Below are 106028 nucleotides of genomic sequence, written 5' to 3'. Positions count from 1 at the left end.
GTGATGCCATCGCTGCTCGGGCACGCTTCGATGCGCTGGCGGCGGGTGAGGGCGGTACTGCGAACGGTCGACAGCATCGCATGCAGCTGCATGCGCAGACTGTCTGCGCGTACCCGCGCCAGGGTCCGTTGGAAGGAGGGCAGGGCGGTGGCTGCCAGGGTGGCGGCCAGCGCCAGCGCCATGCACAGTTCAGCCAGGCCGTAGCCGCGGGAACAAGGTGCAGGCAGGGTTGGATGTGGCATGCAGAGGTCCTCCGTGCCTGCATGGTCCGCCTTGTCCCGGCACCGGTCCGTCGCCAGAGCCGTCAACCGCAGGTAGCCGATTCCCTCAACCTGCCGTCACCGGCCTGCCCGCTATAATTGTTCCCCCCGGGACCTGGCAGCACCATGAGCGACCGTTTCCAACTCGTATCGCCGTATTCGCCCGCAGGCGACCAGCCCAACGCGATCGAGAAGCTGAGCAGCAATTTCGAAGCCGGTGTGGCCAAGCAGACCCTGCTCGGCGTGACCGGCTCGGGCAAGACCTACACCATCGCCAACGTCATCGACCGCATCCAGAAACCGACGCTGATCATGGCGCCGAACAAGACGCTGGCCGCGCAGTTGTACGGTGAGTTCAAGGCATTCTTCCCGCACAATGCGGTCGAGTATTTCGTCAGCTACTACGATTACTACCAGCCCGAAGCCTATGTGCCGTCCTCGGACACCTTCATCGAGAAGGACAGTTCGATCAACGAACACATCGAGCAGATGCGCCTGGCCGCCACCAAGACCCTGCTGTCGCGACCGGATGCGCTGGTGGTGGCCACCGTATCGGCGATCTATGGCCTCGGCGCGCCGGAAGACTACCTGTCGCTGCGGCTGATCCTGTCCAAGGGCGAGCGCATCGACCAGCGCGACCTGATCAACCACCTGACCCAGCTGCAGTACACCCGCAACGAGTATGAACTGCATCGCGGCACGTTCCGCGTGCGTGGCGAAGTGATCGACGTGTTCCCCGCTGAATCGGACAGCGAAGCGCTGCGCATCGAACTGTTCGACGGTGAAGTGGAGAAGATCACCCTGTTCGATCCGCTCACCGGCGAAACGCTGCGCAACATGATGCGCTTCACTGTCTACCCGAAAACCCACTACGCCACCACCCGCGAGCGCGTGCTGGCGGCGGTGGAAACCATCAAGGTGGAGCTGAAGGAGCGGCTCGAGCAGCTGTATGCGGAAAACAAGCTGGTGGAGGCGCAGCGCCTGGCCCAGCGCACCCAGTTCGACATCGAGATGATGGCCGAGGTGGGCTTCTGCAACGGCATCGAAAACTACTCGCGCCACCTGACCGGCAAGCCGGCCGGTTCGCCGCCGCCGACCCTGTTCGACTACCTGCCGCCGGATGCGCTGCTGGTGATCGATGAATCGCACGTCACCATTCCGCAGATCGGCGCGATGTACAAGGGCGACCGTTCGCGCAAGGAAACACTGGTGGAGTTCGGCTTCCGGCTGCCGTCGGCGCTGGACAACCGGCCGCTGCGTTTCGAGGAATGGGAACAGCGATGCCCGCGCGCCATCTACGTGTCGGCGACGCCGGGTCCGTATGAGTACCGCGAAGCCGGCGAAGACATGGCCGAGCTGGTGGTGCGCCCCACCGGGCTGATCGATCCGGTGGTGGAGATCCGCCCGGTCGGCACCCAGGTCGACGACCTGATGAGCGAGGCCAACGAACGCATCAAGATGGGCGACCGCGTGCTGGTCACCACCTTGACCAAGCGCATGGCCGAGAACCTCACCGAGTACCTGAGCGAGCACGGCATCCGCGTGCGCTACCTGCACTCGGACATCGACACGGTGGAGCGCGTGGAGATCATCCGCGACCTTCGCCTGGGCAAGTTCGACGTGCTGGTGGGCATCAACCTGCTGCGCGAAGGCCTGGACATGCCCGAGGTCTCGCTGGTGGCGATCCTGGACGCGGACAAGGAAGGTTTCCTGCGCTCCACCGGCTCACTGATCCAGACCATCGGCCGTGCGGCGCGCAACGTGCGCGGCAAGGCGATTCTGTATGCCGACCGGATGACGAAGTCGATGCAGGCGGCCATCGATGAGACCGACCGCCGCCGCGCCAAGCAGGTGGAATACAACGAAGAGCACGGCATTGTGCCCAAGTCGGTCGCCCGCCCGATCGTCGATGTGCTGGAAGGCGCACGTTCGGAGGCGTATGACCGGGCCTCGCGCAAGGGCAAGGGCAAAGGGAAGATCGGCGCGGTCGAGATCGCCGAGGAGGGCGCCGATTACGCGACGCTGTCGCCGTCCCAGGTCGCCACCCGGCTCAAGTCGCTGGAACAGCGGATGTACCAGCACGCCAAGGACCTGGAGTTCGAAGAGGCCGGGCGCGTGCGCGACCTGATCAAGCGCTTGAAAGAGGCCAGCCTGGGCTGATCGGGGCATCGGCAGCGCCGCGCCATGCTCGGCGAAAATCCCCGAAACCACGCGCCGCCCTCGCTTTCGAAGATTTCTTCACAAAAGTGTTGCACAACCCCGGTTTCCTCCGTAATATACGCGGCCTGCCCCGACGCAATCGCAACGCGGCAGGAAACAAAAACGGGCGGTTAGCTCAGCGGTAGAGCACTACCTTGACATGGTAGGGGTCACAGGTTCGAACCCTGTACCGCCCACCACTTCCAACGAAGTGGGAACGAAAAAAGCCAGCCATCGCGCTGGTTTTTTTGTGCCTGTAATCCGGGATTCATGCTCTGCAGCGTGGTCCTGATCCGCACAGGCAGAGTCGATGAATACCGGGCCGAAGTGTCTGTCCGCGGCACGGCCGACCAGATAGCGTGTTCGTCTTTGCGCGAAAACTTCCGCTGTACTGAGATCAGGCAGCCGGAACCGCCGGCGATGCGGAGCCTCCCGATGACCACCCACGGCAGGAACACGATTGCCACCTTGCTGATCGGCGCGCTGTTGGTTGCGGCCCAGAACGAATCCGCAAACGGCGCGCCAAGAGCGCCCGGTCAGTACGAGCCGCACCGCAGGCTGGGAGACAATCCGCCCATCACGCTTCCGGCCAGCGGACTACCGGGCGAGGAGATCAGATTCAACCGCCAGCGTAGCGACGGCTCGGAATCCTGGGCGTACCGATGGCAGGTTGGCGAAGAGGGCGGCGGCAGCTGGATCCTGGTCGCCTACACCTTCAACCATTTAAACGAGCAGGAGCGCTGACGGCAGCGCTTCGCGCGCTACGCCTGCCTCAGCCTGCGGTGAACACCTGCCGTAGGCTGCGCAATGAATCCTTGCGGCAGCGGGTCGCACAGTCTTCGCCCATCTTGAATTCCTGCAGGCGCAGGCCGACCAGCGTCAGCGACAACGCGTAGCCGCTGCCGGAACCGAGGCGCGCATGGCTGATCGCATGGCGTGCCAGGGCGTCTACATGATCACGGTCAGGCAGCAGGCCGAGGAACGCACGTTCGGCGCTGTCCAGGTCCGGCGCGGTCAGCACGATGCGCGGGTCATTGGCGCAGTTGAGCAGGGCGGGCGCGGGGCTGGCCGGGGGGAGGAAAGCGTCCATGGCGTCGTTCGGCTCGATACAGAAGCGGTACGTGCACGATGCGTCATCAACATTGTCAGAACATTGCGCGCCCCCTGCGCGGCTTATCATCAGTGCTGGTTTCTGCTGCCCACCGGTTTCCCATGCGCATCCTGCTGGTCGAAGACGATCCTGACCTGTCCCGCGCCCTGCAGTCCGGGCTGGAACGCCAGGGCGTGGTCGCCGACGTGGTGGACACGCTGGCCGCGGCCGCCGCCGCGCTGCGTGACCCGGTGCACCAGTTGTTGCTGCTGGACCGCCAGCTGCCCGACGGCGATGGGCTGGCCTTCGTAGCCATCGCCCGTGCGCTGCGGCCCAATCTGCCGGTCATCATGCTCACCGCCAAGGGCAGCCTGGGCGACAAAGTGGAAGGACTGGATGTCGGCGCGGACGATTACCTGGTCAAGCCGGTGGCCATCGAGGAGTTGATGGCGCGCATCCGCGCGGTAGCGCGCCGCCCGACCGAAATGGTCACCCCGGTGCTGCAGTTGGGGCGGCTGCGTTTCGATTTCGAATCGCTGCAGGCGCAGGTGGACGGCCATGCGCTACCGCTGCCACGCCGCCAGTTGCTGGTGCTGCAGGCGCTGGCATTGCGCCAGGGACGCACGGTCACCCGCAGTGGATTGGAAGAAGCGGTGTACGGCTTCGACGACGACATCCAGTCCAATGCACTGGATGCGCATATTTCCAAGCTGCGCAAAGCGCTGCAGCAGGCCGGTGCGGGCGTGGAGATCCACGTCATCCGCGGGGTCGGTTATCTGTTGGCCGAGGCGTGAAAATGAACACCGATATCCGATCCATTTCACTCGGCCTGGCCTGGCGCGTCTGCCTGGCCCAGGTGTTCACCGTGCTGATCGCGGTGATGGCGCTGATCCTGACCTGGGGTGACCAGGAATCGGTGCACATGGACATGTTCACTGCCGATGACGTGGTGGCCGCGCTGCACGGCGACGGCACGGCCATCCGGCTGGATCGCAAGCGCTGGGATGCCCTCAATGCGGAGGCCGGCGGCAACCTGTGGTTCGTCGCCGTGGATGAACGTGGCAATACCTTGTCCGAGGGAGCCGTGCCGGATGTCCATCGCGAACTGCTGTCACGGCTGGAGCGCGTCGGCTACAGCGAACTGGGATCACTGACCCCGCCCTACCTGGATGCGGCGCGCATCGTGATCAGCAACCAGGATGGCAGGCGCGTGACCGCGATGGTCGGCGGCCAGCCGAAGCACGGGCTGTGGGAAGGTGCGCTGATGGTGCTGCGGCTGATCGGCCCGTGGTTCTTCCTGCCGCTGATCGTGGTGACCCTGCTGGTCATGCCGCTGGTGATCCACCGTGCGATGCGCGGGGTGCGGCAGCTGGCGCGCGAGGCGCGGCTGCTGGACATCGGCAAGGCCGGCGCGCGGCTGGATACGCAGCTGGTCAGCAGCGAGATCGCCCCGCTGGTGAGTGCCTTCAACGATGCCATCGGCAAGGTGCAGCAAGGCTACGCTGCGCGCGACAAATTCCTGGCCGACGCCGCGCACGAGCTGCGCGTGCCGATCGCGGTGGTACAGGCGCGCCTGTCGCAACTGCCGCAGGGCGCCTTGAAGGCGCAGCTGTTGAACGACATCGCGCGGCTGGGCAACGTCGCCGAACACCTGCTGGACCTGCAGCGCCTGGACCGCAGCGTGGAGAAGCTGCAGCCGCTGGACCTGGCCGCATTGGCGCGCACGGCGGCGGCGGAACTGGCACCGCTGGTGATCGGCGCCGGCTACACCTTCGAGGTGGATGCGCCGGACGAACCGGTGTGGATAGTCGGCGATGGCATCGCCCTGGGTCGCGTCATGGCCAACCTGGTGCACAACGCGATCGTGCATGGCGGCGGCCGCGGCACCATCAGCGTACGGCTGGAAGCCAACGCCACGCTGGAGGTCGCCGACCAGGGCGCCGGTGTCCCGGAAAACGACCGCGAGGCGATTTTTGAGCCGTTCCACCGCCTGCGTGCGGCCGGCAGCGGCAGCGGGCTGGGCCTGCACCTGGTGAAGGAGATCATCCAGCACCACGAAGGCGCGGTGAGCGTAGGCGAGGCACCGGGTGGCGGCGCCAGTTTCCGCATCGCATTCAACCGTTCGGTCCGCCGCCCCGGCTGAAACCCGAGCCTGCACTGTGCGGAAAGCTGATGGCAGCCGCTGCGCCAGCAGGGCACGCTGCAGGGCATGGGGGGACAGGCCTGCGATCATCTCGTCGTGTCGCCGGGCCTGTGGGGCAAGGCCAGTGCCGCCGCGCTGGTGGCCGGTGCCACGGCATGCTGTCAAATGCCTGCACTGCCGCCGGCCGTGGTGGCCTGGCCGGCACTGCTGCTGGGCATAGCCCTGTGGCTGGTCCACTGGCGCGGGCGCTGGCTGGGCATGCTGCTGGTGGGCTTCAGCTGGGCGGGGCTGCACGGGCTTTGGGCGTTGCAGGCGCAGCTTCCGCCGCAGCAGCCACCGGTCGACCAGGTGCTGCGCGGCAGGGTGATCGATCTGCCCGAGCATCGCCCGTCCTACAGTCGTTTCCTGCTGCGTGTCGATGACGACCCGGCACTGCCGGAGTATCTCCGCGGCCGGCGCGTGCAGGTCTACTGGAGCGCGCCCTTCGCACGTGGCGGGTCCGGCAGCGCAGTGCCCGGATCAGGCCTTGGTGGTGTGCGGCACACCGTTGCCGCCGGATCACGCTGGCAACTTCAGCTGCGACTGCGCGCGCCACGCAGCCGGATCAATCCGGGGGGATTCGATGGCGAACGCCACGCGCTGATGCTCGGTATCACCGCCAGCGGGCAGGTCCGCGCAGGCTCGGTCCCGCACCAGCTGGAAGGCCCTGCCGGGCTGGCGGCCTGGCGCGAACGCATGTCGCAGCGGATCCGGCAGGCGCTGCCCAGCGAAACGTCGCGGTTCATACGCGCCCTGGCGCTGGGCGACACGCGCGAGCTCAGCGATGCGGATTGGGAACAGCTGCGCGCACTGGGCCTGACCCACCTCATCGCGATCTCCGGGTTCCATGTCGGCTTGGTCGCCGGCGGCCTTGCGCTGCTGGTCGGCCTGCTGTGGCGCTGTATCGCGATGCTGCCCCGGCACGTGCCACGGCCCACCGCGGCCGCGCTGGCGGCGGCTGCGGGCGCGGTGGCCTACGCGCTGGTGGCCGGGCTGGCACTGCCGACCGTGCGCACCGCATTGATGATCGCGGTGGTGGCGCTGGCGCGCGCCGGCCGCCGGCGCATGCCATGGGCCCAGTCGCTGGCGTTGGCGGCCTTCGCGACCCTGCTGGTCGCCCCGCTGTCGGTGCTGGCTGCGGGGTTCTGGCTCAGCTTTGGCGGTGTGCTGTGGCTGATGTGGTGCCTGCCCGGTGGGCAGCGTGCCGAGCCCGGGCTGGCCGGCCTGCTCAAGCCGTTCCTGGCCGCGCAGGGGATTGCCAGCCTGGCCCTGTTGCCGCTCGGCATCAGCCTGTTCGGCCAGGCCTCGCGCATTGGTCCGCTGGTGAACCTGCTGGCGGTGCCGTGGTGGAGCCTGGTGGTGGTGCCGCTGGCGCTGCTGGGCACGGCGCTGGAGGCGCTGCATGCCGGGCTGGGGGCCTGGTGCTGGCGACTTGGCGACGCCGCCTTTGCCGTAAGTTGGACCTGGCTGCAGCCGCTGGCCGCGTGGAGCGGGGCGGTGTGGTGGTTGCCGGAGGCGCCGCGCTGGACGCTGCCGTTGGCCCTGCTGGGGGTGTTCTGGTGGTTGCTGCCGCGTGGCCGTGGCGGCCTGCTCGCGGCACCGCTGTTATGCCTGCCGCTGCTCTGGCCGGATCGGCAACTGCCGGCGCCGGGGGCGGTGGAGGTGCTGGTGCTGGACGTGGGGCAGGGCACTGCGGTGGTGGTGCGGACCGCGTCGCGGCTGCTGCTGTACGACCTCGGGCCCCCGGGCGTCGGCACCGATTCCGGCGAGCGCGTCGTGCTGCCCGCGCTCCGCGCACTGGGTGCCGGCGTGCCTGACCGGGTGCTGCTCAGCCATGCCGACGCCGACCATGCCGGTGGCCTGCCCGGGATCCGCCGTGCGTTTCCGCAGGTGCCGGTGTGGGCGCCGGCAGGGTCCGGAGTCGGCGGCGCATCGCCCTGCCATCGCGGCCAGCAGTGGCGATGGGACGGGGTGGATTTCGAAATCCTGCATCCGGTGCAGGGGCACCGGGAGCGCGGCAATGCGTCCAGCTGTGTGCTGCGCATCGCCACCGCGCGCGGGGTGATCCTGCTCACCGGTGACATCGGCTTCGCCGAAGAAGCCCAGCTGCTGCAGTCCAACCGCAACGCGCTGAAGGCGGACGCGGCGCTGGTGGCCCACCATGGCAGCGCCGGCTCGTCCAGCGCACCGTGGGTGGACGCGGTGGGGGCGCGGCTGGCACTGGTGTCGGCCGGGCACCGCAGCCGCTTCGGCCATCCGCGCGCCGAGGTGGTGCAGCGCTGGGCAGCGTCCGGTGCCGAAGTGCTGGGCACCGCGTCCTCCGGCGCACTGCACGTGTGGCTGGGCGCGCAGGGGCTGCAGGTCCGCGAACAACGGGTGCATGCGGGTCGCTGGTGGAATGCTGCGGGCCGGGAGCGGGCGGCTGCTATCCTATCGGTGGACAAACAGGCGGCCGCTGGGCCGGAGGGTTGGAAACGTGTGGGAACTGGTCAAGGCCGGCGGTTGGCCGATGGTGCCGCTGCTGCTGCTGGGTGTACTGGCTTTGGCGATCGTCCTGGAGCGTTTCTGGTCCCTGCGCCGCAACGAGGTGCTGCCACCGGGCCTGGGCCAGGATGTGCGCAACTGGGCGGCACGCGGCAAGCTGGATCCGGCCCACCTGGCGACCCTGCGGGCCAATTCGCCGCTGGGCGCGCTGCTGGCGGCGGCGCTGGACGCACGCAATCGTCCGCGCGACCAGATCCGTGAGCGCATCGAAGACACCGGGCGCTTCATCGTCCATCGCATGGAACGCTTCCTCAATGCGCTGGGCACCATCGCTTCGGCCGGTCCACTGCTGGGCCTGCTGGGCACGGTGGTCGGCATGATCCAGATGTTCCTGGGCATCCTGGACCACGGCGTGGGCGATGTGAACCAGCTGGCCGGTGGTATCGGCAAGGCACTGGTATGCACGGCCACCGGCATGATCGTGGCGATCCCCGCGCTGATGTTCCATCGCTACTTCAAGGGCCGCATCAACGGCTACGTGATCGAGATGGAACAGGAGGCCAGCGCGCTGCTGGATGCGCTGGATGGCCGTCCGGGCGTGATGGCCACGCCGCCGCGTGCTGCTGCCCCGGCTGCCGCCAACCCCGGCAGCGCCGCCCCGGCCAAGGCCTGACGGATGCGCATCCGCAACGACCGCGCCGGCGATGAGCCGCATATCGACCTGGTGCCGCTGATCGACGTCATCCTGGTGCTGATCATCTTCTTCGTGGTCACCACCACCTTCGATGCGCGTTCCACCCTGCAGGTGCAGCTGCCGCATGCCAGCCAGCAGGCCAACAGTGAACCGCCGCGCGCGCTGAGCATCCTGGTCAACGCCGATGGCCGCTACTTCGTCAACGACCAGGAAGTGCTGCGCACCGACGTGGAGTCGGTCAAGCAGACCATTGCTGCGGTTGCCGGCGAAGACCGCACCCAGTCCGTGCTGCTGCGCGCCGACGCGCGCACCCCCTACCAGGCCGTGGTCACCGCACAGGATGCCCTCGGCCAGCTCGGCTTCCGCCGGATTTCCATCGCAACCGCTCCCGAGGTGCGTCAATGAGTTCCAAACACGCGCCCGTCTGGCCGATCTACAAGCGCCTGCTCGGCTACACCCGCGCCTACTGGGTATTCATGGTGGCCGCCGTGGTGGCGATGGCCATCGAAGCGCTGGCCGGCTACTCCTTCACCCGCTTGATGGAACCGCTGGTCAACCGTGGGTTCGTCAACCCCGAGCCGCGCATGGCGGTGATCCTGCCGCTGACCATCCTGGGCCTGTTCCTGATGCGCAGCCTGGCCACGCTGGTCAGTGACTACACCCTGGCCCGCACCGGCCGCAGCGTGGTGCGCGACCTGCGCGAACAGGTGCTGGAAAAGTACCTGCACCTGCCGTCGTCGCACTTCGATACCGAAGCCACCCCGGTGATGGTCAGCCGGCTGAACTTCGATACCGAACAGGTCACCCAGGCCAGCGCCGATGCCTTGAAGACGCTGGTGGCCGACACCCTGACCATCATCGCGATGCTGGTGGTGATGCTGCAGATGAGCGTCAAGGTCACCATGGCGATGCTGGTGGTGGTGCCGATGATCGGCTTGATCGTGTCCTACGTGGGCAAGCGCTACCGGCGCATCAGCCGCGGCATCCAGGACGGCATGGGCACCATGGCCGCCACGGCGGAGCAGTCGTTGTCCGCCCAGCAGGAAGTCAAGGTGCACGGCACCCAGCGGCATGAGATCGACCGTTACTCGCGGCTGGCCAACCGCATGCTGGGCCTGAACATGAAGGTCGAGACCACGCGCGCCTTCGCCTCCAGCACGGTGCAGTTCCTGGCCGCGCTGGCGCTGGCGGTGATCGTCTGGGTAGCCACCCGCGAAGCGCTGGTCGGCAAGCTCAACGCCGGCCAGTTCATGGGCCTGATGACCTCGATGATGGCGATCATTCCGTCGCTGCGCCGGCTGACCAGCGTGCAGACCTCGATCTCGCGCGGTGTGGCCGCCGCCGAGCGGCTGTTCTCCATCCTGGACATGCCGGTGGAGCGTGACCGGGGCAGCAAGCGCATCGAACGGGCACGCGGTGAACTGGCTTTCGAACACGTGATGCTGCGTTACCGCGAAGACGCCGGCATCGCGCTGGACGACATCAGCTTCGTTGCACGCCCCGGCACCGTCACCGCCGTGGTGGGACGCTCGGGCAGTGGCAAGACCAGTCTGATCCGGCTGGTGCCGCGCTTCTACGAGCCCAGTGGCGGCCGCATCACGCTGGATGGCGTGCCACTGGACGATTACCCGCTGGCCGACCTGCGTCGGCAGGTGGCGATGGTGGGACAGAAGGTGATGCTGTTCGACGACACCATCGGTTCGAACATCGCCTACGGCATGGATGCCAGCCAGGAGCAGATCCGCGCGGCGGCCGAGGCGGCCAACGCCTGGGAGTTCATCGCGCGCCTGCCGCAGCAGCTGGACACCCCGGTCGGCGAGAACGGGGCGCTGTTGTCCGGTGGCCAGCGCCAGCGCCTGGCGATCGCCCGCGCGATCCTGCGTGATGCGCCGATCCTGATCCTGGACGAGGCGACCGCCGCGCTGGACAACGAATCCGAACGGCTGGTGCAGGACGCGCTGCAGCGGCTGATGCCCGAGCGCACCACGCTGGTCATCGCGCACCGGCTGTCCACCATCGAACACGCCGACCAGGTGCTGGTGATGGACCAGGGCCGCATTGTCGAGCGCGGCACGCACGATGAACTGCTGGCCATGGGTGGCCTGTACGAGCACCTGTACAACATGCAGTTCCGCGAAAGGCAGGCCTGATGTCCGGCAAGGGTACCCAGACACCGGCCTACTGGTATGACGGCTCCACGGTGCCGCTCGGGATGCGCCTGCTCAGCCCGCTGTATGCGGCCGTGTCCGGCCTGCGGCGACGCCTGTACCGGCGCGGCTGGCTGAAGCGGCACGCGTTGCCGGTGCCGGTGATCGTGGTCGGCAACATCACCGCCGGTGGCACCGGCAAGACCCCGCTGACCATCGCGCTGGTGCAGCAGTTGCGCGCAGCGGGCTGGAAACCCGGCGTTGCCAGCCGTGGCTATGGCCGCGAGCAGGCTGAAACCGGGCGCTGGGTGGACGCCGATACGCCGACCGCGCTGGGCGGCGACGAACCGGTGCTGATTGCCTGGAAAACCGGTGCGCCGGTGCGGGTGGATGCCGACCGGGTAGCCGCCGGCAAGGCGCTGGTCGAGGCAGGTTGCGATGTGATCGTCTGCGATGACGGCCTGCAGCACTACCGCCTGGCGCGCGATATCGAGATTGAAGTCATTGACGCGCAGCGTCGTTACGGCAACGGCCGGCTGCTGCCTGCCGGCCCGCTGCGCGAGCCGGTGGCCCGCGCCGGCGAATGCGATTTCCGCGTGGTCAACCAGGGCGCGGCCAGCGCGGAAAACGCGGCGGTGGCGTGCGGGTTCGGGCAATGGCCGATGCGCCTGCGCATCGACAGTGCGCAGCCGCTGGTGGGCGGACGCCTGCGCGCGCTTTCGCACTTTGCCGGGCAGCGCGTGCACGCCGTGGCCGGCATCGCGCACCCGCAGCGATTCTTCGACATGCTGCGTGCCGAACGCATCGGCGTGGTCCCGCATGCCTTCGCCGACCACCACGCCTACCAGCCGCAGGACCTGCGCTTTGGCAGCGAGCTGCCGATCCTGATGACCGAAAAGGACGCGGTGAAGTGCCGTGCCTTCGCCAACGACTGGCACTTCGCCATTCCCCTGCAGGCCGATCTGCCCGCCGCGTTCTGGGTGGCATTGACCGACCGCCTTGAGAAGCTGCGCGCGCGCTGAACCGCCCGCGCGCGTGGCCTGTAACCGGAGAACCCCATGACCGAGTTCGTCGTCGCCATTCCTGCCCGCTATGCCGCTTCGCGCCTGCCCGGCAAGCCGTTGCGCCTGCTCGGCGGGGAACCGCTGGTGCTGCACGTGGCGCGGCGCGCGCTGCAGGCCGGCGCGCGCGAAGTGTGGGTGGCCACCGACGATGCGCGCATCGCCGAGGCGCTGGCGGGGTTGCAGGACGTGCAGGTGGCCATGACCGATCCGTCCCATCCCTCCGGCACCGACCGGCTGGCCGAATGTGCACGCCATGCCGGTTGGGCCGATGACACCGTGGTGGTCAACCTGCAGGGTGACGAACCGTTTGCACCGGCCGCCGGCATCCGTGCGGTGGCCGACGCGCTGGCCAGCGGCCGCGCCCCGATGTCCACGCTGTGTACACCGGTCGAAGATGCGGCCACGCTGTTCGATCCCAACGTGGTCAAGCTGGTGCGCAACGCGCGCGGTGAGGCCATGTATTTCAGCCGGGCGCCGATCGCCTGGCACCGCGATGGTTTCGCGCGCAGCCGCGAGGTATTGCCGGACGGGGTCCAGTGGCTGCGCCACATCGGCATCTACGGCTACCGCGCCGGCTTCCTGCAGCAGTTCGCCGCAATGCCGCCCGGCAGCCTGGAACAGGTGGAAAACCTGGAACAGCTGCGGGTGCTGGAGGCCGGCTACCCGATCAGCGCGGCGCTGTCGCCGGCGCCGTTCCCGGCCGGCATCGACACCCCGGAAGACCTGGAGCGGGCCGAACAGTTGCTGGCCAGCGGCCAAGCCTGAGCGGGCCAGGAAAAAATCCGCGTGGCACAACGATTGCATGACGCGCGGTCCGGCATAATCAGGGTATGAACGCCCAACCCGTCCAGGACCTCCCCGAGTTCGCCACGTGGCTGAACGCCGCGCCCGCCACCTTGAGCGAGCTGCGCGGGCAACCGCTGGCCCTGCTGTTCGTCAATGCGGCGTCGGCATGGTGCGCGCAACGCCTGGCCGAAGTGGCGAACTGGCAGTCGCGCCATCCCGGTCGGCTGCAGGTGCTGGTGCTGCAGGTGCCGCGTTTCGATTTCGAACGCGACGAAACGGCCAGCCTGAAGCTGCTGCGCCGCCAGGGCCTGCACTCGGTCGCGCTGCTGGACAGCGACTGGGACGGCTGGCGGCGCTTCGGGGTGACGGCCTGGCCGACGATGGTGCTGATGGATGTCTACGGCCGCGAAAGCAGCCGCCTTGTCGGCCTCGGCCAGCCGGGCGAGCTGGACCGCGCGCTCAACGAACTGTGCGGCAACCTGCAGCCGACACCGTTCGAAGCACTGCGCGAGCTGCGCCCGGAGCCGCGCCTGCCGCTGTGTTTCCCCACCGGGCTGGCGGTCACCACCGAGCGGCTGTACATCGCCGACAGCGGCCACCACCGCGTGCTGGAATGCACCCATGGCGGGCGCGTGCTGCGCCAGTTCGGGCAGGGCACGCCGGACTTCATGGATGGCGGGGCGCAGGACGCGGCCTTCAACCGGCCGCAGGCGCTGGTGGTGGAACGCGAGTCGCTGTACGTGGCCGACACCGGCAACCATGCCCTGCGTCGCATCAACATCATCACCGGCCAAGTGGACACGCTGTGTGGCAATGGCCGGCCGGGCGAACCGCGCGACGGGCAGGTTGACGACCCGCGCAGCGTGGCGCTGAACCACCCAGCAGGTCTGGCCCTGGCCGACAATGAACTGCACATGGCGATGGCCGGTGACAACCGTATCTGGAGCTATCACCTGGGCCAGCGACGACTTACCCGGCGCGCCGGCAGCGGCGCCATCGACCAGCGCGACGGCAGTGGCAACGTGGCGGCCTTCGCCCAGCCGACCGGACTGGCCGTGGTGCAGCAGGCGCTGTACGTGGCCGATGCGCTGGCCTCTTCGATCCGCTGCGTGCAGCTGCGCGGCGACCTGGTGCAGACGCTGATCGGGCAGGGCGTGTGGAACCACGGCAGCGAAGACGGTCCGCGTGACCGGGCCAGCCTGCAGTTCCCGCAGGCCATCGCGCTCAGCCCGGATGCACCGCTGCTGTGGATTGCCGATGCCGGCAACGGTCGCCTGCGCACCCTGCGACTGGGCGGCGGCGAACTGGTCACCCAGGCCTTGCCCCGCCGGCTGCACGGGCCGGCCGGCCTGGCGGTCGGATCCGGTGCGGTCTGGATCGCCGAAACCGATGCCCACGCCGTGCTGCGCTTCGACCCCGCCAGTGGCGTGCTGAGCGACGTGCCGATCACCGAATGAACGCTGTACCCGCTTTCGATGGCAAGGCCTTCGCGGCCGCGCTGAGCACCGCGCCCGGTGTCTACCGCATGTACGCCGCCGACGATGTGCTGTTGTATGTCGGCAAGGCGCGCGCCCTGCGCAACCGTGTCGGCAGCTATTTCAACGGCAGCCCGAAGAACGCGCGGATCATGTCCATGCTGTCGCAAATCGTGCGCATGGACGTCACCGTGACGCGCTCGGAAAGCGAAGCGCTGCTGCTGGAAAACCAGCTGATCAAATCGCTGTCGCCGCGGTACAACGTGTCCCTGCGCGACGACAAGACCTATCCGCACGTCCTGCTGACCCGCGAGGCGTGGCCGCGCATCGCGCTGCACCGCGGCCCGCGCGCCGTACCGGGCCGCTACTTCGGGCCCTATCCGGGGGTCACTGCGGTGCGCGAAACGCTGAACCTGATGCACAAGCTGTTCAAGCTGCGCAGCTGCGAGGACAGCGTGTTCAAGAACCGCTCGCGGCCGTGCCTGCAGTACCAGATCGGCCGGTGCAGCGCGCCCTGCGTGGATCTGGTGGCAGCCGAGGATTACGCCGAAGCAGTGCGCCGCGCCTCGATGTTCCTGGAAGGCAAGAGCGATGAGCTGACCCGTGAGCTGGGCGAGCAGATGCAGGCGGCCAGCGAGTCGCTGGAATTCGAGCAGGCCGCACGGCTGCGCGACCTGGTCAAATCGCTGCGCAGCATGCAGACCCGCCAGTACGTGGACGGCCGCGCCGCCGACCTGGACGTGCTGGCGGTGGCCACCCGTGGCGCGCAGGCCTGCGTGATGCTGCTGGCCTTCCGTGACGGCCGCAACATGGGTACGCGCCCTTTCTTCCCGCGCACCAATGGCGAAGACAGCCCGGAAGAAGTGCTGGGCGCGTTCGTGTCGCAGTACTACGTGGAATTCGAGCCCCCGCGCGAGATCCTGCTGGATCGCGAAATCCCGGATGCAACCCTGCTGGAAGCCGCGTTTTCCGCGTCCTCCGAACGCCGCGTGCAATTGAAGTGGAACGTGCGCGGCGAACGCGCGGGTTACCTGGAACTGGCCAGCCGCAACGCGCAGCTGACTCTGGCCACCGAACTCAACAGCCGCGACTCGCAGCATGCACGCAGCGAGGCGGTGCGCGAGATGCTGGGCCTGGCCGAGCCGGTCAAGCGGGTGGAGTGCTTCGACATCAGCCACACCATGGGCGAGGCCACGGTGGCCTCGTGCGTGGTGTTTGATGCGGCCGGGCCGGTGAAGGCGCAGTATCGCCGCTTCAACATCAGCGGCATCGAACCCGGCGATGACTACGCCGCCATGCGCCAGGCGATCGACCGCCGTTTCCGCCGGGCGGTGGAAGAGCAGGGCGTGCTGCCGGATGTGCTGCTGATCGATGGTGGCGCCGGGCAGCTGGCGCAGGCCCAGGCCGCACTGGCCGATCTGGGCGTGGAAGGCGTGCTGCTGGTCGGCGTGGCCAAGGGCGCCGAACGCCGCGCCGGGCACGAAGCGCTGGTGCTGCCGGACGGACGCGAGCTGCGCCCCGGCGCGGCCTCGCCGGCGCTGCAGTTCATCCAGCAGGTGCGCGACGAGGCGCATCGGTTTGCCATCACCGGGCATCGTGGCCGCCGCCAGAAGGCCCGCATGACCAGCAAGCTGGAAGATATCGCCGGTATCGGGCCGCGCCGCCGCGCCAGCCTGCTCAAGCATTTCGGCGGACTGGTCGGCCTGAAGGCGGCCGGCGAGGCGGAAATCGCCAAAGTGGAAGGCATCAATGCTGCCCTCGCTGCGCGTATCTACGCTAACCTTCATGGACTGCCCGAGCCGAATGCGGCGGGCGAGTAGAGATTACCGATGACGTTGACCCTCCCCACCTGGCTGACCCTGCTGCGGATCCTGATGATCCCGGTGCTGGTGCTGGTGTTCTATCTTCCCTACACGTGGACCAACTTCGCCTCGGCGGCGCTGTTCGGCCTGGCGGCGATCACCGACTGGCTGGATGGCTGGATCGCGCGGCGCTACCAGCTGGAATCGGCGTTCGGTGCGTTCCTGGATCCGGTGGCCGACAAACTGATGGTCGCCGTGGCGCTGTTCCTGATCGTGCAGGGCCATCCCACGCCGTGGATGGCGTTCTGGGCGGCGGTGATCGTGGGCCGCGAAATCGCTGTTTCGGCACTGCGCGAATGGATGGCCGAACTGGGCCAGCGGGCGAAAGTGCGCGTGGCGGTGATCGGCAAGGTGAAGACCACCGCGCAGATGGTCGCGCTGCTGTGCCTGCTGTATTCAGTGGCGCCGAACACCCCGGTGGAGGACATCTGGATGGGCCCGCCGGTGTTCCACATGGGCGACTGGACGCTGGCGATCGCTGCGGTGCTGACCCTGTGGTCGGGCCTGCAGTACCTGCACGCGGCGTGGCCGAGCCTGCGCGCCGATGAGCGTGCGGCACGCGAACGCGCGCGCCTGAAGAAGGGCGGCTGAAAGCGGTTGACACCGATGTGAAGACAGGTAAAATGCGGCCTCCCAAGCGGGAATAGCTCAGTTGGTAGAGCGCAACCTTGCCAAGGTTGAGGTCGCGAGTTCGAGTCTCGTTTCCCGCTCCAGAATCTGAAAAGAGGCCGAAAGGCCTCTTTTTTTGTGCCGGCGGAAGCGGCTGGCGTCCCTGCCGTCCTTGACACCGGCGACAGGCCGTGTAGAATGCCGCCTCCCAAGCGGGAATAGCTCAGTTGGTAGAGCGCAACCTTGCCAAGGTTGAGGTCGCGAGTTCGAGTCTCGTTTCCCGCTCCAGGTTTTGAAGAAGAGGCCCACGCGGTCTCTTTTTTTTGCCTGTATTCGAAGGTGCGCTGCGTGCGTGATTGCTGCGATCGGAGAGCTGAACAGGCTTGACGAGATGAAGGAATTTCGACACAATATCGCTTCTCCGGCGCAGGTCGAAGAGATTGCGGGAATAGCTCAGTTGGTAGAGCGCAACCTTGCCAAGGTTGAGGTCGCGAGTTCGAGTCTCGTTTCCCGCTCCAGTTTTACCGGGCCCCGGAAGGGGCTTTGTTTTTCTCCCGCACCGGCCGTGCGGGGCGATGCTTCCGGAAGGGAGTGGCGCAGCGGAAAAGCAGCGTTTTGAAGCGTGAAAACGCTGGTGTGGTCCCGGGTCTTCCGGTAGCATGTCGGCCTCACGCGGGAATAGCTCAGTTGGTAGAGCGCAACCTTGCCAAGGTTGAGGTCGCGAGTTCGAGTCTCGTTTCCCGCTCCAAATCCCGACAGGCCCCGACAGGGGTTTCGTCTTACCAGGATCGCATTCCTGGTAGCTGTACACCGGCCTGGTGGCAGAGTGGTTATGCAGCGGCCTGCAAAGCCGCGTACGCCGGTTCAATTCCGACCCAGGCCTCCAGTTGAAAAGCCCTGATCGCATCAGGGCTTTTTTATGCCTGGCGTTTGGTGAGGCGGGTCTGCAACCCCCGCATTTGGGGTCGAGTCGACGCGCAGGCACGTCGGTACGCGTTCGCGCGCGCTATTCGGCCAGTCCTTGGCTCTGGACGGAGGCCGCCCAGGACTACGTGGTGACCGAGAGCGTGCAGATGCGCAGCGCGCCGCTGTATGACGCGGTGGTGGTCACTGGCGAGCTCGCCGGGAAGGGCGTGACGGCCAAGGTCCGGAAGGGAGGCGAGGCCGGCCAGTTGTTCGCGCCGCAGGCCAGCAGTCCGCTCATCAACACGGCGGCGGCAGCGTCCGAGCGTGGGCGCAACATCCTGTCAGACCGCGGCGAACAGGCGCTCATCGAACTGTCGCTGCCGCTGTTCCCACTACCGTTGCGCTCCGGCGAGGTGGGGCGGATCTTGCCGCTGGACCTCGTCCAGGTGCTGGCGGCGGAGGGCACTTGGCACGGTCTCTGCACCGCCTCGCGCATTGAGGTGCGCGCCGAGGATGCAGCGCTGGTTGTGGAGCAGATCATCACCCTGGAGAGGCACTACACCGATGCGGACTGATATGTGGGGGCAGTTCGATGAACTGGTCAGCAGCAGCCCCCGGCTGATCGCTACCGTCACCGCGCACAACGATGATGGCACCAGCAGTTTGACGACATACGACGGCGTGCAGATGCGTGCTTTCGGGCAGCTGGACTCGCCGATTCCTTACAATGTGTGGGTGCGAAATGGGCGAGTGCTGGAGGCGGCACCGAATCTGCCGCTAGTGGAAACCACCGTTTAAGAAGTCTGGCGTAACACAGATCAACTCAAGGGGGCGTAGTGAGTATTTGGAAAAAGGATTCTTACATTGTTGCCGCTGCGCCTGCTTTTGTTTTTCTTAGTGTCTATTTTTACGAGTGGGGGAGATACAACTTCTACAAGGTTCCTTCGATATTTATCAGTCTACCGACGACTAGAGTATTAATGGCCGGGATGGCGATAGCGTTCTTTTTCGCAATGCTATTTGGTTTCGTGCGAGGGATATTGCGTCGGATGCGTAGCGCCGGGGTGGTTCTCTCGATTTTCTCTTCGTTTCTGGTTTCCTATCTCCTGTTTGGCCTCCCTTTTGCGCTGATATCGGTCTCCAAGCACGCTCTTCTGTCAACGTTTATATTTCCGATTGGTTTTATGGGGCTGATGGCTCTCGATACATTAGCTACTCGGCTGGATAAAAAGGACGGGGGTCAAAGTCAGGCGGGGGAGTTGAAATCGCCAGGTGATAAGGTCGGGGATCCCCCTTTGGGATTGGGTGGCATTGCTTTTATATTTGTATATGGATTATTTTTGATTTCCTGCTTTGGGAATGGCCAAGAGCGAATGCTTCGCGGCAATGTTTGCTACGGTGATAAAATAGTGGTTGCGACGTACGGGGATCAAATGATCTTAAAGGTCGCCGATAAGCAGACGGGGGTGCTTAGCGACTCCGTCTATTTTCATCCCTTAGAAGGGGCTGAGCTTGCTAGCTGTAATCCCTCGATTGAGGGTGGAGGCGGCTTTCACGGTTGGCCTTTCAATAAAGCCTTTGATGAAGACCGGGGTAATTCCAAGGTCACTAAGAGCCACTGATCAGTCAGCGACTTCGATGCTGGCTAGCAAGTCCAAGCTATTGTTCTTGGGCGAGTTCACCGCCCGGCTGACGCGGTATGTCCCCATGGAAGGCAGTTCGCTGGCGAGCAGCATCGCCATGGCATCCTCGGGCTCGGCGGCCATCCATTCGTCGACCTGCCCGGGCTGCAACCACACCGGCATGCGGTCGTGGATATCGGCCGACACGCCGCTGCTGTCGCCAGTGATGATGGTGAAGGTGCCGAGGTTACCCTCGGCCAGCAGTGGGCTGGTGTCTTCCCACAGGCCGGCCGCCAGCATCGGGCCGGACGCGTGAATGAACCACGGATCCTTCTTCCCGTCCTCGGGGCTGACGGACCATTCGTAGTAGCCGGCCATCGGGACCACGCAGCGGCGCTTCTTGAAGGCCGCTCGGAACGCCGGCTTCGTGGCTACCGTTTCGATCCTGGCATTGATGGTCGAGCCCTGCAGGCTCTTGGCCCTCGCCCAGAAGGGCAGCAGACCCCACGCCAGGCGTGTCACCTGCCGGCCCATGCCGCGATCGAGGATGACCGATGCGCGCTGGGTCGGTGCCAGGTTGTAGCTGGGCGGCAGCTCGAGGAAGCCCTGCGCCAGGTCGGGCAGGCCGAGCTGGTCAGGCTTGAAGATGGGGGTCTGGACGAATCGGCCACACATGGGCTGACCATAGGCGGGGCAGGGTGGGGCCGGGGTGAACCCTTCACCCATGTATCGGGTTGTGAGACTGCGCCGCCCTATGCTCCCGCCCCATGGACGCCGACACCCAGACCCTGACCGCCATGCCCGATGGCTTCTGCTGGAAGCCGCGCTGCCACTTGGACACGTTTCCAACAGGGCTGTTTCTTTACGGTGAGATCGTTTCGGGTATGCACCAGCGCGTGGATGGTTCTTGGTTTGCCAGACTCCACCTTGAGGATGGAGTGGCTGCTCCGCTAGTGACTAGGTCGTGTACCTCGTTTGAAGATGGCCGCCGTGGCTGCGAGATTTGGGCGTTGCGTCATGAGATTTCATTGCGGCGAAAAGTAGCAGCGAAGATGCAGTGGATTCAAGATAATGTAGTTTTAAGAGGGCGGGGGGGGGGGGTTACTCGAACTCACTGCCTCGCTGGCCCCTAACGGCGAATGAGCATTTGCTTAAGAAAGGACGATAAACTCAAAGGTTATGGTCGATCTGCAATGCCCTAAAACCGCTAGGGAAGCGGGCCGTCTCCACCGATATGAGGCCTGGCACCAAAGTAGTTCCGTCTGGGAAAATGGTCGTTGGCTTGCCCCAGTAGAGCGACAGAAGCTTATGGGGAGTCTCAGGCAAGGGGTTCTGCTGAGCCGAGCCGGGCCCGGTGTAGACGAAGATCCAGTCGCCTTGTTGGAGTTTACTGTTTCCCAACCATAGGAAGTGGTCATTCATAGGGATATGCCCACCGCCTATGTCAGCTTTCACTGCGGTAATAATGCAGTAAGAGCTCAGGGCTACATCCCTCTGCACGCGCAGTACAACTCGCTCAAGATTGGGGACGCCTGGGTCGTAGACGCCCAGCATTTTGATCTCGTCAGTCTCGAAGTTCATTTTCTCACCCGCACGATGCGTGGTATTACCCATCCACCGCCTACCAGAATTACGGTCAGTAAAGTAAGGATTAAGCCAGTTCGATCAGATCCCGACTTGTAATTGTCCACAGCTAGCCCTGCTAGGAGCGTGGCCGCTGTCATGCAAAGCTTCGAGTAAGTCTGGGATTCTCTGGAGCTTGTGGCGCCCGTTTCAAGCTTCGCGTTAACGACGCGTAGTTGTGCGAGCTCTTCGGTGATATCCGTGTTTCTCTTCTGGCAACGTTCAAGAGATTTTCTCGTCCATTGCAAGTCAGCTTGCAGTGAATTCACCGTGCCGACTACCAGTAAAGCGGCGGTCTCGCTGCCTAAGCTGCGCGGCCGATTTTCTACGATTCCTTCTATCGCGTTTACTACTCCGGCCATCGGAAGGTTCGGTAACAATTCGCCGAGGTCCTGAGGGCCCGCAATTTGCTTGCCAGTACTGCCTGGGTTCTCAGGCTCTGGTACTGCTTCATCGTTAATTGCCACCGTCCCGCTCCCGAGGTGTCCCTACGCCGTGATGGAATCCTATGCTAGTGGCGGATATCAAACAACACCGCCGGGAGAGAGCAAAGTTCGCCGCCCCGACTGGAGGACTTAGCTCATCTATTGCGGGTAAGGGGTGTTGACCACGGTGGGGGCTATTTGCGCGGACCGGTGCGCGCTACACTCCCGACATCTTTCGTGGTCGTCGAGGGCAACATGCCTACTGTCCTAGAGCAATACCGTGTTGCCGATTTTCTTGAGTGGCAGCAACAGAATCGACTTGAATTAAATCCGAACTTCCAGCGCGGATCGGTTTGGCTGCCGCAGGCGAAGTCATTCTTGATTGACACTATTCTGCGCGAGTTGCCTATACCGAAAATCTACCTTCGGACTCGCATCGATGTCAGGTCCCGGCAGACGGTTCGTGAGGTCGTAGACGGCCAGCAGCGCCTAAGATCAATTATCGATTTTTCAAATGACAAGTTTCCTCTGATGAAGAGGGCGGGTGAGTTTGCTGGGAAGCGCTACTCTGACTTGGCGGAGGACGAAAAGGAGCGTTTCCTCGGATACTCTATCGCAGTTGATCAGTTGGTTAATGCGTCCGATGAAAATGTCTTGGAAGTATTCGCAAGGTTGAACTCTTACAGTGTGGCGTTGAATGCCCCTGAAAAGCGTCATGCTCAATATCAAGGCGAGTTCAAATGGGCGGTGCGCGAGGCGTCTCAAAGATGGGCTGTGCTCTGGGAGCGGTATAACATTTTGTCAGTCCGCGAGCGCTTGCGTATGCAGGACGATTCACTGATGGCGGAGATGCTGGGGGTCCTCTTGCAAGGCGTCGGCGACGGTGGGCAGCCAAAAATTGATGCGCTGTACAGAAAATATGATGGCGCAAAAGACTTGCCGCCCGATTTGGTGCAGAAGCTTGATCGCGTGCTTGATTATTTTGTGCAGAATCTTGCTGAGTATTTGCTGGACAGTCCGGTGCTGCGTTCCCCCCATTTCCTGATGCTATTCGCCGCGCTCGCGCATCGGATAGTTGGTGTGCCTCCGGGCGAGATCAATCCGATGCCGGATTTGGCGGAAGACTCGTTGAAGGACTTAGATGTTGTTAGGGGAAATTTGCTGACACTTGGAGCATATATTCAAGGAGAGGGGGTGGTTGGGCGGTATGAAGACTTCTATCTGAGTTCCACCAGTACAACGCACAGAATTTCTTCAAGGAAGGTTCGTTTTCCTGTGTTCGTGCGTGCCCTCTCCTCTACTCCAATTTAATTATGTTTGTGCCTGCGCTCCGGTCATTTGACCGGGAAGTCACTTGGATAGCGGCTGAGTTTGAAAGAGCCGCCCCCTTCCTTTTGGACGAAGAGTCGAACCTTCGACAGTTTGCAGTTCGTCAGCATCAGCTCGTTTGCGAAATGGCTGTTCTGAGATTGCACGATGCTTGGTCCCGCTATTGCCGTGAACTAGTGCTACTTTCCGCGTGCGGTGGCACTACGTTGAGTGGGAGGGTGATTGCTCCGGTGGTGGGCGTTGGCTGTCGCCAGCTGGCGTTGGACAAATACTTTGCTAGCTTCAAGAAGCCGAAGGCGATGGAACCTAACTGGTATTCTGCCAAGGAGGCTTCCGATGCAGCGCAGCGCATCGGCACGCTAAATAAAGGTGATCTGGCCGCTGCTTTAGGGGCTGCGGGGTCGCCTGCTGACGATCTGCGAAGGGTCCGTAACTTCTACGCGCACAGAGGTCAGAACACCGCAATTCGGGCTCTGGGCACAAGTGCAATGGTTGGCAAGGTGGCGCCTTTCGTGCATGAGCTGAATGGGTTCGGGCCAGGCGGCGAAAAGATCTTCAGTGGCTGGATAAGGGGTCTAAGGGAGATCTGGGTGGCAGCTGCGATGTGACGCAAGGGGAATAAATAGCCACCGAACTGTGGCAGGGGCAGCGTCTGGATATCTTAAGTAGTTGAAAGCATGTGATTTGTTGCGGCCTGTAAAGCTGTTGAGTGTACTGGCGAATATGGATGCGGCCACGTCCCGCAATCTGGTCCCGCCCTTAATGCCTTCGAAGTCGCAAAATCGTTTGGTTGAAGCGATGGGTCTGCGGCATGCAGACTAAACTTGATCGGTTGAATGGGGGAGAGAATGTCGTCTAGGTCGATTCCGAGTGAGCGAGAAGTTCTGCGTTGCATTTATGACCATTATGAGCCTAGATTTCCAATAGGAGGTGATGCGGCGAGCGGTACCATGGTCGCGATCGACATTGAATTGATCGCGAAGAAGCTTCGCTGTGAGAAGAATATTTTATTCGGATATCTTTATTATCACTTGGATAGGAAGTACGGATACAAAACCGGTGAGAACTCGTCCGTGCATTTATTTGCTCCAAGGGCTGGGGAGCTCAGGCATGCAATAAATCTTCCATACCTTACGGCGATTCTGGCAGTCCAAGAGCAGGAGTACACCAAGTTTTCGTGGTCATTGGGTGTCGCTATTGTCGCGTTGGTTGTTTCAGTCTTGGCCGTACTTCTGCCGCTAGTTCTAAAAGTTTGAATGACTTTCGGGTTTGAAGGTTAGGCCTCTGGAGCAGAGTCCTAGATGCATCGGCGTCCAGTGGTTGGCGGCTCTAGGCGTTGTGCTATGTCTTGATATAAGCGCCAGGCGGCGCTGGGTTGCTGAAAATCTTCTTGTTTTCGAGCTGAGTGGAGGGGCGGCTATGGGCAGCACCAAGTCCGAGATTGAATCTCTAGAAGAAGAGCTGTGGAAGCTGGATGAGAACAAGACGTTCCCCAACAAGGCACCGCTTCTTGCGCACTACACTTCGCTTGCTACTTTGGAGCAGATAGCTGGGGCAAAAGAGCTTTGGCTTTCGCATCCGTACTTGATGAATGATCACCAAGAACTTGCGTGGGCACTGGAGGAAGGAGTCCGCCGAGCGCTAGGGGATGCGCAGCTCACAGCGGCTTTGGGCGTATCCGCGGGGGAGTTTGGTGAGATTTTGTCGAATCTTAGTGGCGCCGACATCAATAGCTACAACCTGGATATATATCTCGCTTGCTTCAGTGAGCATGTATTGGACCGTGATGGAGACGGGGTTCTTTCGATGTGGAGAGCCTATGGCGGCGGCGGGAGCGGCGCTGCTCTCATTTTTGACTCATCTAAGCTTATCGCTGACGAAGCGTCGCCATTTATTCTTGCACCAGTCGCTTATTATTCCACGGAAGAGAGGCTCGCTTTTATTGACTGGGCAGTATTTATGATGTCTGTGACGGTTAAAAATATAGCGCCACTCGACCGGCACACCCTGCAGGAACTCGCTTGGATCTATTATCATCGTCTTCGGGTATTCGCCCTGTTCACCAAGCACGTTGGGTTTGCCGAAGAAAACGAATGGCGATTGGTTTATGATCCTAAACGCGATGATTGGGACGAGTACGTCGATTGCCGTAGTTACGTGATAACCAGTCGCGGCATTGAGCCGAAGCTCAAGCTGCCTTTAAATTCTGATAGATCAAGTAGCAAGGTGAAGTTCGACGAGATTCTCTCTGCTGTACTTTTGGGGCCAGCCGCAAGCTCCGCTCTCTCGCTCCATGCGACACGTCGAATGTTGAAGGAGCTGGGCTGTGCTGTTCTGAGTGAGAGCGTGTCGGCATCTGGGACTCCTCTGCGGCTGGGTTGATACCGAGGGTGGCTCTGGCGATTAAGGAAGAGATGTAACTCGATGAAGAGTGTCAATAGCGGTGGATGGTCTATCTAACTTATTGATTTAAATAGCGTTGGTGCGGCCTGCAAAGCCGCGTACGCCGGTTCAATTCCGACCCAGGCCTCCAACGCTTCATGCAGAAAGCCCGCCAATGGCGGGCTTTCTGCTATCTGCTCAGCCGGTAACTGCAGCGCGCCGCATATCACCCCACGCCCATCGCCAGCAGCGCCCGGCTGGTCCGCATCGTGCGGTCGGCCATGCCCTCCGGCGTGGCCTTGCTGGTGCTCGATCCCAGGTTGATCCGTCGGCTTACACCCAGCAGGTCATCGCGGTCGGCCAGTGCATTGAGGCCGGCGTCCTGCCACCACGCCGCAGCAGCCAACGCACCCACTTCTGGCGATTCCAGCAGCTCGGGCTGTTCCTCCAGCGGCAGGCCGAGCAGTTCGCCGATGCGGCGATAGTTGTCGCGGCCGGTCAATGCGATCGGTCCGCGGCCGCGGTAGCGATACCCATCGCCACTGGCCTCGTCGCGGTTGCCATTGCGGTTGGCGTACACGCGGTTGGCCAGCCGCTCCGGCTTGCGTACATACTGCGGCTGCTCGGCCTCGGACAGGCGCCGGCCGAATACTTCACCGATGCGTTTGCGGCTGTACGAAAGGTTTTCCTGCAGGTGCTGCAGGCTCAGGCTTTCATGGCCGGTCTGTGCCAGGAAATGCGCGATCCGCCGCGGGGTGGTGATGTCGAAACGTTGCATCGCCTCGTTCAGCGGCGCGGTCCAGCGCTGGGCCAGTGCCAGGGGGCACATCAGGATCTGCGAGAGCAGGGCGGCGTTGATCATCAGTCACTCCACGGGCTGGCGTTGGAAGGTGTGCACCAGATGAGCGCACCATCGCCCTGCAGTGGCCTGCAATCCAGTAGGGGCCGGCCGCGCGCTGCGCCGCAGGGGGCAGCCAATGCGCGGTCCGCAAACGGCCACGCGCATTACGGCATCCCGCGCAGCCCCTTATGCGGCTGCTGTCGTCACAACTGCGACGAATCCACGTAGTGGCGGCCTTGCTGGGTCAGGTCGATGTCGCCGTCTTCGCCCTGTGCGGCAAGTCCCGCTTCAACCGCCCAGTTGGCGTCTTCCTGCGCAACCGGGCGGGTGGCCTGTATGTCTTCCAGAATGCGTTGCTGCTGCGCGGTCAACTGCATGCGCGTTTTCTCCGTCTGGCGATTGAAGGTTTCAGCCTACGCAAGCGCGGTGAGGAGCGCGTCGGGACACGTCGCAGGACGCCACACGGACCGGGCGATCGAGGTGAATGATTCAGTGAGGTTCGCGGAATGTGTCTGCTGTGTCATTGACGCGTAGATAAAAGCATGTCTAATTCATAGGCATCGTGTTGCCTCGCTGGATGCCCCCGCATCCCCGCTGCCACCGATTTCGTGGAGGTCGTACATGGATTACGGCAGACAGGACCTGGCCGACCAGGTTCGCGACGAGCTGCAGGACAGCTATCAGCGGCATGGATGCGGCCCGGAGTTCTGGAATACCTACCAGCAGGTGCTGGCGCGGCTGGTACCGGAGGGGCGTGAGCGCACCCAGGTGACCAACGACATGGCGTTGCTGATCGAACAGCTTGGCATCGTCCGGCGCGCCCAGCTGGTGCCGCCGGCGGAACCGCCATCGCGTTGATTCACCCTGCCAGCGCGGCACCCAGCACGACCAGTCCCAGCAGCAGGCTCAGCAGTCCCAGCAACGCAAGCGTCCGCTGCCGTATCCACTGCGGCCGATGTCCGGCCAGTCGCTGCGGGCTGATGTGCTGGATGAGCCCGGGGCCCAGCCCTGCCGCCCGTTGCGATTGCTCACAGGCCACCGCGCAGGCACCGCAGTCCAGGCAATCGGCCTGCGGGCCATCGCGCACGTCCAGCGCCATCGGGCAGGCCTGCACGCAGCGTCGGCAGTCGGTGCAGTCGCCCAGCCGATCATCGGCGAAACGAGGCATCGGTCCGGCCAGTTGTGGATGGGCCCAGCGGAATACGTAATCCTGTGCGGTGCCGGGATCGAGCAGGCCGCGTCCGCGCTGGGCAATGCTGCCACCTCCCGGCCGCCTTGGTCCGCGCGGCTCGCCACGAGGCGCCAGGTACAGCATGCGCGGGGTGTGCCCATCGCGCAGCAGCGGCTGCAGACGCGCGAAGGGACACAGCAGGCGGCAGACATGCCGGCGCAGGAAACCGGCGTTTCCCCATGTAGCCACGGTGTAGAAGACGATCCAGAACGATTCGAAGCCATCCAGCCGCAGGGCGACGGCGCGGGCCAGCAGCGACTGGATGGGAGTGAACAGGCCGACGAAGCTCAACGCAGTCCACAGCGCGATGCCGATCCAAAGCGCATGGCGCGCGATCGGCTCCGCAGGGGACTTGCCAAGCAGGCGCCGCGTGCCGCGTTCCACCCAGGCGTACAGCGTGCTCCACACGGTCTGCGGACAGGCATGCCCACACCACAGGCGGCCGGCCAGGTGGGTGCACAAGGCCAGCGTCACCGCCAGCACCGCCAGCGCCCCCAGCAACAGGCCGGCCTGGCTGGGCCACAGGGTGAGACCGAACACATCGAAGCGGCGCTCCACCACGTCCAGCAGCACCGCCTGGCGGCCGTCCCAACGCAGCCACGGAAGGGCGTGGAAGCCGATCAGCAGCATGACCGGCAGGGCCGTTCGGGTCCACGACGGCAGCGTGGGCGGATTCATCCCAGCGGCACCTCGTCGTCGTCTCCACCGTGCGCCGATGCCGGCCGCAGCAGGTAGCAGGTTGTGGCGCTGGACAGGCTGGTGATCCCCCAGAACATGAAGAACCCAAGCGTGTAGCCCAGCCCGCGGCTGAGGCCGTGGCCGGGGAAGCTGATATCGCGCAGGCGCAGCGGATCGACGAAGGCGAAGAACACCACGCATGCCAAGGCCGCGGTGATGAAGCCTGGCCAGAGGATCGCGCCCAGCGCGGGCAAGCGTCGCCCTGGGGGCCAACGGACGTGTATGGGGCACTGTCGGGGCATGGGTCACATTCCGGCAGGAGGGCGGTGGGGGCCGACAGGAGCAGGGAGCGTCCCACCGGCAGCGGCCACTGTAGAAACCGCCCACGCCGGCGTCCTTGATCCTGATCAAGCGGGCGTTGTGGAGCCCGGTGCGATCATGGGCCATCAGACCCGCACGCATTCCATGGACACCCTGCCACTCCCGCTTCCCGTAGCCTCCCCCGACCTGTGCACCGAAGCGGAAGTGACCCGTCTTGTGCACGACTTCTATGCGCGCGTACGCGACGAACCCCGGCTGGGTCCGGTGTTCACCGCGCACGTGCAGGACTGGCCGACCCACTTGGCGCAGCTGGTCGATTTCTGGTCGGCCCTGCTGCGCGGCACCCGGCGCTTCCAGGGCTCGCCGATGTCCAAGCACATGGCCATCGATGACATGGACCGCGATCTGTTCGACCGCTGGCTGGTGTTGTTCCGGATGACCTCGGCGGAAAGTGGCAACCCGCAGATGCAGCGGCTGGCCGATGACATTGCCGCGCGCATCGCCGATACGTTCTGGAAGCGCTACCGGATGCTGCGCCTGCCATCGATCGGCCTGCCGATCCTCGGCTGATCGGCCTGGATTGATCTGGGTCAAGGCGTCTGCGCGCGGGCGCAGGCACGCTGCAGGCATGGACACGTACTCACCTGTTGAAGGCGGCCTGGCCTGGTGTTTCGACGCAGCGACCCTGCGCCGGCATGACAAACCGGGTCCGCGCTACACCTCCTACCCGACCGCGCCGCATTTCCATGAGGCATTCGGTGAGACCGACTTCACCGCCGCCTTGGCACGCAGCAACGGGCAGGCACGCGCGTTGTCGTTGTACGTGCATGTCCCGTTCTGCAGCAGCCCGTGCTTCTATTGTGGCTGCAACCGGATCATCAGCCGCGACCGCAGCCGTGGCCACGCTTACGTAGCACGGGTGCTGGCCGAGGCGGACCTGGTGGCTTCGCACATCGACCCGTCCCGCGAGGTGATCCAGCTGCACCTGGGCGGCGGGACGCCCAATTTCCTCGCCCGCGAGGCGATGACCGAACTGCTGCAGGGCCTGCGCAGGCGCTTCCGATTCAGTACCTCCGCGGCGCGCGATTTCTCCATCGAACTCGATCCGCGCTTCATCGACCGCGACGACGTGGCCCTGCTGGCCGAACTGGGATTCAACCGGGCCAGCCTGGGGGTGCAGGATTTCGATCCGGCGGTACAGGCATCGATCAACCGCCTGCAGGGCGTGGAGCAGACGCTGGATATCCTGCAGGCCTGTCGCGACCACGGCATGCGCTCGGTCAACGTGGACCTGATCTACGGCCTGCCCGGACAGAACGAACACGGCTTCGGGCGCACGCTTGAGCAGGTGCTGGCACTGCGCCCGGATCGGCTGGCGGTCTACGGCTATGCGCACCTGCCGCAGCTGTTCCGCGCGCAGCGGCAGATCGACGAATCCCGCTTGCCGGCGCCGGAGCAGAAGCTGGCGCTGCTGGGGCTGGCGGTGGAGCGGCTGCTGCAGGCCGGCTACCAGTACATCGGCATGGACCATTTCGCGCTGCCGGAAGAAGACCTGTCGCGTGCCCAGCGCGCCGGCCAGCTGCACCGCAACTTCATGGGGTACACCACCCATGCCGATACCGATCTGCTGGGCCTGGGGGTCAGCGCCATCAGCACGGTGGCCAGCAGCTACAGCCAGAACCCGCGAGACCTGCCGGCGTGGGAGGCGGCGGTCGATGCCGGGCATCTGCCGGTGTGGCGCGGCGTACAGCTCGACCAGGACGACCTGCTGCGCGCGGAGATCATCCAGCAGCTGATGTGCCACGGCCGCGTCGATGCGGCGGCCGTGTGTGCCGCGCGCGGTATCGTCTTCGAAGCGTACTTCGCCGATGCGCTGGTGCAGCTGCAGGCGCTGCAGGCCGACGGGCTGGCCGAGCTGGACGAGGGAATGGTGCGTGCCACTGAAGCGGGGCGCCCGCTGCTTCGACTGCTGGCGATGTGCTTTGACCGCTACCTGTCGCGGCCGGGACAGCCGGCGCGTTACTCGCGTGCCCTGTGAGGCATCGGGGGGTGCTGGCAAGCGGATCTGGTGCCCGGAGCCGGGATCGAACCGGCAAGACCTTGCGGTCGGCGGATTTTAAGTCCGAACTAGAATCGTTGCGGCACAAGGGTTTCAGCCTGATTTCCACTCCGCAATCGGTCAATTCCTGGCACCTTGTAACCGTTGCGGCACAAGGCTTCAAAATCCGTTGCGGAGCGATTTTCTACCGGGTCGGCGTGGTCTTCTGTCCGCGCCGTTGCCGCGTGTAGTGCTCAGTCATCGCCACTGTCGTGTGGCCCAGCTGCCGCTGCGCCTCGCGGATATCGCCAGCAGCATCGGCCTTGTCCGTGGCAGCCTTCGCGCGCAGGTCGCGGAACTGCAGGCCCTCGATGCCGGCCGCCGCGCACGCCTTGGCCCAGCGCCTGGACATGGCAGTGACGCTGACGGGTTCACCCCGTTCACTGACGATCAGGAAGGTGCTACGTACGCTTTGGCCCGCCTTACGCCCGCGCAGGCGCTCCAGCAGGACGGCCAGCTCACCCTCGACCGCGATGCGCAGCTTGGCCTTCGTCTTCCCCTGCTTGATGTTGACCACGCCGTCGCGCACGTCCATCTCGGTCAGGCTGAGCACGTCCGCCGGCCGCTGGCCGATCAGGTACGCCAGGTCCATGGCGTCCTGCACCACCGTGTCGGCCGCAGCGCGGATGGCCTGATACTGGTCGTCCTCGATGTAGGCGTCCCGGCCAGTCTCCTTGAACCCCTTGATGCCGGCGCAGGGGTTCGACAGCGTCGTGTAGCCCTTGTCGCGCGCGAAGTTCCAGATGTGCGACAGCAGGGCTTTTTCCCGGTTGGCTCGCACCATGCCAGTGCCGCCCCGCGTCCGCCACGTCAGGTACTGCCGCACCCGCAGTGGTGTGATCGCCTCCAGCGGGCAGGGCGGGTCATCGAAGAACCCATACAGCTTGTCCAGCTCACGCCGGTTGTCCTCCTGGGTGCGCGCGGCTTTGGTGATCATCACCTCGCGCCGGTACGAGTCGCTCACCATCCGGAAGGTCAGCACGGCTACGGCCTTCGCCTTGCGGCCGCCCTCGAGTACAGCCCACTTCTTGATCGCCAGCGCATAATCGCTGCCCAGCGGGGTCTCGACGCGGGGCTTGCCGCCATTGTCGTAGTAATAGAACACCACGCCGGACTTCTGCTTGCGCTGGCGAAGCCGGGGGATCGCCCCAGCGTTCTTCGGTTTCCTGCCCATCGTCATGCCACCTTGTTCGGCTTCCATTCTGCGACAGCGGTGGCCACTGCCACCGTGCTATCCGGCGCACCTTCCAGCGTCGCCCACAACACGCGCGGCCGGCCGTCCAGGCCCTTGTAGTGCGCGATCCCGTTGAGGATCAGGAACTCCATCTGCTTGGTCGCATAGGGCGTGCCGCACAGGTCGCGCATCTCCTCGCGGGACAGGCACACGGCTCCGGCGGGGTTGATGGCCTGCTTATTCTGTCTGGCCATGTTGATTTTCTCCGGTCAGTTCGTAGGGTCCGGCACTGCCGAGCCAAGCTCGGCGCATGCCCGATCGATGGTGTCGCGCAGCGCCAGGTTCTCCCTGGCCAGCTGCTCGATGCGCTGGGCGGCGATCACCAGCTGCTCGCGCAGGGCGTCCTTGCGCGGCTGCTTCATGCGGCGCGGCTCGCGGAGGAAGAGTTGGGGCGTCATCCCGCCTTCTCTTCCATGAGAGGGCCCCACGCGGCCAGCAGATCGGCCTGAGCAGTCGAAGGCGGCATCGCTGGTTTCATCAGGCGCTGGTGCAGCATGGAATGGAACTCCGTGGCGCCGACGCGCACCTTGATCCGCTGCATGGCGGAAAGCAGCATCTGCGTCTCTCCGTCGTGGAACCGCTCCTTGAATGCCCACGGATCCTCGCCGGGATACCAGCGTTTCGGCTCATGCCCGGACGCCAGAAAGACCCGCCTGCCGGATACTTCCAAAAGCCCCCACTGAGGCGGCATCTCCTCAGCGCGCAACAGGCCGCGCGGCGCCATGAAGTAACGGTAAATGCCCAGCCCGCGTGCCGGCTCGGCGCGGAATGGCTTCTTCCGGTCGGCCAGGAAGTCAGAGCGGCTGACCTTGCACTCGACCAGCAGCGTCTGCCCGCAGTACCAGCCGATGGCGTCGGGATTCTCGCCGTTGCCGGTGGCCGCGCACAGCTCTTCCAGCACCACCGAGCAGCCTGCCGTGTTGCGCAGCCAGCGCCCTGCGATCAGCACCAACTCGGCATGCGTGAGCCCGCTCACAGCGCCCACCACTTCGTCCGCCCGCACCGGCACCGCATGTCGCCGGACCGGCAGGGGATCGTGTAGCGGTGGATCCGGAGCAGGCAGAGTAGGCGGCGGATCATGCCGGCACCCTCCCTACAGCCCGCCAACCCCACCGCAGCGCGGCCTTAGCCACCCGGAGCGCGTACACGATCAGGGCGAAGGCCCCGAAGCCGACGAAGAGCAGCACCGCGGCGATGAGCAGGCGGCTCATTTCGGTGAGGAAGAGGTGGACGATCACGACTGCACCGCCTTGTTTCCGTCGATCAGGGCCAGCAGGCGACTCGCTTGCGAATACACCACTCGGGAATGCGGCTGCTTTTCGGCACTGAATGCGAATTCTTCGCCAAACTTTGCTAGCGCGATGAACTGCTCTAGGTCCACGGCCTGCGCGGGCGACAAGCCGTTCTTCTGGCAGAACTCGGCGACACGCTCGGATAGGCGGCGTTTCGCGTATTCGTCGCCTGGATGGCGAGCAAGGTAATCAGCGGCATCGCCGATCCCCTGCAGGCCGGTGATCCGCTGGTACGGTTGATCGGACTGCGCGGGCGGGCAGGCAGCGGCCATGGCCCGGTAGCAGGCAGCGTTCGTGTGGTCATCTCCTAGATTGCCGCTGCGGTATTCCTCGCTGTCGTGATACGCATCGGCGGCAGCGAGCATTTCAGCCGTGACCACTGGCTCCTGCCCCACCGGCTGGCGGGCGGCGAGGGCATCGAGCAAGCCCATGATCTGGCGGCAGTCGCGCGCCGCTTCTGCCAAGTAACGCCCGAAGTTCTCGCCCGAATAGGCATGCGGCCCTCTCTGGTGCCCCAGCGCAACCGTGCGGTGGACGCTGGAAACGAGGCTCTTCAGCTGCTCGACGTCCAGCCCAGCCCCCTGCACCTCGCCAACCTGCTGCTTGCCAGTTGCGGCGAGGGCGGCCTGCCATCCGAGTTTCGCGTGGTTGAGCCCGCTATCGACGTAGTTGCCATGCTCGTCGTCATCGACAGCCGCACCGATGCTCTGCGCCCACGCCTCAAACTCCGCCCGCTCCCGCAGCTCATCCCGCAGCCGCACGGCCTCGGGCTTGTCCTGCATGCGCTCGGTGTTCTGTCCGGCGCGGAAGCTGGCAGCCATCTTCGACGGCGTGTAGCTGGGCAGATGGTCGGCCACCAGAAGCCCGCTACCGGCCTTCGCGGCCATCCTGTTGCAGCGGTTCGCGATCTCGATCAGGTCCAGGCCGGGCTCTTTAAACAGCGCCTCGCCCAGCTGCGCGGTCAGCCGCTCCACAGCGGCGGTGGTCAGTTCGGTGTTCATGCGCCGTCCTCCTCGGTGCCTGCGCCGTGCTGCAGCGCCTTGGCCACCACTTCTTCGCCTGCAACGGTCAGCTGGAACTCGTCGTTGTCGTCGCCCTCGACAACCCAGCCCCGCGCCTGCAGGTCGAGCATCTGCGACAGCGTGAGGTTAGTGACCCCGGCCCAAGAGAACTGCGTGTCGCAAACGATCAGGTGGCGAACGGCGTCGATGGTGCTGATGGGCTTCTCAGTGTTCATGACTTGCTCCTCTGTGCCGCGAGCCGTTCCAGGCGCTCGGCTTCCTTGGTGTGGTGGTCGGCCCGCTCGCGGGCGGTGAAGTAGCCCGTGTCTCCCATATCCAGCGCGTGCTGGGCTGCTTGGCGATAGGCTGCTGCGAGGCGGGCCGGGTCGTGGTCGAAAATGTCGAGCTGGCTGGTCACTTGCGCGCCCCCTTCTTCCGACCCTCGATCCGGGATTCCTGCACCTGCCGACGGGTCACGTCCGGCCGCAGGGCGCTGTTGCCGAGGACCTCGATCTGCCCGCCCTTGCGCTGGAAGGTGGCGATGTGGGCTGCGATGGTCGCGCTCTCGCAGGCCTTCTGCCGGTCCGTCTCGCCGCTGAAAACCGGCTCCACGTGGATGCTGGTCATGCGGCCTCCCACTCGGCGCGGTACTTGTTAATGGCCGCGTTTGCTTCATCCACGCTGATCTCGCCCACAGCCCGCCATACAGCATTGGCGAACGCCTCGGGATCGCCATGGGCGGCTTTCAGGCGGCGCTGCCCTGCCGTCAAACCGTCAGCGCCCTTGCGCTTCGGAGACAGCCAGTTGTTCCAGGCGCCACGCGCCCATGCCACGGTGTAGAAGCAGCACAGCACGACAATTCCCCACTGCTCGGCCGATATCGCCGATGCGAACCAGAATGGCTGCCCCGCCAGCCCGAACAGGCATGCGAAGCGACGTACACCCTCATGCTTGGACTGCGTCAGCCAGATGGCCGTGACGCCGGTTGCTGCGATTGCGATTTGCTCGATCATGCAATGCTCCTCATCGGCTCGCGGCTGACAGGCCCGAACCACAGGTTGTTGGCGTTGAGAATCTTGATTTCGTCTGGGTCACGCTTCACGGCAGGCAGCGGATCGCGCAGGCGGCGGTCGGAGTTCGCGCACGGGCTGCAGCGGGCCTGCGGCTTGCCATTCACCAGCGGGAACTTGCGCAGCGGCAGGACTGCGGCGCATCTGGTGCAGGAGCGGGTCATTGCGAAATTCTCCGTGCTGATTCAAGGGAAGCCCAGGTGAGGGGGAAGGGGCCGCGCTTGATGCGCCGCGATGCGCTCTTAAGTGAAACTCCCAGCCTTTTTGCGACCTGCGCGGTGGTGTAGCTCTTGCCCTCGACCACGCTGGCGAACTGCTGGGCACGGATGAGGCCGGCGCGGCGGTAGCTGGCGGCAAGGCCGGGATATGCGCTCACGTCCATCAGGCGGCCTCCTGCTCGGGCTGGCGCAGTGCCGCCTCGTAGCTGTCCACGACCGCGCGGAACCGTTCAAGGTCGGCCTGCATGCTGGCGATGAACGCCTCGTCGCGTTCGAACCGGCGCCACCACAGCTGCTTACCGACGGACTCCAGCGCCGGGCAGAACATGCCGATGTGCCACCACTGCCGGCCGGTGATCCACATGCAGCCCTGCGCCTGTTCGAACACGTCGCTCGCGTCGTTATCGACGTGGAACGCGCGCAGCTTCTCCGGGTTGATGAAGCACTTGTATTCCGAGCCGCCGTCGGCGTTGATCAGCCCGTCGGCCGAGCAGCCGTAGTTACCGCAGTCGCTCAGGACAAAGCCGGCGCGCTGCACGATCAGGCCCGACTGGATCTCATGCTCGGCGCGGGCAGCGGGCTCCAGGTCCTTGCCGCGACGCATGGCGAAGGTCTCGAAACCCTCGTCCAGCGGCTCGCCGCTGATGCGCTCGATGGCCAGGCGGAAGGCGTAGTTCTTCGCCTCCTCGCTGTAGTCGCCAACCGGCTCGCCGGCCAGCGCTCTCTCAATGATCGCGGACTTCGGCAGCGCCTTGTAACCTGCCGCCAACGCGGCATCCTTCGGGGCAGAGCCGGCCAGCACCGCGTCCACGTACTGCTGCTGGCGCTCGTCCAGCTCTCCGACGCGCTTACGGGCCACGCCGAACATGCTGGCGGTGATGATGCCGGCGCGGGCGTTGTGCCATGCAACGCTGCCCTGCTCGCAGGGTATGAGCATCATTCGACCACCTCCGCAGTGGCCTTCTCGGCGTCAGCCTTCAACGCGTCCAGCCCCGAGCCGCCGATCAGCTTGCGCTGCTGCGGCGTGAGCTTCGACCACGCTTCGCCCAGCGCTTCCAGGCCGGCCGTGGCGATGTCCTGCAGGCTGGCATACAGCGCGGTGCGCTCAGCCTCCTGCTCAGCCGTCATTTCGGGCGGCGGCAATGCGGCCTGCTGGGTCACAGATTGCCCGCTCAGCACGGCCAGGCCTTCCCCGCCGTCGGTGTTCAGGTGATGGATCGCAGTGTCCAGCCGCTCGGTCTTCGGCCAGTACTTGTAGGCGCGCTTCACGACGGTCTTTTTCGCCATCTCGCCCCAGTCGGTTTTCCACGGAGACGACTTGCCGGCCTTTACCGACTGCGACCGGTTCATTATCCCGTCGATCTCTTCGCGGCTCATGGTGTCCGTCAGGTAGTCGCCGTCGACGGTCTTGACCACCACATAGGCGCCGATCACCGCGCCGCGATCCGTAGCGAACGGGTTGCGCAAGTGGGTGGGCTGCTGGTCCACGCCGTTCAGACCGAAGGTGTCCGCCTCATACACCAGCTCTGCCTGACCCCAGCGAATCGACCCGGAGTCGATTGCCAGATCCATCAGGCCCATGTAGCTGATGTCCAGGCATATCTTGCCGTCGCGCGGCACCAGGTACGCCTGTTTCTTGGCCGGGTTGAGGCTGATGCCGATGGCCGCGATGTTCACCACCGCGTTGATCACCGACTGGCGATTGCTCATCGCGATCTTCATCGCGTAGTCGTTGCCGTACAGCGCCTGCAGGGCGAACTCGGCCTCGCGGTCGAAGTTGATGGAGCGATCGGTCAGCACCGAGACGAACGAATCCCGTGTGTCGTAGATGGACTGATCGATGGTGACGATCTGGTTCATGGCTTCTCTGCTGAAAGGTGGAATAGGTGCCCGGCTTCGTGGACCGCCGCCGGGCTGGCGGACCCTGCGCTACAAGGGGAGTGAGCGCAGGGCAGGGGGATTCAGTTCGGCCAGCACATCGCGGCAAACGGCCCGAAGACCATCGCGTAGCAGGCAACGCACGCCGCGAAGTCAGACCAGCTGCGGCAGCCGGTGGCGGTCAGGAGGCGCATCAGGCGACCTCCATACACTCGCCGTTGCACTCGTTTTCCCTGCACTCAGGACACGGCGCCGGAGGATTCAGTTCGGCGCGCCGGGCATCTGCCATGCGCTTCGCTTCGTCCATGCTGCTGGCTATGAAGACCGGATACTCAGCCGTAGGCTGCCTGGAGATGGAAGCCAACCGGATCCGCTCGGGGACCGACAAGCTTTTGTCGATGAAGCGAACGGTGGTCTGCTTCCCTTCCGGGTAGTGCAAAGTCCACATGGACGGGAAAACCTCGCCATCAGCGTGGCTGTCGGTGAGCAGACGCTTCACGGCGTCGAGATGCTGGGCTTGCAGGGCGGCAAGCTTGCGCATCACCTTCTCGGTGACCAGCACGCCGCAATAAACGCCAGCCGTGTAGTCATAGAGGGTGCCGGGGTGCATCTCGTAGCCAGCGTCAGCGCTCATCGCAATCTCCTTCAACGCAGATGCCGTGCTCGGCCTCGTGCTGGTTCATGGGGTCGTACGGCAGGACGCCGACGGCGTGCGGGTTGTTGATCTCGAAGTCGCTGTTGCCGAGCAACAGGCCGTCCATGAACAGCTCCGTGACCTCGTAGTCAGGGCGGACAGGCGGCGCGATATCCGGCAGGCCGCCGAACTGGCGGGCGAACTGGTCGTCCAGGTGGGCGCGGATGGTCATGGACGGCGCTCCAAGGTGTCAGTCCAATAATGGTTGTCATCGGGAACCCTCGCCTTCTCACATCGGCCAGCAACGTGCCAGCTCAATCCAATAGGGCTCGGCTCTCCTTCGTAGAACCACCACTCGCAGTTGAAGTCCTGTGCCAAGTACGCAGCCCACTCCGGGGCATCCTTCCAATCCGGCTTCATACGATTGCTCCAACGATCAGTGCGAAGAGGGCGCCGATGCAGAAGGCCATGCCGCCGATCACTGCCATGGTCGTGATGGCGTACCGGTGCGCTGCGCGGTCAGTGGCGGTCATGCGGCACCTTCCTGAGCCTGCGCGGCCTCTTCGTTACGCTGCTGCAACACGTCAACCGAGAAGGCGGCGAACTCGCCGTCGAACTCGTGGCCGAACCATTCGCAGAAGTTGCCGATCCCGTGCTCGCGGATTGCGTTGTCCATCCGGTCACCGCCAGTCCTCTCTGGAACTGCCGGCAGGGCCCCAGGCTGCAGCAGCGACTTATCCAGTACGGCGGTCATGCGGCACCCCGGACGCGGGCGAGGGCGGCGACCAGCCGTGGAATCTCCATGCCGAGGATGAAGGCGTCGGCCTGCGTCTCCTCCGCCGCCTCGATCAGCTCGGCGAATGCGGCACACGCCTCTGCCAGCTCGGTCGCCGCCTTGTTGGTCACGCGGAACGCGCCCGTGTCCTGCGCGTAGCTCGCCAGCACATCGACAGGGGCGCTCATGCGTAGCTCCTCAGCAGCGACACGGCCGTCTCGTACTCGGAGTCGAGGATGTTCGAGCCAGCAACCATTTCGCGGGCGTGGCGCAGCGAGGCTTCGCGGAACAGGCGGCCGATCTCGCGGTCATTGCCGACCACCATGGCGCGGCTCATCTCAGCCGCCTCATCGGCGGTCAGGCTGACTTCGCCCAGCGAGGTCTTGGTGCGCGCCAGCAGCTCAATGGCGTCGGTCGTGCGGTCGAGGATCGTGGAATGGGTCAGCGGCATTCCTGCGCCGTCGTAGTCGATCCATGCGGCGTTGTGGAGGGCCATGGCTCAGGCCTCCGTGCCGTCGGAGTTGATGGCGACCATCTCGCCATCGACTTCCGCGAAGCAGGGGCCAGACACAGCCTCGACGGCAGCGCGAAGATCAGCGCCAGCGTAGAAGTCATGTTCCTGGACGCGGCTGCGGCAGAACTGGATCAGGACTGCGAGCTGCTCCGGGGTTGCGTTGAACTGCTGGGCTGCCATTTCGATTCCCGTCTGGATGGCCTTGCTGGCCGACGGGTTAATTAAACATCACGTGTAACTCGGAGTCAACACCATGTTTAAACTCGAAGCGTAAAAAATCCTGAACGGCTTCGATTCCGTTCAGGATCTGGTTTAGTTCGGGCGGATGGCCTTGACTACCCTGTTCCCGCTCCTCAGCAGGGTGAAGCTCAGGGGTTCCCTGCTTAAAGCTGCCCGATCAGCAGCGGCCCTGTACTCATCAGCAGTGAAGACTGGCTTGCCATCGATCTCGATGATGGTGTCACCGACAAGGATGTCTGCTCTATAAGCAGGCAAGCCTTCCACAAGGCCGATCACCTTGACGCCCTGGTTGGTTCCATTTGAAGCCCTATCTTCGGAGCTGAGCGGAGCCACCAGCATGCCGAAAGTCTGCTTGGGCTTCACGAAAAATAGAGCGCCATAGTCATATCGGTCGGTAGACACGGGGATGTAGTTGGTCTGGCTTCCATACGTTGTGGTGGTCGCCTGTCCGTAAGCGTTCACAACTCCACCCGACCCATAGGCCGTTGCGCTGGAGTTCGTATAGGACGTGCTGCTAGTAGGCGTGGTGATAGGGATAACTGAATTGTTCGTCCCTGTATAAGCCGGGTTGGTCACCACCACCAGGTCAGCGCCTACCTCGACTGCCTGCTTGATGGCTTTGGCTTCTGAAACTCCAGCAGCCCCGTTAAACGATGCATAACCAATGGGTGCGTAGCCACCCTTTGCGTAATAGCTCATGGCAATGCTCATCGCATCAAGCTCTGACGTCCGCTCAACGATCGGTCGCTCCGGCGCCACCTGGGCTCGTCTGGCGACCACCTCACTGGCGTCTGGCAGTTCCTTGTAGAACTGTGAGTAGCCGCTCGCACAGCCCGTCAAGCTGGCCGCGATAGCTGCGGCTATGAGTAACCCCTTCATCCTTGCCCCCTAGTAGTTTTCAGTAGTCCACCATTGCCGACCTGACTAGGCCGGGCACTTCATCAAAACCAACCCCCTCCTCACGGCAGTCCTTCGCGCGCTGCATCTTCACCAGCAGGGCGATCAGTTCCTCATCTCCAAGGCATTCCATGATCCCGTCGCATTGCATGGTTTCCTGGCGGATGAGCCAGTTCAGCCAATACATGTTGCCCAGGTCACGGATGCGCGAGTAGTGGACGTCGCGCTGAAGGGCTGTCAGGCCATTCGATGCTTCGTCCTCAACTACGGTTAGATGGGAGGGAGGGCGCTTCAACCCGACCCCCATGGATGCCGCAATCTTGCGAGCGGCCTTCTGCATTTCCCTGCTGCTGACTGACATTTACCTGCCTCCTGTTCGCAACTTGCCTATCACTCGCTTGCCGGCGTCCGTGAGATCTGTCGTAGCAATGCCCTGCGTCCAGCGCTCGATGATCTCGTCTGTCACTAGATCAAGTAGCTCCGACCGTCGTTCGTCCGGAATTGGCTCTAAAACGTTCTCCTCGATGTGCCGGAGGAGGGTGACCGTTGCGGCCATCATCTGGCGTTGCTGTGCCACAGAGTGAGACAGGTTATCCACAGGGGGCGCTTGGGCAACGAACATCGGGCTGATGCCTTCACGGGTCCAGGTTGAGCTGATGCCAAGCATCTGTTGGACCTTTGTGGCTCCAGCGGCCGAGATGCCTCGGGATTCCCAGTTGTTAACGGTTTGCGGAGACTGGCCCACGCGCCGGGCGAGCTCAGATTGCCCGCTGATCGGCGGCGAGAGGGCGGCGGCGGCCTGGTAGAGGCGGCGCATAGATTCGTGCATTTCGGCCATTCGGCATTGTCCGGCAGCTACACGCGGCGTTGTTACACGTGGTGTTGACAATGCATTAAACATGGCGTGTAATGTCTCCATGAGCGCGAATCCCACACTCGAACTGCACCCCGATGCCGAGCTGATTGATTCGCTCGGTGGTCCGGCCTCTGTCGCCCGAAAGCTGGGTTTCGTCATGCCCGGCGGGACGCAACGCGTCCACAACTGGAAGTACCGCGGCATTCCTCCCTACACCCGTCTTGTCAGGTCCGACGTTTTCGGCCCGTTGCGGTCTGTGAAGCGCAAGCGCGCCTGACATGCCCACCTCACCGGCCCCGAGCAGGGAAGGGCACCACGGTGCCGGTTCCGTAGACCGGGCCAGGACGGCGGGTTTCCACCTTGTCCACTCGCACCTTGTCACCGACGTGCCGCAGCACGAACAGACGGCCCGCGACTCGCACGATTTCAACGACGTTCTGATTCCGCATCACCACTGACTTCACTTGGCTCAATCCGCTTCGGGTTGGGCCTTTATTCCGCCAAAACAGCTTTGGAAACGATAGGAAACGCATGGAAACGCTTGGCAACCAAAAAGAGCTGAGGCTGGCATTCGGCGTACATCACGCCCCGAAGGACGCTTCCCCGCAGATCGTTCGACAGATCGAAACGGCCGCTCAGGCCTTGGCCGTGATGATCCGCGCCGGCCACCACAAGCTGGACTACGTCGCTGCCTGCATCGGCAAGACCAAGTCCTATGTATCCCGGATGCAGAACGGCGTCCGCCCGATTCCCGAGAAGCTGATCGGCCCCCTGTGCGCCGCCACCGGCTCCAACCTCCTGCGCCAGTTCCTCAACCTCCAGGCCGCCCTTGAAGGCATCTGCGAAGTAGAGCGTCTGGCCGACCTGATGAGGTCCACCCATGAACCGAAGCCAGTACCTGCAGCGGCTGAGCGAGTGCGTCGAGCTGGCGCAATCCAGTTCACCGCTGACTCCCGAGGAAGCCAGTACGCACCTGTCCCGATGCGCGGACGAGCAGGCCAGGGCGGAAGCCCGTCGGTCGGCTACGCCGCAGCCTGACCTGTTGGGAGCCATGTAATGCGCGACTACGGAAAGATCCATACCGGCTTCTGGGCGAGCGAGACGATTCTCGGGCTCGACTCTGACTCCCGGCTGCTGGCGATCTACCTGATGACCAGCCAGCACACCACCATGCTGGGCGCATTCCGCCTGCCTGATGCCTACGCTTGCGAGGATTTGGGGTGGGTTCCGGAACGGTTCCAGAACGGTTTGAAAACCCTTGTCGATGCTGGGTTCGTGAAGTACGACCCGACGACAAAGGTCGTGTGGATCATCAAGTTCACCAAGTGGAACAAGCCGGACAACCCGAACCAGCAGAAGTCCATCGCCAAGCTTGCTCAGGCTCTTCCTGATGGCGTGTTGTTCAAGAGTGAAGTTCTCGCCTCGGCTGGAGTTTTCGAAACGGTTCCCGAACCGTTAGGAAACTCTCCTGTTCCTGCTCCTGTTTCTGTTCCTAATCCTGAGGGGCCGAAATCCGAAGTTTTGACCCTGCCGCTGAGCGACGGGTCGGAGTACGCCGTGACGGATGCCGAGCTGGCCGAGCTGCGGGCGGCCTATCCCCGAGTGGACGTGGTCGGCGAGATCCGCAAGGCCAGGGCGTGGGCGGTGGCCAACCCTGCGAACCGGAAGACCCGGCGTGGGACGCCGAAGTTCCTCAACGGCTGGATCGGCCGCGCCAACGAGAACGCTCCGGCGCAGGTTCTCCAGCTGGTGGCGAGTCAGCCGGGCGGCGGGAGGAGGGCGCTGTGAACGGGCAGAACCCCGCATTTGCCGAAGAGGCTGTGATCGGCGGCCTGCTGCTGCAGAACCTGCGCTTCCACGACGTCGCGCCGCTGATCAGCGCGGACCAGTTCACCTCGCCGCAGCGGTCCCGTGTATTCGGCCTGATCCGTGACCGGGTGCTGGCTGGTGAGGACGCCGACGCGGTGACCATCGGCGAGGCGTCTCCGGATGACTTCGACTACGCCCTGCACCTCGCCAGCACCGTCCCCAGCGCCGCGTCGGTCGTTGGCTATGCCGAGATCGTCCGGGACAACTGGCGGCGCCGTGAGGCCGTGAACGTGGGCCTGCAGCTGGTGGCCGCTGCCCGAGCCGGTGAGGACGATGCCGTGGACATTGCCGCTGGCCGTCTCCTGGCGCTCAACGCCGCCGTGACCGAGTGCGAGTTCACCGGCAAGCAGGCGATGCAAAGGGCGTGGGATGAGACGTCGCGCGCTCACGCCAACGGCGGAAAGCTTCCGGGCATTACGACTGGCCTGAAAGAGCTGGACGAGATCCTCGGCGGGTTCCACGACAGCGACCTGACCATCATCGGCGGCCGTCCGGCCATGGGGAAGACTGCGTTTCTCGGAGGCCTGGTGGAGGCATCTGCTGAGGCGGGGAAACGCCCCGGTGTCATCAGTGCGGAGCAGCCTGCGGTACAGATGGCGCTGCGCCGCCTGTCGTTGGTCTCCTCGGTGCCCGCCTCGGTGCTTCGTTCGGGGCAGATCGATGAAGAGCAGTGGGACAAGCTGAAGTACGGAATGGCCGATGCCATCCCCCGCGAAATGTGGATCTACGACCGGTCAGCGGTGACGTTGGACGAGCTGATCGGAATCGCCCGCAAGTGGAAGCACGCCCACAACATCGGCGTCCTGTACATCGACTACGCCCAGCGCATCCGCGTGCCGCGAGCCGACCGGATCACCGAAGTGTCGCTGGTTGCTCAGGGCATGAAGGATCTCGCCCGCTCGCTGAACATCCCTGTCGTCGCACTGGCCCAGGTCGTGAAGGGCGTCGAGACGCGGGTGGACAAGCGCCCCAACGCTGGCGACCTCGCCAACAGCGACGAGCTGACGCGAGAGGCCGATCAGATCCTGATGCTCTACCGCGACGAGGTCTACAACCGCGATTCGGCGGACAAGGGGATCGCCGAGATACTGATCGAGAAGAACCGCCACGGGCCGACCGGCTTCAAGAGGGTCCGGTTCATGGGCGAAACGATGCGGTTCGCTGACTTCGGGGGTGACGCGTGGTGACCACCCAACAACTCGCCGCAGCCCAAGAGGCAGGCCGGCACATGCGAGACGCCCACAAGGACCGGGCGGACTGCCCGAAGTACGCGATGGGCGAGGACGGCCAGCGCTGGCGCCAGAACTGGCTGGCGGGCTGGGACCAGCGGGATGACGAGATCAGGAGGAAGGGATGAGCAGCACCAAACTGATCGTCAACAGCGACCACGCCCTGCAGGAGGCCATCGGGCAGCTGCGCGAGAGCTATCAAGCTCGCCGCTACGTGACGGTCACCATCAACGACGGCAAGCCGCGCAGCCTGGACCAGAACGCCATAAGCCACGCGTGGTACGAGCAGGTTGCCCGCGAGCTGCGCGAGGACACGGTGCTCGGCGTGAAGTCCTTCTGCAAGTTGCACTTCGGCGTGCCGATCCTGCGCGTCGAGGAAGAGGACTACCGGGCCACGTACGACCGCATCGTCAAGCCGATGGCCTACGAGGACAAGCTCGCGCTGATGAGCTTCTACCCGGTCACGTCGTTGATGAAGACCCCGCAGCTTTCGCAGTACCTGGAGGCCGTACAGGCCCATTACCACCGACATGGCGTGTGGCTGCAGTTCCCGGAGCAGGCGCCGACCACCAAACAGCAGAGGGCAGCGTGATGAGCGTCGATTACTGGTACCCCGATGCAGGTAGGGGGAGTTCGCATCCAGAAAAACTAGCTCGGCTGAAACATGAGGCAGAGCTAGCGAAGGCACTCGCGCAGGTCCGGCGCACCGAGAGCCGTCGGCAGCATGCTAGTGAAAAAACCAAATGCTCCGGCTGTGGCTCACACGCATTCGTGAAAGCACATGGCGGAAGAATCTGCAGTTACTGCAGGGCGCCTAATGGAGAAGCCGCATGAACCTCGAACCGATCGACACCAGCACTACGGAGTTGCTTCCTTGCCCGTTCTGCGGAGGTAGCGCCGAGTTCGTGCCCTACAAGAGCGATGGGCTCACGCTGAAGTGCACAGCTCTGGGCTGCGTCCAGAGGAACCAGCGCACTCTCCGCTATGGCATCGATTCTCTGCGCGCCTCAATGACAAAGCACTGGAACACCCGCGCCCCGCAGTGGCAGCCCATCGAGTCGGCGCCGAAGGATGGGACGGAGTTCCAAGCGTTCAAGCAAGGGATCGGGCAGTTCACAGCCTTGATCCTCACGAGCGAGCACATGGACTGCCAGTACGAAGGCGGGGTCCATTGCGCATGGGATCACGAGTACGTTGAGGACGTTTCTCACTGGCAGCCGCTGCCGGCGCCGCCGGAGGTGACGCCATGAGCGCGATTGAGCAGAGGGCGTCCATCCAGCAGTTCGGCGTGATGAACCCCAACCCATTCGCTATGTGCCAGAGATCCGAATGGAGGTGGCTCATCTCAAGCCAAGATGCATTGAACTCCATGAATCCGATAGACGACCCGTGGAACTTCGACTCTTCCACCGTGGCGAAGCGCCGTTTGCGGGATGTCGTCCGTGCGGATCGCTCACAGTGCGGCGACGGCAAGTGGATTTTGGCTGATGCTCCATGGGATCGCTTGTGTCGGCTGGGCCTTATTCTGGCAGGGCTCAGTTTTGCTCGGCAGAACTGCGCTGAAATAGCGGAGGCCTATTGCCGCGCGGCGAAGACCCGATATCGCTGGGAGGTACGCCGATGAAGCGCGGCCTCTCAACCACCACCCCGACCGCAGCCGAGGCAGCTCGCATCGTGGCCTGCAAGGAAGGCCTGTGCGTGGCCTGCGTCATCTGGGGCGAGATGCCCGGCGCGCCGTGGAACTTCATGGTGCATCCAGGCTGCGACTACCACCACCTGCTGAGCGGCGGGCGCCGGCGCGGACACATGTTCGGGATCGGCCTTTGCCCTTGGCACCATAGAGGTCTAGTCGGCTTCGGCTGCACCCACGAAGAGATGCGCGCCCACTACGGCCCCAGCCTCGCCGAGGGCAGCAAGCCGTTCCACGCCACGTTCGGCAGCGACAACGAGCTGATCGCGCGGCAGGACCAGATGCTTGGGCTGGGGGTGGCGGCATGAAGGAGCTGATCCTGCCGTGGCCGCACAAGGACCTGTCGCCCAATGCCCGAGTTCATTGGCGACAGAAGGCGCAGACCACCAAGAACGTCCGTAGGTCAGCGATGGTCATGGCGGTGCTGGCGGACTGGAATGGGGCCGACCTTCCGGATGGTCGGCTGCACCTGCACGTCACCTTCCACCCGCCGACCAAGCGCCTGCCCGACGACGACAACATGCTGGCCCGATTCAAGCCCTACAGGGACGGGATCGCCGACGCCCTCGGCATAGACGACAAGCGGTTCATCAGCCACCCACTGGTCAGCGAAGAGGTCCGCAAGGGCGGCCAGGTCGTCGTCCGGATCAGCGAGGAGGGGGTATGAGCGGCGACGTATCAGGATCAAAGCTCATGGCATTCAGGATCGCAGCGGCTTACCCCGTCCGTATCCCCCGGACCATCGATCTAGTCCGGGAGTTCGGACTGACCAAGTGCCGCGCGCACTCCTTCGTGGTCGCAATGCGGAAGGCACGGGCCAAGCCGGTCATGCCTTCCACCCCCATTTTCGGCATCACCCCTTTCACTCAGGAGAACACCAATGGCTGATGTCCGGGAACTACTGGCGCGCCTCTACCCCCAGTCGATCAAGATCAACAGCGGTCGGGGCGGAATCCCTGAGCTGACCAACCAGGACATCGCCGCGGCGCTGGCCTTCGTGCCGGCCGGGCTGGGGCGTGACCTTCTGGAGTACGGCGCATGGCCAGACGGCGCAGCCCTGCGCGCGTCCAAGATCAGCGCAACCATCCACCGGCTGGTCATGGACGAGTGGAGCGCCAGGGAGCAGGCCTACATTGAGGCCAAGGTGGAGCGCGGACTGGTCGTATCCCTGTCCCGCTATCACCGGGCGGCGCTGGACTTCAAGACACGGTCGTCGCTGGACGCAGCAGTTGACGAGGCCCGGGCCCATCGCTGGCCGGAGAAGCTGGAGGATCGGCTGGAAGACGTGGTCCGCATCGCGGTGCTGGACCTGTTCGGCGCTGAGGGCACATCCAACCGCGACCGGGCCAAGGCCATGGGGCTGAGCGAGTCGGGATACCGGGAAGTGTGGGCCGGCGTCGTGACCTGGCTCTACTGCGCCATGCGCGATGCCGAGGCCGAGGCAGGCCGCCATCTGTGGGCAGCCCTACAGGGAGAAGACGCCGCGTAGCTGCGCGGTTGTAGCCCGCGCACTTTGGGGTGCATTCTTCCACTATCGCACGCGACCCAGCCCCGGACCTCCGGGGCTTTTTCTTTGCCCGCTTCCCCGTCCAGATCAACCCTTGCGCCTAGCTGGCAGCGGGGCGGGCGCCCTATTGGAGACTTCATGGTGAGCACCGAGACAGTCGCGGCTGCCATGGGAGCTGGGATATATGCCCAGCCACTGGAAGCCGCCTGCATCAATTACGGCATCACCTCTCCGTTGGAGAAGGCTCACTTCCTGGCTCAGGTGGCGCACGAGTCTGATGGGTTCAAGACCGCCGAGGAATACGCCTCTGGCCGGGCCTATGAGGGGCGCAAGGATCTCGGGAACGTGCAGCCGGGCGACGGCGTGCGGTTTAAGGGCCGCGGCCTGATCCAGCTGACCGGACGCGCCAACTACGCCGACTACAGCCGGTGGAAGTACGGTGATGACCGGGCGGTCAAGACCCCCGGCTTGGTGGCTCAGCTTCCGGACGCGGTCGATGCAGCCGTGTGGTATTGGACCGTCCGCCGTCCGCGGCTGAAGGTCATGGCGCTGGCCGACGACGTGGTTGGTGTCACCAAGGCTATCAATGGTGGGGCGAATGGCCTCGCCGACCGCACAAAGAAGCTTCGGCAGGCCAAATCTCTGTTTGGTATTGCCTGATGCCTGCGCCTAAGCAAAAACCGGTGCTTTCGCCGATCAGCCAGCTGCAGGGCGTCCTGTTGGTTCTGGACAACCGTAGCGGCCGGCCGACAGCGGAGATGCTGGGGTCCATCCGGGAGATGGTGAGCGATGCGCTGCTGGTGCTGCAGGAGCCGGACCCGGTGAAACAGCGGATCGCCTTCGTCCTCCTGGCGATCCAGCAGTCCACGTCGCTTGAGAAGCGGACTATTCGGGGCAAGCCGCACACGCGGGTCGTGGTGATCGAGCAGGCGCTCTACAACTGGGCGTTTGAGGAAATCCATTCCATGGTGGGTGCAGCATGATCTTGCGGAAGCTGATACGCGCCGCAGGGCTTGAGCCTGTCGCCGACCTGCACAACTGGCACAAGTGGTGGTCAGCCAAGCTGGACGCCGCTGCTCTCATGGTGGGTTCGGTAGCCGTGGCGTACAGCCAGCTTCCCGATGACTGGCGTTCGGCCATGCCGGGTTGGTCACTCACCGCACTGGCCGTCACCGGCCTTCTCATCAAGTCCGCATCCCTGATCCTTCGTGGCGCCAAGCAGCCTGAACTCACAAAGGACTCTCCGTGATCACCACCCGCATCCTGCTGATAGCGCTGCCTGTTGGCATGGCGCTGGGCTTTGCTGCGGGCTGGGCATGGCGTGGTGATCGCGCTGAGGGTGCAGAGGCCCGGCAGGAGGTCGCAGTCGTCAAGCAGGACTTGACCACTGAGCAGGCCGCCCGCGCCACCGAACACAAGCAGGCCGACACCCTGGCCGCCATCGGAGCAAAGCATGAAGAAGACCGCGCAGCCGCCCCGGCCGTCGCTGATGCTGTTGTGGCTGGCCTGCGCGATGGCACTCTCCGCCTGCGCAACGACCTCGCCGCGTGCCACACCGACCTCCTGTCCCAAACCGCAGCCGGCACCCTCGAACGTGATGCGGCCACCCAGCGCCGAGAAGAGTTTGCGGGCCGAGTTGTTCGAATCGGCCGAGACGCCGACGACCAGCTCCGCGCCTGTCAGGCCGTGGTGAGGGCTGATCGTGCCGGGGTGGCGCAGTGAACGTTGTCGCTCAGAGGTCCTATCAGGCCATCCGGCGCGCCGCAGTTCCGTGCGAGTGCTGGGTGCGTGATGAGGCGGGCCCTGTTGATCTGTCAGGCGAGACCATCGAAGTGCAGGTGGTCGCCTATGGCGGCAGGCACGTCCGGGCCACATGGACAGCGGCTGGGCATTCGGATGGGCGCCTGGAGTTCACTGTCCCCGGCGATCACGTGCTGAATGAAGGCCTGCATCAGCTCCGCGCGCGCGTCCAGCCGGCAGGCGAGCTACTCGCCCTTGGCCTGTTGGAGATTGTGTGATGACCGGCCGACCGACCGACTACCGCGAAGAACTGGCGGAGTTGATCTGTGACCGCATTGCTGATGGGGAGAGCTTGAAGGCGATCTGTGCGGATGAGGGCATGCCGCATCGCGCCACAGTGTTTCGCTGGCTGGCTGTCTTCGAGACCTTCCGCGACATGTACGCGCACGCGAGGGAGGAGCAGGCCGAGACCCTGGCTGACGAGATCGTGGGCATTTCCGATGAGGAGTGCACGACGGTTCGCGCCATCAAACACGGGTCCAGCGATGATGACGGCGAGGGCAACACTGAGGTCGTATTCGACTCCACGGCCGTTGCCCGGAACCGCCTGCGGGTGGACGCGCGGAAGTGGGTGGCCGCAAAGCTCAAGCCCCGTAAGTACGGAGACAAGATCCAGCAGGAGTTGAGCGGCCCCGGTGGCGGCCCTGTCGGGGTGATGGTCAGCGTCACCGTGAACGGCGTGGAGCCGGGCAAGGCATGAGCAACCTGCAGCTTGACGTCCCGGCGGCCATGTTGCCGTTCTGGACGGACAGGCGTCGCCACAAGATTGCCAGGGGCGGGCGCGGCTCGGCCAAGTCATGGTCGATCGCTCGGATGCTGGCCACGCGCGGGATCATCCAGCCTACCCGGTGGCTTTGCTGCCGCGAGACACAGAAGTCGATCAAGGAGTCATCGTTGCGGCTGCTGGCCGACCAGATTCAGTCGCTGAACCTCGGCTACTACTACGACGTGCAGCAGCAGGCCATCAAGGGCCAGCCTGGAACGTCGGCATCAGAGAGTGAGTTTGCGTTTGCCGGCCTGAAGGAGCATACGGCCGACTCGATCAAGTCCTACGAGGGGTTTGACGGTGCGTGGATCGAGGAGGCCCACTCGGTCAGCGAGCGGTCTGCCACGGTGCTGATCCCCACGATCCGCAAGCCTGGGTCAGAGCTCTGGTGGAGTTACAACCCCGAGCAGGAAGAGGACTACGTCCACCAGCTGGCCGCGATGGATGACCCGGACACGCTGGTCATCACCATCAACTGGCGTGACAACCCGTGGTTCCCCGAGGAGCTGGAGAAGGAGCGTCAGAAGCTGCAGCGGGTGAATCAGGACCTGTATTCCCACGTGTGGGAAGGTCAGTGCCGGAGCGCCGCGGGCTTGATGTTCAAGCGCGATTGGTTCGAGTTCTACGACGTTCTGCCGAGCCGGCTCAACCTGTACATAGCCAGCGACTATGCAGTGACGCCGGATGGCGGGGATTTCACCGAACACGGCGTGTGGGGCCTGGCATCGACCGGTGACCTGTACGCCGTGGACTGGTGGTATGGGCAGACTGACCCGGCCGAATGGATTGACGCCTGGATTGGCCTCATCGCCCAGCATCGCCCGCTGGCGGCCTTTGAGGAAAAGGGCGTGATCCTGCGGGCGGTCGAGTCCTCGATCACCAAGAGGATGCGCGAGACGCAGACGTTCGCTCACCGGATCGCGCTGGCATCTGCCGGCAGCAAGGCCGAGCGCGCATTGGGCTTCGCGGCCCGCGCCTCAGCCGGCACCGTTCACCTCCCGCGGCTGCCGTGGGCGGTTCGACTACTCAACCAGCTGTGCGCCTTCAACGGCGAGGACGGACGCCAGGACGATGGTGTTGACGTGTGCAGCCTGATCGGCCGAGGGCTGGACAGCATGGCGAACGCTTCGCCGGCAGAGAGTGACCATCGCAAACGCCGGTCGCGCGACTACGAGATCAACTCCGATGATGACTCCGACAGCTGGAAAACCGTATGACCGACAGTGACAACCAAATCGGCCATGCCGAGCTGCTGCAGCAGTTCCGGGAGTCGGAAGATACCTGCCGCCCGGCGCGCGAGCTGTCCGAGCGGGACCGCGACTATTACGACGGGAAGCAGCTGTCTGGTGATGAGCTGGAGACGCTGCGCAAGCGCAAGCAGCCCGCCGTCATCAGCAACCGTATCGCGCCCAAGATCGACGCGCTGATCGGGCATGAGAAGCGCATCCGGACCGACCCGCGCGCCTACCCGCGCACGCCCAAGCATGAGGCTGAATCCGAGTCTGCCACGGACGCTATCCGCTTCGTCTGCGACAACAACCGCTTCTCCCAGGTTCGCTCCGGCACGGCCGAAAGCCTTTTCATTGAGGGCGCGGGCGCTGCGGTGGTGGCTGTTGAGCGCAATGACGACAAGTTCGAGGTCAAAATCAATCCCGTTCCTTGGGACCGGTTCTACTGGGACCCGCACAGCCGCAAGCGCGACTTCTCAGATGCCAATTTCAAGGGCGTCGTCCTTTGGATGGACGAGCAGGACGCCATTGCCTTGGCTGGCCCGGATGCCGACAAGGCGGCGGTAGACCTGATCATCCAAGGCTGCTACAGCAGCACCGCATCCAGCGGGGACACCTATGACGACCGCCCCCAGTTCACATGGGGCGACCTGAAGCGCCGCCGCGTCCGGGTTCTGCAGCATCGATTCAAACGCAAGGGTGCGTGGTGGACCGCGATCATCTGCGGCGGCGGCTTCCTGCGCGACCCCCAGGTCTCGCCGTATCTGGATGAGCATGGCATTCCGCAGTGCGATCTGGTCGGGACTTCGGCGTACATCGACCGCGAGAACAACCGCTATGGCGTGGTCCGGCGGATGGTTTCGCCACAGGACGAGATCAACAAGCGTCGGTCCAAGGCGCTGCATCTGCTGAACAGCCGGCAGGTCATCGCCGAAAAGGGGGCGGTCGATAACCGTGAGCAGGCGCGGCGTGAAATGGCGCGGCCGGACGGGTACGTCGAGGTCAACGGCGGCATGCGGTTTGAAGTGGCTGATGGCATCGCCCTGGCGCAGGGGCAGTTCAACCTGCTGCAGGAGGCCAAGGCCGAGATCGACGCCAGCGGTGTGAACCCCGCAATCGAGGGGGATGCCAGCGCGCCCAGCGGCCGGGCCCAGGAGATGATGATGGCCTCCGGCCTGTCCGAGATGGCCGGCGTGTTCGAGGCGCTGCGGGACTGGAGTTGGGAGGTTTACCGGCAGGTCTGGTATCGAATCAGGCAGTACTGGGACGACGAGCGCTGGATCCGCGTCACCGACGATGAGCGGAACATGCGTTGGGTGGCGATCAATAAGCCCGTCACTCAGGCCGACGTGATGATCGAGCAGGCCGAGCAGGCTGGACAGCCTCTGGCGCCTGAGCAGATCGCCCAGCTGCGCGCTGACCCGACGCTGCAACAGGTCGTGGGCATCCAGAACCCGCTGGCCGAGCTGGACGTTGATCTGATCCTCGAAGATGGGCCCGACTCGGTAAATCTGCAGAGCGAGCAGTACCAGTCCCTCATCGAGCTGAAGAAGGCAGATCCAGCTTCGATCCCGACCAAGCTGATCATCGAGGCCTCCAGCCTCCGCAACAAGGATCAGATCCTCGAACACCTTGAGGCCGGCGGCATCCCGCCCGAGGTGCAGCAGCAGATGCAGCAGATGCAGGAGGCGCTCCAGCAGGCGCAGCAGGCCGTCCAAGAAGCTGAGCAGAAGGCACAGGACAGCCAGGCCGACGCGGCGATCAAGAGCGCTGAGCTGCAGTTGAAGCAGCAGGAGCTGGTCATCCGACAGGAGGAGCTTGGCATCGAGCGATTCCGGGCGGAAACCGAACGAATCACGGCGATGAAGCCGGAACCCCAACAGACCCCGCCAGCGAGCGGGGTTTTTGTTGGGTGAGTTTCGCCCCTCGGGGCAGCGGACGCGCACGCCATGGCGCGAATCGTGACGACGGCGGACGGTCGATAGGAGCAAGAAATGAGCAACGAGAACCGCGATTTCCTTGACGAGCATTTTGCTGCGGCGCAGCCCGAAGCGGTGGTCGAGCCGGTCCAGGCCGTCGAAACCCCGCCCGAGCCCGTGCATCAGCAGGAAACGGTCGAAGAAGTGCAGACGCCTCCCGAACAGGCGCCCGAGGTGACGACGACCCCGGAAATCAAGGAGAGCGGCACGGTTCCGTATGCCGCCATGAAGGCAGAGCGGGAAAAGCGGCAGAAGCTGGAGAAGGAACTGGACGATCTGCGCAAGCAGGCGCCGCAGGAGCCGGTCCCCTCGTACTACGAGGACCCGGAGGGTTACCTGCAGCGGATCCAGAACGAGACCAACCAGCGCCTGTATGCGGCATTGGAGGCAAGTGCGCGGGAGCAGTACCCCGATTACGACGACGCGTTTGCGGTTGTCATGCGGCATGCCGCATCCAACCCGGCCGTCGCCAGCGAGGTCATGACCGCGGCGAATCCTGCAGTGGCCGCCTACAAGATGGGCAAGAGGCTGGCCGAGTTCGAGCAGATGCAGGACCCGGAAGCCTACCGCGCCAAGATCGAGGCTGATCTGCGCGCTAAGTGGGATGCCGAGCAGGCTGCAAAGGCCGCCCAGCGTCAGAAGACTGCCGCCGAAATCCCGCCTGACCTCTCCCAGGCACGCAACACCCGCGGTGAGTACGCCGCAAACCCAACCGTCTTCCAGTCACTTTTCGAGAGGTAACCCGCCGTGACCAACACCACCATCAGCACCGCCGTCCGCGCCAAGCAGTGGGACGACGACTTCTTCATGGAGTACGTCCGTGCCAACCGCTTCAAGCGGTACATGGGCACCAGCGAGAACAGCATCATCCAGGTCAAGAACAACCTGACCAAGAAGAAGGGTGACGCGATCACCATCAACCTCGTCGGCGCGCTGGATGCTGACGCCGGCCCGAACACCGGTACCACCACCCTCGTCGGCAACGAAAAGGCTCTGCCGAACGATGGCCACAAGGTCACCATCGGCGTCGTGCGCGATGCGACTGTGGTCAACGTCGAGGAAGAGCAGGCCTCTGCCTTCGACGTGCGCGATGCAGCGCGCCAGGCGCTGAAGGACCTGTCCATGCGCTATCTGCGCAACGACATCATCCGGGCGCTGGGCTCCGTGCAGGGCATCCCTTACGCAACGGCCAACGCCACGCAGAAGAACGCATGGACCGTGGCCAACGCGGACCGTGTGCTGTTCGGTGACGCGGTGGGCAACTACAGCGCCACGCATGCGACCGCGCTCAACAACGTCACCGCGACCATGCGGCTGGACCGCCAGACCGTGTCGCTGATGCGGCAGATTGCCCAGGAGGCCGAGACCGTCAACGGCGACGGCATCCGTCCGTTCACCTACGGCGAGGATGAAGAGACCTACGTCATGTTCGTCAATTCGCGGGGCTTCCGCGACTTGAAGACCGACCTGGAAACCGTCCACAAGGACGCCCGCGAGCGTGCCCTGACCAACCCGCTGTTCACCGGCACCACCTCGCTGTACTGGGATGGTGTCGTGGTTCGCGAGATCCCGGAAATCGGCAACTTCAACAACACCGCAACCACGCCGATCCCCGTGTCGCCGATCTACCTGTGCGGCGCCCAGGCGTTGGCCGTGGCGTGGGCCATGACCACGAAGACCACCACCCGCAAGGAAGACGACTACGGCTTCCAGCACGGCGTGGGCTTCATGGAGCTGCGCGGCGTCGAGAAGGTGCTGTGGGGCCAGGGCACCACGGGTGCCAAGGACTGGAGCGTGGTCACCGGCTACGTGTCGGCCCCGGCCGCAGCGTAACTGTTTCGGGTGGTTCAAGGGGCGGCGTCTTGCCGCCCCTTTCTTTTTCTAGGGAGCCAGCATGGCCACGTACGACCGCAAAGAACTGGTGCGCGAGGTACTTCTGCACCTCGGCGCGTTGGATGCGGACGAATCGCCCGAGGCGACCCCGGCTGCTGATGTTGATCGCACTGCCCAGTCGGTGCTGGAAGAGCTGTATCAGGACGGGAAGTTGCCGTTCGACATTGAGGGTGATGTGCCTGCGCGGTACTTCACCCATCTCAGCTACATGATCGCTGAGCCGCTGGTGGCGAGCTTCGGCGCATTCGCGCGAGAAGAGACCATCGCACGCAAGGCTGCGGCCGGCCTCCGGGCCATCAACCGCATGAATGCCACTATCTACCAAGGCGCTGTGGTGCCTTCGGATTACTTCTGATGCGCGCCTCCCCCGTTGACCTGATCGGCGGCTACTACAAGAGCGACAGCCTGCCGTGGGCGTGCCAGGACACGGTGAACTGGCTGCCGGTGATGGCGGAGGTTGAGGGCACGCGTTCGTTGAAGATGCTGGAGACGCCGCCGGGGTTGAAGCCCTATCAGCAGATCGGCACTGGCCCGATTCGCGGCATGCACGACTGCGAGGGCCTGCGCCTGATCGTGTCGGGCCGCTACCTGTACCGGATCACCAATGCCGGCGTCGGGGTGCCGATTGGGGTGATTCCCGGCGTCGGCCGTGTGTCGATGACGCACAACCAGTTCGAGACTGGGTACCAGGTGCTGGTGGAGAACGGCCAGCCAGGTGGCGGGTACGTGTACAGCACGGTGGATCAGACCTTCGTGCGGATCACGGACGAGGGCTATCCGGGGTCGATTTCGTCGGACTACCTCGATTCCTACACGCTCGGTGTCGAGCCGTTCGGCCGATTTTGGTTTCACTCCGATCTGGCCAACTCTACGAGCTACAACGCCATCGATCGCGCCGAGGCAGAATCTTCGCCCGACAAGATTGTTGGGTTGAAGGTGATCGGCGACGAAGTGGCTGTGTTCGGCCAGCGGACCACGGACTTCTTCTACAACACGGGGGCGGCCACTGGAACCTTCCAGAACCGCCGTCAGAGCCTGCAGCGGGGCTGCGCGTCCCGCGACACCATCGCCCGGATGGACAACAGCCTGCTGTGGCTGGGCGACGACGGGATCGTTTATCGCCTCGGCAATGGCTACACGGCCCAGCCGGTGTCCACGCGTTCGCTTGAGCAGCAGATCGCCAAGTACAACCTCGCGCAGGCCTTCGCCTTCGTGTGGGAGGACCGTGGCCACAAGGTCTACTACCTGACCTTCCCGGATGGCCAGACCTTCGGCTACGACGTCGTGACGGGCCTCTGGCACCGCCGCGAGTCTTTCGGGCTGGACCGCTGGCGTCTGACGCACGTGGTCGAGTGGAGCGGCAAGAAGTACGGCGGCGACTTCCAGACCGGCCGCGTCTGGCTGATCGACTGGGAGTACCACCTTGAGGGCAGTCAGCCGATCATCAGCGAGCGCGTCTCGCCGGTATTGAGCGACAACCAGAGCAGGCTGGGCATCCCCAGTGCAGAGCTGGTGTTCGACACTGGGCAGGGGCCAGGCACTGTTGCCATCCCGTTCCCGGCGCAGCCTTCATCCCCTGTCCTCAACGGCGACGCGCCAGATAGCCTGCGGAATATCGCCTATCCAGCATTCTCCTATACGGTTACGGGGGGCGAAGCTCCATTCTCAATCTCGGTCGTTGAGGGGGTTCTGCCGGCAGGTCTCTCGCTCACTTCGTCTGGTGCTATCAGCGGGGTTGCCACCACCCTTGGCGCCTCTTCATTCACGCTGAGGGTGACCGATAAGAAGGGCTTGTGGACCGAGAGGGTGGATTCGATTGGAATCTCAACGCAAGTCCTTGCGCTGGGGGCGTCGTCTGGCACTCGCATGGTGGACCGGCGGCTTATGAGTGGGACGTGGGCAAACGTCAACACTGGCCCTGCCGCCACTTCAACCAACCTCGCCGGATTGGCCGGCGGGCGGTTTATCGCGTGGGTTGCGGGCGCTGCTTACTACAGTGATGACGACGGTTCCAGCTGGACGAAATCATCCTCGGTCATTGACTCATCTGGCGGCATTCGAAGTGGAGATTCCCTTGGAAGCCTGGTTGTTTTAGGGGGGGGTTCTGGCGCTTTCTACGTCAGCGCCAACGGCGGAACCACCTATTTGACCAAGGCCGCGCCTACCACGTTTTTAGGTAGTCCGCTTTTGGTTAAATCTGGGCCCTTTACTGGCCGCATATTGCTGGTAACGGCATTCCCCGCAACATCAAGTTCATACACCGATGACCAAGGCGCAACGTTCAGTGCTGCACCGGCACATGGCGTCACGCGCTCATCTGGGGGTGCGGCACATTCTCGCGCTGACATGCAGTACATCGGTGGCAACGTTGCAGCAGGTGGGAAGCCGCGCCTTGCCGTAATTAAAGACGGCTCGACGCTGGTTCGCAACCTGACCCTCACGGGAGCCGCTAACGGGTTCATCAGCGCGATTCTCGCCTATCCACTCGGAGATACTGTGCGCCTGCTGATGGGCACATCAACGGGCGAGCTATGGGCGTCCGACGACAATGGTGTGACTGCGAGCAAGGTCAATTTGCTGGCGACCGGCCAGATAAATGGCTTGGTGTTCGACGGCGTCAGAGTATTAGTTGGAGTGCTTTCTACTTCATCAATGATTCAATCAAGCAGTAACGACGGCGCTACCTGGGCGACGGAACCCAATCCGTCCCTGAGCGGGATCACTGCCATGTCCGGAGCAATGTAATGGCTGACACCGACCACAAGGTGCTGATCTGCTACAGCAAGGACGGCGGCCGGACGTGGAGCAACTGGAAGGAGCGCGACTTGGGCGCTGTGGGCCAGTACCGCAAGCGCATCCGAATCCAGCGGCTGGGCTTGGCGCGCGACTGGGTGTTCAAGGTCCGCGTGTCCTCGGCCCGGAAGCACGACCTGCTGACCGCAGTCCTGTCGCCTGAGCAGACGGACGGCTGATGCGAGTCGCCACCGCCCCCGATCTTCTGGAGGCGGTCGCAAATCACCCGAGAGTCTATCCGTCCGTGTCCTGCAAGGGATGTGGGGCGATCAGCTTTGGCCCGTCGTGGATGGACTGCATCGGGCTGGAGTTCGGCGAGGCGGGCGGGTTCGTCTTCCATCGGCGTGCGCCGGACGCTTACGAGGTCCACACGCTGTTCTTGCCGAAGACGCGCGGAGTGGATGCCTTCGCCCAGCAGGCGCTGGACTACATGTTCGACGTGGCCGGGGCCGAGATCGTCCTGACCCAAGTGGCCTGCGACCTGCCGCACGTGCGCCGGTTCGCCGAGCGCCAGGGATTCAAGCATTTCCAGACGGTGACCGATGGCTGGGTTCGCGAGAGCGGTCCGGTTGACGTGGACCTGTTCGAACTGACCAAACAGATGCATCACGGAGAAGAATAATGCCAGTCGCCGCTATCGGAGCCGTCGCAGGGGTAGGCAGCGCCCTCCTGCAGAATCGTGCCGCAGGGAAGGCCGCCAGTGCCGCCAACCGGGCCAGTGAGCAGGCCAATGCGCTGCAGCAGCAGCAGTATGGGCAGGCCCGTTCGGACCTGAGCCCCTACCTGCAAGAGGGCCAGAACGCGCTGGCCGGTATCAGCCGCCTGAACGCTGGCGATTACTCGGGCTTCCAGAACAGCCCCGACTACCTGTTCGCGCTGCAGCAGGGCCAGCAGGGCGTTGAACGCTCCGCTGCGGCCCGCGGCGGCCTGTACTCCGGAGGCAACCTCGCTGACCTCACCAACTATTCGCAGGGCATGGCGAGCCAGCAGCTCGCCCAGTACCGGAACAGCCTGATGAGCCTCGCCAACATGGGTGCCAGCTCCGGATCGGCGCTCGCTGGTGTCGGCCAGAACTACGCGGGCGCGGTGGGCAACAACCTGGCCAACGGAGCGAACGCAACGGGTTCGGCAGCGCTGACGCAGGGCAACAACCTGTCCCAGCTCACGGCCGGCCTCGGCGGACTCGCCAGCAATTACCTGCAGCAGCGGCAGTCCTCGTTCAATCCAGGCGCGACGGGTCAGTTCGGCAACAACCTCGCCAACTTCAAGGGGTGGGTGTAATGGCTCAGGCCTACAATCAGTTCAGCCCGCTCAATGCGCTGGCCTACGTGCAGGAACAAGGCGAGATGGGCCGGGCGCGCGGGCAGCAGAACCAGCTCGCGCAGCTGGCCTCTCAGTCCTACGGAGCCAACACGCCGGAACAGCGCCAGCAGCTACTGACCAGCATGGCTGTCGTCAACCCGGCGGCAGCCCAGTCCCAACAGCAGCAGTTCCAAGGCAACGAGGACCGGCAGCGCAAGTTGGCCTACGGCGCGGCAACCTACCTCAAAGGCGCGCTCGACACGAAGAACCCCGCCGCGATCGCTGGTGCCTGGCGCTCGGTCCGGCCCGGCCTCATCAATGCCGGTATCGGCACAGAAGCCGACTACGCGCAGGACTGGCAGCCGGAATACGAGCAGGTGTTGCATCAGATTCTGGCGTCTGGATCGGGCGGCAGCAATGGCGCCGCTGGCGTCCAGTCCACCTACGTTGATGATCAGGGCCAGCGCGTGGCCATCATGCGCGACGGCAGCACGCAGATCCTCGGCGGCAACGATGCCGGCGCAAACCAACAGTCGCTGAGCATCGACATCAACGGCACGCCGACTCAGGTCACCTTTGACCGCCGCACGGGACGGTACAGCAACGCGTCGCTCGGTGCGCCGGCCGCCGCTGCACCGGCAGCGCCGCAAGGCGGATATCAGAACCTCGGCGGTCAGGCCACCTACATCGATCCGTCACTGCCTGCGGAAGTGCAGGCGCAGATCCGGCAGAGCCTGTCGGCGGGGCAGGAAGTCCCATCGCAGATGGTTCTGGCTGGAAGCGGCGGCGGCGTCCCGCTGACTGGCCGCCGTGCAGAAGATCAGGCGGCAGCGACCGAAGCGGCCCGACTCGGCGTCCAGCAGGCCTACCTGCCGCAGGAACTGTCCATGCGCACCGACGCCGCCATCCAGCAGGCGGGCGGCACCGCGCAGGCGAAGGGTGAGGCTGAGGCGCGTCTTGACGCTGTCCAGAACCTGCCGCGCGTGATGCAGGAGTCCACCAACGCGGTCAATCTGATCGACCAAGCCCTGAGCCACCCCGGCCTTGCAACGTCAGTCGGCGCATCCGGCCGTGCAGACCCGCGCAACTACCTGCCGGGCACCGACGCGACCGACTTCCGCGTCCTGCTCGACCAGATCAAGGGCGGCACGTTCCTGCAGGCCTTCCAGAGCTTGAAGGGCGGCGGCGCAATCACCGAGGTGGAGGGCACGAAGGCCGAGCAGGCCATCGCTCGCCTCAACCGTGACCAGAGCGAGCAGGCATTCCGGCAGTCGCTGCAGGATCTCCGCGAGGTGGCCAACGCGGCGATGGTCCGGGCTCAGGCCAAGGCGCAGGCTGCGGGGGCTCAGGGCGGGCAGGGTGGCAGCGCTCCGGCGCGCATCCAGTCCGCTGCCGACTACAACGCACTGCCGAGCGGAGCGCTGTTCATTGCGCCGGACGGTAGCCAGCGGAGGAAGCGCTGATGGCCAATCCTTGGGACAACGACCCCATTGTCTCGGCGCCTGCGCCACAGGCCGCCGCGGCGATGCCGTGGGATGCGGACCCCATCGTGTCGGATGGACCGCCGGTCACCGACCTTCCGGCAGTCCAGGCGCAGCGCCCGGACTTCTCTGGCGTCAGCTCCTCGGTCGATTCGACCGCAAGCGGCCGGCAGGCAGATGGCTGGATGCCGGGAGTGGGCCGCGACTTGGCGTTCAGCGCACGATCCACGCTGCAGGGTGCGGCTGGCCTGCTCGGCGCGGTCGGCGGCGATGCCTTCAACAACTACATCGTGAACCCGGTTGCCCGCGCGGTGGGCGCTCAGGAGGTGCGGCCTTACCGTGAGGAGGCCGTGGCACTGGCTGACCGCATCGGACTGCCTAAGGCGCAGACCAGCAGCGATCGCGTGCTTGGCGACGTTGGCGAGGCGCTGACGGGCACGGGCCTCACGCTCGGCATCGGCGGCGGTATCAATGCGCTGGCGAGTCTTGGGCGCGGCGCAGCTCCGGTGGCCACGAACCAGCTCGCCAACCTTCTGACGGCCCAGCCGGGGCTGCAGGCCGTGTCCACTGCGGCCGGTACTGGCGCCTCGTCGTCGGTGCGCGAGAGCGGCGGATCGCAGGGGCAGCAGCTGGCGGCCGGCCTGATCGGCGGCTTGGCTCCAGGTGCGGCGCGAGCTGGCGTTGGCTCTGCCGCTCGCGGTGTCGTACGCGGTACGTCGGGCGAGCAGATGCGCAACCGGCTTGCCGACTTCGAAGCCCTTGGTGCTACGCCTTCGGTTGGACAGGCATCGGGCAACCGGATGATTCAGGGCGCAGAGAACCTGCTTGCAGGCGGCCCGACCAGTGCCGGCGTGATGAACCGCTTCGCCGAGCGGCAGGCGGACGATATCGGCACCGGCCTGCGCCAGATGGCTGACAACTTCACCCCGAACGCCAGCGCCGAGCGTGCCGGCCGAGCGGTGGAGCGCGGCGTGGAGCAGTTCGGCCGCAATGTCGGCGCACAGAAGCGGGCGCTGTACTGGCAGGCGGACCGGTACATTCCGGAAACCACGCCGGTCGCCCTCAACAACACGATGCAGGCCGTCGGCCGGCTGACCACGCCCATGCAGGGCGCGTCGGCGACCACGGGCGCGCTGGTCAATCCGAGGCTGGCCGCGCTACGCCAGACCTTGACCGACGACTTGGCCGCCGGCAACGGCCAGATTCCATACGCAGCGTTGAAGCGCATCCGGACCAACATCGGCGAGCAGATCAGCGACTACTCGCTTTCCCCGGACACGCCCACGCGCGAGCTGAAGCAGCTGTACGCAGGCCTGTCGCGCGACATGGAAGCAGCGGCGCAGGCTCAGGGCCCGGACGCGGTACGCGCAGCCCGCCGAGCCAACAACTACACCCGTGTGGCAGCTGACCGACTGGAACAGGTCCAGCGGGTCGTGGACAAGAACGGCGGGCCTGAGCGCATCTACACGGCTGCCATGTCCGGCACCCGCGATGGCGGCACGACCCTGCGCGCGGTGATGCAGTCGCTGCCGAAGGAAGGGCAGGAGGCCGTAACGGGTGCAGTCATCAAGCGCATGGGCATGGCGAATCCTGGTGCTCAGGACGCTTCCGGCGAGGCATTCAGCGCGGCTACCTTCCTGACCAACTGGAACAAGGTGAGCCCAGAGGCCAAGCGCGCGCTGTTCGACCGCCACGGTCCCGCTTTCAGCAAGGACATGGACCGCATTGCTCAGGTGGCCGAGAACATCAAGAGTGGCTCGCAGGTGTTCGCCAACCCGTCCGGCACGGCAAACCGGGCCGCTGCGATGACTTACGGCGCATCACTGGTGGGTAGCTTGTTCACTGGAGGAACCGGGATTCTTGCAGGCACCGGCGTGGGTGCAAACGTGCTGGCGCGGCTGATGACAAACCCCACCATCGTCAAGAAGCTGGCCCATGCCACAACGATGCCGGTTGGGGGTGTCCTGGCTACGGCGCGGAATCTGCAGGAGATTGCCCAGCGAGAGGACGATCCAGATATTGCAGCTCTCGCTCAGGCTCTATCGCAGCAGCCAGATCAGCAGGCGCCCCAGCCCGTACAGGGATATTAAGCCGCACACCATGACCAAGCCTATCTGAGCCCACAGCTTGAAACCGAGGCCGGGCTCAAGGCGTTTTTCATGTTCGCGCTGCGCCCAGTCCTTCGGCTGACCGCCGACGTTGGATAGATCGAACTTCTCTTTGCTCATTGCCAGGGCCCGCAGGTAGGTCCGGCGAATCGTACCACCACAATCCAGCCCCCGCCCTGAGCGGGGGTTTCTCGTTGGGAGAGCCCATGTCTTACCGATTTTTCAACCCGGCCCCGGTTTTCATGGACCTGCTTGGCCTGCAGCCGCTGGCTGGCGGGCAGCTCGCCTTCTACGAAATTGGCACCACAACGCCGAAAGGAACGTGGTCTGATCCTGATCTGGCGATCCCGAATACCAACCCCGTGCAGCTGGATAGCTCGGGCCGTGCGAACGTCAATATCTGGCTCGACGGCGGCTACTCGGTGCGGCTGCTGGACTCGTTGGGCGCGACGGTATGGACGCGTGACCTCAATGGCGGCGACGGGTCCGGAGCGGCCATCCCGGCGCTAGTGAGTGGCGCTGTGCTGACGAATGACGGCTCCAATCTGATTTGGGGTGATTTCCGCCAGGTTCCGGACCCTACCGGCTCCAACGGCAAGACCCTTGGCACCGATGGCACCAGCCTCATCTGGCAGGCCCCGGCCACGCCGCCGACCGTGCCCACTAGCGGCGACTCCTTCAACAAGATCGGCACCAACCTAGAGCAGTGGGGCGTTGCCACGATGCCGGCGAACAACCTGCAGTCGAACGTGATGTCGTTTAATTTCCCGACGGCCTATGCCGAAGTGCCGCGCATCTTCGTGAACATCCAGAAGGCCGGTCCCATCGTCACGGCTGGGTTCACTGGTGTGCTCAAAGCATCCCCGTCGGTGAGCGGCGCCACGGTTGAATGGAACACGGGTGTCGAGACGCTGGCCGCCGCCAACAGGCTGACCTCGCCGTTCGAGTTCTCGTGGTTCGCGGTGGGCAAGGTCGCGCCCTGATGTCCAATCCCGCGCTGCAGCCTCGGCACGCTGAGCCTGTCGTTGATCCCCGGTCGGGCATCGTCACGAAGGCGTGGGCGGACTACTTCCTGCGCCTGTCCACGCAGCAAAGCAGCGACGACCTGGCGCAGCTGTACCAGCAGCTGGCTGAGCGGGTTTCCGAGCTGGAGGAGGACGGGGCACTCGGCTTCCAGATTTTCGGGCAGGACTCGATCATCTTTGAAGGGTCGACCCAGCCCGGATCCGTACTGGTCATCACGCTGCAGGGCGATCAGGAGTCCCCGGCCGACACCAGCTACTACGGCACTGGCCCGGATGGCGTCAAAGGCTGGCATCCGGTTTCCGGAACGATCCAGGTTGTGGCCGGGGAGCTGACCAAGGCCGTCGATGCCGATGGCGTGACCGCGCTCGGGCTGGCTGACGTGGCCGACGCCGGCACCGGGGCGCTGCAAAAGACCCAGTTCGACGGGAAGGGCAGGAAGACCGGCACTGCCGCGGCAACGACCACTGACCTCCCCGAGGGCACGAATCTCTACTACACCGATGGCCGGGTGGACGCTCGGATCAACCTGCAGAAGGGCCAGCCGAACGGGCTGACGCCGCTGGGGTCGGATTCGAAGATCCCGAGCCAATACCTTCCCGCGCTGGCGATCACCTCGACCTTCGTGGTGGGCAGTCAGGCCGCGCAGCTGGCGCTGGACGCTCAGGAAGGCGACGTAGCGGTCCGGACTGACCTCAACAAGAACTACATCAAGAACGCCGGCACGACCGGCACCATGGCGGACTGGACCGAGCTGCTGACGCCGGCCGCGCCCGTGCAGTCGGTGAATGGCCAGACGGGAAACGTGGTCCTGACTGCGGCGGACGTTGGCGCTGCGCCGGCGAGTGCGGCGTTCCCCGAGGCTCCGAACGACGGCAACGACTACGCGCGCGGCTCGCTGGCGTGGCACCCGCTGACTGGCCCGCTGAGTAAGTACGTGATGCTGGAGCTGTCGCCGGTGACGGACCAGCTCGGTAATCCGCTCACCGACCAGCAGGGCAGGCCGCTGTACTTCAACACGCCACAGATCCCGCTGGCGTGGATCCCCGGCGTCCAGGCTGCGGTGAAGACGGTCTATCCGCTGAGCGCGCTGCCTCCTGTCACACCCTTCCCACGCGAGATCTACGTCTCCGGCACCAGCGGCGTGCCCGGCATCATCCCGGCGTACAGCAACGGGGTGAACTGGCTGCGCTTCTCCGACAACACACCGGTGAACTGATGGACCTCTCTTTCATCACGCAGATCCGCGATATCCCGCTGGTGGCTGGGCCGGATGGCCTGACGGTAGTTGCTGGGCCGGGGCTGGCCTACCTGCCGGATGGGACGCGCATGCGCTCTGCCGGTGCCTCGGCGGTCTTCCCGTCGCCTCCTGCCAATGGCTGGTGGTACGCCTACGGCTATCCGGCCGATGGCGGCGTGATGGGGCTGGAGCTGAGCCAGACGCCGCCCGATGCGCCATATCTCGCCAACGGCACGGCGCGGTGCAAGCAGGGCGATCCCACTCGCCGCTACCTGTCGCAGGGCTTGGTCGTGAACAACAAGCTCCGGCCGGCGATCCATCTGCAGGCCGCGTCCAAGGGCAACCTGGTGCTGTTCGACCAGTCGGCCGAGACGTTCACCGTTCCGGCCTCGCTGCTCACGATCAGCGCCAACGTGGCCACGCCGGTCGTCACCTCGCTCGCAGGGGTCGTGCCGGCCAACGCCACCGCCGTCCGCCTGCAGATCAACAATCTGACCAACGGGACGCTGTACCTGCAACGCGGATCGCTGGCCGGCGCTGGCACCCCCGTCTCCGCGACCAACCGCCAGATCGGCGTGCAGGCCAACAATTCCCTCGTCTGCGATCTTCGCCTCGACGCGAACCTCAACATCGCCACGGTCGTGTCCGCGACCAACCTCCTGAGCCAGCTGCTCGTCCTGATCCTTTCCGGTGGCTACTCCATCGAGGTCGGCGGCTACTTTTTCGATAGGTGACCCATGCCCAAGTACGCAGACCCCGCCGTATACCCCGTCACCGCTCCGGCAGCGGACGACACCGCCATGGCGCGCACCAACGCAGGCGGTGACCGCAACTTCCTCCTCGGCAACCTCGCAGGCCTCGCGCCGCTGGTCATGGCCGCAGACCAATCCGTCTATTCGACTGGACCGGGCCTGTGGGCGGCCTACAGTCTCACCACGGCAGGCCGCGCGCTCACTGCAGTCGCAGGCACCGCCGACACGTTCCCGTACTTCTCGGCATCGAATGTGGCGGCACTGGCCACCGTTACGGCGCAGGCACGAACCTTCCTTGCTGCTCCGACTCTAACGGACCAGAGATCGGTAATCGCAGCTGTGGGGCTTGCCGGTGCTGAGACCATCACCGGTGCGAAGACATTCTCTGCGCTGATCACGTTCACCGACTCGTTTGTGGTAAATCGCAGCACTGGCACCATCAACATGGGAGCAATTAGCGGCCTATATCCCGGGATGATCAATACCTACATCACAGGCACGGATAGCTACAGGTCTGAGTTCCGGGGCAATGCTGGATACGCTCAAATCGGCTGCAATAGCGTGTCTGGCGGCGGCACCCCTGGGCGCTTTCTTGAAGTCAGCCTTGATTACGTCCGGCCATCAGCAAACAACGTCATGTCTTGCGGGCAAGCGGCTCGCGCATGGACCCAGCTTTTTGCGCAGAATACGACTGTCAGCACCTCCGACGCCCGCCTCAAAACTGAGCCGCGCCAGCTCCGCGATGCCGAGTTCAAGGCGGCGTCGGCCATCGCTCGGCTGCCTGCGGTTTGGCGCTGGATCCACCGGGTAGAGGGCGACGAAACCTGCGAGCCGGAAGGTAAGGAGGCCCGCAAGCACTTCGGCCCGACTGTGCAGGCGGCCATCGCGGTGATGGAGGCCCATGGGCTGGACCCGTTCGCCTACTCCTTCATCTGCTACGACGAGTGGGAGGCGGAGCCGGAGCAGTGGCACGAATGGCCGGATGAACTGGACGATGACGGCAACGTCATTCGTGAGGCAGGCCGCGAGCTGGTGCAGGCTGCGCGCCAGGCCGGCGACCGCTACAGCTTCCGCAAGGAGGAGCTGCTGTGCTTCCTCGTGGCGGCCATGGCGCGGCAGCATGACGAGCTGGAGGCCCGGGTGGCAGCGCTGGAAGCCAAACTCACCGCCTGAGACTGGACGGGGCTATGCTCGCCGCATGCCCCAGCAGCTTCCGCCCGGATTCGAGATCAGGCCCTTCCTCGACGGGCCCGCGCTGTACCTGGACGGGCGGATGATTGGGGTGGCCAGCCCGACCAGCTCCGGCAAGACCCGGCTGGACCTGTGCGTCGGCACGCTGAAGTCGCACAGCAACTTCATTGCCAGCATCGGCAGGGCAGAGGACTACCTGCGCGGGTGGGCTGTGAAGTGGGAGGGGCGGATCAGGGAGCTGTACGGTTGATCCGGATCAATGATCCGACCATCCAGATGGCGCCACCATGAGGCAATTGCGGAGCGGAGCCAGATATTGCGGAGCGCGGGAGGCCATCCCAAACCCGCTGAAACCCTTGGTGCCCGGAGCCGGGATCGAACCGGCAAGACCTCGCGGTCGGCGGATTTTAAGTCCGCTGCGTCTACCAGTTTCGCCATCCGGGCCGCGCGGCATAGGGTGCACCACGGGGCGCGAATTTGGAATGGCGGCACGCGTGCGTGGAACCGTGACCAGATGCGCGGTATGGGCCGCTCAGCTGTCAACAATTCGTTGTTCATGCCATATTCGGCTTTGTAAGGGGCCAGGGAGTGACCATGTCGTTGCACGCGATTGCCTACGTCAGCCAGGCCCGTCCGGAGCTGGCACCGCAGGAGCTGGATGCGTTGCTGGCCGATGCGACGGCGTTCAACCGGATGGCCGGTGTCACCGGCGTGCTGATGTTCGATGGCGAACGCTTCCTGCAATACCTGGAAGGCCCCCGTGATGGCCTGGATTCCGTCTACGGCAGGGTCCTCAACGCCAGTCGCCACCATGGCGTACGGCAACTGGCCGCGGCAGTGGTGGGCACGCGCCGGTTCCCCCACTGGACCATGGCAAACCGGCGGATCGATCCGCTGACGATGAGCCACATCATCGACGCACCCTGGACGGGCATCAGCGCCGACCGGCCCACGGCCGAGCAGGGGCTGGCGCTGCTGCTGCGCAGCTGGACCGGCGGCGATGGCGAGCTGGAGCCTGCGGCGGTCAGCCTGGGCTCCTGATCACGGGCGTGGTCAGCGCCGGGCATGGCGGTTACCCTTGTGCCTCTTTGAGTTGGAGGCGGGTGCGCAATGGAACGATCGAGCCGCATCGCGCAGCAGGAAGGCTTCGCATGAGCGTCCCGGTTTCGGCCGCTGCGTCGCCGCGTCCTGCGATCATCGGCCTGGGATATGTCGGCCTGCCCCTGGCGGTCGCCTTCGGGCGGTTGTTCCCCACCCTGGGCTTCGATATCGATGCCGCACGTGTTGCCGAACTGCAGCAGGGCCACGACCATACCCTGGAACTGGAGGACGGCGAGCTGGCGGGCGCACCGCTGCTGCGCTGTAGCGCCGATGCGGCCGAACTGGCGGCCTGCAACGTCTACATCATCACCGTGCCCACGCCGATAGACGCGCATGAGCAGCCCGACCTGGGCCCGCTGCGCTCGGCCAGCGAACGCGTGGCCAGCGTGCTGAAGGCCGGCGACCTGGTGGTGTATGAGTCCACCGTGTACCCCGGCACCACCGAAGAAGTCTGCATTCCCCTGCTGGAAGCGGGTTCGGGATTGCGCTTCAACCAGGACTTCTACTGCGGCTACAGCCCCGAACGGGTCAGTCCGGGCGACCGCACGCGCCGGCTGGCCGACATCCGCAAGATCACCTCCGGTTCCACCCCGGAGGTCGCCGCGATCGTGGACGCGCTGTACCGCCGGATCATCACCGCCGGCACGTTCCCCGCACCGTCGATGCGCGTGGCCGAGGCCGCCAAGGTCGTGGAAAACATCCAGCGCGACGTCAACATCGCGCTGGTCAACGAGCTGGCGCTGATCTTCGACAAGCTCGGCATCGATACCCAGGACGTGCTCGACGCAGCCGGCAGCAAGTGGAATTTCCTGCCGTTCCGGCCCGGCCTGGTCGGCGGGCATTGCATCGGCGTGGATCCGTATTACCTGCTGCACAAATCCGAGAGCGTGGGCTACCACCCTGATCTCATCCATACCGCGCGCCAGGTCAACAACCGGGTCGGCGCGCACGTGGCCGAGCGGGTGCTGTCGCTGCTGGCCGAACGCGGCCGCTCCCCGGCCCAGGCCCGCATCCTGGTGCTCGGCGTGACGTTCAAGGAAGACTGCCCGGACCTGCGCAACAGCCGTGCGCTGGAACTGGCCGAACAGCTCCAGACCAGTGGTGCGCGGGTGGATGTGCACGATCCATGGGTGGGGCCGGCGGTATTGGCGGACACCGCGGTGCACTGGGTCGCCCGTCCAGAACCCGGTGCCTACGATGCGGTGGTGCTGGCGGTGGCGCACGCCGCTTTCCTGGACATGGATGCGGCACGGATCGCGGCCCTGCAGGCACCGGGCGGCATCGTCTACGACGTCAAGTCGGCGTGGCCCCGTGCTTCGGTGGACGGCCGCCTGTAAGCGGCTGGCGCGGCGTCGACGCCGTCGCGGGTAGACTGGTTGCAGCCATCCTGAAAGGAACGCCATGCACCGCTACCTGGCCTACGCGCTCGCCATCATCCTGTTCCCGGTCTGCCTGTGGCTGGCCACGTACTGGGTCGCCTGGTACTGGGGGGTAGGGCTGACGGCCGCACTGGTGGTGCTGGGCACCTGGGACCTGCTGCAGTCGCGCAGCACGTTGCGCCGCAACTATCCGGTGCTCGCGCACTTCCGTTACGGGCTGGAATCGATTGGCCCGGAGATCCGCCAGTACTTCGTGCAGAGCGACCTGGAAGACGTGCCGTTCTCGCGCCAGCAGCGCGCGCTGATCTACCAGCGCGCCAAGAACGAGATGGACGTGGTGCCGTTCGGCACGCTGCGCAGTACCTACGCGGTGGATTACGAGTGGATCAACCACTCGCTGGCGCCCACCAGCATCGGTCACAGTGATTTCCGCGTGCTGATCGGACCCAACTGCGCCAAGCCCTATTCGGCCAGCGTGTTCAACATTTCCGCCATGAGCTTCGGCTCGCTGTCGGCCAATGCGATCCGCGCGCTCAACGAAGGCGCGCGGCGCGGCGGCTTCCACCACGACACCGGCGAAGGCTCGATATCGTCCTACCACCGCGAGAAGGGCGGCGACCTGGTGTGGGAAATCGGCTCGGGCTACTTCGGCTGCCGCCATGACGATGGCAGCTTCAGCGAAGAGCGCTTCGTCGCCAATGCGACCACCGATCAGGTCAAGATGATCGAGATCAAGCTTTCCCAGGGCGCCAAGCCGGGCCACGGGGGGGTGTTGCCGGCGGCCAAGGTGAGCGCGGAGATCTCCGAGACCCGCGGCGTGCCGATGGGCGTGGACTGCGTGTCGCCCTCGCGGCACTCCGCGTTCTCCACGCCGATCGAACTGCTGCAGTTCGTCGCCCGCCTGCGCGAGCTGTCCGGCGGCAAGCCGGTCGGCTTCAAGCTGGCGATCGGCCATCCGTGGGAGTGGTTCGGCATCGCCAAGGCGATGAGCGAGACCGGTCTGCTGCCGGACTTCATCGTCGTCGATGGCGCCGAGGGCGGTACCGGCGCGGCCCCCGCCGAGTTCGTCGACCATGTCGGCGTGCCGATGCACGAAGCGCTGCTGCTGGTACACAACACGCTGGTCGGCCTGGACCTGCGCGATCGCATCCGCCTGGGCGCGGCGGGCAAGATCACCAGCGCCTTCGACGTCGCGCGCATCATCGCGCTGGGTGCGGACTGGTGTAATGCCGGGCGTGGTTTCATGTTCGCGCTGGGCTGCATCCAGTCGCTCAGCTGCCACAGCGACAAGTGTCCTACCGGTATCGCCACCCAGGATCCATCGCGCTGGCGCAGCCTGGACCCGACCGACAAGGCCGAACGCGTGCACAACTACCATCGGCATACCCTGCATGCGTTGAAGGAGCTGCTGTGCGCGGCCGGACTGAATGATCCGGCCGAGCTGGGGCCGGAACACATCCTGCGCCGGGTATCGCCGGTTGAGATCCGCTCGCTGGCCTCGTTGTACCGCTACCTGGCCCCGGGCGAGCTGCTGCGCCAGGTCCCGGACCATGCGGTATTCCACGATTACTGGGCCGATGCGCGCAGTGATTCGTTCCAGCCACCGGCACGGATCCAGGCGCTGCGCGCGAGCAAATCGCGGTGAGCGTGGAAGCGCTGCCGCGCTTCCGTGGCGGTCGCGGCGACGATGCGCCGGCGCTGTGGGCACTGCGCACGCGTTGCGTGCGCGAACTGTGCCGCAGCCACTATCCACCGGACGTGATCGCGCGCTGGTCGGCTTCACCGCCGCCACCGCGTTATGCGGGGCTGATCGCCGAAGCAGGCTGCGTGGTGGCCGACGACGCGCAGGGACAGTTGCTCGGCTACGGGATCCTGGTGCTGCAGGACAACGAAGTCGATGCGCTGTTCGTCGCCCCGGAGCAGGCCGGGAAGGGGCTGGGCCAGGCCGTGCTGCAACAGCTGCTGACCCTGGCTGATCCGCAGCGCGACGTGCTGCTGTCGGCCTCGCTCAACGCGGTCGCGTTCTACCAGCGTGCCGGCTTCCTGGATGAAGGGGAACAGGCATACCCGCACCCCAGTGGCATCACGCTCGCAGCCAGGCGCATGCGCCGACCGGCGATGTCAGCGCGTCGCTAGCCAGTGCATCACGCCGTCGGCCGCCCGTTTGGCGCTGGCATAGCAGGCGGTCAGCAGGTAGCCCCCGGTGGGGGCTTCCCAGTCCAGCATCTCGCCTGCGCAGAACACGCCCGGCACTGCCTTAAGCATCAGCCCGGCATCCAGCGACGGCAGGGTCACCCCGCCGGCGGTGCTGATCGCCTCGGCCATCGGCCGCGGGCGCTGCAGCTGGATGGGCAGGCGCTTGAGGGTGGCGGCAACCACGGCGATGTCCTGCCCGGCGTCCTTGCCCAGCACCTCGAACAGCAGCGATGCCTTCACCGCATCGACGCCGGTCTGCCGGCGCAGGTGCTCGCCGAAGCTGCGACCCTTGCGCGGGCGCGCCAGGTCGGCCGCCAGGCGGTCCTGCTCGCGTCCCGGCACCAGGTCCAGCCACAGGGTTGCGCTGCCATCACGATTGATCGTCTCGCGCAGGTCGGCCGACAGCGCGTAGACCAGGCTGCCTTCGATGCCGTACTCGCTCACCACGCATTCGCCTTGATGATGCCGCGGCGCGCCGTGCAGGTCGGTCCAATGGGCCACCACGGACTTCAGCGGCGTGCCGGCATGGCGCTGTACGAACCACGGGGTCCATGGCACATCGAAGCCACAATTGGCCGGTTGCAGCGGCGCAATCGCCGCACCGCGGGCCTGCAGCAGGGGAACCCACGCACCGTCCGATCCCAGCTGCGGCCAGCTGCCACCGCCGAGCGCGAGCAGCGTGGCATCGGCGTGCACCCGCTGCTCGCCGTTTTCGATGGTGAAGCGCAGCGCGCCGTCGGCGTCCCAGCCGTGCCAGCGATGGTGCACGTGGAATCGGACGCCTTGTTCCTTCAGCCGGCGTACCCAGCCGCGCAGCAACGGGGCCGCCTTGCGGTCCACCGGGAATACCCGCCCGGAACTGCCGACATAGGTCTCTACACCAAGGCCGGCGGCCCAACGTCGCAGCGCGTCGGCATCGAACGCGTCCAGCCATCCGGCGACCGCCGCGGTCTGTTCGCGGTAGCGGCTGTCGAACAGCGGACGGGGGTCGGAATGGGTCAGGTTCAAGCCGCCCTTGCCGGCGATCAGGAACTTCCGCCCGGGCGAGCCCGTGGCTTCGTACAGATCCACCGACAATCCTGCCGCGCACAACTGTTCGGCGGCGAACAGGCCTGCCGGGCCGCCGCCTACCACCGCCACGCGCGCGGGCGGGCCGGATTCAGCGGGGCTGGACATCAAGCAGCTCGACATCGAACACCAGCGACGACCCGGCCGGAATCGGCCCTACGCTGCGCTGTCCGTAGCCCATGTCCGGGGTGATCATCAGGGTGCGCTTGCCGCCTACCTTCATGCCGGCCACGCCTTCATCCCAACCCCGGATGACCTGGCCACCGCCGAGATCGAACGAGAACGGCTCGCCACGGGTCACCGAGCTGTCGAAGGTCTTGCCATGCTTGTCTGCTGCGCGCTCGTCGTAGATCCAGCCGGTGTAGTGCACGGTGACCTTGCTGCCCGGCGTGGCGACAGCGCCGGTACCGGGCTGGGTATCGATGGTTTCAAAGGCGGCGATGGTGCCACCCGGCGGCGGGCCGGAAGGCGCGCACGCGGCAAGGGCCAGGGACAGCAGCAGGGGAGCGAGCAGGCGGCGCATGGGCGGCATCCAAATCGAAGGGATGCAAGGGTAGCGCATCGCGCTGGAAACGGAGGCCGCGCCCCGCCGTCCCTACCGTGCGCCGAGGCCGCCCGGCGCGCCCCCGCGCTGCCCTGGAACCACGACATGGCCCAGGGTGACCAGATGAAAACGCTCAAAACGTGGCACAACCGCATTGACCAGCGTAATGCCGTTGTCGAAGGTGTGGATCACGTTGTAGCCGGCAACCAGCCCGTCTGCTTCCAGGGCCTGCGCGAGCTGCTGGACCTGTGCCTCCACCGGCCCTGCCGGCCGCTCTTCCAACGGGACGGTGATGATCGGCTGGCTCGCCAGGCGGTCTTCGATATCCATGCGGGCGCTGGGCTGCAGCCGCGGCCATTGCTGCAGCAACTGCACCGGATGGACGGACGCCGCCCGGCCAGCGCGTGCCGGGGTGGCGTTGCTGGCAAGCGCCAGATGCGACTGCAGCAGCTCGTGCAGGGCCCTGCGTGCGGCGTGGGCGGGATTGAGTGAAGCGCCAGCGCCATACGGGCGTGCGTGGTCATGGCAGAGGTGCGCGACGGCCAAGCAGCTGGTGATGCCTGGCGTGCTGGAAATGTCGAGCAGGCAGATATCGGCATCCACGCACTGTCTGACCTGGCGATACAGATCAGCGACATCAGCGGGCAGGCCCGCAGGACCGACCACGCGCAGTGCTTCGTCGGCGGCGTGGAAGAAGTGGGTGAGCAGGAACATCGAGATCGCATCGCGCTCGGCGCATTCGTTCAGTGCGTGCAGCAGCGCTTCGTCCAGACTGCCGCCGATCGCCGTGCCGCTGTTGCTGGCATAGCGGCGCAGGGGAGCGTAGTCAAACGTGTCCGCGGCCAATGGTGCATCGGCATAGGTGGGTGCGGAGAGCGCAACCGGATAGTGGAAGTCCGTCGCGCCGACCAGGCCGGTGTAGCAGCGCGTGGCGATCGTTTCCTCGATCTGGTCGAACAGCAGCGCGCCGGGCAGGTAGCCGGTGAGATCAGGACCGAGCAGCGCGATCAGGTCCTCCACCGGGCGCACCTCAGCCCCGTGCGCGGCATGGCGATCCATCAACAGGTGCTCCATGGCCTCATACAGCGAGCCGACCGCTGCCGCCTCACGCGCGCCTTTCCCCCATCCGCCGGTCAACAGCACCCCATCGGCGTCGTGAAGTTCGGTCAACGCAGCGCACGGCGACTGCCCGGTAAAGCTGGTGACGGGCCGTATATCGAGACTGTCGAACGCTGCCTGGATGCGCTGGGCAGCATCGGACAGGCTGAAATGTCGTTCCTCGGGAATGCTTGTGTTCATTGTCTGCACGCGTCCGCAGGAGGGGGCTTGTGGCGATACCGCTTGCGAACCGGCACCGCGCCTGCGGTCCAGTCCGGTGTCGAAGTGACTGCGGGTGCGAAGGCTGCAGCCCGAAAGCGGGAGGGCTGCAGCGCTTTCACTCAGCCCGGGGTCAACCCAGCAGCGCGATTTCCTGCGCATTGAGCTGCAGGTCGGCGACCTGGATGGCGCCGGTGATCAGGAACGGAATATTGAAGATGCCCATGGTGTTTCCTTTGAAAGGATCGCCGCCGTTTGCGGCAAGGCAAGGGTCTCAACCCGGCAGCTGCACAGGCATCATCCGCTGCAGCGCAACGGCGTAGGAGTAGTCCGTGGCCTTATGATGGGCACCATGTCGAAACTCCTGCTCAACCTGCGCCACGTCGGCGATGACGAGTACCACGATGTGTGCACGCTGCTGGACCAGCACCGCATCGCGTGGTATCGCACCGAACCCAGCCCTTGGGGCATCTCCAACGGCGGCCTGTGGATCGGCGATGACGAAGACCATCCACGCGCCCGCGAGCTGATCGGCGCCTACCAGGCGCAGCGCAGCGTGCGCATGCGCGCCGAGCGCGAACAGGCCCTGCAGGACGGCAGTGCGGAGACCTTTGGCAGCCTGCTGCGGCGTCGGCCCGGGTTTGTCGTACTGGTGCTGCTGGGCATGGGGGTGGCGGCCGCGCTGGTGCTGCTTCCGTTCATGCTGCTGCGCGGCTGAGCTGGCGCGCAGCGGGTAAAATGGGCGGATGATCGCCAATACCGCTGCCTACCACTTCGTCACCGTTGAAAACCCCCAGCAACTGGCCGACCAGCTGCTGGCGCGGGCCGAGGCCGCTGGGCTGCGGGGCAGCATCCTGGTGGCGGGCGAGGGGCTGAACCTGTTCCTGGCCGGGGCGCCGGCTGGAATCGACGGCTTCTATTCAGCCCTGCAGGCTGACGACCGTTTCGCCGGGATGCGGGTCAAGACCAGCTTCAGCGAACACCAGCCCTTCGCCCGGCTGAAGATGAAGGTGAAGGACGAAATCATCAGTTTCCGCCGCGATGACGGCCAGCCGCTGGCGTATCCACGCGCCCCGGCGATCGACCCGGCCACCGTGCAGCGGTGGCTGCGCCAGGGCCACGACGATGCCGGAAAACCGGTGGTGATGCTCGACACGCGCAACCTGCAGGAAGTCGAATTCGGCACGTTCCAGGATGCGCTGGTGCTGCCGATCGAGAAGTTCACCGACCTTCCGGCAGCGCTGGCACCGCACCGCGACGCGCTGAAGGACAGCACCGTGGTCAGCTTCTGCACCGGCGGCATCCGCTGCGAAAAGGCCGCGCTGTGGATGCGCAACGACGGCATGGAGAACGTGCTGCAGCTGGAAGGCGGCATCCTGGGCTACTTCGAGGAAGTGGGCGGGGAAGGCTACGACGGTCGCTGCTTCGTGTTCGACGAGCGGGTGGCGTTGGATGCACAACTGCAGCCCTTGGTGGACCAGCCGCTGCCGGAGCCCAAGCCCAGCGCGTTCTGACTCTGCGCGGTAGCTCCGAGCCATGCTCGGCGGCTAGCGATGGGGCAACGTGGGATCCGAAGCAGGGGCCGCCGAGCATGGCCCGGCGCTACCGGGGGTTCACGGCATTGAGGGCCACGGGAATCAGCGTCCCGCCATCGGCACTGGCAAGCGTGTCCGGCCATCCCCATACCGTGGGCATCTCCTCATGGAATGCCTGCCTGATGATTCCCTTGTCGATCCTCGACCTGGCCCCGGTCTGCGAGGGCAGTGACACCACCGCCGCCTTCGCCAACATGCTCGAACTGGCCCAACAGGCCGATGCGCTGGGCTACCGCCGCTTCTGGCTGGCCGAGCACCACAACATGCCGGGCATCGCCAGCGCCGCTACCGCGGTGCTGATCGGCCATGTCGCCGGTGGCACCCAGCGCATCCGGGTCGGGGCTGGCGGCATCATGCTGCCCAACCACGCCCCGCTGCAGGCCGCCGAACAGTTCGGCACGCTGGCCTCGTTGTATCCGGATCGCATCGACCTGGGGCTGGGCCGCGCGCCCGGTACCGACCAGCCCACCGCCCGCGCGCTGCGGCGCTACTTCGACAGCGCCGACCAGTTCCCGCAGGATGTCCGCGAGCTGCTGCATTACTTCGAACCGGCACAGCCCGGGCAGGCCGTGCAGGCAGTGCCGGGGGCTGGCCTGCGGGTGCCGGTATGGATACTGGGCTCCAGCCTGTTCGGCGCGCGCCTGGCCGCCTCGCTGGGCCTGCCGTACGCCTTCGCTTCCCACTTCGCCCCCGATTCGATGGACGAGGCGCTGGCGGTCTACCGCCGTGATTTCCGTGAATCGGCCACGCTCAAGCGGCCGCATGCGATGTTGGCCCTGAACGTGGTGGCCAGCGAAAGCGAAGCCGAATCGCGGCGGCTGTTCACCAGCCAGCAGCAGAGCTTCGTCAACCTGCGACGCGGCAATCCCGGCCGGATCCCGCCGCCGGTGGACGACATCGATACGTTCTGGCAGCCGCATGAAAAGGTAGGCGTGGAGCGTGCGCTGGCCTGCACCGTGCTGGGCGACGCGCAGCAGGTGGGCGAGGGCATCGCCGCCTTCGTCGATCGCCACCAGCCTGACGAACTGCTGTTGACCGCGAACATCTACGACCATCGCGCGCGCCTGCGTTCGTTCGAACTGGCCATGCAGGCCTGGCACGCGCGCCACGCTGCCTGAATGGCGCGCGTACGCCACCACGCGCGCTGAACATCCACCTCACGCGGCGTTGCACGGCGCTCGCGTGAGATGGAGCTCTACCAAGGAGCAACTCATGAACGCAGATCGCCAGCAGCACATCACCCAGCTCGCCGCCCTGATCAAGGATGTCGAGGTGGCGATGTTCACCACCACCGGCGTCGATGGCCGCCTGTACAGCCGCCCGCTGGGCACCCAGGAAGTGGAATTCGACGGCGACCTGTGGTTCGCCACCTCGGCCGACAGCCCGAAGGTGGCCGAGATCGCACTCAATCCGCGGGTCAACGTGGCCTATGCGTCGCCTTCGAAGAACAGCTACGTGTCCGTCGCGGGCACCGCGCGGATCGTCGACGACCGGGCGAAGATCGAGGCGTTGTGGTCACCGGCGATGAAGCTGTTCTTCCCGGAGGGCAAGGATGATCCGAACCTGCGGCTGATCCACGTCCAGGCCGAATCGGCCGAATACTGGGATGGGCCGGGTACCCTGCTGGGCAAGGCGCTGAGCTTCGTGCTGTCGGCGGTGCAGGATGAGCCGAGCCGGCTGGGCGACAACGGGTTCGTAGACCTTCGTTGATCCCCGGTCTGCTGTGTCGAGCAAGCTCGACACTACGGTCTGGTCGGCAGTCGGTCTGCAGTGTCGAGCTTGCTCGACACTGCGGTCGGTCAGAACCAGCGCTGCAACAGTTCCGCTACGTACTCGACCAACTGCCCGGAACTGAAACCGAAGAACACCACCGCGACCACTGCGGCTATCCAGTTCACCAGCATCAGCACCCCATCGCGTTCCAGCAGCGCCAGCGAAAACAGCAGCAGCTGGAAGCCGAACAGATAATTGGTGAAGGGGATCGGCAGGGACAGCAGCACCCCCAGCAACACCAGCAGCAGGCCGCTGAAGGCATGCGCGGCAACCGGCTGCAGGAGCTGCGGCAGCCGCGGCTTCAGCAGGCGGTCGAGCCGGCGCAGCGCGCCATCGATACGGTCCAGGAACCTGTGCATCGTGCCGCGTCTGGGTCCACGGCGGGCGATGAAACCCGGCACCCACGGCTTGCGCAGCCCGCACATCATCTGCGCGCCGATCAGGATGACCAGCGGACCGCTGAGGGCCCCGCCCACGCCGGGAATCGGGATGAACGAGGGCAGGATGGCGATGAACAGGAACACGCCGAACGCACTCTGCTGCAGGTTCTGCAGGATCTGCCCCAGCTTCATGTGCTGGGCCGGGTCGCCGAACTCGAACATCGCCAACAGCGTGCGGATGCCTTCGTTGCGGTAGTTCGACCCGCTGTCTGAGGGGCACGCGTCGTCCGGCGGCAGGCCGGGATCAGGCGGTGAGTTCATCGGCCTGCTCGTCGGAAAGCGTGCGCAGCAGCAGTTTGTCCACGCGCGCACCGTCCAGGTCGATCACCTCGATGCGCCAACCGGCCCAGTCGAAGTACTCCCCCACGTGCGGGATGCGGCCGAAGAAGTGGATGCACATGCCGGCCAGCGTGTAGTAATCGCCGTCCTCGGCATCGGGCAGGTCATTGGTGCCCAGCAGCTCGCGCAGGTCTTCGATCGGCAGCGAGCCGTCCACCAGCAGCGAGCCGTCTTCGCGGGTCACCACCAGCGCATCTTCGTCCGCGTTTTCGGTGGCCTGCAGACGGCCGACCACCGCGCCCATCAGGTCGCTGATGGTGACCAGGCCCTGGATTTCGCCGTACTCGTCCACCACCAGTGCGACCGACTGCTGTTCCTCGCGGAAGATCTCCAGCAGCTTCATCGCATGGGTGCTTTCAGAGACGTACAGCACCTCGCGCAGGTTCTGGAACAAGGCGTGGTCACCGCGCGCCATGCGCGTGGCCAGGCTCTTCATTTCAAGGATGCCGACCACGTCCGAGTCATTGTCCCGGTACACCGGATACCGCGAGAACTCGTTCTCGCTCATGATCTCCAGGTTCTTCTCCAGCGCGCCCTGGGTATCCAGCCATGCAATGCGGTTGCGCGGGGTCATCAGGCTGTCGGCGGTGCGGTCGCCCAGCCGCATCACGCGGTTCATCATGTCGCGCTCGTGTGCGTCGATCACGCCGGCCTCGTGGCTTTCGGCCACCAGCATGCGGATCTCTTCTTCGGTGACGCTGGCCGCTTCATCCTTGCCCAGCCCGATCACCCTCAGCACCAGGCGGGTGCTGTGGGACAGCAGCCAGACGGCCGGGAAGGCGATCCGCGAAAGCCAGCCCATCGGCCAGGCAACCAGGCCGGCGATATCTTCCGAGCGGGTGATGGCAAGACGCTTGGGCACCAGCTCCCCGAAAATCAGCGTCAGGAAGGTGATCAAGGCCACCGCCAGTGCCTTGCCGACCTGGTTGGCGTAGGCGAAGCCGGGGAACAGGTCGTGCAGCCAGGCGGCGATGGCCAGGCCGATCGCCTCGCCACCGAACACACCGGTCAGGATGCCGATCAGGGTGATGCCGATCTGCACCGTGGACAGGAAGCTTTCCGGCTTTTCGGACAGTTCCAGTGCGCGTTCGGCGCGCTTGCTGGTGGCGGCCATCTGCTTGAGCCGGCTCTTGCGCGAGGTCATGACCGACATCTCGGACATGGCGAAGAAGCCGTTGAGCAGGATCAGGGCCAGGACAATAATCAGTTCAAACACGGGCATCGTCCCCGGTTGGTGGCAGGGAAGAAGGGTGTCTGCGATGGCGGCAGGCGCTGGGGACCGGGGTCGGGCGCGGCGGCGGGGGGTAAGGGTCGTCGTCCATAGGTGTGCGCCCGTAGGCGCGCTGGCATCTTAGCAAACAGAGGGTGGCGAGCGGCAACTGCCCGTTCAGGTTGGGGGGCGGATTCCGTCAGAAATGTCCGGGAGTACCCGCAACGGTCATCTAGCCGTCATAATTCCACCTGGTGCCGTCCTTCCCGTGACGGCGAACAGGTTTCTCAATGTTCTCTCTGCAGACCATTTTCGGCTCCGGCAAACAGTTCTACACCCTGCTTGATGAGGCCGCCGTCGCGGCCAGCGACAGCGCACGCGCCCTGCACGCGATGATGCGCGAGTCCGACCGCCAGCCTGCGCTGGATGCCTTCAAGCTTGCCCGTCTGCGTGAACGCGCCGCGTCGGACAAGATCAGCCAGGCGCTGGTGGACAGTTTCATGACCCCGATCGAGCGCGAGGACATCGAAGCGCTCGGCTCGGCGCTGTACAAGATTCCCAAGCAGGTCGAAAAGTTCGCTGACCGCTATTCGCTGGCCGTGGCCCACCTGGAGCACATCGACTTCGCCCCGCGCGCGGCGATGCTGGAACAGGCCGCCGCCGTGGTGGTGGAAATGGTGGCGGACCTGCGCCACATGAACCTGGACCGGATGACCGCGCTCAACGAAAAGCTGCGCGCGCTGGAAAACGAGGCCGACCGGCTGATGCTGGAGCTGTACCGCGACATCTATTCCGGTCGCCTGGACCACCTGCAGATGTTCCTGCTGAAGGAATTCTTCGAGATCCTGGAAAAGGCCATCGACCGCTGCCGCGAGGCGGGCGTTGTGGCGTACCAGATCGTCTTGAAGAACAGCTGACGGGCCGCACGGATGCTGACCCTTGTCCTGGTGGTGATTTTCGCCGCGCTCGTCTTCGAGTTCATCAACGGCTTCCACGATACCGCCAACTCCATCGCCACCGTGGTCGCCACCAAGGTGCTGTCGCCGGGTTGGGCGGTCATGCTGGCGGCCTTCATGAACCTCATCGGCGCACTGACCGGCACCGCCGTTGCGCTGACCATCGCCTCCGGCCTGCTCAACACCAACGTGGTCGACGTGACCCCGCAGGTGATCCTGTGCGCACTGCTGGGCGGCATCATCTGGAACCTGATCACCTGGTGGAAGGGGCTGCCGTCCTCTTCCTCCCACGCGTTGATCGGTGGCCTGTGCGGCGCCGGCCTGGCCGCTGCCCACAACAACTGGGATGCTTTGATCTGGTCCGAGCGGCTGGGCAGCTGGGCGCAGAACAAAGGCCTGCTGTGGAAGGTGTTCGTGCCGATGATCACCTCGCCGGTGGCCGGCTTCCTGCTCGGCATCGTGGTGATGCTGCTGCTGTGGGCGATGATCGCCGGCCTGGCCAAGGTGGGCGGGGCGATCGGTCGCCTGGCACGCCCGCGCTTCGTCAACATGTTCTTCGGCAAGGCGCAGATCGTCTCGGCGGCCTACATGGGCTTCGCGCACGGGCACAACGATGCGCAGAAGACGATGGGCATCATCGCCATGACGCTGATCGGCGCCGAGGCCACCGGTGCACTGGACAATCTGCCTTCGTTCCTGGCCTTCATGCATCCCGACGCGAGTGCGGGTGACGGCATCGCGATGTGGATCGTGCTGACCTGCGCGGTGGTGATGGCGGCCGGTACGGCTTCAGGTGGCTGGAAGATCATCAAGACGCTCGGCCACAAGATGGTCAAGCTGCACCCGATCCATGGCTTCGCTGCGGAAACCAGCTCGGCCACGGTGCTGACCGTGGCGGCGCACTTCGGCATGCCGGTGTCGACCACGCACAGCATCTCCACGGCGATCATGGGCGTTGGCTTTGCCAAGAACCCGCGTTCGCTGCGGTTGGGCGTGATCGAGCGCATCGTATGGGCCTGGATCCTGACCATCCCGGCGGCCGGTGGCTGTGCCTACCTGATCCTCAAGCTGTTCGAGATGGTGGGCTGGGCCTGATCGCCCGACGCCGCGCATCGGCACAAAAAAACGCCGGCCCTCAAGGCCGGCGTTTTTTGTTGGTCAGGCTTCAAGCGAGGCCAGGTCGCCCTTGGTCTCCAACCATCCCTTCCGATCCGATGCACGCTTCTTCGCCAGCAGCATGTCCATCAGCGAATGGGTCTGCTCGCCATCATCGATGGTCAGCTGCACCAGACGTCGCGTATCGGGATGGATGGTCGATTCACGCAGCTGCGGCGGGTTCATCTCGCCCAGGCCCTTGAAGCGGGTCACGCTGATCGCACCCTTGATCTTCTCGCGCTCGATCTTGTCCAGCATGGTGCGCTTCTCTTCTTCATCCAGCGCGTAGAACACCTGCTTGCCCACGTCGATGCGGAACAGCGGCGGCATCGCCACGAACACGTGGCCAGCATCGACCAGCGCCGGGAAATGCTTCAGGAACAGCGCGGTGAGCAGGGTGGCGATGTGCAGGCCGTCGGAGTCGGCGTCGGCCAGGATGACGACCTTGCCGTAGCGCAGGCCACTGATGTCTTCCTTGCCCGGATCGCAACCGATGGCGATGGCCAGGTTGTGCACTTCCTCGGAGGCCAGCACGCTGTTGGAGGAGACTTCCCAGGTGTTCAGGATCTTGCCACGCAGCGGCATGATGGCCTGGAAATCCTTGTCGCGGGCCTGCTTGGCGCTGCCGCCGGCCGAGTCACCTTCCACCAGGAACAGCTCGGTGCGGGACAGGTCCTGGCTGATGCAGTCGGCCAGCTTGCCGGGCAGGGCCGGGCCCTGGGTGACCTTCTTGCGCACCACCAGCTTTTCGGTCTTCAGGCGTGCGCTGGCGCGCTCGATGGCCAGCTGCGCGATGCGCTCGCCGATCTCCACGTTCTGGTTCAGCAGCAGGCTGAAGGCATCATGGGCGGCGCCTTCGACGAAGCCGGCGGCCTGCCGCGAGGACAGGCGTTCCTTGGTCTGGCCGCTGAACTGCGGGTCGGTCATCTTGATCGACAGCACGAAGGCGACCCGGTCCCACACATCTTCCGGCGCCAGCTTGACGCCGCGCGGCAGCAGGTTGCGGAAGTCGCAGAACTCGCGCAACGCCTCGGTCAGGCCGGTACGCAGGCCGTTGACGTGGGTACCGTGCTGGGCGGTGGGGATCAGGTTGACGTAGCTTTCCTGCACCAGCTCGCCTTCGGGCATCCACGCCACGGCCCAGTCGGCGATCTCGTTTTCCTTCTTGACGTGGCCCACGAACAGGTTGCCCGGCAGCATCTCGCGCTCGCCGAGTTCCAACTTCAGGTAGTCGCGCAGGCCGTCTTCGTAATGCCAGGTGTCCACTTCGCCGGTGGCTTCGTCGGTCAGCTTGACCGTCAGCCCGGGGCACAGCACGGCCTTGGCGCGCAGCAGGTGCTTGAGCGCGCGCACCGCGAATTTGGGCGTATCGAAGTACTTCGGATCCGGCCAGAAGCGCAGGCGGGTGCCGGTGTTCTTCTTGCCCACGCTGCCGACCACTTCCAGCGGCGAGGCGAGGTCGCCATTGCGGAAGGTGATGCGGTGCTCGGCGCCTTCGCGCTTGATGTGCAGTTCCACCAGGGTGGACAGCGCGTTGACCACGCTCACGCCCACGCCATGCAGGCCGCCGGAGAAGGTGTAGTTGTTGTTGTTGAACTTGCCGCCCGCGTGCAGGCGGGTCAGGATCAGTTCCACGCCGGGGATCTTCTCTTCCGGGTGGATGTCCACCGGCATGCCGCGGCCGTCATCGCTGACTTCCACGCTGCCGTCCTTGTACAGCGTGATCTCGATGGAGCGCGCGTGGCCGGCCAGCGCTTCGTCCACCGAGTTGTCGATCACTTCCTGCGCCAGGTGGTTCGGGCGGGTGGTGTCGGTATACATGCCGGGGCGGCGCTTGACCGGGTCAAGGCCGGACAGGACTTCGATATCGGCGGCGTTATAGCGGGTGTTCATCTATGTTTCAAAGCGTTGGAGCGACGCGCAAGTGTGCGGTCTGGGCAGGGATTTTGCACGCCTGCGGTTCATCTGCCGGGCCAGCGGGGGCGCTAAAATGGCCATAGCTGGGAAACCGACCCCAGCGGCCCCATGTTCAGGGTCGTTACCGCGAGGAGGACTCCATGAAGAAGCTGCTCACTATCGCCATCGTTGCCGCTGCCATGGTCGCCGTGCCGCTGGCGCTGGCCCAGAATGCCGGCCAGCCGGCGCCGCAGCAGGGCGACCAGGCCAATCCGGCGCAGGCCGAAGCCGATGCCAAGGCCAAGCGCCGCGCGCAGGCCAACGCCGAGCTGAAGGCCAACGGCCAGCAGGCGCCGCAGAGCGAGGAAGAAGAGGAAGAAGCCCGCAAGAAGCGCTGATCTGCCGCGCTTGCGTGCCCGGGCCCCGGTTCTGCCGGGGCCTTCTTTTTGCCCGGTTGCCGGCTGCCCCTTGGGGTTGAGGCCTTCAATCTGTAAACTATCGCTTTCCGGGAGTAGTGCGTGTCCACCATCAGCGATTGGACTGGCAAGGCCATGCGTGGCAGCCAGCAAGGCTGGGCGCAGGTGACGGTCTCCACGACCGGCACGGCCAAGCTGACCTCGCTCGCTGGCCACCCCCTTACCTCCCTGCTCGCCGCCGCGGCGAGTCGCCAATCCCCCTTTCTGCCTACCCCCCGCCCGTTGGGCCGGAGGGGCGTGGCCGTTCCTCAATTCAATACAGGATGCTTGCAGCCATGACTCCCTTGATTTTCGTAACCGGCGGCGTGGTGTCCTCGCTCGGCAAAGGCATTGCCGCCGCGTCACTGGCCGCAATCCTCGAAGCCCGTGGCCTGAAGGTCACGATGATGAAGCTCGACCCGTACATCAACGTCGACCCGGGCACCATGAGCCCGTTCCAGCACGGCGAGGTGTACGTCACCGATGACGGCGCCGAGACCGACCTGGACCTGGGCCACTACGAGCGTTTCGTGCGCACCCGCTTGAGCCGCAAGAACTCGGTCACCACCGGGCGCATCTACGAGAACGTGATCCGCAAGGAGCGTCGCGGCGACTACCTCGGCGCCACCGTGCAGGTGATTCCGCACATCACCGATGAGATCCGCCGCTGCATCGACGAAGCCACCGAGGGCTTCGACGTGGCGCTGGTGGAAATCGGCGGCACTGTCGGCGACATTGAGTCGCTGCCGTTCCTGGAGGCTATCCGCCAGGTGCGTACCGAGCGCGGCCCGGAGAAGGCGTTGTTCATGCATCTCACCCTGGTGCCGTACATCAGTGCGGCCGGCGAGCTGAAGACCAAGCCGACCCAGCATTCGGTCAAGGAGCTGCGATCGATCGGCATCCAGCCGGACGTGCTGCTGTGCCGTTCCGAACAGGCAGTGCCGGACTCGGAGCGTCGCAAGATCGCCCAGTTCACCAACGTCTCCGAGCGCGCGGTGATCAGCGTGCCGGACGTGGACGTGCTGTACAGCATCCCGATGGGGCTGCACGCACAGGGCCTGGATGACATCGTGGTGAACCAGTTCAAGCTGGCCGACAAGGCCGGTCCGGTCGACCTGTCGATGTGGGAAGACGCGGTGGACGCCACCCTCAACCCGCTCGATGCGGTGACCATCGCGGTGGTGGGCAAGTACGTGGACCACCAGGATGCGTACAAGTCGGTTGGCGAGGCGCTCAAGCATGGCGGCCTGCGCCAGCGCACCAAGGTCACCCTGAAGTGGCTGGAAGCGCAGGAGCTGGAAGGCAGCGACATGTCCGCCCTGGCCGATGTCGATGGCATCCTGGTGCCCGGTGGCTTCGGTGACCGCGGCTTCGAAGGCAAGGTGCTGACCTCGCAGTACGCCCGCGAGCACAAGGTGCCGTACTTCGGCATCTGCTACGGCATGCAGGCTGCGGTGGTGGATTACGCCCGCCACGTGGCCGGCCTGGAAGGCGCCAACAGCACCGAGAACGACCGCCAGTCGCCGGATCCGGTGATCGGCCTGATCACCGAATGGCGCACCGCCACCGGCGACGTGGAGAAGCGTGACGACAAGAGTGACCTCGGCGGCACCATGCGCCTGGGCCTGCAGGAGCAGCGCCTGAAGCCGGGCACGCTGGCCCGTGAGCTGTACGGCAAGGACGTGGTGGAAGAGCGCCACCGCCATCGTTACGAGTTCAACAACCGCTACCGCACCCAGCTGGAAGATGCCGGCCTGGTGATCGCGGGCAAGTCGATGGACGATACCCTGGTGGAAGTGATCGAACTGCCGCGCAGTGCGCATCCGTGGTTCCTGGCCTGCCAGGCGCATCCGGAGTTCCTGTCCACCCCGCGTGCCGGCCACCCGTTGTTCATCGGCTTCATCCGTGCCGCGCGCGAGCGCAAGGCGGCGGGCCAGCCGCTGGCCGACGCCGTTGCCTGACTTGCAGTGGGGGCGTGCAGCCCCCATGTTCCGCGCTTGAACCCCTGATGCCTGCCGGCCCGTGCCGGCGCCGCGCCACAACAAGGAAACGCCATGAAACTGTGTGGATTCGAGGTCGGGCTGGACCAGCCCCTGTTCCTGATCGCCGGCCCCTGCGTGATCGAGTCGATGCAGCTGCAGCTCGACGTCGCTGGCCGCCTGAAGGAAATCACCGGCCGGCTCGGGGTGAATTTCATCTTCAAGTCCAGCTTCGACAAGGCCAACCGCACCTCCGGTACCGCCTTCCGTGGCCCGGGCATGGAAGAAGGCCTGAAGGTACTGGCCGAAGTGAAGAAGCAGATCGGCGTGCCGGTGCTGACCGACGTGCATGAGTACACCCCGATGGACGAAGTGGCCTCGGTGGTCGATGTGCTGCAGACGCCTGCGTTCCTGGTCCGGCAGACCGATTTCATCACCAAGGTCTGTGCCGCCGGCAAGCCGGTGAACATCAAGAAGGGCCAGTTCCTGTCCCCATGGGACATGAAGCCGGTGGTGGAGAAGGCCAAGGCGACCGGCAACGAGCAGATCATGGTCTGCGAGCGCGGTGCCAGCTTCGGCTACAACAACCTGGTCAGCGACATGCGCTCGCTCTCGGTGATGCGCGATACCGGCTGCCCGGTGGTGTTCGATGCCACCCATTCGGTGCAGCTGCCGGGCGGGCAGGGCACCAGCTCCGGTGGCCAGCGCGAATTCGTGCCGGTGCTGTCGCGTGCTGCGGTCGCGGTCGGTGTGTCCGGCCTGTTTGCCGAAACCCATCCCGACCCGTCCAAGGCGCTGTCCGATGGCCCCAATGCCTGGCCGCTGGATCGGATGGAAGAACTGCTGGAGACCCTGATGGAGCTCGATGCGGTGACCAAGAAGCACGGTTTCTCGCGCTTCGCATGAGTCTTGATCCGTGGGCGGCGCTCGCTGCGCGCCGCCAGCGGCGGCAGTGGCGCCACTGGCCATGGGGCTGGACGGCCCTTGGCCTGTCTCTGGCGGCTTGGGCCAGCGTGTTCATGCTGGCCTTCCTGGTGCTCGCCAGTGTCGGCATGCCCGGCGATGGCGACCATGCCCTGCGGGCGACCCGCATTCCCCTGCTGATCACACTTTGCATCGGCGTGCTGGTGACGCTCGGCTGCCTGGTGGCCAGTGTGCTGTCGCTGCGCCTGCCGCAACGGCCGGCCGCAGGCATCGCAGCGCTCGCGCTGCTGGCCCTGCTGGTGGCCTGCCTGCTGTTGCCGCGCCTGTTCTAGGTAGCCGCGCTGCAGGCGTGTCGGTACGGGATTCAGTCGCCGATTTGGCAATGGGCGGCCGTGCGGGGATAATCACGCGGCATTCGTTTTTGTCGCCTTCCTCTACAGACAGGTAACCGGCCAGCCCATGAGTACGATCCGCAGCATCCACGCCCGTGAAATCCTCGACAGCCGTGGCAACCCCACGCTGGAAGCCGACGTCATCCTGGAGGACGGTTCGTTCGGTCGCGCCGCAGTCCCCTCCGGCGCCTCGACCGGCACCAAGGAAGCGGTGGAACTGCGTGACGGTGACAAGACCCGTTACCTCGGCAAAGGCGTGCGCAAGGCCGTGGAGAACATCAACGGCGCCATTGCCGGCGCACTGACCGGCTTCGATGCCGCCGACCAGGAAGGCCTTGACCGCCGCCTGATCGACCTCGATGGCACCGAGAACAAGGGCCGCCTGGGCGCCAACGCGCTGCTCGGTGTTTCGATGGCCGCCGCGCATGCCGCCGCCGCATCGAACAAGCAGGCGCTGTGGCAGTACCTGGCTGGCAAGACCGGTGTTTCACCGTCGCTGCCGGTGCCGATGATGAACATCATCAACGGTGGTGCGCACGCGGACAACAACGTGGACTTCCAGGAGTTCATGGTGCTGCCGGTGGGCTTCAGCTCGTTCTCCGAAAGCCTGCGCGCCGGTACCGAGATCTTCCATTCGCTGAAGTCGGTGCTGAAGGGCCATGGCCTGAGCACCGCCGTGGGCGACGAAGGCGGCTTCGCGCCGGACTTCCGCAGCAACGTCGAAGCGCTCGACACCATCCTGGAAGCGATCGGCAAGGCCGGTTACACCGCCGGTGACGACGTGCTGCTGGGCCTGGACGTGGCCTCCAGCGAGTTCTACGAAAACGGCAAGTACAACCTGGTCGGCGAGAACAAGCGCCTGACCTCCGAGCAGTTCGTCGACTTCCTCGCTGACTGGTCGAACCAGTACCCGATCATCACCATCGAAGACGGCCTGGCCGAGAACGACTGGGCCGGCTGGAAGCTGCTGACCGACCGCATCGGCAAGAAGGTGCAGCTGGTCGGCGACGATCTGTTCGTCACCAACCCGAAGATCTTCAAGGAAGGCATCGATTCGGGCACCGCCAACGCGATCCTGATCAAGGTCAACCAGATCGGCACCCTGAGCGAAACGCTGGAAGCGATCGCCATGGCCGACCGCGCCGGTTACGCGGCCATCGTGTCGCACCGTTCGGGCGAGACCGAAGACACCACCATCGCCGACATCGCCGTTGCTACCACGGCAACCCAGATCAAGACCGGTTCGCTGTGCCGCAGTGATCGCGTGGCCAAGTACAACCAGCTGCTGCGCATCGAAGAAGCGCTGGGTGCCGGCGCGCGTTACGCCGGTCGTGATGCCTTCGTTTCGTTGAAGCGCTGATCCCATGCGCAACTGGCGGTGGGCGCTGTTGGCCTTGGCCCTGCTGCTGGCATGGTTGCAGTACCGTTTCTGGTTCGGCCCGGGCAATTCAGGCGAAGTGATGACCCTGGAAGCCCAGGTCGAGCACCAGAACCGTGACAACGATGGCCTGCAGCAGCGCAATGATGCGCTGGCTGCCGAAGTCCAGGATCTGAAGGAAGGGCAGGCGGCCATCGAAGAGCGCGCGCGCAGCGAGCTGGGCATGATCAAGCCCGGCGAGAAGTTCTACCGCGTGGTCGAAGATGCGCCGGTGGCCCCGGTGCGTGCCCCTGTGGCCGCGCCGACGCCAGCCGATCACCCGGCCGACGTGCCATGAGCGCGGCGATCTGGGTGATCGTGCCCGCTGCCGGTCGTGGCAGTCGTTTCGGCGCTCCGGTGCCCAAGCAGTACCTGCAGGCAGGCGGCCGGACCCTGCTGGCCCACACCCTGGATGCCCTGCTGGTGCACCCTGCGGTGGCCGGTGCGATGGTGGTGATCAGTGCCGACGATGCGGATTGGCCGGGCTGGACCGAATGGTCCGGCAAGCCCGTCCTGACCTGCCACGGCGGCGAGACGCGGGCGGCGTCGGTGCTGGCCGGGCTGCTCGCCTTGCCCGACAGCGTGCGCGCCGATGAGTTCGTGCTGGTGCATGACGCGGCGCGGCCCAACCTGGCGCTGGCCGATCTCAGCCGGCTGCTGGAAGTGGGGCGCGCTGATCCGGTGGGTGCGATCCTGGCCGCCCCGGTGCGCGACACGTTGAAACGCGCCGGCGACGATGGCGGCATCGACGGCACCGAGCCGCGCGCGCGGCTGTGGCGGGCACTGACCCCGCAGCTGTTCCGTCGCCACCAGTTGGCGCGGGCACTGACCGAGGCGGCTGCCGCTGGCATCGAGGTTACCGACGATGCCATGGCCATGGAATGCCAGGGCCAGCGTCCGGTGCTTGTGGAAGGCAGCGAGGACAACTTCAAGGTCACCACGCCCGCGGACCTGGATCGCTTCGAATTCGTACTTTCCCGTCGCGCCGAATGACCGGCGCGCGCGCTGCATAGCAAAGGCTGTTCCGATGACCACGCTTCCTTTCCCGCCTGTCCGCATTGGCCAGGGTTACGACGTCCATGCCTTCGGCCCGGGCGACCACATCATGTTGGGGGGAGTGCGCGTTGCGCATACCGCCGGCGTGCTGGCGCACAGCGACGGCGATGTGATCCTGCACGCGCTGTGCGATGCGATGCTCGGTGCGCTGGCGCTGGGCGATATCGGCCAGCATTTCCCGCCCAGCGATGACCGCTGGAAGGATGCCGACAGCAGCGATTTCCTTCTGCACTGCGACGTGTTGCTGCGCTCGCGTGGCTGGCAGGTCGGCAACACCGACATCACCGTGATCTGCGAACGTCCCAAGGTCGGGCCGCATGCCGCGGCCATGCGCGAGCGCATCGCCGAGCTGCTGCAGCTGCCGGTCGATGCGGTCAGCATCAAGGCGACCACGTCGGAGAAGCTGGGCTTCACCGGTCGCGAGGAAGGCATTGCAGCGCAGGCCATCGTGCTGCTGGTGGCGGCATGATGCCGTTGCCGCTGGCCTTTGGTGAGCCACTGTTCGCACGTGCACTTGTCCGCAGCACGCCCGATGATTTCCAGGTCGATGAACTGCCGTCCTTCGAACCCACCGGCGAAGGCGAACACCTGCTGCTGGAGATCCGCAAGCGCGGCGCCAATACGGTGCACGTGGCCAAGCTGCTGGCGCAGTGGGCCGGCCTGCCGGAGATGGCGGTGAGCTTTGCCGGGATGAAGGATCGGCACGCGGTCACCACCCAGCGCTTCAGCGTGCACCTGCCCAAGCGCGTGGCGCCGGACCTGGGCCTGCTGGCCAGCGACGAAGTGGAGGTGGTGTCCTCGACCTGGCACAACCGCAAGCTGCAGCGCGGGGCGCTGGCCGGCAACCGCTTCAAGCTGGTGTTGCGCGAAGTGGACGGTGATGCCGCAGCGATCGACGCACGCCTGCAGCAGATCGCCGAACGCGGCATTCCCAACTGGTTCGGTGAGCAGCGCTTCGGCCGCGACGGTGGCAACGTGCCCGCCGCGCTGGCGATGTTCGGCGGCCGCCGCATGCGCAAGGACCAGCGTTCGCTGCTGCTGTCGGCCGCCCGTTCGGCCCTGTTCAACCGCGTGCTCGCCGCGCGCGTGGAGCAGGGCAGCTGGGACCAGCCGATCGACGGCGAGGTCTGGATGCTGGATGGCAGCCGCAGCGTGTTCGGTCCCGAGCCGTGGAGCGAGGTGCTGGCTGAACGCCTCGCCCGTTTCGACATCCATCCCAGCGGCCCGTTGTGGGGCGTCGGCGACCTGCGCAGCAGCGATGCCGCGCGTGCGCTGGAGCTGGCTGCGATCGACGATGAGCAGTCGCAGGCGCTGCGTGCCGGGCTGGAAGCCGAAGGCCTGAAGCACGAGCGCCGTTCGCTGCGCCTGCGTCCGGCGCTGCTGCAGCACCAATGGCTGCAGGAAGGCGTGCTGGAACTGTCCTTCGCGCTGCCGCCGGGCTGCTACGCCACCGCCGTACTGCACGAACTCGGGCCGGTCACCGACGCTTCGTGACAGAGAGAAGGCGGGGCCAGCACCCCGCCTTTTGCATGCTCTCAGCAGAGCAGGCCGTCACAGTTGCGTAGGGAAGATACCTGCGGGAGTGGCACCGTTCTGCGATTGCCGATGGTCGTGCCGTCGTTGCGCAGGCAATCCACGTAGATCGTACAGTTGGTCTGATCCCAGACTTCCATCCTGGCATTGCTGCAGCTGCTCGCGGCGGATGACGCGTCGAAGGCGTTATGGCATTGCTGCGGGGTTGGACGTGCCAACATCGTCACCGCGTCGATGTCCTGGCCCGATGCGGTAGTGCTTGCCAGAAGGCAGGCGAACAGTGAAGCGTAGGCGAACGTGTTCATTGGCAATTCTCCAGTTGGAAAGATGCCCGTCGCGGACGTGCTTGACGGGCATCGCCATTGAAGGAGTTCGATCGGGGCTGAAACGTGACGTCGTTGGCGGCCCCTCGTATGCGAGCGTGCAACGTCAAAGGGTGGCGTCGTTGGGCAGAAGACGGCGGCACCCCACCTAAAGCGTCGATCTATTTGATACCGCTGGCTTATCACCCAGGGCCTGGGCCGGCCGAAAGCGGCAGCTATCTCGCCAGCAGCACCAGCACGGCGCCGGTGCCGCCTTGGGCGGTGGGCGCGGAGTGGAAGGCCAGCACGTCGTTGCGCAGGCGCAGGTGGCGGTCGACCAGGTTCTTCAGCACCGGCGCACCGCCATCGGACTGCAGGCCCTTGCCGTGGATGATGCGCACGCAGCCATGCTCGTGATCATGCGCCTCCAGCAGGAACTGACGCAGCAGCTGTTCGGCCTGGCTGGCCGTGGCACCATGCAGGTCCAGTTCGTCCTGTACCGAATACTGGCCCTTCTTCAGCCGCTGGAACATGCGCGGGGGCAGGTTGTCGCGGCGGTAGCTGAGGGCATCACCGGCATCCAGCGGAGCACCGTCGCGCAGCAGCCGGGCGAACTCTCCCAGCGCTTCCTGTTCATCACGTTCGGCCATCCGGGCACGCGGGCGCGGCTTGGGCCCAGCCGGGGCCGGGCCGCTGCCCTTGCGCAGCGGGGTAACCTGCCCGATGGCTGACCGGAACAGTTCGGCGGGATCTTCGTCATGCGGATGCGACATGCCGACAGGTTAACGCATGCCGCCACCGTCATGAGGATGCCCAATGACCCATGGCAGGGTAGGCCCTGCGAGCCGCATGCGGCACAATACAAGACGCACCTGCGAGGTCGCCGCCGCCGGGGGAGCGCCGTGACCACGTCCATGTCAGCAGTGATTGGAAGCGAAGTCTTGAACGATGAAGTGGTGAAAACCCAGATGCGGGTCCTGGTCAGCAATGACGATGGTGTCGATGCCCCGGGCATCGCCATGCTGGCGGCGGTCCTGCGCCAGGCCGGGCATGAGGTCACCGTGGTCGCCCCTGACCGGGACAGGTCAGGCGCCAGCAACTCGCTGACCCTGGACCTGCCGATCCGCCTCAAGCGCCTGGATCACCACACCGTCTCCGTCGCCGGCACCCCGACCGACTGCGTGCACCTGGCGTTGACAGGATTGCTGGACCAGGAGCCGGACATCGTCGTGTCGGGCATCAACAACGTGGCCAACCTTGGCGATGACGTGATCTATTCCGGCACCGTCTCGGCGGCGATGGAAGGGCGGCATCTGGGACTGCCTGCGGTCGCCATGTCGCTGGTCAGCCACAACCATGAGCCGAAGCATTTCCAGACCGCCGCGCGCGCGGCGGTGGAGATCGTGGCGCAGCTGAAAGCCGATCCGCTGCCTGCCGACACGATCCTCAACGTCAACGTGCCGGACCTGCCGTGGAGCGAGGTCAAGGGCTTCGAGGTGACCCGGCTGGGCAACCGCCACCGCGCCGAAGGCTGCATCGCGCAGAAGGACCCGCGCGGCAATGCGGTCTACTGGATCGGCCCGGCAGGGCGCGAGCAGGATTCCGGCCCGGGCACGGATTTCCATGCGGTGCGCACCGGCTTTATTTCCATCACCCCGATCCAGGTCGACCTGACGCGCTACCAGGCGCTGGAAAAAGTGGCCAGCTGGGTCGGCGGGCTGAGCGCCGCACTGGGCCGCCCGGCATGACCGCGCGCCTGCGACTGCAGCCCGAAGCGGTAGGCATCGGCATGACCTCCCAGCGCGTGCGCGACCGCCTGGTCGAGCGCCTGCGCGAAGCCGGCATCGTCGATGAGGCCACCCTCAATGCCATCCGCGTGGTGCCGCGGCATCTTTTCATCGATGAAGCGCTGGCCTCGCGTGCCTACGAAGATACTGCCCTGCCGATCGGCCACGGCCAGACGATTTCCCAGCCGTGGGTGGTCGCCCGGATGACCGAGGCGATCCTCCAGGTTGCGCCGAAAACCGTGCTCGAAGTGGGCACCGGTTCCGGTTACCAGGCCGCCGTACTGGCCGCGGTGGGCCTGGAGGTGTTCACCGTCGAACGCATCGGCGACCTGCTGCGGCAGGCGCGCAAGCGGTTCCGCTCGCTGGCCATGAACATCCGCACCAAGCACGACGACGGCCGGGTCGGCTGGCCCGAACATGGGCCGTACGATGCCATCGTGGTCACCGCCGCGGCGCCGGCGTTGGTGGATGCATTGATCGAGCAGCTGGCCCCCGGCGGGCGGCTGGTGGCGCCGGTCGGCGGGCCGGGTGCGCAGTCGCTGGTGCAGCTTGACCGCCTGCCCGACGGCAGCATCACGCAGTCCGTGTTGGCGCCGGTCACCTTCGTCCCGTTGCTGTCTGGCATGCTGGACTGATTTTTCACGGAGCAGGGCATTCATGAAGATTTTCGGGCCGCTGTACGAGCGCGCATTGAAGTGGGCCAACCATGAGCGGGCACCGACCTACCTGACGGTGCTGAGCTTCATCGAAGCGATCATTTTCCCGGTGATGCCGGAAGTGATGCTGGCCCCGATGTGCGTGGCCCAGCCCAAGCGCGGCTGGTGGTTCGCCACGCTCAGCCTGTCCGGTTCGATGGTGGGTGCGGTGGTCGGCTACGCGCTGGGCCATTTCGCGTTCGAGGCGGTCAAGCCGCTGCTGGATACGATGGGCATGCTGCCCGGCATCGAGCGCGGCATTGCGATCGTGCAGGCCAAGATGGCCGAATCGCCGTGGGCGGTGTTCACCTTCCTGGTGCTGGGCGGCTTCATGCCGATCCCGATGAAGGTCTTCACATGGGCGTCGGGTATCGTCGGCGTACCGATGCCGCAGTATCTGCTGAGCATGCTGATCGGTCGCGGCAAGCGCGTATTCGTGCTGGCTGCGGTGATCCGCATCGGTGGACCGCGCGCCGAGGCGGCGCTGCGTCGCTGGATTGAACCGCTGGGCTGGGTCGCCACCGCGATGGTGGTGGCCCTGGTTGCCTGGCTTGTATGGAGGTCGAAGTTCGCATGAGTGCTGATCGTTTCAACAGGGGGCTGCGCCTAGGCGCGCTGGCCATCACGCTGACCGCGTTGACTGCCTGCGGTACCGCCACCGTGGTGCGTCCCTCCGGTTCGGGCGGCAGCGGTGCGTCGGCCACGCCGAAGGCCTCCGTCGCCCAGCCGGGCAAGACAGTGCGCGTGCAGAAGGGCGACACCATCTACGCCCTGGCACGCATCCACAGCATCACCCCGGCGGACCTGATCGCCTGGAACAGCCTGTCCAACCCGTCCACGATCTACCCCGGCCAGGTGATCCGCCTGTATCCGCAGGGTGCGGGCGGTGGCCGCGTGCCGACCACCGTGGTGACCGCGCCGCGGGCGTCCGGTGGCACCGCCACCACGACCCGGCCGGTGGCAACCACACCACCGGTGCGCAGCGGCATCAGCTGGCGCTCGCCTGCTGATGGCGCGGTCGTGGGTCGCTTCGTGGCCGGTGAGACGACCAAGCAGGGCGTGGACATCGCCGGCACCAGTGGCCAGGCGGTCAAAGCTGCCGCCGACGGCGTGGTGGTGTACTCCGGCGCCGGGCTGGTGGGCTACGGCGAGCTGATCATCGTCAAGCATAACGAGCAGTGGCTGTCGGCCTACGGGCACAACCGCAAGCGCCTGGTCAACGAAGGCCAGAGCGTGAAGGCCGGCCAGCAGATCGCCGAAATGGGCCGCACCGGCGCGAACCGGGACATGCTGCATTTCGAGATCCGCTACAACGGCAAGCCGGTGGATCCGCAGCAGTACCTGCCGGCGCGGTGAGCGCGGCCGCCGCCTAGAGCGGTTGCCGTGTTGTCTGCCTGCCTGGCGGGTGGCGGTGGGCTATCCGGGACACGCCGTGAATCCGTCCCTGGAGGCTCGTCGCCGCATCCATGCGGCTCTAACGGTCCCGGCTAGCCCACCGCCACCCGCCTTCGACACGGTCGCCTCGGCGGGGGGAGAAAGAAAAAAGCAAAGGCAAACGCAAAGCAGCCGATCCTTGGATCGGCTGTCTGCTTTTGCTTTTTTCTTTTCCCCCGGCCACCGGGGATTGTCGGGGGGCGGGGTAGGGGGCGTTGGCAGGACCGTCTTTTCGCATGGATGCGAAAAGCGAGCCCCCATGGACGGGTTCACGGCGTGTCCTGCCAATGCCCCCTATCCCGCCCCAACACACAAACCCCAGCGGCCGAAGTCGCCCTCAGCGACCAGAATTCAACGTTCGAGAATAAACGCCGCGGCGACCTTGCGGCCTTCGCCGGCGAGGATGTTGAAAGTGCGCGCCGCAGCAGGATTGTTCATCACTTCCAGCCCGATCCCACGTGACAGGCACGCGGCCATCAGCTGCTGCGAAGGAAACACCTGCGTGGCGCCGGTGCCGAGGATGATCAACACCGGTTCCAGCGCCAGGATCGCCTCCAGATGGGCCGGCTGCAGCTCGGCAACCGAACCCACCGGCCAGTTTTCCACCAGCACCTGCGGGGTGACGATGAAGCTCGCGGTCAGTTCGCGGTCGTTGATCCGCGCCGAACGACCATCCGCACCGCGCAGCGTGTAGGCGTAATCAGGGGCTTGGTGGCTCAGTTGCATGGCAGGACCGGGTTATCAGCCGCGCGGCAGCACGATCTGGCGGTTTTCCTTGCTCGGCCGGTACAGCACGGCCACGTGGCCGATGCGCTGGACCAGCGCCGCCCCGGTGGTACCGACCAGCTCGGCGACCATGGCGTCGCGGGCTTCGCGATCCTCTGCCGCCACCTTCACCTTGATCAGTTCATGGCGCTCCAGCACCTCTTCCAGCTCGGCCAGGAAGGCCGGGGTCACGCCCTTGCCGCCAATCTGGAGCAGGGCTTTGAGGTCGTGGGCTTGGCCGCGAAGGAAACGGGTCTGGGATGCGGTCAGGGCAGTGGACATGCAGGAAAGCGCTGTGACTTGGGGGGTTCAGGGTATCATGGCCACCCCATCCGGCTGTATTTACCATGGTTTCCCGCAGCAAGAGCAGCCAGCGCTGGCTGAAAGAACACTTTTCCGACCCCTACGTGAAGAAAGCGCAGGCTGAAGGCATGCGCTCGCGCGCGGCCTACAAGCTGGAAGAGCTGCTCGAACGTGACCGGCTGCTGAAGCCGCACATGGTGGTGGTGGACCTCGGCGCTGCCCCGGGTGGCTGGTCGCAGCAGGTCCGCCGGCAGATGGGCGACACCGGCCGGGTGTTCGCACTGGACATCCTTGAGATGCCCGCGCTGGCCGGCGTGGACTTCCTTCACGGAGACTTCAGGGAAGAAGCCGTCCTATCGCAGTTCGAGGCCATGGTCGGGGACCAGCCGGTAGACCTTGTACTGTCCGATATGGCCCCCAATAAGAGTGGAATGGACGCGGTGGACCAGCCGCGGATGATGCACCTGGCAGAGCTCGCCATGGATTTCGCCGACAACCACCTCAAGACCGGTGGGGCGTTCCTGATCAAGCTGTTCCAGGGTGTGGGTTTTGACGACTACGTGCGTGAAATGCGCAGGCGGTACGACAAGGTCTCCATCCGCAAGCCGGACGCCTCGCGCAAGCGCTCCCCCGAGGTCTATGCCCTCGGACAGGGCAAGCGCGCCGTGATGAAGTAAGCTCGACAAGCAAGCCCGACCCATGCACCAGCCCGCACAAGAGGAATACCGGAGCCAATGAGGATGAACGACTTGACCAAGAACCTCCTGCTATGGGTGGTCGTCGCCGTCGTGCTGATGGTGGTATTCCAGAGCTTCTCGCCAAAGACGAGCGGCGCCGGTGCGCCGGGCGCGACCTATTCGCAGTTCCTGGACCAGGTAGACAGCGGCGCGGTGCAGAAGGTGACCTTCGCCGGCGACATGCGCGGCGGCACCAACGAAATCACCTACACCACGCGTGGTGGCCAGACCTCCACCATCACCGCACCGTTCGATCGCGACCTGATCAATGTGCTGCGTACCAAGAATGTTGAAATCGTCCAGCAGGAGCCGTCCAGCGGTATCTCGCTGGGCGCAATCCTGATGAACTTCCTGCCGGTGATCCTGATCATCGGCTTCTGGCTGTTCATCATGCGCCAGATGCAGGGCGGCGGTGGCGGGGCCAAGGGCGCGATGTCCTTCGGCAAGTCGCGGGCCAAGCTGCAGGGCGAGGACCAGGTCAAGGTGACCTTTGCCGACGTGGCCGGCTGTGACGAGGCCAAGGAAGAAGTCGGCGAGCTGGTCGATTTCCTGCGCGACCCGTCCAAGTTCACCAAGCTCGGCGGCAAGATTCCGCGCGGCGTGCTCATGGTTGGCCCGCCGGGCACCGGCAAGACCCTGCTGGCCAAGGCCATCGCCGGCGAAGCCAAGGTGCCGTTCTTCTCGATCTCCGGTTCGGACTTCGTGGAAATGTTCGTCGGCGTCGGCGCCAGCCGCGTGCGCGACATGTTCGAGCAGGCCAAGAAGCACGCGCCGTGCATCATCTTCATCGACGAAATCGACGCCGTCGGTCGTCACCGTGGTGCCGGTCTGGGCGGCGGTCATGACGAACGCGAGCAGACCCTCAACCAGTTGCTGGTGGAGATGGACGGTTTCGAAGGCGGCGAAGGGGTGATCGTCATCGCCGCGACCAACCGTCCGGACGTGCTGGATCCGGCGCTGCTGCGTCCGGGCCGTTTCGACCGCCAGGTTGTGGTCGGCCTGCCGGACGTGAAGGGTCGCGAGCACATCCTCAAGGTGCACATGCGCAAGCTGCCGCTGGCCGACGATGTCGAGCCGATGGTGATCGCGCGCGGTACCCCGGGCTTCTCCGGTGCCGACCTGGCCAACCTGTGCAACGAGGCCGCGTTGTTCGCCGCGCGCAGCAACGAGAAGGAAGTCCGCATGGACCACTTCGACCGTGCGCGCGACAAGATCCTGATGGGTGCCGAGCGCCGCTCGATGGCCATGAGCGAAGAAGAGAAGACCCTGACGGCGTACCACGAAGCCGGCCATGCCATCGTCGGCCGCCTGGTGCCCGAGCAGGACCCGGTCTACAAGGTCACCATCATTCCGCGCGGTCGTGCGCTGGGTGTGACCATGTACCTGCCGGAAGGTGACAAGTACTCGATCAACCGCGTGGCGATCAATTCGCAGCTGTGCTCGCTGTACGGTGGCCGCGTTGCCGAAGAGCTGATCTTCGGCGCCGACAAGGTCACCACCGGTGCCTCCAACGACATCGAGCGTGCGACCAAGATGGCGCGCAACATGGTCACCAAGTGGGGTCTGTCCGAGACGCTCGGCCCGATCGCCTACGGTGAAGAGGACGACGAGGTCTTCCTTGGCCGTTCGGTGACCCAGCACAAGAGCGTGTCCAACGACACCGCGCGCCGTATCGACGAAGAAGTCCGCAGCATCCTGGACAAGGCGTATGCCCGGACCACTGAACTGCTGACCGCCAACGTCGACAAGCTGCATGCGATGACCCAGCTGCTGCTGCAGTACGAAACCATCGATGCGCCGCAGATCGACGCGATCATGGAAGGCCGCGATCCGCCGCCGCCGATGGGCTGGGGCAAGTCGAATACCGATGGCAAGAATGGCGGTGGCAACGACAAGGGCGGCGATGCCCGTCCGGTGCCGCCGATCAGTGGCCCGGCCGAGCAGATCTGATCACTGCTGCTGCGCGTTGAGGGAAAGGCCGGGGAAACCCGGCCTTTTCCGTTCAGCCAGCCCGTGCATGCAGGGGGCGGCTGCGGGACAATAGGGACTACGTTTGGTTACTGACCGGAAACTGCATGTCGACGCCCCCGCCCGAACCGATTTCCCATACCGCTGAAATGGTCATCGCCACGGTGGTCGGCGTTGCCGTCGGCCTGGGCCTGGACAATCTGCTGCTCGGCTGCGTGGTCGGCATCGCGCTGGGCGTGGTGCTCAGCATCGGCAAGACGCTGTATCTGGATCGCAAGCGTCGCAGACGCTGACCATCACGGCGGGTCGCGCCGCGGCATGCCCGGCGGATCGGTTGAATTTCCTGTTGACGGCCAGCGGCCGTCACTACCTTCGAGGGACCGCCATGTTCGACATTTCTCCCCAGCTCGATTGTGCCGGCCGCGTACTGCGCCTTGATCGTGCGCGGGTGATGGGCATCGTCAACGTCACTCCGGATTCCTTTTCCGATGGCGGCCAGCACGACAGTGCCGAGGCTGCAGTTGCGCACGGCCTGAAGCTGGTGGAAGAGGGCGCCGACCTGCTGGACATCGGCGGTGAATCGACCCGCCCGGGCAGTGCGCCGGTGCCGCTGGACGAAGAGCTGCGCCGCGTCCTGCCGGTCATCGAGCAGCTCGCCGCACGCACTACGGTGCCGATCAGCATCGATACCTTCAAGCCGGAGGTGATGCGCGCGGCAGTGGCGGCCGGCGCCGGGATGATCAATGACATCCACGCGCTGCGGCAGCCCGGCGCACTGGACGCTGCGGCCGACGCCGGCGTGCCGGTGGTGCTGATGCACATGCAGGGCGAGCCCGGCAGCATGCAGGCCGATCCGCAGTACGACGACGTGGTGGCCGAAGTACATCGCTTCCTGGTCCAGCGTCTGTTCGCCGCGGAAATGGCCGGCATCGCGAAGAAGAACCTGGTGGTCGACCTCGGCTTCGGTTTCGGCAAACGCGTGGACCACAACATGACCCTGCTCGCGCGTTCGGAACGCTTCCTCGAACTCGGCGTGCCGATGCTGGCCGGCCTGTCACGCAAGCGCACGCTGGGGGAGCTGACCGGCCGCCAGCTGCCTGCCGAACGCGTGGCGGCATCGGTCGCAGCGCACCTGGTAGCGGTGCAGCGCGGCGCGCGTATCGTGCGCGTGCACGACGTGGCCGCCACCGTGGATGCCCTGAAAGTGTGGGCGGCCGTGGAGGCGGTGCCGTCGCCGCGCAAAGACGCCGCGCCTGCGATCCGCTGGCCGGACGAAGGCTGATGGCGGAAGACCGTCGACCCGTTGCGATCGCGGTCATGGGCCCGACCGCCAGCGGCAAGACCGCGCTGGCGATCGATCTGGCGCGGCGGCTGGACGGTGAGATCGTCAGCGTCGATTCGGCGCTGGTCTATCGCCATCTGGACATCGGATCGGCCAAGCCGGATGCCGCCGAGCGCGCGCAGGCGCCGCACCACCTGCTGGACCTGTGCGATCCATGGCAGTCGTTTTCCGCTGCCGAATTCGCACGCGCCGCACGTGCTGCCGTGGATGACATCATCGCGCGCGGCAAGCGGCCCATTCTTGCCGGCGGGACCGGCCTGTATTTCCGCGCCCTGCTGGAAGGGTTGTCGCCGATGCCGCCGGCAGACGAAGCCACCCGGCTGCAGCTGTCGGCCGAGGCGGCCGAGCGTGGCTGGCCGGCGCTGCATGCCGAGCTGGCCACGGTGGACCCGGCAGCCGCCGCGCGGATCCATGCCACCGACCCGCAGCGGATACAGCGGGCGCTGGAGGTCTACCGGATGACCGGCCGGCCGATCAGCGAATGGCAGCGGGTGCCGGGCGAAGGCCGGCTGCCGGTACGGACCCTCAAACTGGTGCTCGCACCGCGTGATCGCGCCGTGCTGCACCAGCGCATCGAGCGGCGCTTCGATGCGATGCTGGCCGGCGGCTTCCTGGATGAAGTGCGGGCCCTGCGGGCGCTGCCCGCGATGGCCACGGTGGCATCACCACTGGACCTGCCGGCAGTGCGCGCGGTCGGCTACCGACAGGCCTGGGAGTATCTGGACGGCAACCAGGACGCCGCCACGTTCCGCGATAAAGCGATCTTCGCCACGCGCCAGTTGGCCAAACGGCAACTGACCTGGCTGCGTGGCGAGCTTGATGCGCGCTGGTTCGATCCCCATGTAGACCAGCAGCGGTTGACGGCGGCGGTTTCCGCGTTCGTCCCGCCCTGACAGCGTGCCGGGCGCCTGCCGTGTACCATCGACCTGTCGGTGGGCGGCTGGGGGGCCGTGGCATCTGCCGACACCCATAAAAACAATAATCAGGAGTTAGCAATGTCCAAGGGGCAATCGCTGCAGGACCCGTTTCTGAATGCACTTCGGCGCGAGCGCGTGCCGGTTTCGGTGTATCTGGTCAACGGCATCAAGCTGCAGGGCACGATCGAGTCGTTCGACCAGTTCGTGGTGCTGCTGCGCAATACCGTCAGCCAGATGGTCTACAAGCACGCCATCTCCACCGTGGTCCCGGCGCGCAACGTCAAGCTCGGTCCGGGCGGTGGTTTCGTGCAGGCCAACGAAGATGGCCAACCAGCGGGTGATGAATCCATTGAATAATCCTGGAGTGGTACGTGTTTGATCGCTCGAAAAAGGGTGAAAACGCCCTGTTGATCCAGCCCCATTTCGGCAAGCTGGAAGAGGACGTGCTCGAAGAGTTCGGCGACCTGGCACGCTCGGCCGGTGCCAGCATCGCGGCTACCATCACCGCGCGCATCGACCGCCCCAATCCCTCCACCCTGATCGGCAGCGGCAAGCTGGACGAGGTGAAGGCGGCTGCCGACGCAACCGGTGCGGACCTGATCCTGGTCAACCATGCGCTGTCGCCCGGCCAGGAGCGCAACCTGGAAAAGTTCCTGGAGCGGCGGGTGATCGACCGCACCGGCCTGATCCTGGACATCTTTGCCCAGCGTGCGCGCAGCCACGATGGCAAGCTGCAGGTCGAGCTGGCGCAGTTGCGCCACATGTCGACCCGGCTGATCCGCGGCTGGACCCACCTGGAGCGCCAGCGTGGTGGCTCCATCGGCCTGCGCGGCCCGGGTGAGACCCAGCTGGAAACCGATCGCCGCCTGCTGCAGAAGCGCGTGGAGCAGCTGCAGAAACGGCTGGAAAAAGTAGAAGTGCAGCGCACCCAGATGCGCCGTGCCCGCCTGCGCAGCGAGCTGCCGCGCGTGGCGCTGGTCGGCTACACCAACGCCGGCAAGTCAACGCTGTTCAATTCGCTGACCGGCGCGGAGGCGTACGCCGCCGACCAACTGTTCGCGACCCTGGACCCGACCGTGCGTCGCATCGCGCTGCCCGGTGGCAACGTGGTGCTGGCCGACACGGTGGGCTTCGTGCGCGACCTGCCGCATGACCTGGTGGCTGCGTTCCGCTCCACCCTGTCCGAAGCGCGCGAGGCTGATTTCCTGCTGCATATCGTCGACGCCGCCGATCCACACCGCGAAGAGCGCATCGCCCAGGTCGACGAAGTACTGGCGGCCATCGGTGCGGGCGACCTGCCGCAGCTGCTGGTGTTCAACAAGATCGACCGCATTGAAGGGGCCGAGGTGCGCCACGATGGCCACGACGGCGTGCCCGATGAATCGCGCCGCGAGCGGGTCTGGATCTCCGCGCGCGACGGCCGCGGGCTGGACGTGCTGGAAGCGGCACTGGGCAAGCGCCTGGGGCTGCAGCATGTGACCGGCGAGCTGCGCCTGCCCGCTTCGCAGGGGCGCCTGCGCGCGCGCTTGCACCAGCTGGAAGTGGTCCGCGCCGAAACCGTGGACGAAGAAGGCTGGCTGCTGCAGGTGGAAATCCCGATCGCGGAGGCGGAGAAGCTGGCCGCCGGCGAGGACGGGGCCGCGATCCAGGCACTGCTGCCGGAAAAGCTGCCTGAGTGGTGATTTCACCTGCGGTTGGGGTCAGCGTGCCTTTTCGTAGTAAAAGGACGCTGACCCCGCGTTCCAGGAATGTTCCATGACCCTACCCACCGACGACATGCTGGCCGGCCTGGCCAGCGAGCTGGGCCGCACGCTGCAGGCAGCGAGCCTGCAGCTGGTTACCGCTGAAAGCTGCAGTGGCGGCTGGATCGCCAAGGCAATGACCGATATCGCCGGCTCATCGGCGTTCTTCGATTGCGGCATGGTGGTGTACAGCTACGAAGCCAAGCAGCGGCTGCTGGGCGTACGCGCGCAGACGCTGGAGGCGTTCGGCGCGGTCAGCCGCGAAACCGTGCTGGAGATGGTATCCGGTGCACTGGTCAACTCCGGCGCGGGCATCGCGGTGGCGGTGACCGGCATCGCCGGCCCTGGCGGCGGCAGCGACGATAAGCCGGTGGGCAGTGTATGGATCGGCTGGAAACGCCGTGGCGGGTATGCGCAGGCACAACTGTTCCACTTCCATGGCGACCGCGATGCGATCCGCCGGCAGACCGTTTCGGCGGCATTGAACGGACTGCTCGCCCAGCTGTGAGATGCTGCGCGCTCGCACAGCCTGGAGCATGCATCGATGTGGGAAACGCTCGGCACCGTCCGTGATCTCGGCCGGCTGCAGGAAATCGCATCGGTATTGATCCGCAACGGCTTCGGCGATCTGGTGCGGCGGATCGGCCTGGCCGACGTGCTGGAGCGGGCGGGGCGCCTGCTGCACTGGGGCGACGACACCCAGCGCACGCCGCTGACCGCCCCGATGCGCGTGCGCCGGGCGATGGAAGAACTGGGGCCCACCTTCGTCAAGCTGGGCCAGGTGTTGGCCACTCGCGTGGACCTGTTCCCGCCCGACTGGATCGCCGAATTCTCCGAATTGCAGAACGCGGTGCCGGCACTGCCGTACGCGCAGATCCGCGAACAGCTGGAGCGGGATGTCGGCGGCGATCCGGCGCAGGTATTTGCCTGGCTGGATGAGGTGCCGATGGCGGCCGCCTCATTGGCGCAGGCGCATCGTGCGCGCCTGCACGACGGCCGCGAGGTGGTACTGAAGGTGCGCCGCCCCGGTATCCGCGACGTGGTGGAAGCGGACCTGCGGCTGCTGGCGCGGCTGGCGGAGATCATCGAGGCGCGGTTGCCCGACCTGCGCCGTTACCGGCCAGCAGAGGTCGTTCAACAGTTCACCGGCTCACTGCGACGTGAGCTGGATTTTGCCGCCGAATGCCGCAATGCCGAGCGCATCGCGCGCGACTTCGGCGGCCGCATCGACATCCTGATTCCTTCCGTGCACTGGCAGTGGACGTGCGAAAGCCTGAACGTGCAGGACTTCGTCGATGGCATCGCCGGGCGGGACCTGGCGGCGGTGGACGCGGCCGGACTGGATCGCCGCCAACTGGCAGCGCGGGGTGCCGACATCGTGCTGAAGATGGTGCTGCAGGACGGCTGTTTCCACGCCGATCCGCACCCGGGCAACATCATCTACCTGCGCGATGGCCGGATCGGCGTGATCGATTTCGGCATGATCGGCACGTTGTCCGAGTCGCGTCGCTTCCAGGTGGCGCAGCTGCTGCACGGGCTGGTGGAGCAGGAACCCGAAGCGGTTGCCGACATCCTGCTGGACTGGGCAGGCGGGGTGGCGGTGGACGAAGGGCGGCTGCAGCAGGACATCAGCCAGTTCGTCGACCGCTATCGCGGCGTGCCACTGAAGGACCTGCGCATCGGCCTGATGCTGAGCGACATCACCCTGTTGCTGCGCAGCTACAACCTGATGCTGCCGGCCGACCTGGCCTTGATGATCAAGGCGTTCCTGACGCTGGAGGGCATGGGGCGCCAGCTCGATCCCGAGTTCGACATGGCCAGCGCGGCACGCCCATTCCTGGAGCAGGTGGTGCTGCAGCGCTATGCACCCCGGGCGCTGCTCAAGCGTGGCCGCCGCAGCCTGTTGGGGATGATCGAGCTGGCCGGCGAACTGCCGCGCGACCTGCGCCGACTGGTGCAGGCCGCACGCCGCGGACGCCTGCAGATCAAGGTCGAAACCAATGCGCTGAAAGGCTTCGGCGACCAGGTGAACCAGGCGGCCAACCGCATGGTGGTGGGTATCGTTACGGCCGCGCTGATCATCGGCTCATCGATCGTGATGCACAGCGTAGGCGGGCTCTCCAGCCGCTGGCTGCTGGTGTTGGGCGTGGGGGGGTTCATCGGGGCCGGGTTGTGCGGGGTGTGGATCCTGTTCTCGATCTGGCGCAGCGGCCACAGGCGCTGAGGCGGCTGGTTTGGAGCTGCAGCTGGGGGCGGGCGGGGAGGCTATGCGGGGCACGCGCAAGTACGTCCATGTAGCTCTTCGCGGCTCCTGCCGCTCAAGGCCCCGCAGAAAAGAAAAACAAAAGCGGTAGCGCCGACCCATGGTCGGCGAGCGCAGCGGGCCGTTGGCGGGAACATTCCGCCGACCATGGGTCGGCGCTACCGCCTTTTTTCCTTTCCTTTACCGTGGTGGGCGCACGCAAAATGTCACAGGGCCGGGCGGGAGGGGTTGGTGGGGGCGTTGAGCGCCACGGATGGCGCGAAAACAGGCCCGCCTTGA

129 protein-coding genes, 7 tRNA genes and 1 pseudogene (1 of these 137 running past the window's edge) are annotated in these 106028 nt (G+C 65.2%); 93 read left to right on the top strand and 44 right to left on the bottom strand.

Features of this window, described 5'->3' with window-relative positions; all coding sequences use genetic code 11:
* Positions 1–242, bottom strand: the beginning of a protein-coding gene (locus ACI2JH_RS06890; protein ID WP_404735776.1) for a GspH/FimT family protein. 298 nt of this gene lie to the left of the window's left edge; only the first 242 of its 540 coding nucleotides appear in the window; it begins with the start codon at positions 240–242; its stop codon lies beyond the left edge, outside the window.
* 144 nt (positions 243–386) lie between these two features.
* Here ACI2JH_RS06890 and uvrB point away from each other — a divergent pair, with 144 nt between their 5' ends.
* From uvrB to ACI2JH_RS06875, 3 genes are all read left to right on the top strand, one after another.
* Positions 387–2420, top strand: coding sequence for an excinuclease ABC subunit UvrB (gene uvrB / locus ACI2JH_RS06885; RefSeq protein WP_101100031.1), 2034 nt, complete (start codon positions 387–389; stop codon positions 2418–2420).
* Between the two features lie 164 nt (positions 2421–2584).
* A tRNA-Val gene (locus ACI2JH_RS06880) sits at positions 2585–2659 on the top strand.
* A gap of 235 nt (positions 2660–2894) precedes the next feature.
* Positions 2895–3203, top strand: coding sequence for a hypothetical protein (locus tag ACI2JH_RS06875; RefSeq protein WP_404735775.1), 309 nt, complete (start codon positions 2895–2897; stop codon positions 3201–3203).
* A gap of 28 nt (positions 3204–3231) precedes the next feature.
* On the opposite strand, the gene ACI2JH_RS06870 is transcribed toward ACI2JH_RS06875, so the two are convergent.
* Positions 3232–3549: a hypothetical protein gene (locus ACI2JH_RS06870; RefSeq protein ID WP_404735774.1), complete on the bottom strand. Its 318-nt coding sequence runs from the start codon at positions 3547–3549 to the stop codon at positions 3232–3234.
* A 122-nt stretch (positions 3550–3671) separates the two neighbouring features.
* Here ACI2JH_RS06870 and ACI2JH_RS06865 point away from each other — a divergent pair, with 122 nt between their 5' ends.
* From ACI2JH_RS06865 to ACI2JH_RS06775, 19 genes and pseudogenes are all read left to right on the top strand, one after another.
* A complete protein-coding gene (locus ACI2JH_RS06865; RefSeq protein ID WP_182655465.1) occupies positions 3672–4343 on the top strand; it encodes a response regulator transcription factor in 672 nt (223 codons plus the stop codon).
* 2 nt (positions 4344–4345) lie between these two features.
* Positions 4346–5692 carry a HAMP domain-containing sensor histidine kinase gene (locus tag ACI2JH_RS06860; RefSeq protein ID WP_182655466.1) on the top strand — a complete coding sequence of 449 codons (1347 nt, stop codon included), beginning with the start codon at positions 4346–4348 and terminating at the stop codon, positions 5690–5692.
* Positions 5693–5758: 66 nt separating this feature from the next.
* A pseudogene (locus ACI2JH_RS06855) lies at positions 5759–8200 on the top strand (DNA internalization-related competence protein ComEC/Rec2); the annotation flags it as partial.
* A gap of 7 nt (positions 8201–8207) precedes the next feature.
* Positions 8208–8888 carry a MotA/TolQ/ExbB proton channel family protein gene (locus tag ACI2JH_RS06850; RefSeq protein ID WP_232767740.1) on the top strand — a complete coding sequence of 227 codons (681 nt, stop codon included), beginning with the start codon at positions 8208–8210 and terminating at the stop codon, positions 8886–8888.
* Between the two features lie 3 nt (positions 8889–8891).
* Positions 8892–9314: a biopolymer transporter ExbD gene (locus ACI2JH_RS06845; RefSeq protein ID WP_042614192.1), complete on the top strand. Its 423-nt coding sequence runs from the start codon at positions 8892–8894 to the stop codon at positions 9312–9314.
* Positions 9311–11059 (top strand): lipid A export permease/ATP-binding protein MsbA, encoded by a 1749-nt coding sequence (gene msbA, locus ACI2JH_RS06840; protein WP_182655468.1) that lies wholly within the window; start codon positions 9311–9313, stop codon positions 11057–11059. Before ACI2JH_RS06845 ends, msbA begins: the two co-directional genes overlap by 4 nt.
* Entirely contained in the window at positions 11059–12078 is a 1020-nt protein-coding gene (gene lpxK, locus ACI2JH_RS06835; RefSeq protein ID WP_042614194.1) for a tetraacyldisaccharide 4'-kinase, read from the top strand. The genes msbA and lpxK overlap by 1 nt, the downstream gene beginning before the upstream one ends.
* Positions 12079–12114: 36 nt before the next feature.
* Positions 12115–12885, top strand: coding sequence for a 3-deoxy-manno-octulosonate cytidylyltransferase (gene kdsB, locus ACI2JH_RS06830; protein ID WP_319274047.1), 771 nt, complete (start codon positions 12115–12117; stop codon positions 12883–12885).
* Positions 12886–12950: 65 nt separating this feature from the next.
* Entirely contained in the window at positions 12951–14363 is a 1413-nt protein-coding gene (locus ACI2JH_RS06825) for a hypothetical protein (protein WP_191769961.1), read from the top strand.
* Positions 14360–16201, top strand: coding sequence for an excinuclease ABC subunit UvrC (gene uvrC, locus ACI2JH_RS06820; protein ID WP_042614197.1), 1842 nt, complete (start codon positions 14360–14362; stop codon positions 16199–16201). Before ACI2JH_RS06825 ends, uvrC begins: the two co-directional genes overlap by 4 nt.
* A 9-nt stretch (positions 16202–16210) precedes the next feature.
* Positions 16211–16834 (top strand): CDP-diacylglycerol--glycerol-3-phosphate 3-phosphatidyltransferase, encoded by a 624-nt coding sequence (pgsA, locus tag ACI2JH_RS06815; protein WP_042614198.1) that lies wholly within the window; start codon positions 16211–16213, stop codon positions 16832–16834.
* A gap of 46 nt (positions 16835–16880) precedes the next feature.
* Positions 16881–16956, top strand: a tRNA-Gly gene (locus tag ACI2JH_RS06810).
* A gap of 108 nt (positions 16957–17064) precedes the next feature.
* Positions 17065–17140 (top strand) — tRNA-Gly (locus ACI2JH_RS06805).
* Positions 17141–17294: 154 nt separating this feature from the next.
* A tRNA-Gly gene (locus tag ACI2JH_RS06800) sits at positions 17295–17370 on the top strand.
* A 154-nt stretch (positions 17371–17524) separates the two neighbouring features.
* Positions 17525–17600: transfer RNA gene (locus ACI2JH_RS06795), tRNA-Gly, on the top strand.
* Positions 17601–17664: 64 nt separating this feature from the next.
* A tRNA-Cys gene (locus tag ACI2JH_RS06790) sits at positions 17665–17738 on the top strand.
* Between the two features lie 169 nt (positions 17739–17907).
* Positions 17908–18333, top strand: a complete 426-nt coding sequence (locus ACI2JH_RS06785; protein ID WP_404735773.1) for a hypothetical protein — start codon at positions 17908–17910, stop codon at positions 18331–18333.
* Entirely contained in the window at positions 18323–18556 is a 234-nt protein-coding gene (locus ACI2JH_RS06780) for a hypothetical protein (RefSeq protein WP_404735772.1), read from the top strand. The genes ACI2JH_RS06785 and ACI2JH_RS06780 overlap by 11 nt, the downstream gene beginning before the upstream one ends.
* A gap of 38 nt (positions 18557–18594) precedes the next feature.
* Positions 18595–19380 carry a hypothetical protein gene (locus ACI2JH_RS06775; protein WP_404735771.1) on the top strand — a complete coding sequence of 262 codons (786 nt, stop codon included), beginning with the start codon at positions 18595–18597 and terminating at the stop codon, positions 19378–19380.
* Here ACI2JH_RS06775 and ACI2JH_RS06770 read toward each other — a convergent pair whose 3' ends face one another.
* The 3 genes from ACI2JH_RS06770 to ACI2JH_RS06760 all read right to left on the bottom strand — a co-directional run bounded on the left by ACI2JH_RS06770 (position 19381) and on the right by ACI2JH_RS06760 (position 21470).
* Positions 19381–20055, bottom strand: a complete 675-nt coding sequence (locus ACI2JH_RS06770; RefSeq protein ID WP_404735788.1) for an SOS response-associated peptidase — start codon at positions 20053–20055, stop codon at positions 19381–19383.
* Between the two features lie 495 nt (positions 20056–20550).
* Positions 20551–20961: a hypothetical protein gene (locus ACI2JH_RS06765; RefSeq protein ID WP_404735770.1), complete on the bottom strand. Its 411-nt coding sequence runs from the start codon at positions 20959–20961 to the stop codon at positions 20551–20553.
* The gene (locus ACI2JH_RS06760) at positions 20958–21470 is read right to left on the bottom strand and encodes a hypothetical protein (RefSeq protein WP_404735769.1); all 513 of its coding nucleotides are present in this window, start codon (positions 21468–21470) and stop codon (positions 20958–20960) included. Before ACI2JH_RS06760 ends, ACI2JH_RS06765 begins: the two co-directional genes overlap by 4 nt.
* Positions 21471–21683: 213 nt before the next feature.
* Between ACI2JH_RS06760 and ACI2JH_RS06755 the strand changes: the two genes are divergently transcribed.
* From ACI2JH_RS06755 to ACI2JH_RS06740, 4 genes are all read left to right on the top strand, one after another.
* Entirely contained in the window at positions 21684–22739 is a 1056-nt protein-coding gene (locus ACI2JH_RS06755) for a DUF262 domain-containing protein (RefSeq protein WP_404735768.1), read from the top strand.
* Between the two features lie 236 nt (positions 22740–22975).
* Positions 22976–23365, top strand: a complete 390-nt coding sequence (locus ACI2JH_RS06750; RefSeq protein ID WP_404735767.1) for a hypothetical protein — start codon at positions 22976–22978, stop codon at positions 23363–23365.
* A 342-nt stretch (positions 23366–23707) separates the two neighbouring features.
* Entirely contained in the window at positions 23708–24013 is a 306-nt protein-coding gene (locus ACI2JH_RS06745; protein ID WP_404735766.1) for a hypothetical protein, read from the top strand.
* Positions 24014–24176: 163 nt separating this feature from the next.
* Positions 24177–25139: a DUF2971 domain-containing protein gene (locus ACI2JH_RS06740; RefSeq protein ID WP_404735765.1), complete on the top strand. Its 963-nt coding sequence runs from the start codon at positions 24177–24179 to the stop codon at positions 25137–25139.
* Positions 25140–25365: 226 nt separating this feature from the next.
* Here the strand turns inward: ACI2JH_RS06740 and ACI2JH_RS06735 are convergent, their stop codons facing one another.
* The gene (locus tag ACI2JH_RS06735; RefSeq protein WP_404735764.1) at positions 25366–26001 is read right to left on the bottom strand and encodes a glycoside hydrolase family 19 protein; all 636 of its coding nucleotides are present in this window, start codon (positions 25999–26001) and stop codon (positions 25366–25368) included.
* 182 nt (positions 26002–26183) lie between these two features.
* Entirely contained in the window at positions 26184–26357 is a 174-nt protein-coding gene (locus ACI2JH_RS06730) for a hypothetical protein (protein ID WP_182655478.1), read from the bottom strand.
* 244 nt (positions 26358–26601) lie between these two features.
* Between ACI2JH_RS06730 and ACI2JH_RS06725 the strand changes: the two genes are divergently transcribed.
* Positions 26602–26838, top strand: coding sequence for a hypothetical protein (locus ACI2JH_RS06725; RefSeq protein WP_404735763.1), 237 nt, complete (start codon positions 26602–26604; stop codon positions 26836–26838).
* A 1-nt stretch (position 26839) separates the two neighbouring features.
* Here the strand turns inward: ACI2JH_RS06725 and ACI2JH_RS06720 are convergent, their stop codons facing one another.
* Complete coding sequence (locus tag ACI2JH_RS06720) at positions 26840–27889, bottom strand: 4Fe-4S dicluster domain-containing protein (protein ID WP_404735762.1); 1050 nt, start codon at positions 27887–27889, stop codon at positions 26840–26842.
* Positions 27886–28191, bottom strand: coding sequence for a hypothetical protein (locus tag ACI2JH_RS06715; protein ID WP_404735761.1), 306 nt, complete (start codon positions 28189–28191; stop codon positions 27886–27888). Before ACI2JH_RS06715 ends, ACI2JH_RS06720 begins: the two co-directional genes overlap by 4 nt.
* Before the next feature lie 136 nt (positions 28192–28327).
* On the opposite strand from ACI2JH_RS06715, the gene ACI2JH_RS06710 reads away from it, so the two are divergent.
* Together ACI2JH_RS06710 and hemN are read left to right on the top strand one after the other, a co-directional pair.
* Complete coding sequence (locus ACI2JH_RS06710; RefSeq protein WP_404735760.1) at positions 28328–28780, top strand: group III truncated hemoglobin; 453 nt, start codon at positions 28328–28330, stop codon at positions 28778–28780.
* Between the two features lie 58 nt (positions 28781–28838).
* The gene (gene hemN, locus ACI2JH_RS06705; protein WP_404735759.1) at positions 28839–30248 is read left to right on the top strand and encodes an oxygen-independent coproporphyrinogen III oxidase; all 1410 of its coding nucleotides are present in this window, start codon (positions 28839–28841) and stop codon (positions 30246–30248) included.
* A gap of 205 nt (positions 30249–30453) precedes the next feature.
* Here the strand turns inward: hemN and xerC are convergent, their stop codons facing one another.
* The 23 genes from xerC to ACI2JH_RS06590 all read right to left on the bottom strand — a co-directional run bounded on the left by xerC (position 30454) and on the right by ACI2JH_RS06590 (position 40899).
* Positions 30454–31482, bottom strand: coding sequence for a tyrosine recombinase XerC (gene xerC / locus ACI2JH_RS06700; protein WP_404735787.1), 1029 nt, complete (start codon positions 31480–31482; stop codon positions 30454–30456).
* Positions 31483–31484: 2 nt separating this feature from the next.
* Complete coding sequence (locus ACI2JH_RS06695; protein ID WP_404735758.1) at positions 31485–31736, bottom strand: DUF4224 domain-containing protein; 252 nt, start codon at positions 31734–31736, stop codon at positions 31485–31487.
* Positions 31737–31751: 15 nt separating this feature from the next.
* A complete protein-coding gene (locus tag ACI2JH_RS06690; RefSeq protein WP_404735757.1) occupies positions 31752–31940 on the bottom strand; it encodes a hypothetical protein in 189 nt (62 codons plus the stop codon).
* Complete coding sequence (locus ACI2JH_RS06685) at positions 31937–32518, bottom strand: hypothetical protein (protein ID WP_404735756.1); 582 nt, start codon at positions 32516–32518, stop codon at positions 31937–31939. The genes ACI2JH_RS06690 and ACI2JH_RS06685 overlap by 4 nt, the downstream gene beginning before the upstream one ends.
* Before the next feature lie 100 nt (positions 32519–32618).
* On the bottom strand, positions 32619–32780 hold the full coding sequence (locus tag ACI2JH_RS06680) for a hypothetical protein (RefSeq protein ID WP_404735755.1): 162 nt from the start codon (positions 32778–32780) through the stop codon (positions 32619–32621).
* Positions 32777–33835: a hypothetical protein gene (locus tag ACI2JH_RS06675; RefSeq protein ID WP_404735754.1), complete on the bottom strand. Its 1059-nt coding sequence runs from the start codon at positions 33833–33835 to the stop codon at positions 32777–32779. The genes ACI2JH_RS06680 and ACI2JH_RS06675 overlap by 4 nt, the downstream gene beginning before the upstream one ends.
* Positions 33832–34071, bottom strand: a complete 240-nt coding sequence (locus ACI2JH_RS06670; protein ID WP_404735753.1) for a hypothetical protein — start codon at positions 34069–34071, stop codon at positions 33832–33834. The genes ACI2JH_RS06675 and ACI2JH_RS06670 overlap by 4 nt, the downstream gene beginning before the upstream one ends.
* A complete protein-coding gene (locus ACI2JH_RS06665; protein ID WP_404735752.1) occupies positions 34068–34253 on the bottom strand; it encodes a hypothetical protein in 186 nt (61 codons plus the stop codon). The genes ACI2JH_RS06670 and ACI2JH_RS06665 overlap by 4 nt, the downstream gene beginning before the upstream one ends.
* Positions 34250–34462 carry a hypothetical protein gene (locus ACI2JH_RS06660; RefSeq protein ID WP_404735751.1) on the bottom strand — a complete coding sequence of 71 codons (213 nt, stop codon included), beginning with the start codon at positions 34460–34462 and terminating at the stop codon, positions 34250–34252. Before ACI2JH_RS06660 ends, ACI2JH_RS06665 begins: the two co-directional genes overlap by 4 nt.
* Positions 34459–34848 carry a hypothetical protein gene (locus ACI2JH_RS06655; RefSeq protein ID WP_404735750.1) on the bottom strand — a complete coding sequence of 130 codons (390 nt, stop codon included), beginning with the start codon at positions 34846–34848 and terminating at the stop codon, positions 34459–34461. The genes ACI2JH_RS06660 and ACI2JH_RS06655 overlap by 4 nt, the downstream gene beginning before the upstream one ends.
* On the bottom strand, positions 34845–35069 hold the full coding sequence (locus ACI2JH_RS06650; protein WP_404735749.1) for a hypothetical protein: 225 nt from the start codon (positions 35067–35069) through the stop codon (positions 34845–34847). Before ACI2JH_RS06650 ends, ACI2JH_RS06655 begins: the two co-directional genes overlap by 4 nt.
* On the bottom strand, positions 35066–35287 hold the full coding sequence (locus ACI2JH_RS06645) for a hypothetical protein (protein WP_404735748.1): 222 nt from the start codon (positions 35285–35287) through the stop codon (positions 35066–35068). Before ACI2JH_RS06645 ends, ACI2JH_RS06650 begins: the two co-directional genes overlap by 4 nt.
* On the bottom strand, positions 35287–36063 hold the full coding sequence (locus ACI2JH_RS06640; protein ID WP_404735747.1) for a lambda exonuclease family protein: 777 nt from the start codon (positions 36061–36063) through the stop codon (positions 35287–35289). The genes ACI2JH_RS06645 and ACI2JH_RS06640 overlap by 1 nt, the downstream gene beginning before the upstream one ends.
* A complete protein-coding gene (locus ACI2JH_RS06635) occupies positions 36060–36983 on the bottom strand; it encodes a recombinase RecT (protein WP_404735746.1) in 924 nt (307 codons plus the stop codon). Before ACI2JH_RS06635 ends, ACI2JH_RS06640 begins: the two co-directional genes overlap by 4 nt.
* Before the next feature lie 211 nt (positions 36984–37194).
* Positions 37195–37635: a hypothetical protein gene (locus tag ACI2JH_RS06630; RefSeq protein WP_404735745.1), complete on the bottom strand. Its 441-nt coding sequence runs from the start codon at positions 37633–37635 to the stop codon at positions 37195–37197.
* The gene (locus tag ACI2JH_RS06625) at positions 37625–37867 is read right to left on the bottom strand and encodes a hypothetical protein (RefSeq protein WP_404735744.1); all 243 of its coding nucleotides are present in this window, start codon (positions 37865–37867) and stop codon (positions 37625–37627) included. The genes ACI2JH_RS06630 and ACI2JH_RS06625 overlap by 11 nt, the downstream gene beginning before the upstream one ends.
* 297 nt (positions 37868–38164) lie before the next feature.
* Positions 38165–38389 carry a hypothetical protein gene (locus ACI2JH_RS06620; protein ID WP_404735743.1) on the bottom strand — a complete coding sequence of 75 codons (225 nt, stop codon included), beginning with the start codon at positions 38387–38389 and terminating at the stop codon, positions 38165–38167.
* Positions 38386–38598 (bottom strand): hypothetical protein, encoded by a 213-nt coding sequence (locus ACI2JH_RS06615; RefSeq protein WP_404735742.1) that lies wholly within the window; start codon positions 38596–38598, stop codon positions 38386–38388. The genes ACI2JH_RS06620 and ACI2JH_RS06615 overlap by 4 nt, the downstream gene beginning before the upstream one ends.
* Complete coding sequence (locus ACI2JH_RS06610; RefSeq protein ID WP_404735741.1) at positions 38595–38906, bottom strand: hypothetical protein; 312 nt, start codon at positions 38904–38906, stop codon at positions 38595–38597. The genes ACI2JH_RS06615 and ACI2JH_RS06610 overlap by 4 nt, the downstream gene beginning before the upstream one ends.
* 3 nt (positions 38907–38909) lie before the next feature.
* On the bottom strand, positions 38910–39104 hold the full coding sequence (locus ACI2JH_RS06605; RefSeq protein WP_404735740.1) for a hypothetical protein: 195 nt from the start codon (positions 39102–39104) through the stop codon (positions 38910–38912).
* A 132-nt stretch (positions 39105–39236) separates the two neighbouring features.
* Positions 39237–40043 (bottom strand): PDZ domain-containing protein, encoded by an 807-nt coding sequence (locus ACI2JH_RS06600; RefSeq protein ID WP_404735739.1) that lies wholly within the window; start codon positions 40041–40043, stop codon positions 39237–39239.
* Between the two features lie 19 nt (positions 40044–40062).
* Positions 40063–40401: a hypothetical protein gene (locus tag ACI2JH_RS06595; protein WP_404735738.1), complete on the bottom strand. Its 339-nt coding sequence runs from the start codon at positions 40399–40401 to the stop codon at positions 40063–40065.
* 21 nt (positions 40402–40422) lie between these two features.
* Positions 40423–40899, bottom strand: a complete 477-nt coding sequence (locus tag ACI2JH_RS06590) for a helix-turn-helix domain-containing protein (RefSeq protein WP_404735737.1) — start codon at positions 40897–40899, stop codon at positions 40423–40425.
* Positions 40900–40978: 79 nt separating this feature from the next.
* Between ACI2JH_RS06590 and ACI2JH_RS06585 the strand changes: the two genes are divergently transcribed.
* On the top strand, positions 40979–41194 hold the full coding sequence (locus ACI2JH_RS06585; RefSeq protein WP_404735736.1) for a hypothetical protein: 216 nt from the start codon (positions 40979–40981) through the stop codon (positions 41192–41194).
* Between the two features lie 10 nt (positions 41195–41204).
* Here ACI2JH_RS06585 and ACI2JH_RS06580 read toward each other — a convergent pair whose 3' ends face one another.
* Positions 41205–41381, bottom strand: a complete 177-nt coding sequence (locus ACI2JH_RS06580) for a hypothetical protein (RefSeq protein ID WP_404735735.1) — start codon at positions 41379–41381, stop codon at positions 41205–41207.
* A gap of 67 nt (positions 41382–41448) precedes the next feature.
* Between ACI2JH_RS06580 and ACI2JH_RS06575 the strand changes: the two genes are divergently transcribed.
* The 31 genes from ACI2JH_RS06575 (at position 41449) to ACI2JH_RS06425 (ending at position 67019) form a co-directional block, all read left to right on the top strand.
* Positions 41449–41955 (top strand): hypothetical protein, encoded by a 507-nt coding sequence (locus tag ACI2JH_RS06575; protein ID WP_404735734.1) that lies wholly within the window; start codon positions 41449–41451, stop codon positions 41953–41955.
* Positions 41956–41973: 18 nt separating this feature from the next.
* Entirely contained in the window at positions 41974–42705 is a 732-nt protein-coding gene (locus tag ACI2JH_RS06570) for a hypothetical protein (RefSeq protein WP_404735733.1), read from the top strand.
* Positions 42702–43973 (top strand): replicative DNA helicase, encoded by a 1272-nt coding sequence (locus ACI2JH_RS06565; RefSeq protein WP_404735732.1) that lies wholly within the window; start codon positions 42702–42704, stop codon positions 43971–43973. The genes ACI2JH_RS06570 and ACI2JH_RS06565 overlap by 4 nt, the downstream gene beginning before the upstream one ends.
* Before the next feature lie 41 nt (positions 43974–44014).
* Positions 44015–44143, top strand: coding sequence for a hypothetical protein (locus ACI2JH_RS06560; RefSeq protein WP_404735731.1), 129 nt, complete (start codon positions 44015–44017; stop codon positions 44141–44143).
* A complete protein-coding gene (locus tag ACI2JH_RS06555; protein ID WP_404735730.1) occupies positions 44140–44607 on the top strand; it encodes a hypothetical protein in 468 nt (155 codons plus the stop codon). The genes ACI2JH_RS06560 and ACI2JH_RS06555 overlap by 4 nt, the downstream gene beginning before the upstream one ends.
* Before the next feature lie 238 nt (positions 44608–44845).
* A complete protein-coding gene (locus ACI2JH_RS06550; RefSeq protein WP_404735729.1) occupies positions 44846–45265 on the top strand; it encodes a DUF551 domain-containing protein in 420 nt (139 codons plus the stop codon).
* Complete coding sequence (locus ACI2JH_RS06545; RefSeq protein WP_404735728.1) at positions 45262–45639, top strand: hypothetical protein; 378 nt, start codon at positions 45262–45264, stop codon at positions 45637–45639. The genes ACI2JH_RS06550 and ACI2JH_RS06545 overlap by 4 nt, the downstream gene beginning before the upstream one ends.
* Entirely contained in the window at positions 45636–46013 is a 378-nt protein-coding gene (locus tag ACI2JH_RS06540) for a Ref family recombination enhancement nuclease (protein ID WP_404735727.1), read from the top strand. The genes ACI2JH_RS06545 and ACI2JH_RS06540 overlap by 4 nt, the downstream gene beginning before the upstream one ends.
* Positions 46010–46372: a hypothetical protein gene (locus ACI2JH_RS06535; RefSeq protein WP_404735726.1), complete on the top strand. Its 363-nt coding sequence runs from the start codon at positions 46010–46012 to the stop codon at positions 46370–46372. The genes ACI2JH_RS06540 and ACI2JH_RS06535 overlap by 4 nt, the downstream gene beginning before the upstream one ends.
* A gap of 213 nt (positions 46373–46585) precedes the next feature.
* Positions 46586–47194, top strand: a complete 609-nt coding sequence (locus ACI2JH_RS06530) for a hypothetical protein (protein ID WP_404735725.1) — start codon at positions 46586–46588, stop codon at positions 47192–47194.
* A gap of 156 nt (positions 47195–47350) precedes the next feature.
* Entirely contained in the window at positions 47351–47872 is a 522-nt protein-coding gene (locus ACI2JH_RS06525; RefSeq protein WP_404735724.1) for a glycoside hydrolase family 19 protein, read from the top strand.
* On the top strand, positions 47872–48195 hold the full coding sequence (locus ACI2JH_RS06520) for a hypothetical protein (protein WP_404735723.1): 324 nt from the start codon (positions 47872–47874) through the stop codon (positions 48193–48195). Before ACI2JH_RS06525 ends, ACI2JH_RS06520 begins: the two co-directional genes overlap by 1 nt.
* On the top strand, positions 48192–48461 hold the full coding sequence (locus ACI2JH_RS06515) for a hypothetical protein (protein WP_404735722.1): 270 nt from the start codon (positions 48192–48194) through the stop codon (positions 48459–48461). Before ACI2JH_RS06520 ends, ACI2JH_RS06515 begins: the two co-directional genes overlap by 4 nt.
* Positions 48458–48934, top strand: a complete 477-nt coding sequence (locus tag ACI2JH_RS06510; RefSeq protein WP_404735721.1) for a hypothetical protein — start codon at positions 48458–48460, stop codon at positions 48932–48934. Before ACI2JH_RS06515 ends, ACI2JH_RS06510 begins: the two co-directional genes overlap by 4 nt.
* A 295-nt stretch (positions 48935–49229) precedes the next feature.
* Positions 49230–49712 (top strand): terminase small subunit protein, encoded by a 483-nt coding sequence (locus ACI2JH_RS06505; protein WP_404735720.1) that lies wholly within the window; start codon positions 49230–49232, stop codon positions 49710–49712.
* Positions 49709–50995, top strand: coding sequence for a PBSX family phage terminase large subunit (locus ACI2JH_RS06500; protein ID WP_404735719.1), 1287 nt, complete (start codon positions 49709–49711; stop codon positions 50993–50995). The genes ACI2JH_RS06505 and ACI2JH_RS06500 overlap by 4 nt, the downstream gene beginning before the upstream one ends.
* Positions 50992–52923, top strand: a complete 1932-nt coding sequence (locus ACI2JH_RS06495; RefSeq protein WP_404735718.1) for a hypothetical protein — start codon at positions 50992–50994, stop codon at positions 52921–52923. Before ACI2JH_RS06500 ends, ACI2JH_RS06495 begins: the two co-directional genes overlap by 4 nt.
* Positions 52924–53001: 78 nt before the next feature.
* Positions 53002–53727, top strand: a complete 726-nt coding sequence (locus ACI2JH_RS06490; RefSeq protein ID WP_404735717.1) for a hypothetical protein — start codon at positions 53002–53004, stop codon at positions 53725–53727.
* A 6-nt stretch (positions 53728–53733) separates the two neighbouring features.
* Positions 53734–54819 (top strand): DUF4043 family protein, encoded by a 1086-nt coding sequence (locus tag ACI2JH_RS06485; RefSeq protein ID WP_404735716.1) that lies wholly within the window; start codon positions 53734–53736, stop codon positions 54817–54819.
* Between the two features lie 61 nt (positions 54820–54880).
* Entirely contained in the window at positions 54881–55234 is a 354-nt protein-coding gene (locus ACI2JH_RS06480; protein ID WP_404735715.1) for a hypothetical protein, read from the top strand.
* On the top strand, positions 55234–57624 hold the full coding sequence (locus tag ACI2JH_RS06475; protein ID WP_404735714.1) for a putative Ig domain-containing protein: 2391 nt from the start codon (positions 55234–55236) through the stop codon (positions 57622–57624). Before ACI2JH_RS06480 ends, ACI2JH_RS06475 begins: the two co-directional genes overlap by 1 nt.
* Positions 57624–57851: a hypothetical protein gene (locus ACI2JH_RS06470; RefSeq protein WP_404735713.1), complete on the top strand. Its 228-nt coding sequence runs from the start codon at positions 57624–57626 to the stop codon at positions 57849–57851. Before ACI2JH_RS06475 ends, ACI2JH_RS06470 begins: the two co-directional genes overlap by 1 nt.
* Positions 57851–58294: a hypothetical protein gene (locus ACI2JH_RS06465; protein ID WP_404735712.1), complete on the top strand. Its 444-nt coding sequence runs from the start codon at positions 57851–57853 to the stop codon at positions 58292–58294. The genes ACI2JH_RS06470 and ACI2JH_RS06465 overlap by 1 nt, the downstream gene beginning before the upstream one ends.
* The gene (locus tag ACI2JH_RS06460; RefSeq protein ID WP_404735711.1) at positions 58294–58953 is read left to right on the top strand and encodes a hypothetical protein; all 660 of its coding nucleotides are present in this window, start codon (positions 58294–58296) and stop codon (positions 58951–58953) included. The genes ACI2JH_RS06465 and ACI2JH_RS06460 overlap by 1 nt, the downstream gene beginning before the upstream one ends.
* On the top strand, positions 58953–60437 hold the full coding sequence (locus ACI2JH_RS06455; protein WP_404735710.1) for a hypothetical protein: 1485 nt from the start codon (positions 58953–58955) through the stop codon (positions 60435–60437). Before ACI2JH_RS06460 ends, ACI2JH_RS06455 begins: the two co-directional genes overlap by 1 nt.
* On the top strand, positions 60437–62545 hold the full coding sequence (locus ACI2JH_RS06450; protein ID WP_404735709.1) for a hypothetical protein: 2109 nt from the start codon (positions 60437–60439) through the stop codon (positions 62543–62545). The genes ACI2JH_RS06455 and ACI2JH_RS06450 overlap by 1 nt, the downstream gene beginning before the upstream one ends.
* Positions 62546–62769: 224 nt before the next feature.
* On the top strand, positions 62770–63546 hold the full coding sequence (locus ACI2JH_RS06445) for a hypothetical protein (protein ID WP_404735708.1): 777 nt from the start codon (positions 62770–62772) through the stop codon (positions 63544–63546).
* Positions 63546–64805: a hypothetical protein gene (locus tag ACI2JH_RS06440; RefSeq protein WP_404735707.1), complete on the top strand. Its 1260-nt coding sequence runs from the start codon at positions 63546–63548 to the stop codon at positions 64803–64805. The genes ACI2JH_RS06445 and ACI2JH_RS06440 overlap by 1 nt, the downstream gene beginning before the upstream one ends.
* Positions 64805–65560, top strand: coding sequence for a hypothetical protein (locus ACI2JH_RS06435; RefSeq protein WP_404735706.1), 756 nt, complete (start codon positions 64805–64807; stop codon positions 65558–65560). Before ACI2JH_RS06440 ends, ACI2JH_RS06435 begins: the two co-directional genes overlap by 1 nt.
* 3 nt (positions 65561–65563) lie before the next feature.
* Complete coding sequence (locus ACI2JH_RS06430) at positions 65564–66751, top strand: tail fiber domain-containing protein (RefSeq protein WP_404735705.1); 1188 nt, start codon at positions 65564–65566, stop codon at positions 66749–66751.
* Between the two features lie 25 nt (positions 66752–66776).
* Positions 66777–67019 carry a hypothetical protein gene (locus ACI2JH_RS06425; RefSeq protein ID WP_404735704.1) on the top strand — a complete coding sequence of 81 codons (243 nt, stop codon included), beginning with the start codon at positions 66777–66779 and terminating at the stop codon, positions 67017–67019.
* 107 nt (positions 67020–67126) lie between these two features.
* On the opposite strand, the gene ACI2JH_RS06420 is transcribed toward ACI2JH_RS06425, so the two are convergent.
* Positions 67127–67213 (bottom strand) — tRNA-Leu (locus ACI2JH_RS06420).
* A 150-nt stretch (positions 67214–67363) separates the two neighbouring features.
* Between ACI2JH_RS06420 and ACI2JH_RS06415 the strand changes: the two genes are divergently transcribed.
* The 4 genes from ACI2JH_RS06415 to ACI2JH_RS06400 all read left to right on the top strand — a co-directional run bounded on the left by ACI2JH_RS06415 (position 67364) and on the right by ACI2JH_RS06400 (position 71385).
* Positions 67364–67810 carry a BLUF domain-containing protein gene (locus tag ACI2JH_RS06415; RefSeq protein WP_182655482.1) on the top strand — a complete coding sequence of 149 codons (447 nt, stop codon included), beginning with the start codon at positions 67364–67366 and terminating at the stop codon, positions 67808–67810.
* Between the two features lie 110 nt (positions 67811–67920).
* Positions 67921–69207 carry a nucleotide sugar dehydrogenase gene (locus ACI2JH_RS06410; RefSeq protein ID WP_319274061.1) on the top strand — a complete coding sequence of 429 codons (1287 nt, stop codon included), beginning with the start codon at positions 67921–67923 and terminating at the stop codon, positions 69205–69207.
* Positions 69208–69271: 64 nt separating this feature from the next.
* Complete coding sequence (locus ACI2JH_RS06405; protein ID WP_404735703.1) at positions 69272–70894, top strand: FMN-binding glutamate synthase family protein; 1623 nt, start codon at positions 69272–69274, stop codon at positions 70892–70894.
* Entirely contained in the window at positions 70891–71385 is a 495-nt protein-coding gene (locus ACI2JH_RS06400; RefSeq protein ID WP_404735702.1) for a GNAT family N-acetyltransferase, read from the top strand. The genes ACI2JH_RS06405 and ACI2JH_RS06400 overlap by 4 nt, the downstream gene beginning before the upstream one ends.
* Here ACI2JH_RS06400 and ACI2JH_RS06395 read toward each other — a convergent pair.
* The 3 genes from ACI2JH_RS06395 to ACI2JH_RS06385 form a co-directional block, all read right to left on the bottom strand.
* Positions 71371–72621, bottom strand: coding sequence for a TIGR03862 family flavoprotein (locus ACI2JH_RS06395; protein ID WP_404735701.1), 1251 nt, complete (start codon positions 72619–72621; stop codon positions 71371–71373). The genes ACI2JH_RS06400 and ACI2JH_RS06395 overlap by 15 nt on opposite strands.
* On the bottom strand, positions 72605–73036 hold the full coding sequence (locus ACI2JH_RS06390) for an FKBP-type peptidyl-prolyl cis-trans isomerase (protein WP_101100131.1): 432 nt from the start codon (positions 73034–73036) through the stop codon (positions 72605–72607). The genes ACI2JH_RS06395 and ACI2JH_RS06390 overlap by 17 nt, the downstream gene beginning before the upstream one ends.
* A 72-nt stretch (positions 73037–73108) precedes the next feature.
* A complete protein-coding gene (locus tag ACI2JH_RS06385) occupies positions 73109–74356 on the bottom strand; it encodes a YcaO-like family protein (protein ID WP_404735700.1) in 1248 nt (415 codons plus the stop codon).
* A gap of 370 nt (positions 74357–74726) precedes the next feature.
* On the opposite strand from ACI2JH_RS06385, the gene ACI2JH_RS06380 reads away from it, so the two are divergent.
* The 4 genes from ACI2JH_RS06380 to ACI2JH_RS06365 all read left to right on the top strand — a co-directional run bounded on the left by ACI2JH_RS06380 (position 74727) and on the right by ACI2JH_RS06365 (position 77679).
* A complete protein-coding gene (locus tag ACI2JH_RS06380; protein WP_101100048.1) occupies positions 74727–75092 on the top strand; it encodes a DUF6164 family protein in 366 nt (121 codons plus the stop codon).
* Positions 75093–75120: 28 nt separating this feature from the next.
* Positions 75121–75888, top strand: coding sequence for a sulfurtransferase (locus tag ACI2JH_RS06375; protein ID WP_042613016.1), 768 nt, complete (start codon positions 75121–75123; stop codon positions 75886–75888).
* Positions 75889–76091: 203 nt separating this feature from the next.
* Positions 76092–77087: an LLM class flavin-dependent oxidoreductase gene (locus ACI2JH_RS06370; protein WP_042613017.1), complete on the top strand. Its 996-nt coding sequence runs from the start codon at positions 76092–76094 to the stop codon at positions 77085–77087.
* A 94-nt stretch (positions 77088–77181) separates the two neighbouring features.
* Positions 77182–77679 (top strand): pyridoxamine 5'-phosphate oxidase family protein, encoded by a 498-nt coding sequence (locus ACI2JH_RS06365; protein WP_404735699.1) that lies wholly within the window; start codon positions 77182–77184, stop codon positions 77677–77679.
* 89 nt (positions 77680–77768) lie between these two features.
* Here the strand turns inward: ACI2JH_RS06365 and ACI2JH_RS06360 are convergent, their stop codons facing one another.
* A complete protein-coding gene (locus ACI2JH_RS06360; RefSeq protein WP_101100051.1) occupies positions 77769–78443 on the bottom strand; it encodes an exopolysaccharide biosynthesis protein in 675 nt (224 codons plus the stop codon).
* Positions 78427–79737, bottom strand: a complete 1311-nt coding sequence (locus ACI2JH_RS06355) for a hemolysin family protein (protein ID WP_101100132.1) — start codon at positions 79735–79737, stop codon at positions 78427–78429. The genes ACI2JH_RS06360 and ACI2JH_RS06355 overlap by 17 nt, the downstream gene beginning before the upstream one ends.
* A 284-nt stretch (positions 79738–80021) precedes the next feature.
* On the opposite strand from ACI2JH_RS06355, the gene ACI2JH_RS06350 reads away from it, so the two are divergent.
* Together ACI2JH_RS06350 and ACI2JH_RS06345 are read left to right on the top strand one after the other, a co-directional pair.
* A complete protein-coding gene (locus ACI2JH_RS06350) occupies positions 80022–80648 on the top strand; it encodes a DUF47 domain-containing protein (protein WP_042613020.1) in 627 nt (208 codons plus the stop codon).
* Positions 80649–80660: 12 nt separating this feature from the next.
* On the top strand, positions 80661–81782 hold the full coding sequence (locus ACI2JH_RS06345; protein ID WP_101100052.1) for an inorganic phosphate transporter: 1122 nt from the start codon (positions 80661–80663) through the stop codon (positions 81780–81782).
* Positions 81783–81845: 63 nt separating this feature from the next.
* On the opposite strand, the gene parE is transcribed toward ACI2JH_RS06345, so the two are convergent.
* Entirely contained in the window at positions 81846–83735 is a 1890-nt protein-coding gene (gene parE, locus ACI2JH_RS06340) for a DNA topoisomerase IV subunit B (protein ID WP_042613022.1), read from the bottom strand.
* A gap of 164 nt (positions 83736–83899) precedes the next feature.
* On the opposite strand from parE, the gene ACI2JH_RS06335 reads away from it, so the two are divergent.
* The 9 genes from ACI2JH_RS06335 (at position 83900) to truD (ending at position 91455) form a co-directional block, all read left to right on the top strand.
* The gene (locus ACI2JH_RS06335; RefSeq protein WP_404735698.1) at positions 83900–84136 is read left to right on the top strand and encodes a hypothetical protein; all 237 of its coding nucleotides are present in this window, start codon (positions 83900–83902) and stop codon (positions 84134–84136) included.
* Between the two features lie 353 nt (positions 84137–84489).
* The gene (locus tag ACI2JH_RS06330) at positions 84490–86154 is read left to right on the top strand and encodes a CTP synthase (RefSeq protein WP_101100054.1); all 1665 of its coding nucleotides are present in this window, start codon (positions 84490–84492) and stop codon (positions 86152–86154) included.
* Between the two features lie 93 nt (positions 86155–86247).
* A complete protein-coding gene (gene kdsA / locus ACI2JH_RS06325; RefSeq protein ID WP_101100055.1) occupies positions 86248–87078 on the top strand; it encodes a 3-deoxy-8-phosphooctulonate synthase in 831 nt (276 codons plus the stop codon).
* The gene (locus tag ACI2JH_RS06320; RefSeq protein WP_101100056.1) at positions 87075–87428 is read left to right on the top strand and encodes a hypothetical protein; all 354 of its coding nucleotides are present in this window, start codon (positions 87075–87077) and stop codon (positions 87426–87428) included. Before kdsA ends, ACI2JH_RS06320 begins: the two co-directional genes overlap by 4 nt.
* Before the next feature lie 127 nt (positions 87429–87555).
* A complete protein-coding gene (gene eno, locus ACI2JH_RS06315) occupies positions 87556–88848 on the top strand; it encodes a phosphopyruvate hydratase (protein WP_101100057.1) in 1293 nt (430 codons plus the stop codon).
* 4 nt (positions 88849–88852) lie between these two features.
* Positions 88853–89203, top strand: coding sequence for a cell division protein FtsB (gene ftsB, locus ACI2JH_RS06310; RefSeq protein ID WP_042613028.1), 351 nt, complete (start codon positions 88853–88855; stop codon positions 89201–89203).
* A complete protein-coding gene (ispD, locus tag ACI2JH_RS06305; RefSeq protein WP_042613029.1) occupies positions 89200–89898 on the top strand; it encodes a 2-C-methyl-D-erythritol 4-phosphate cytidylyltransferase in 699 nt (232 codons plus the stop codon). The genes ftsB and ispD overlap by 4 nt, the downstream gene beginning before the upstream one ends.
* A 34-nt stretch (positions 89899–89932) precedes the next feature.
* Positions 89933–90430 carry a 2-C-methyl-D-erythritol 2,4-cyclodiphosphate synthase gene (ispF, locus tag ACI2JH_RS06300; protein ID WP_101100058.1) on the top strand — a complete coding sequence of 166 codons (498 nt, stop codon included), beginning with the start codon at positions 89933–89935 and terminating at the stop codon, positions 90428–90430.
* Positions 90427–91455: a tRNA pseudouridine(13) synthase TruD gene (truD, locus tag ACI2JH_RS06295; protein WP_101100059.1), complete on the top strand. Its 1029-nt coding sequence runs from the start codon at positions 90427–90429 to the stop codon at positions 91453–91455. The genes ispF and truD overlap by 4 nt, the downstream gene beginning before the upstream one ends.
* Positions 91456–91496: 41 nt before the next feature.
* Here the strand turns inward: truD and ACI2JH_RS06290 are convergent, their stop codons facing one another.
* Complete coding sequence (locus ACI2JH_RS06290; RefSeq protein WP_404735697.1) at positions 91497–91799, bottom strand: hypothetical protein; 303 nt, start codon at positions 91797–91799, stop codon at positions 91497–91499.
* Between the two features lie 233 nt (positions 91800–92032).
* The gene (locus ACI2JH_RS06285) at positions 92033–92569 is read right to left on the bottom strand and encodes a Smr/MutS family protein (RefSeq protein ID WP_101100061.1); all 537 of its coding nucleotides are present in this window, start codon (positions 92567–92569) and stop codon (positions 92033–92035) included.
* A 195-nt stretch (positions 92570–92764) separates the two neighbouring features.
* On the opposite strand from ACI2JH_RS06285, the gene surE reads away from it, so the two are divergent.
* Genes surE through ACI2JH_RS06265 form a run of 4 tightly spaced genes read left to right on the top strand, consistent with a single transcriptional unit; the run spans position 92765 to position 95634 of the window.
* Positions 92765–93544 carry a 5'/3'-nucleotidase SurE gene (surE, locus tag ACI2JH_RS06280; protein ID WP_042613041.1) on the top strand — a complete coding sequence of 260 codons (780 nt, stop codon included), beginning with the start codon at positions 92765–92767 and terminating at the stop codon, positions 93542–93544.
* Positions 93541–94218 carry a protein-L-isoaspartate(D-aspartate) O-methyltransferase gene (locus tag ACI2JH_RS06275; protein WP_191771771.1) on the top strand — a complete coding sequence of 226 codons (678 nt, stop codon included), beginning with the start codon at positions 93541–93543 and terminating at the stop codon, positions 94216–94218. Before surE ends, ACI2JH_RS06275 begins: the two co-directional genes overlap by 4 nt.
* Positions 94219–94240: 22 nt before the next feature.
* Positions 94241–94855, top strand: coding sequence for a YqaA family protein (locus ACI2JH_RS06270; protein WP_182655494.1), 615 nt, complete (start codon positions 94241–94243; stop codon positions 94853–94855).
* Complete coding sequence (locus ACI2JH_RS06265; protein WP_101100064.1) at positions 94852–95634, top strand: peptidoglycan DD-metalloendopeptidase family protein; 783 nt, start codon at positions 94852–94854, stop codon at positions 95632–95634. Before ACI2JH_RS06270 ends, ACI2JH_RS06265 begins: the two co-directional genes overlap by 4 nt.
* Before the next feature lie 429 nt (positions 95635–96063).
* Here ACI2JH_RS06265 and ACI2JH_RS06260 read toward each other — a convergent pair whose 3' ends face one another.
* Entirely contained in the window at positions 96064–96438 is a 375-nt protein-coding gene (locus ACI2JH_RS06260) for an Mth938-like domain-containing protein (protein ID WP_404735696.1), read from the bottom strand.
* Positions 96439–96453: 15 nt separating this feature from the next.
* Complete coding sequence (gene yhbY, locus ACI2JH_RS06255; RefSeq protein WP_042614911.1) at positions 96454–96759, bottom strand: ribosome assembly RNA-binding protein YhbY; 306 nt, start codon at positions 96757–96759, stop codon at positions 96454–96456.
* Positions 96760–96824: 65 nt separating this feature from the next.
* Between yhbY and rlmE the strand changes: the two genes are divergently transcribed.
* From rlmE to ACI2JH_RS06210, 9 genes are all read left to right on the top strand, one after another.
* Complete coding sequence (gene rlmE, locus ACI2JH_RS06250) at positions 96825–97457, top strand: 23S rRNA (uridine(2552)-2'-O)-methyltransferase RlmE (protein ID WP_101100066.1); 633 nt, start codon at positions 96825–96827, stop codon at positions 97455–97457.
* 63 nt (positions 97458–97520) lie between these two features.
* Positions 97521–99467 (top strand): ATP-dependent zinc metalloprotease FtsH, encoded by a 1947-nt coding sequence (gene ftsH / locus ACI2JH_RS06245; RefSeq protein WP_404735695.1) that lies wholly within the window; start codon positions 97521–97523, stop codon positions 99465–99467.
* 125 nt (positions 99468–99592) lie between these two features.
* Complete coding sequence (locus ACI2JH_RS06240) at positions 99593–99778, top strand: hypothetical protein (RefSeq protein ID WP_042614908.1); 186 nt, start codon at positions 99593–99595, stop codon at positions 99776–99778.
* A gap of 92 nt (positions 99779–99870) precedes the next feature.
* Positions 99871–100767, top strand: a complete 897-nt coding sequence (gene folP, locus ACI2JH_RS06235; RefSeq protein ID WP_101100068.1) for a dihydropteroate synthase — start codon at positions 99871–99873, stop codon at positions 100765–100767.
* Entirely contained in the window at positions 100767–101720 is a 954-nt protein-coding gene (gene miaA, locus ACI2JH_RS06230) for a tRNA (adenosine(37)-N6)-dimethylallyltransferase MiaA (protein ID WP_101100069.1), read from the top strand. Before folP ends, miaA begins: the two co-directional genes overlap by 1 nt.
* 102 nt (positions 101721–101822) lie before the next feature.
* Entirely contained in the window at positions 101823–102101 is a 279-nt protein-coding gene (hfq, locus tag ACI2JH_RS06225; RefSeq protein WP_042614905.1) for an RNA chaperone Hfq, read from the top strand.
* Between the two features lie 14 nt (positions 102102–102115).
* Positions 102116–103426 carry a ribosome rescue GTPase HflX gene (hflX, locus tag ACI2JH_RS06220; protein WP_042614904.1) on the top strand — a complete coding sequence of 437 codons (1311 nt, stop codon included), beginning with the start codon at positions 102116–102118 and terminating at the stop codon, positions 103424–103426.
* A gap of 73 nt (positions 103427–103499) precedes the next feature.
* Positions 103500–103994, top strand: a complete 495-nt coding sequence (locus ACI2JH_RS06215; RefSeq protein ID WP_101100070.1) for a CinA family protein — start codon at positions 103500–103502, stop codon at positions 103992–103994.
* Between the two features lie 36 nt (positions 103995–104030).
* On the top strand, positions 104031–105710 hold the full coding sequence (locus ACI2JH_RS06210; RefSeq protein ID WP_404735694.1) for an ABC1 kinase family protein: 1680 nt from the start codon (positions 104031–104033) through the stop codon (positions 105708–105710).
* The last annotated feature ends 318 nt before the right edge of the window (positions 105711–106028 follow it).

It is taken from the genome of Stenotrophomonas sp. NPDC078853, from assembly GCF_044901215.1.
In the GTDB taxonomy this organism is placed as follows: Bacteria; Pseudomonadota; Gammaproteobacteria; order Xanthomonadales; family Xanthomonadaceae; genus Stenotrophomonas; species Stenotrophomonas lacuserhaii.
The sequence above is the reverse complement of the archived record's forward strand: the minus strand, read 5'-3'. Positions and strand labels throughout refer to the sequence as shown.

Bases quoted from the DNA above. Each gene is read 5' to 3' on its own strand.
- ACI2JH_RS06215 (WP_101100070.1), top strand. From the start codon at position 103,500: ATGACCCTACCCACCGACGACATGCTGGCCGGCCTGGCCAGCGAGCTG.
- ACI2JH_RS06470 (WP_404735713.1), top strand. From the start codon at position 57,624: ATGGCTGACACCGACCACAAGGTGCTGATCTGCTACAGCAAGGACGGC.
- ACI2JH_RS06610 (WP_404735741.1), bottom strand. From the start codon at position 38,906: ATGGCCCTCCACAACGCCGCATGGATCGACTACGACGGCGCAGGAATG.
- ACI2JH_RS06450 (WP_404735709.1), top strand. From the start codon at position 60,437: ATGGCCAATCCTTGGGACAACGACCCCATTGTCTCGGCGCCTGCGCCA.
- ACI2JH_RS06865 (WP_182655465.1), top strand. From the start codon at position 3,672: ATGCGCATCCTGCTGGTCGAAGACGATCCTGACCTGTCCCGCGCCCTG.
- lpxK (WP_042614194.1), top strand. From the start codon at position 11,059: ATGTCCGGCAAGGGTACCCAGACACCGGCCTACTGGTATGACGGCTCC.
- ACI2JH_RS06540 (WP_404735727.1), top strand. From the start codon at position 45,636: ATGAAGCGCGGCCTCTCAACCACCACCCCGACCGCAGCCGAGGCAGCT.
- ACI2JH_RS06500 (WP_404735719.1), top strand. From the start codon at position 49,709: ATGAGCAACCTGCAGCTTGACGTCCCGGCGGCCATGTTGCCGTTCTGG.
- uvrB (WP_101100031.1), top strand. From the start codon at position 387: ATGAGCGACCGTTTCCAACTCGTATCGCCGTATTCGCCCGCAGGCGAC.
- kdsA (WP_101100055.1), top strand. From the start codon at position 86,248: ATGAAACTGTGTGGATTCGAGGTCGGGCTGGACCAGCCCCTGTTCCTG.
- ACI2JH_RS06845 (WP_042614192.1), top strand. From the start codon at position 8,892: ATGCGCATCCGCAACGACCGCGCCGGCGATGAGCCGCATATCGACCTG.
- pgsA (WP_042614198.1), top strand. From the start codon at position 16,211: ATGACGTTGACCCTCCCCACCTGGCTGACCCTGCTGCGGATCCTGATG.
- ACI2JH_RS06430 (WP_404735705.1), top strand. From the start codon at position 65,564: ATGCCCAAGTACGCAGACCCCGCCGTATACCCCGTCACCGCTCCGGCA.
- ACI2JH_RS06525 (WP_404735724.1), top strand. From the start codon at position 47,351: ATGGTGAGCACCGAGACAGTCGCGGCTGCCATGGGAGCTGGGATATAT.
- parE (WP_042613022.1), bottom strand. From the start codon at position 83,735: ATGAACACCCGCTATAACGCCGCCGATATCGAAGTCCTGTCCGGCCTT.
- ACI2JH_RS06725 (WP_404735763.1), top strand. From the start codon at position 26,602: ATGGATTACGGCAGACAGGACCTGGCCGACCAGGTTCGCGACGAGCTG.
- ACI2JH_RS06520 (WP_404735723.1), top strand. From the start codon at position 47,872: ATGCCTGCGCCTAAGCAAAAACCGGTGCTTTCGCCGATCAGCCAGCTG.
- ACI2JH_RS06460 (WP_404735711.1), top strand. From the start codon at position 58,294: ATGCCAGTCGCCGCTATCGGAGCCGTCGCAGGGGTAGGCAGCGCCCTC.
- ACI2JH_RS06630 (WP_404735745.1), bottom strand. From the start codon at position 37,635: ATGAGCGCTGACGCTGGCTACGAGATGCACCCCGGCACCCTCTATGAC.
- ACI2JH_RS06655 (WP_404735750.1), bottom strand. From the start codon at position 34,848: ATGATCGAGCAAATCGCAATCGCAGCAACCGGCGTCACGGCCATCTGG.
- ACI2JH_RS06395 (WP_404735701.1), bottom strand. From the start codon at position 72,621: ATGTCCAGCCCCGCTGAATCCGGCCCGCCCGCGCGCGTGGCGGTGGTA.
- ACI2JH_RS06445 (WP_404735708.1), top strand. From the start codon at position 62,770: ATGTCTTACCGATTTTTCAACCCGGCCCCGGTTTTCATGGACCTGCTT.
- ACI2JH_RS06210 (WP_404735694.1), top strand. From the start codon at position 104,031: ATGTGGGAAACGCTCGGCACCGTCCGTGATCTCGGCCGGCTGCAGGAA.
- ACI2JH_RS06730 (WP_182655478.1), bottom strand. From the start codon at position 26,357: ATGCAGTTGACCGCGCAGCAGCAACGCATTCTGGAAGACATACAGGCC.
- ACI2JH_RS06550 (WP_404735729.1), top strand. From the start codon at position 44,846: ATGAACCTCGAACCGATCGACACCAGCACTACGGAGTTGCTTCCTTGC.
- ACI2JH_RS06365 (WP_404735699.1), top strand. From the start codon at position 77,182: ATGAACGCAGATCGCCAGCAGCACATCACCCAGCTCGCCGCCCTGATC.
- ACI2JH_RS06625 (WP_404735744.1), bottom strand. From the start codon at position 37,867: ATGACCATCCGCGCCCACCTGGACGACCAGTTCGCCCGCCAGTTCGGC.
- ACI2JH_RS06615 (WP_404735742.1), bottom strand. From the start codon at position 38,598: ATGAGCGCCCCTGTCGATGTGCTGGCGAGCTACGCGCAGGACACGGGC.
- ACI2JH_RS06560 (WP_404735731.1), top strand. From the start codon at position 44,015: ATGCGAGACGCCCACAAGGACCGGGCGGACTGCCCGAAGTACGCGATG.
- uvrC (WP_042614197.1), top strand. From the start codon at position 14,360: ATGAACGCTGTACCCGCTTTCGATGGCAAGGCCTTCGCGGCCGCGCTG.
- ACI2JH_RS06345 (WP_101100052.1), top strand. From the start codon at position 80,661: ATGCTGACCCTTGTCCTGGTGGTGATTTTCGCCGCGCTCGTCTTCGAG.
- rlmE (WP_101100066.1), top strand. From the start codon at position 96,825: ATGGTTTCCCGCAGCAAGAGCAGCCAGCGCTGGCTGAAAGAACACTTT.
- ACI2JH_RS06330 (WP_101100054.1), top strand. From the start codon at position 84,490: ATGACTCCCTTGATTTTCGTAACCGGCGGCGTGGTGTCCTCGCTCGGC.
- ACI2JH_RS06600 (WP_404735739.1), bottom strand. From the start codon at position 40,043: ATGAAGGGGTTACTCATAGCCGCAGCTATCGCGGCCAGCTTGACGGGC.
- ACI2JH_RS06605 (WP_404735740.1), bottom strand. From the start codon at position 39,104: ATGGCAGCCCAGCAGTTCAACGCAACCCCGGAGCAGCTCGCAGTCCTG.
- ACI2JH_RS06350 (WP_042613020.1), top strand. From the start codon at position 80,022: ATGTTCTCTCTGCAGACCATTTTCGGCTCCGGCAAACAGTTCTACACC.
- ispD (WP_042613029.1), top strand. From the start codon at position 89,200: ATGAGCGCGGCGATCTGGGTGATCGTGCCCGCTGCCGGTCGTGGCAGT.
- ACI2JH_RS06715 (WP_404735761.1), bottom strand. From the start codon at position 28,191: ATGCCCCGACAGTGCCCCATACACGTCCGTTGGCCCCCAGGGCGACGC.
- ACI2JH_RS06710 (WP_404735760.1), top strand. From the start codon at position 28,328: ATGGGCCATCAGACCCGCACGCATTCCATGGACACCCTGCCACTCCCG.
- ACI2JH_RS06735 (WP_404735764.1), bottom strand. From the start codon at position 26,001: ATGATCAACGCCGCCCTGCTCTCGCAGATCCTGATGTGCCCCCTGGCA.
- ACI2JH_RS06480 (WP_404735715.1), top strand. From the start codon at position 54,881: ATGGCCACGTACGACCGCAAAGAACTGGTGCGCGAGGTACTTCTGCAC.
- ACI2JH_RS06570 (WP_404735733.1), top strand. From the start codon at position 41,974: ATGCGCGACTACGGAAAGATCCATACCGGCTTCTGGGCGAGCGAGACG.
- ACI2JH_RS06370 (WP_042613017.1), top strand. From the start codon at position 76,092: ATGATTCCCTTGTCGATCCTCGACCTGGCCCCGGTCTGCGAGGGCAGT.
- ACI2JH_RS06870 (WP_404735774.1), bottom strand. From the start codon at position 3,549: ATGGACGCTTTCCTCCCCCCGGCCAGCCCCGCGCCCGCCCTGCTCAAC.
- ACI2JH_RS06265 (WP_101100064.1), top strand. From the start codon at position 94,852: ATGAGTGCTGATCGTTTCAACAGGGGGCTGCGCCTAGGCGCGCTGGCC.
- ACI2JH_RS06645 (WP_404735748.1), bottom strand. From the start codon at position 35,287: ATGGACGTGAGCGCATATCCCGGCCTTGCCGCCAGCTACCGCCGCGCC.
- yhbY (WP_042614911.1), bottom strand. From the start codon at position 96,759: ATGTCCACTGCCCTGACCGCATCCCAGACCCGTTTCCTTCGCGGCCAA.
- ACI2JH_RS06495 (WP_404735718.1), top strand. From the start codon at position 50,992: ATGACCGACAGTGACAACCAAATCGGCCATGCCGAGCTGCTGCAGCAG.
- ACI2JH_RS06285 (WP_101100061.1), bottom strand. From the start codon at position 92,569: ATGTCGCATCCGCATGACGAAGATCCCGCCGAACTGTTCCGGTCAGCC.
- ACI2JH_RS06755 (WP_404735768.1), top strand. From the start codon at position 21,684: ATGCCTACTGTCCTAGAGCAATACCGTGTTGCCGATTTTCTTGAGTGG.
- ACI2JH_RS06490 (WP_404735717.1), top strand. From the start codon at position 53,002: ATGAGCAACGAGAACCGCGATTTCCTTGACGAGCATTTTGCTGCGGCG.
- ACI2JH_RS06425 (WP_404735704.1), top strand. From the start codon at position 66,777: ATGCCCCAGCAGCTTCCGCCCGGATTCGAGATCAGGCCCTTCCTCGAC.
- ACI2JH_RS06290 (WP_404735697.1), bottom strand. From the start codon at position 91,799: ATGAACACGTTCGCCTACGCTTCACTGTTCGCCTGCCTTCTGGCAAGC.
- ACI2JH_RS06595 (WP_404735738.1), bottom strand. From the start codon at position 40,401: ATGCAGAAGGCCGCTCGCAAGATTGCGGCATCCATGGGGGTCGGGTTG.
- ftsH (WP_404735695.1), top strand. From the start codon at position 97,521: ATGAACGACTTGACCAAGAACCTCCTGCTATGGGTGGTCGTCGCCGTC.
- surE (WP_042613041.1), top strand. From the start codon at position 92,765: ATGCGGGTCCTGGTCAGCAATGACGATGGTGTCGATGCCCCGGGCATC.
- folP (WP_101100068.1), top strand. From the start codon at position 99,871: ATGTTCGACATTTCTCCCCAGCTCGATTGTGCCGGCCGCGTACTGCGC.
- ACI2JH_RS06320 (WP_101100056.1), top strand. From the start codon at position 87,075: ATGAGTCTTGATCCGTGGGCGGCGCTCGCTGCGCGCCGCCAGCGGCGG.
- ACI2JH_RS06360 (WP_101100051.1), bottom strand. From the start codon at position 78,443: ATGAACTCACCGCCTGATCCCGGCCTGCCGCCGGACGACGCGTGCCCC.
- miaA (WP_101100069.1), top strand. From the start codon at position 100,767: ATGGCGGAAGACCGTCGACCCGTTGCGATCGCGGTCATGGGCCCGACC.
- ACI2JH_RS06380 (WP_101100048.1), top strand. From the start codon at position 74,727: ATGTCGAAACTCCTGCTCAACCTGCGCCACGTCGGCGATGACGAGTAC.
- ACI2JH_RS06620 (WP_404735743.1), bottom strand. From the start codon at position 38,389: ATGACCGCCGTACTGGATAAGTCGCTGCTGCAGCCTGGGGCCCTGCCG.
- ACI2JH_RS06465 (WP_404735712.1), top strand. From the start codon at position 57,851: ATGCGAGTCGCCACCGCCCCCGATCTTCTGGAGGCGGTCGCAAATCAC.
- ACI2JH_RS06505 (WP_404735720.1), top strand. From the start codon at position 49,230: ATGACCGGCCGACCGACCGACTACCGCGAAGAACTGGCGGAGTTGATC.
- ACI2JH_RS06875 (WP_404735775.1), top strand. From the start codon at position 2,895: ATGACCACCCACGGCAGGAACACGATTGCCACCTTGCTGATCGGCGCG.
- hemN (WP_404735759.1), top strand. From the start codon at position 28,839: ATGGACACGTACTCACCTGTTGAAGGCGGCCTGGCCTGGTGTTTCGAC.
- ACI2JH_RS06260 (WP_404735696.1), bottom strand. From the start codon at position 96,438: ATGCAACTGAGCCACCAAGCCCCTGATTACGCCTACACGCTGCGCGGT.
- ACI2JH_RS06675 (WP_404735754.1), bottom strand. From the start codon at position 33,835: ATGAACACCGAACTGACCACCGCCGCTGTGGAGCGGCTGACCGCGCAG.
- ACI2JH_RS06435 (WP_404735706.1), top strand. From the start codon at position 64,805: ATGGACCTCTCTTTCATCACGCAGATCCGCGATATCCCGCTGGTGGCT.
- ACI2JH_RS06740 (WP_404735765.1), top strand. From the start codon at position 24,177: ATGGGCAGCACCAAGTCCGAGATTGAATCTCTAGAAGAAGAGCTGTGG.
- ACI2JH_RS06270 (WP_182655494.1), top strand. From the start codon at position 94,241: ATGAAGATTTTCGGGCCGCTGTACGAGCGCGCATTGAAGTGGGCCAAC.
- ACI2JH_RS06650 (WP_404735749.1), bottom strand. From the start codon at position 35,069: ATGACCCGCTCCTGCACCAGATGCGCCGCAGTCCTGCCGCTGCGCAAG.
- ACI2JH_RS06825 (WP_191769961.1), top strand. From the start codon at position 12,951: ATGAACGCCCAACCCGTCCAGGACCTCCCCGAGTTCGCCACGTGGCTG.
- ACI2JH_RS06765 (WP_404735770.1), bottom strand. From the start codon at position 20,961: ATGAACTTCGAGACTGACGAGATCAAAATGCTGGGCGTCTACGACCCA.
- ACI2JH_RS06385 (WP_404735700.1), bottom strand. From the start codon at position 74,356: ATGAACACAAGCATTCCCGAGGAACGACATTTCAGCCTGTCCGATGCT.
- ACI2JH_RS06440 (WP_404735707.1), top strand. From the start codon at position 63,546: ATGTCCAATCCCGCGCTGCAGCCTCGGCACGCTGAGCCTGTCGTTGAT.
- ACI2JH_RS06670 (WP_404735753.1), bottom strand. From the start codon at position 34,071: ATGAACACTGAGAAGCCCATCAGCACCATCGACGCCGTTCGCCACCTG.
- ACI2JH_RS06780 (WP_404735772.1), top strand. From the start codon at position 18,323: ATGCGGACTGATATGTGGGGGCAGTTCGATGAACTGGTCAGCAGCAGC.
- ACI2JH_RS06415 (WP_182655482.1), top strand. From the start codon at position 67,364: ATGTCGTTGCACGCGATTGCCTACGTCAGCCAGGCCCGTCCGGAGCTG.
- ACI2JH_RS06720 (WP_404735762.1), bottom strand. From the start codon at position 27,889: ATGAATCCGCCCACGCTGCCGTCGTGGACCCGAACGGCCCTGCCGGTC.
- ACI2JH_RS06660 (WP_404735751.1), bottom strand. From the start codon at position 34,462: ATGACCAGCATCCACGTGGAGCCGGTTTTCAGCGGCGAGACGGACCGG.
- ACI2JH_RS06635 (WP_404735746.1), bottom strand. From the start codon at position 36,983: ATGAACCAGATCGTCACCATCGATCAGTCCATCTACGACACACGGGAT.
- truD (WP_101100059.1), top strand. From the start codon at position 90,427: ATGATGCCGTTGCCGCTGGCCTTTGGTGAGCCACTGTTCGCACGTGCA.
- ACI2JH_RS06410 (WP_319274061.1), top strand. From the start codon at position 67,921: ATGAGCGTCCCGGTTTCGGCCGCTGCGTCGCCGCGTCCTGCGATCATC.
- ACI2JH_RS06475 (WP_404735714.1), top strand. From the start codon at position 55,234: ATGCGCGCCTCCCCCGTTGACCTGATCGGCGGCTACTACAAGAGCGAC.
- ACI2JH_RS06405 (WP_404735703.1), top strand. From the start codon at position 69,272: ATGCACCGCTACCTGGCCTACGCGCTCGCCATCATCCTGTTCCCGGTC.
- ACI2JH_RS06860 (WP_182655466.1), top strand. From the start codon at position 4,346: ATGAACACCGATATCCGATCCATTTCACTCGGCCTGGCCTGGCGCGTC.
- ACI2JH_RS06745 (WP_404735766.1), top strand. From the start codon at position 23,708: ATGGTCGCGATCGACATTGAATTGATCGCGAAGAAGCTTCGCTGTGAG.
- ACI2JH_RS06695 (WP_404735758.1), bottom strand. From the start codon at position 31,736: ATGGCCAGACAGAATAAGCAGGCCATCAACCCCGCCGGAGCCGTGTGC.
- ACI2JH_RS06770 (WP_404735788.1), bottom strand. From the start codon at position 20,055: ATGTGTGGCCGATTCGTCCAGACCCCCATCTTCAAGCCTGACCAGCTC.
- hfq (WP_042614905.1), top strand. From the start codon at position 101,823: ATGTCCAAGGGGCAATCGCTGCAGGACCCGTTTCTGAATGCACTTCGG.
- ACI2JH_RS06275 (WP_191771771.1), top strand. From the start codon at position 93,541: ATGACCGCGCGCCTGCGACTGCAGCCCGAAGCGGTAGGCATCGGCATG.
- ACI2JH_RS06535 (WP_404735726.1), top strand. From the start codon at position 46,010: ATGAAGGAGCTGATCCTGCCGTGGCCGCACAAGGACCTGTCGCCCAAT.
- ACI2JH_RS06240 (WP_042614908.1), top strand. From the start codon at position 99,593: ATGTCGACGCCCCCGCCCGAACCGATTTCCCATACCGCTGAAATGGTC.
- ACI2JH_RS06335 (WP_404735698.1), top strand. From the start codon at position 83,900: ATGAAGAAGCTGCTCACTATCGCCATCGTTGCCGCTGCCATGGTCGCC.
- ACI2JH_RS06585 (WP_404735736.1), top strand. From the start codon at position 40,979: ATGAGCGCGAATCCCACACTCGAACTGCACCCCGATGCCGAGCTGATT.
- ACI2JH_RS06515 (WP_404735722.1), top strand. From the start codon at position 48,192: ATGATCTTGCGGAAGCTGATACGCGCCGCAGGGCTTGAGCCTGTCGCC.
- ACI2JH_RS06455 (WP_404735710.1), top strand. From the start codon at position 58,953: ATGGCTCAGGCCTACAATCAGTTCAGCCCGCTCAATGCGCTGGCCTAC.
- ACI2JH_RS06375 (WP_042613016.1), top strand. From the start codon at position 75,121: ATGATCGCCAATACCGCTGCCTACCACTTCGTCACCGTTGAAAACCCC.
- ACI2JH_RS06690 (WP_404735757.1), bottom strand. From the start codon at position 31,940: ATGACGCCCCAACTCTTCCTCCGCGAGCCGCGCCGCATGAAGCAGCCG.
- ACI2JH_RS06390 (WP_101100131.1), bottom strand. From the start codon at position 73,036: ATGCGCCGCCTGCTCGCTCCCCTGCTGCTGTCCCTGGCCCTTGCCGCG.
- ftsB (WP_042613028.1), top strand. From the start codon at position 88,853: ATGCGCAACTGGCGGTGGGCGCTGTTGGCCTTGGCCCTGCTGCTGGCA.
- msbA (WP_182655468.1), top strand. From the start codon at position 9,311: ATGAGTTCCAAACACGCGCCCGTCTGGCCGATCTACAAGCGCCTGCTC.
- ACI2JH_RS06640 (WP_404735747.1), bottom strand. From the start codon at position 36,063: ATGATGCTCATACCCTGCGAGCAGGGCAGCGTTGCATGGCACAACGCC.
- ACI2JH_RS06545 (WP_404735728.1), top strand. From the start codon at position 45,262: ATGAGCGCGATTGAGCAGAGGGCGTCCATCCAGCAGTTCGGCGTGATG.
- kdsB (WP_319274047.1), top strand. From the start codon at position 12,115: ATGACCGAGTTCGTCGTCGCCATTCCTGCCCGCTATGCCGCTTCGCGC.
- ACI2JH_RS06530 (WP_404735725.1), top strand. From the start codon at position 46,586: ATGGCTGATGTCCGGGAACTACTGGCGCGCCTCTACCCCCAGTCGATC.
- ACI2JH_RS06575 (WP_404735734.1), top strand. From the start codon at position 41,449: ATGGAAACGCTTGGCAACCAAAAAGAGCTGAGGCTGGCATTCGGCGTA.
- ACI2JH_RS06590 (WP_404735737.1), bottom strand. From the start codon at position 40,899: ATGGCCGAAATGCACGAATCTATGCGCCGCCTCTACCAGGCCGCCGCC.
- ACI2JH_RS06555 (WP_404735730.1), top strand. From the start codon at position 44,140: ATGAGCAGCACCAAACTGATCGTCAACAGCGACCACGCCCTGCAGGAG.
- eno (WP_101100057.1), top strand. From the start codon at position 87,556: ATGAGTACGATCCGCAGCATCCACGCCCGTGAAATCCTCGACAGCCGT.
- ispF (WP_101100058.1), top strand. From the start codon at position 89,933: ATGACCACGCTTCCTTTCCCGCCTGTCCGCATTGGCCAGGGTTACGAC.
- xerC (WP_404735787.1), bottom strand. From the start codon at position 31,482: ATGGGCAGGAAACCGAAGAACGCTGGGGCGATCCCCCGGCTTCGCCAG.